The sequence below is a fragment of the Neglectibacter sp. CSJ-5 genome (assembly GCF_032490475.1).
Lineage (GTDB): Bacteria > Bacillota > Clostridia > Oscillospirales > Acutalibacteraceae > Hominenteromicrobium > Hominenteromicrobium mulieris.
Window position 1 is genome coordinate 288,358 of sequence record NZ_JAVYJC010000001.1, and the last position, 115,343, is coordinate 403,700.

The following is a 115,343-nucleotide window of genomic DNA, read 5'->3' on the forward strand; positions in this document are numbered from 1 at the left end:
GACCCGCCGCTATACGGCGATGGTCTTGCCGCTTATCGGCCCGGAAAAGGATATTCCCGCGCCGGACGTCAACACAAATGCCGAAACGATGGGCCTGATCATGGATACATACAGCATGCTCAAGGGCTACACCGTGCCGGGTGTCGTCACAGGAAAGCCGGTGGAGATCGGCGGCTCACTCGGCCGCAGTGAAGCGACCGGCCGCGGCGTGATGATCACGGCTATGCAGCTGATGAAGAAGCTCGGCATGCAACCGGAGAACACGCGCGCCGCCGTACAGGGCTTCGGCAATGTCGGCTCCGCCGCAGCGGATCTGCTCGCAAAGCAGGGTGTTAAAATCTGTGCGTTAAGCGACGTTTCCGGCGGTATCTATTGTGCGGACGGCCTCGATGTTTCGAAGGTTCGTGCCTTTATCGCAGCGGAAAAAGGCCGTTTCCTGAAGGACTACACCATCGACGACGTCCGTCACATTACAAACGAAGAGCTGCTTGAAGCCGATGTCGATCTTTTGATCCCGGCGGCGCTCGAAAATCAGATTACGGCGGAAAACGCCGGCAAAATCCGCGCAAAATATATCGTAGAAGCCGCAAACGGCCCCACAAGCGTAGAGGCTGATGCAATTCTCACGCAGCGCGGCATCACCGTTGTGCCGGATATTCTGGCAAACGCCGGAGGCGTGGTCGTTTCCTACTTCGAGTGGGTGCAGAACATTCAGTCGCTCATGTGGGAAGAAAAAGAAGTTAACCGTCACCTGGAAGAAATCATGGTCAGAGCGTTTGAAGAGGTGTGGAGCATCTGCAAAGAAAAGCAGGTCACCATGCGTATGGCAGCGTATATGTCCGCATTAAAGCGTCTGATCACAGCAAAGCACTTCCGCCCGATTTTTCCGTAATCGCGGAAGACGAAAGGAGATAACATGCTGATCGATGTGCACACGCACCTGTGGGAAACCTGCGTGGAGGAGTCCAAACAAGGCATCCTCTCTATGTGCGAGACCTTCGGTATCGACAAAGTATATGTTTCCGGTTTACATACCTATTGCCCGGACGAAGCGGAGGTCACACGTTTGAACGACTATGTCGTGTCGTTCATGCGGGAGCATCCCGGTCTTGTGGAAGGGTACTGCTACTTAAACCCACGCAATGCAAATTCGCTTTCCGAGCTGCGCCGCCGCATCGAAGATGACGACATGTGCGGCATCAAGCTATGGGCGTCCGTATTCTGCGATGATCCCAGCGTAAATCCCATCGCGGAGCAGGCCATTCACTACGACATCCCGGTTCTGGTGCATACGTTTCATAAAGCGGTCGATCAGCTGCCGAACGAATCGCTCGGCGAAAACATGGCGGCGCTTGCGCGGCGGTATCCGAAAGCGCGGTTCATCATGGCGCACATCGGCGCCAACTGCCTGCGCGAGCTGCGCTGTGTGAAGGATCTGCCGAATGTCTGGGCAGATTTCTCCGGCTCCATTTCTCACGCCGATGATTTAGAGTATGCCGTGCGTATTTTGGGCGTTGACCGAATCCTGTTCGGCAGCGATATGCCGGACCTCGCGTTTCAAACGAGCTACGGTCAGCTTCTGGAGGCCGATCTCACCGAGGAAGAACGCGAGAAGATCGCATGGAAAAACGCGGCGGACATATTTAAAAGGAGGTCGGTGAAATGAGTGGGAACATCATGGGTTTCGATTGCAACGGCTTTTTGGGTACATGGCCGTTCCGCCGGTTTTATCACGGCGGCTTAGACGGGCTTAAAGCGGTTCATGAAAAAGCAAACATCACGGGCGGTTGGGTCTCATCATTGAACAGCATTTTTTACAACGACCCCATGGAGGCGGAGGAGCTGCTTGCCGAGGAGCTGAAAAACACCCCGTACCGGCAGGTGGTGGGCGTGAATCCCATGCTTCCCGCCGCAGTCTCGTCCATAAAGGAGGCTATGGCGAGATTTAACATCTGCGCCGTGCGCCTGTATCCGGGGTATCATCGGTATCGCCTCGATGACCTGAAGCTCGCACCGTTCTTTGCGGAAATCGAGAAACTGCATATTCCCGTTCTTGTGACTATGCGACTGGAAGACGAGCGATTGAATTACCTCATCACACCGCGCATCATCACGAAAGAGGAAAAAGAGGCTTTGCCGAAAAGCTATCCCGGCGTTCGGTTCATCTACACGGGTATGCAGACCTATGAAGTGACCGAAATTGCAGAAGCTTTCCGAGAAAATAACAATCTCTATGCGGAAACATCATTTTTCAAGTCGCCGTGTACGGTGTTTGAAGATGTTTTAAAAGCCGTTCCGGCGGAGAAAATCCTCTATGGCTCCGGCTACCCGCTGAATTGCCTGCAAAGCACATGGATCGCGCTTCAAAAAGCGTATATCCCGCAGGAGGATAAACAAAAGATCCTGTACTCAAACATAGAAGCTCTCACATCAAAATAATGTGTTGAAAAGTTAAGAAAGGAACATAACTATGTGTGCGGAAAAACTGGCTCTGTATGGAGGAGAAAAACTAAAGTCCACGCCGTTCGGTGCGGGCAATCGCTTCGGTGAAAACGACCTGCATCACCTGAAAGAAGCGCTGGAACAGGGAACGCTGTTTTACTGGTACGGCGATAAAGTCAAATCACTCACGAAGAAATTCGCGGAAATCTACGATATGCCGTACTGTGTGGCGGCGTCCTCCGGCACGGCGGCTGTGCATGTGGCGCTCGGCATCTGCGGTGTGACGGCCGGCGATGAGGTCATCACCTCGCCGATTACCGATATGGGCACCATCATCGGCATTTTGTTCCAGAACGCCGTTCCGGTCTTTGCCGATCTCGATCCCCACAGCTACACGCTTGACCCGAAGTCCGTGGAGGAAAAGATTACGGATAAAACCAAAGCCATCATCGCTGTGCACCTCACCGGCGGCCCTACGGATATGGATGCGATCATGGACATCGCGCACCGCCACAATTTAAAGGTCATTGAGGACTGTGCCCAGAGCTACATGGCAACGTATAAGGGCAAGCTGCTCGGCACCATCGGCGATGTCGGTTGCTTCAGCTTAAACGATTTTAAACAAATTTCCGCAGGCGACGGCGGTCTGGTTGTCACACGCAGCGAAGAAATGTACGAAGCGGCACTGCGCTTTGCTGATAAAAACTATCAGCGCCTGCCTGGCAAATCCGCAGCCTCGCGCGATGTGCCGTTCATCGCACCGAACTACCGCATGAACGAGCTGACCGGTGCTGTCGGTTTGGCGCAAATGGAGCGCATGCCGAAGGTCTGTGCACGTCTGCACGAGATCGGCGACCGCATCAGCGATGCCATTCGTGACCTGCCGGGCATTTACCCGCCGAAGGTGCAGCCGGATTCCACCAGCACCTACTGGTTCTACATGTTCCGCATCGATGAAAAAGAAGCGGGCGTCGACCGCAACACATTCTCCGATGCGCTTGCGGCAGAGGGCATCCCGAACCAGCGCGGCTACATTCCGTCCTGCATTTATAATTACGATCTTTTCATCAATAAGCGCGGCTATCAGGGCACAAACTGCCCGTTCGGCTGCAAACTAAATGGCCATACGCACGATTACGCCCCGGGCCTTTGCCCCACGGCAGAGGATATTCTCAACACCGCCATCCGCTTCAGCTTCAACGAGTTCTATACGGATGCGGATATAGACGACATTATCGCGGCCATCCGCAAGGTCTCAACCTATTTTGCGGAGAAGAAAAACGCCTAAAAGCACGGAGCAGCAAATGGAAAAAGAATTGTTGGAGTATATGAAAACGATTCGCCGCACGATCCACACGCACCCGTGTCTTTCCGGCAAAGAGCATGAAACGGCGGCTTACCTTGCGGCAGAGCTTCAAAAACTCGGTTATACGCCTGTTTCCTGCGCGGAAACGGGACTGTATGCCGATTTGAATACGAATCCCGAAAAGCCGTGGATTCTGTTTCGTGCGGATATTGACGCATTGCCCGTACAGGAGAAAACCGGACTGCCGTTCGCGTCCGAAAACCCCGGTGTCATGCACGCCTGCGGCCACGACGGCCACGCAGCCATGCTGATGGGCGCGGCAAAGGTATTGCGCGCGAAAGCAAATATCCCATATAACATTCGCTTTGTGTTTCAGCCGTCGGAAGAAATCGACGGCGGCGCAAAGCGTATGATCGAAGCCGACTGTCTGCCGGAAAACACCTTGGCGGCGTTCGCTTCTCACATCTGGCCGGCTGTGCCCGTGGGGCAGATTGCCGTAAAGCACGGCACGCAGATGGCGTCGAATGACCGCTTTGCCGTGCACTTTACGGGCAAAAGCGCCCACTGCGCCATGCGCCGCGAGGGCAAAGACGCCTTGCAGGCCGGCGTAGACATGGTTCGCGCACTGGATCGTGTCCCCGATGCGCTGCCGCCCGAAGAATCGGCACTGGTATTCGCAGGGCATATGTCCGCCGGCAGCAGCTATAACGTTGTCGCGGAAGATTGTGTAATCGACGGCACCGTGCGCACCATGAGCGCCGAAGCCCGCGACTGTGCGAAGGAAGAGATCTGCCGCCTGACGCAGGCCATCGCCGCACAGCATAATGTACATGGCGACGTGGAATATGTCCGCCAGTACCCGCCGTTGCAAGCAAATGACGAAGCCGTTGATTGTCTATTAAAAATTTTGCCGCAGGCCGTGCAGTGGCCCGCACCGTTTTTGACGGCAGAGGATTTCGCGTTTTTCACAGAACGCGTACCGGGTGCCATTTTGCTGCTCGGCAGCGGTGACGCGGAACACACCGAGCCGCTGCACAGCGCGCGGTTTACGTTTGACGAATCGCTGATGCTGCACGGCTGCGCAGCGTTCTGCACGATAGCCAAACACTTTTCACTCTGATTTTTACCCCAAAGGAGAAATGACCCATGTGGACAGAAGATAAGCTCGATGCGCTGCTTTCTCAGCCGTCCGAAGCATTGATTGAAGACATAAAGGCCCTTTCCGGCGATATTATTCTGCTCGGCGCGGGAGGAAAGGTCGGGCCGAATCTCGCCCTTATGGCAAAACGCGCCGTGCAGGCGGCCGGTGTCAAAAAGCGCGTCATCGCGGTTTCCCGTTTTTCGGATCCCATCGCGCGCGGCCTCCTCGAAAACAACGGCATAGAAACAATTTCGGCGGATCTTTTAGAAGAAGGCGCGTTGGAAAAGCTGCCCGACGCGGAAAACGTCGTGTACCTTGCCGGGCGCAAGTTCGGCACAGGCGACAGCGCCTGTCTGACATGGGCCATGAACGCCGCGTTGCCCACGCTGGTTTCCCGCCGCTATAAGGGTGCGCGCATTGTGGCATTCTCCACAGGTAATGTATATCCGTTCATGCCGGTCGCGTCCGGCGGCGCAGATGAATCCGTTGCGCCGTCTCCCATCGGCGAATATGCCATGAGCTCCCTTGCCCGCGAACGTGTTTTTGAGTACGCCGCGCGCGAATACGGCAGCCGCGTGCTGCTTTTAAGATTGAACTATGCGGTTGATCTGCGCTACGGTGTTCTATACGACCTCGCAAAGCGCATGTTGGCGGGGGAGACCATCTCCCTCGAGCAGGGCTGCTTCAACTGCGTCTGGCAGGGTTACGTCAACGAGGTCACGCTGCGCGCACTTCTGCTCGCCGAAAGTCCCGCCAAGGTGCTCAACATCACCGGCCCGGAGACCGTTTCCGTGCGCTACGCCTGCGAGCAGCTCGGCAAAGCGCTGGGTGTTACCCCCACGTTCTCCGGCGCCGAAAAGCCGGAGGCGCTTCTCAGCAATGCCGCCGCATGCTTCAGTCACTTCGGCTATCCCACTGTCTCGCTTTCCGAGCTGATCAAATGGCAGGCGCAGTGGATCAAAGACGGCGGACGCACGCTCAATAAGCCGACCCACTTTGAAGAGAGAAAGGGGAATTTCTGATGCGCCCGGAAGCTGCAAAAAACTTAAAGAACGGCGTGCTCATTCCGGCCATGCCGCTTGTGCTTGATCAAAACAGAATGTTCGATTCCAAAAAGCAAAAGCGCCTTGTGCGCTATTATCTCGAAGCCGGTGCGGGCGGTATCGCTGCGGCAGTGCATACCACGCAGTTCGAGATTCGAAAGCCCGAAATCGCGCTTTTGCAGCCCGTTCTGCGTACCGTAGCGGAAGCCATGGCGCAATACGAAGCGGATACCGGCAAGACCGTGGTGAAAATCGCCGGCGTCTGCGGCCCCATAGAGCAGGCCGTTCAGGAAGCGAAGCTCGCCGCTTCGCTCGGCTACGATGCCGTTCTGCTCAGCCCCGGCGGCTTAAATGACCGCACGGAAGATTATCTTTTAGAGCGTACCGCCGCCGTTGCAGAAATTCTGCCGGTCATCGGATTCTATCTCCAGAAGGCCGTCGGCGGTCGTGAATTTTCATATGCGTACTGGGAGCACTTCTGCGAAATTCCCGGTGTGTGCGCCATCAAAACCGCGCCGTTTGACCGCTACATGACGCTCGATGCCGTCCGTGCTGCCGCGCTCTCCTCACGTTCGGAAGAAATCGCGCTCTATACCGGTAACGACGATAACCTGCTCTTTGACCTGCTCACGGAGTTTCAATTTCAAAAAGACGGAGAAACGCGCACCGTGCACTTTGCAGGCGGCCTGCTCGGCCACTGGTCGGTGTGGGTACATACGGCGGCAAAGTATTTTGCAGAGGCAAAAAAAGCCATGGAAAGCGGCAACATCCCAAAATCATTGCTCACACTTGCGGCACGGATTACCGATGCCAACGGTGCACTGTTTGACGTCAAGGGCAATTTTGTGGGCTGCATTGTCGGCCTGCATGAGATTCTACGTCGTCAGGGCCTTCTGGACGGCACCTGGACGCTGAATCCCGATGAGGTGCTCGGCGAAGCGCAGCGTGCAGAGCTTGACCGCGTGTGCGCCATGTACCCGGAGCTGACCGACGACGATTTTGTGCGCGATTTCCTTTCGCGTTATTCGGATTAAAATTTACCTATGCGTTCCCGAAGATTGGAAGAACAATAGAAAAGCACAGCAGGTCCCCCCTGCGGCAGCCGCACTTCTCGCTGCACGTAGGCGGGGCTTTGCTGTTTCGGCAGGAAAACCATACACACGGCTAAGTTGAGCTGGAAAAAACAAGAAACCATGCTATAATGATAGTATATAAAGCCCAAAGCCCTTTTGGGGAGGAGATACCGCATGAAAATTGAAGAATTGGATCGCAGCGAATACTCAAATATTCCGCTTTATCCGCTTGGCGATGGTAAAACGGAGAATTTTCCGTTTTTCTGTATGCGATATAAGGATAAAAATGCGCTTTCCCCGCTGCACCGTCACAGCGTGATTCAAATTAACTACATATCAAAAGGCAAGCTTATCCACCGCATCAACAACAATCAGTTCGACCTCGTGCGCGGTAATGTGTTTGTTATCCCGCCGTATATCCCGCATCAGCTGCTCCCAAGCCCCGGCAGCGATTTCGAGGTGGTGGAGATCGAATTTGACCCCGCATTTGTGTTCGGGCCGGAGCCGAACCGATATCAGGAGCTTGAAAACGGTCGCTTTTTGTTTGATTTTTCCTATATTGAGCCGTTCCTTGTCACCGAGTGTGACGTGCGCCCGCGCCTGAGTCTGACGGGCGAAGCGCAAACACAAGTGGAACGCTTGCTCGACGAGCTATTTGAAGAGCTCGAAAAGAAGCAGGACGGCTACCTTTTGATGATCAAGGCCGATCTTTTAAAGCTGCTGGTCATTTTGGGCAGAAGCTTTAGAGAAAGCCTGCTCGATAAGCCCGAAATGCAGCTTTTCAGCCATCACCGCGACGCCATGATGGAAACGCTCGAGTATATCGATCACAATTTAAGCGATCCACTCACGGTAGAGTCCGCCGCACGCCGCGCCCTGCTTTCGCAGTCGTATTTCAGCTATCTTTTTAAAGCGCTCACCGGGCAAACCTTTGTCGAATATTTGCACGAAAAGCGTATCCGTCAGGCCATGGAAATGCTCACGCAGACAAACGACCGTGTGCTGAACATCTGCTACGCCTGTGGCTTCAATAACATCAATCATTTTAACCGTATTTTCAAATCCATCGTGGGCGTTTCGCCCACCCAGTACCGTTCTGCAAACCGCAAGGAAGCGCAGAACTGATTTGATTTTTGTAAAACTGTTTTGGGTTGACACGGTGAAAAAAAGCGGTATATAATAATAGAAAAATACTGCGAAGCAGGAGGTTTTGTGAACCGTCTGCTATCCTGCCAAACTCTGTCTCTCAAAATCAAAACACACCTCGCCCGCATCACGGAAAGCCGGAAAACGCATCCGGCAGAGAACCTCCCCGAAGACAACCTCGAAAAGCTCCGAAAATATCTCATCGCCGAAATTCAAAAGTGAGGGAAAATATGAAAGGCTCCAAAACGCTCTACGTCTCCGATTTAGACGGCACCTTGCTGCGCCGCGACCAAACCGTCTCACCGTTCACGGCGGAAACAATCAATACTCTAACGGCACGCGGCATGCTGTTTTCTTACGCCACGGCGCGCTCGCTTGTCACCGCGAAAACGGTTACTAAGGGGCTCAACACGCACTTTCCGCTCATCATCTATAACGGCGCGTTCGTGCGTGATAACGTCACGGAGAAAATTTTGCTCGCAAATTACTTTGACGCTTCCGTGTACGTGGTTTTAGATGAACTCTTCAAGGCGAATATCTACCCTATCGTGTACGCAAATGTGGACGGAAAAGAGCATTTTTCCTTTATCTATGAAAAGTGCACGCCCGGCCTGAAAGGCTTTGCCGATACCCGCGTAAACGATCCCCGTACTCGCGAGGTGTATACGACGGAAGAGCTCACGCGCGGCAATCTTTTCTACATCACCTGCATCGGCGACCCGCAAAAACTCGCGCCATTTTACGAAAAATACCGCGAAACCTACCACGTTGTCTACTCCAAAGATATCTACTCCGACGAGCAGTGGCTCGAAATCATGCCGAAAACCGCCTCCAAAGCGAACGCTGTCCGCGAGCTGAAAGAGAAGCTAAAGTGCGAGAAGCTCGTCGTGTTTGGCGATGGTAAAAACGACCTTGATATGTTCTGTGTTGCGGACGAAGCCTACGCTGTCCAAAACGCCGACGAAGAACTGAAAGCCGCCGCCACTGCCGTCATTGGCGGAAACAACGAAGACGGCGTAGCCAAATGGCTTTTGGAGCATGCTAATTTTTGGAATTCGGAGGAAAATATGTACATTTATTATCCAAGCTGTAACTTTAGCGGTGCAACCGCCGTTCACCTGCTCGATATCGCTTTTTCTGAAATATAAAGACAGATTTGTTTCCTTTCAGACAGGAAACGAACCGCAAAATCGCCTATACTGAATACAGCGACAGAGGAAAGGGGAGAGCGTAAATGGAGTGGCTGACGGTCATCAAGGATGCGATCGAGTACATGGAGCAAAACCTGCTCACCGTCACGGGTCCGGAGGAGGTCGCAAAGCACGTGCACATTTCAACGATCTGCCTGCAGCGCGGCTTTCAAGTCTTAACGGGCTACACGCTTGGCGAGTACATCCGCAACCGCCGTCTGTTTGAGGCCGGCTTAAAGCTCACGCAGACCGACGAAAAGGTCATAGACATCGCGCTCGAATACGGTTACGAAACGCCGGAAAGCTTCACAAAGGCATTCACACGCTTTCACGGCACGACGCCGATCGAGGTGCGCCGCGATCGCTCCAAAATGCAGCTTTTTCTCCCGCTTCATGTCAGCATCAAGATTCAGGGAGGCAGCAAAATGAATTACACCGTAGAAAAAACAGAAGCATTTACCGTCATCGGCTTCGAGCGCCTGTTCTCGTTTGAGACATCGTATAAGGAAATCCCCGATTTCTGGGCGGAAATGTACAAAATCCACGCGCCGAACATCTTCGCGGGCAAGGAACCGAAAACCGAAGTTGAGCACGCCATCATGGAAAACTACATCGGTGAATTTGGCATCTGCATTGAGGATGCGCCTGCGCCCGGCAAGTTCCGCTATATGATCGCGGGCCCATATCAGGGCGGCAAGGTGCCGCAGGGCATGAAGCTCTACACCGTGCCCGCAAACATGTGGGCAAAATTCGCGTGCGTCGGCACGCTGCCGAACGCCATACAGAGCGTGAACACCAAGATCTGGAGCGAGTGGCTGCCCGGCAACAAGGAGTACGACCTTGCCGGCAAGTACAACATCGAGTGGTATTCCGCAGACGGCGACCCGGACAGCACCGACTACGAGTCCGCTATCTGGATCCCCGTTATCCCGAAAAAGTAAAATCTTATCACGCCGTAAGAAAACTGCCCTGCCGATGCGCAAAACGGCAGGGCATCTCCTATTTTATGTCGGTTCCCGGGTAAAACCGTGCCAAAATTTCGTCAACCGTCATGCCGCCTTCCGCAAGCGTTATGGCGGCCGCTTGACTCATGCCCACGCCGTGCCCATAACCGAGCGTCGTAAATGTGAACGCGCCGTTTTCATACGTCACCGTAAAACTCGCGCTGCGTAAGCCGAGCGCCTCCCGCACATGCACGCCTGTCATTTCCACCCCGCAGACCGTAAGCTTTTTCACATACCCCGTGTCAAAATATTGAATATCCGAGAACCACTTTCCCGGCGCATCGTCAAATGAAATTTCTGAGAAAGCGGCTCGTATCTCATCCTCCGTAAATGTCATCGTGCTCTGAAACCCCTGCGCCAAAAGGTCGCTAGGGCACGCCACAGCGGTGAGGTACGGGTAGTTTTTTTCCGGCCACACGTTTTCAAACGGCTGCGTGCACCCGGCAGAAATCGCAAAATAACACGCGTTGATCGGCTCGTTTTCAAAATAAATTTCTTTGTCGAGCACCGATAAGCACAGCGCCCGCACGCGGTTTTGTTCTTCGTCCGTCAGCCCCGCATCAACCGTGTAGATGCTCTTTTCCGCGCTGTCACAGGTAAAATCAAAATCTTTCCCCGTGTTTTCCCGCCGCTTGCGGTCATAGAGCGTGTGTATCGCGATGATTTGTGCCTTTAATGCCTCGTCGGGGGCAGAAACAGCCATCTCACACGGCAGCGCCCCGCAGAGAAAATCCAGATCGTTCACTGTGCGGACCGTCTCTGTTGCCGTGTCGTAAATGCGAAAAACAGATTCGCTTTTTGCCGTGCCGCTCTCCGCAAACAGCAGCGGCGTTACCGCGCAAAACAGATACAGCGCACCCAAAAATGCGAAAAACCTGCGTACCGGCCATTTTGATTTCAGCTTCATTTTACACCTCGAGATGAAAAAACTTATTGTCACTCATGCAATATTTTGTGCTGAATTTAATTTTGTAGAATAAATCAAGATAAAAATGAAAGGTATTGAGTTTCATAATTCAAAAACGCTTGACGAAACCGCAACTCTGCGTTATTATGTATCTACCACGCGAAAATGTGCGGAACGCAGTGCGAAGAGCCGCGCAGGAAAGGATGAGCAGTTTTGGAAAGATTGATAAACGAAAGTGCAAGCAGCACAACAGTCAGCGAGCTTTGCGCCGAGTATCGTGCCAATAACCAGATTACAAAGGATGAATACGAGCTTTACCACGTCAAACGCGGCCTGCGCAACCGCGACGGCACCGGCGTCATGGCCGGTCTTACGCACGTCTGTAATGTGCACGGCTACCTCATCAGCGACGGCGTGAAGATTCCGGATAGCGGCCGCCTCACATACCGCAGCATGAATGTTGTGGATATCATCAACGGCTGCCGCGCGGAAGGCCGTTTCGGCTTTGAAGAAGTCGTGTGGCTTTTGATCTTCGGCAAGCTGCCCGATGAACGCCAGTATAACCGCATCTGTCAGCTCCTTTACGAAAACCGCGAGCTGCCGGAATACTTCCCCGAGGACGTTATTATGAAAAACCCGTCGCGCGACGTGATGAATAAGCTCGCGCGTGCCGTTTTGACGCTCTATTCCTATGATGACGACCCGGACGATCTCTCACTCGAAAATAACATGCGCCAAAGCATCTCGCTCATTGCGCGTATGCCGGCCATCATGACGTATGCCTATCAGGTCAAGCGCCGCCATTACGATAAACAGACCATGTTTTTCCACCCGTTCGAGCCGCAGCACAAAACGGCGGAGGCGATTTTGAATGCCCTGCGCGAGGATCGTCAATTCACGCACGAGGAAGCCCAGCTGCTCGACCTTTGCATGGTGCTCCACGCAGAGCACGGCGGCGGTAACAACTCCACATTTACCACGCGTGTGCTTTCCTCCGCGCAAACGGATATCTACTCCACCATCGCCGCAGCTATCGGCTCCCTGAAGGGCTTCCGTCACGGCGGCGCGAACCACAAGGTACGCCAGATGATGACGGACATCATGCAGAATGTGCAGCACTGGGACAGCGATGACGAAGTGGAAAACTACCTCGAGCGCATTTTGCGCCGCGAGGTGGGGGACAAGAGCGGCCTCATCTACGGCATCGGTCACGCCATTTACACATTGTCCGATCCGCGTGCCGTCGAGCTCAAAAAACAGGCGCGTTCCCTCGCCGCCAAAACCGGCTACGCCGACCAGTTCGCGCTGTATGAGCGCATCGAGCGCTTAGCGCCAGACGCGTTCCATAAAGTTACGGGGAACGAGAAAGTAGTATGCGCCAACGTTGATTTTTATTCCGGGCTCGTCTATGAGATGCTCGGCATTCCGGAGGATCTCTACACGCCTATGTTCGCCGTTTCGCGTATCTCCGGCTGGTGCGCCCACCGCATCGAGGAGCTCACAACGGGCGGCCGCATCATCCGCCCGGCGTACCGCGCGCTGCCCACCGGTCAGACCTACGTCCCGCTCAAGGACCGCCATTACGATACAAAGTCCGTTTTGTAAATTAAACGGCATAAAAGCCCAAAACGGCTTGCTTTTTGCCGTTATTGCCCGTATAATCAAATTCAGAAAGCAGCAAGGTGTGTGCGGTGGCCCTGTCTTCGCCCGCACCTTTCCGTTTGTATGATTCTATTAAATCTCGTTTCTCTACGAAAGGAAGAGGGGGTAAAATCCATGAAAGCACCCATCACATTTGCCATCGCCGGCTTCGGCGACCGCGGCAGCACATACGCTTCCATGCAGAAGCTTTTCCCGGACCGCATGAAGGTCGTCGCCGTAGCGGATATCAACCCGGAAAAGGTACAGAAAGCGAAAGAGCTCTACGGCATCAAAGATGAGCTTTGCTTCACAAGCGCAGAGGAAATGCTCGCGCAGGATAAGCTTGCCGATGTCATGGTCGTTTCCACCATGGATCGCCAGCATGTCAACCACGCCATTCCGGCGCTTGAAAAGGGCTATAATATCCTGATGGAAAAGCCGATCTCCCCGGATCTTCAGGAGTGCAAGCGTATCATCGAGGTTGCAAAGCACTGCCCCGGCAAGATCATCGTATGTCATGTTCTGCGCTATACCACGTTCTATAATACATTAAAGTCCATTCTCGACAGCAAAAAGATCGGAGATGTCGTCTCCGTCTGTGCAAACGAGAACGTCGGCTACTGGCACCAGGCGCACTCCTTTGTGCGCGGCAACTGGCGCAACAGTGACCAGACAAGCCCCATGATCCTCCAGAAGTGCTGCCACGATATGGACATCTACACCTGGCTGCTCGGCAAAAAATGTAAGGCCATTTCCTCCGTCGGCGATACGCACCTCTTCAAAAAGGAGTGCGCACCGGAGGGCGCAACGCCGTACTGCCTCGGCGGCTGCAAAGCAAAGGAAAACTGCAAGTTCGACGCCGAGAAGATCTACATCACGAACCCCGCAACGGGCATCCGCAACGGCAATACGTGGATGGCGGGCGTTGCCTGCGGCGTGAACCCCACCGAAGAGCGCACCTATGAAGCACTGAAAAACGGTCAGTACGGACGCTGCGTCTATATGTGCGACAACAACGTCGTCGACCACCAGCAGACGAACCTTCTCTTCGAGGACGGCACAACCATGAGCTTCACCATGTGCGCGTTCACCGAAAAGTGCTACCGTTATTTCAAGGCCATGGGCACGAACGGTGAGATCGAAGCCGATATGCTCTCGAATAAAATCCACGTCCGCGTCTTCGGCGAGCCGGAAGAAATCATCGATGTCAAGCTCCTTGCAAACGACCTCAAGGGTCACGGCGGCGGCGACAGCGGCATCGTGAACGACTTCCTCGATATGCTCATCAACGAGACCGAAGCCACCGAGCGCACCACAACACTGGAGCACTCCCTCGAAAGCCACTTCATGGCGCTCGCAGCCGAAGAATCCCGCCTCCGCGGCGGCGAGCTCATCAACATGGATGCGTTCAAAAACGGCAAGTAATTTAACAATCTGAACATAAAAAGTCCTGCACGCATTATAAGCTGTGCAGGATTTTTTACTATATTCAATTTAATATTTCATCACAAATACGCGTCCACAATGGCCTGCGTCTCATCGCGCTTTGCTTCCATTTCCGCCACAAGGTGGAACTGGTTGCGTGCGCGGTCTAAGTTGTGCTGCGGGTACTTCGTCTTAAAGTACACATCGCCGTTCAGGTAGTCCGCAAGGAAGCGGATGCCTACCTCAAACGTCATCAGCTTCGCACCGTCCGGCAGCGTGCGGATTTCCGTCTCGGTCAGCGCCTTGCCGGCTTCGCCGAGAAAGCCTTCCGTGTACGCCTTAAAGAGCGGCACGCTGAAGTGCACCTTCGTCAGATCGGTTTCGTCCTCCGCACCGGTGGAAGCGCCCGCGCGGATGGAATCGCCGAAGTCAAACGCCGCAAGGCCCGGCATCACCGTGTCAAGATCGATGACGCACACCGCATCGCCCGTCGCGTTATCGATCAAAACATTGCTCATTTTCGTGTCGTTGTGCGTCACCTTCAGCGGCAGCTTGCCCTCCTCAAGCAGGTTCATCAAAAGCCCGCAGTCCGTTTCGCGTGCCTTTGCAAATTCCAGCTCGGCCGCAACATTCTTTAAGCGCCCGGCTTTATCCTCACGTACCGCGTCCATCAGTTGCCGGAAGCGCGCCGGGGTGTCGTGAAAGTGCGGGATGACCTCGTGCAGCGTCTCTGCCGGATAATCAAAGAGCATGTTCTGAAACGCACCGAACGCCGCGCCGGATTTTTTCAGCATCTCCAGAGATTCCGCAAAGTCATACGCCGTTGTGTTCTCCAAATTGATCGTCGAGCGCCAGTAGTTGCCCTCACTGTCGATATAATAATCCTTGCCGTCGTTCGTCTTTAAAACCGTCAGCGTGCCGCGCTTCGGGTCTTTGCCGGCCTTTTCAAGCTTCTCCGCCAAAAATTTCGTCACGTGCACCATGTTGTCCATGATCTCATCCGGGTGTGGGAACACATACCCGTTCACGCGCTGCAAAACAAAGTTGCCCTTTTCCGTGCGCGCCAGAAACGTGTCGTTGATGTGCCCGCCGCCGTAAGGTTCAATGGAGCTTACACAGTCGCCGTAAAAATACGCCTTTGCGGCCTCATTATAAAGAATTCCCTTTTTGTCCGCCATGTTTTATCCCCTTAGAGTAAATTTAAAACCGTCAATTATTGATGATGATGCGCAAAATTTCGGAACCGCCCGCCGCGGAAAGGTCCATCGCGCCGCTGTACCGCTCCAAAATGCCGCGTACCACTTCCATGCCGAGCACCTGCGGCTTTTTCGGCTCAAACAGTTTATGTACAAGGTCGTTCACGGAGCTCTTCATCGCCGGTGTGCGCTTTTTCTGCTTTTTCTGCGCCGAGTACACCGCCTCAAACGTGATGCGGTTTTCCACCGGCAGCGCCGTAATGCGCACGCGCGGCTCCTCTGCGCCGGAGTGCTCCGCGCAGTCGATGGCGTGCGTCAGCATATCGTTCAGAATCGCGCAGAATTCAATGGTTTTCATCCGTACCGCGCCAAGCTCCACATTGCTTTCCAAAACGATGCCGCAGTGTGCCGCGTAGGCCGCCTTGCCCGCCAGCACTGCATTCACATACGGGTTTTCGCTGTATCGCTGTAAATACGGATCGTGCAGGACTGTTTCCTCTTTGATGATATTCAGCACGCCCTCGCAGCTGCCGTCCTGCGCCTCAGCCGCGATCTCATGCAAAACAAAATCATGGTGCTCCTGCGCGTTCTTTGCGTTTGTCACGTTGCCCACCATCGCGCGGAAATAATCCGCCTCCGCGCCGAGCAGCTGCTCGCGGTGCTCCGCCGTGCAGGCACTCTCCTGGTACTTTGCCGCGTTAAACGCCGCACGCACCGTAAACGCCAAAACAAGGTACAGCGCCGCTGTCAGAATCAGGCGCTGCGTTACGCTGTTCAGCCCGAAAAAAGTCGGCAAAATTCCGTTTGCGCAGAATAAACAGACAACAAGCGCCGCACAAAGCCCCACAGACAGCACCGAAACGCCGCGCTGTGCAAAATAGCGAAACGGGTGTGCCAGCGTCATAAAAGAGAGGAATGTCAGCACAATGTACAGTAAGCTGCCGATGACCGCCGACCATATGCCGTTGCCCGCAAACGGCAGCGCTTTCAAAAGCGTGGTCGTCACGGGAAGCAAAAATGCGTAGTTGCAGATCATCAAAAGAGAAAGGCTCAGCTTCTGCGCCAAATTGTTCGTGTAGAGGAATACCGCCGCAACCAGCAATAAGAGCACATTCATGCCATTGCCGAATTGCCCCGTCGCGTCGTTAAAGGCAGGGGAGAGCAGCAGATTCAGCAAAATAGAAAGCACAAACACGCCGCCCGAAACAATGGCCTCCGCCAGCAGCCGAAAGCGGCTGTTTAAAACCGTCAATAATAAAAGTGCATTGCACAGAAAAACGACCGGTAAAAGCATTTAAAACGCCTCACTTTTCCAAGTTTGTATGCGCGAACCCCTAAATCGCACACAATTTTTTTCAGTATACCATATCCGGCCGCTTCTTTCAACAAATTCCACAAAGAAATGTTCCGCAGCACGAATTTTTCGACACTACGGAACACATTTATGCATTATACAATTCTGTATCTCTTAAAAATCAGACCATGCGGCGGTTCTGCTTGCCGGTGACAGATTCAATCTCAATGCACCACACACCCGTCGATTTCGGCTCCGTTTCCACGCAGCCGGTTTCCTCTTTCGTCAAACTCGGCACAAAACGGTCGCAAAGCAGACGCAGCGCACGGCGTTTTTCATCGAAATCGGTTATTTCTGTCACTTTGCCGCGCACCACAGTGGAGGTATAGAGCGTCGTCAGTCCCTTTTCGTAGATCGTCGGGTTTTCCACAAACAGCAGGCAAACCTGCGGATTTTCGCGCAGAGAGTTGACCTTCAGCCCCGCCATCGCGCTGTGGAAGAACAGCTTCTCACCGTCACGCACCACGTTCAGTGCCACCGCATACGGCGTACCGTCCGTCGCAATAAGGGAAAGTGTGCCGTAAGCGCAGCGGTCAATGACCGCAAGCGCATCCTCGCGGGAAATCGCGCGGTCGGCGCGGCGCATTTTGGTCGTGTCTGATTTTTGGGACATATCCATAATAAACAACTCCTTGTCCTTTGTTGGCTTCAGTATAGCATTGCATAGTGCCGAAAACAACCGTTTTCAAAAAACACGCGAGTTTTCGACGAGAAATTGCAAAATTTCGCTGTGAAATTGCAAAATTTCGCATAAGCCCTTGTTTTATTCCGGGTTTTACAGTATATTTAATTGGTATGACTTTCGGAAAGGAGCGCAATGGACTGCACGGCAGTCCATATCTGTATATATGGAAAACACAGAAGCAAAAAGAAACATCAAGCTCATCGCGTTCGATCTGGACGGCACCACGCTGCACGGCTTCGCGGAGCTTTCAGAGCGCAACCGCCGCGCCATGGAAAAGGCGAACGACGCAGGCATTCTGGTCGTCCCGGCCACAGGACGCGTGCGCAATTTTATTCCGCCGTGCCTCACCGAACTGCCGTTTATCCGCTACGCCATCACCTCAAACGGCGGCGCCGTGTGGGATATTCTGGAAAACAAAGTGCTCTGTACCGATCTCATTCCCACCGAGACCGCGCTCGAAGTGCAGAAAATTTTTGACGATTACGAGCTTTATGTGGAATACTACGTGCACGGGCGCGGCGTTACAAAGCGCGGCAACCCGGATAAAGCCCGCACCGTTTTCGGCTTCCCGGAAGAAAAATATTACTTCCTCACAAAAGATTATACGTTCACGGACAACCTCTCCGCGTATTTAAAAGAAACGCACGCCGAGCCGGAAAAGATCAATATGATGTTCATCCCGGAAAGCGTCCGCCCGGAAATTTTGGCCCGCCTGCAAAAGTTAGGCGGCATCGAGCTTACATTCTCGAACGTCGACAACATCGAGATCAATAAAAAGGGCTGCGATAAGGGCACCGCACTGTATTCGCTCTGCAAGGTCCTCGGCATCGATCCCAAAAACACCATGGCGGCGGGCGATAACGGCAACGACCTCGGCATGCTGAAAGCCGCAGGCTTCGCCGCCGTCGTCGGCAACGGCATAGAGGAAGCGAAAGCGATTGCCGACGCCGTCGTCGCACCGTGTATCGAAGACGGCTTTGCGGAAGCCGTGGAGCGGTTTGCACTGAGATAAAAAGGAAAATATAAAAGCACCATTTGAAAGGAACCAAACTATGCTGAATGTCAACGGGGTCGCCATCAATTTTGATGGTCAAAACCTCTTTTCAAACGTCAATCTCCAGTTTTTGCCGGGCAACTGCTACGGCATCATCGGCGCAAACGGCGCGGGTAAATCCACCTTTCTGCGTATTTTGTCCGGCGATTTAGAGCCCAGTAAGGGCGAGGTCACGTTTGACCCCAAATACAGAATGTCCGTTCTGAAACAGGACCACTTTGCTTACGAAGACCAAACCATTTTTGATACCATCATGCAGGGCAATGCAAGGCTGTATGAGATCGCACAGGAAAAAGACGCGCTGTACGCAAAGCCCGATTTTGATGAAGAAGACGGCAACCGCGCCGCCGAGCTCGAAGCTGAGTTCTCCGAGCTCAACGGTTGGGACGCCGAGACCGAAGCCGCAAAGCTCATGCAGGGTCTCGGCCTCGACAGCAACGATATGTATAACACCATGAGCACTCTGAACCAGACCGAAAAGGTTAAAGTACTCTTGGCCCGCGCGCTGTTCGGCCAGCCGGATATGATTCTCCTTGACGAACCGACGAATGGCCTCGACGCCAAAGCCATCACATGGTTAGAGGATTTTCTCATTGAGTACGAGGGCACCGTCATCGTTGTCTCCCATGACCGCCACTTTTTAAATAACGTCTGCACCCATATTGTCGATGTCGATTACGGCAAGATCAAAATGTACGTCGGCAACTACGACTTCTGGTATGAGTCGAGCCAGCTTATGCAGCGCATGATGCGCGACCAGAACCGCAAGGCGGAGGAAAAAATCAAGGAGCTCCAGAACTTCATCCAGCGCTTCTCCGCAAATAAGTCGAAGTCCCGTCAGGCGACGTCCAGAAAGAAGCTGCTCGATAAGATCACCGTCGAAGAAATGCCCGCGTCCTCCCGCCGCTACCCGTATGTCGGCTTTACGATGGACAGAGAGCTCGGCAAAGACGTCCTCACCGTCTCGGGCCTTACAAAGACCGTAGACGGCGTAAAGGTGCTTGATAACGTCACGTTCACTGTCGGCCGCACGGATAAAATTGCGTTCACCGCATCAAACGAGTTCGCCGTGCCGACGCTTTTCAAAATCTTAATGGGCGAGCTGGAGCCGGATGCCGGCACATTCAAGTGGGGCGTTTCGACGAGTCAGTCCTATTTCCCGCAGGATAATTCCGCCTATTTCACCGATACGGAAGATTCCATCATCCGCTGGCTCGAGCAATATTCCAAAGACACCACCGAAACATATCTGCGCGGTTTCCTCGGCAAAATGCTGTTTTCCGGCGAAGACGTCTATAAGCCCGTGCAGGTGCTTTCCGGCGGCGAAAAGGTGCGCTGCATGCTCTCGCGCATGATGATGTTCGGCAGCAATGTACTCCTGCTCGACCAGCCCACCAACCACCTCGACCTCGAGTCCATCACTGCCGTCAACAACGGCCTCATCGATTTCAAGGGTGTCGTGCTGTTCGCATCGCACGACCACGAGTTCACCCAGACCGTCGCGAACCGCATCATCGAAATTCTGCCCGAGGGCGGCACGTTCGACCGCGTTACCACCTACGACGAGTACCTCGAAATGCGCGGCTAAACCCGTATTGAATACGGCTAACCCGCAAAAGTTGCGTCTGATTCATTAGTCTCCGGACAAGCTTTTATCGCAAATTTCAAAATCCGTGTAACCTGCCGATATAAAACGCCTACTTATAAAGTGAAGGGGAAGGGAGGACAAAAGCATGAAGGAAGACCATGAGATCATCGAGCTCTACTGGGCGCGCAGCGAAAGCGCCGTGCACGAAACGGACGAAAAGTACGGGGCAAAGCTCCACACGCTCTCCGGGCGCATCCTGCCCGAAGCAGAGGATGCCGAGGAGTGCGTCAACGATACGTACCTCGGCGCGTGGAATGCCATGCCGCCGCAGCGCCCGCTCGCGCTCTTTGCGTTTTTGGCGCGCATCTGCCGCAACATCGCGTGTGATAAGTTAGACAAGCTCCGCGCGAAAAAGCGCAGCGCAGAGGTCTCCGCGCTCACGGAGGAGCTTTCGGCGTGCATCGCAGACCCAACAGCAGCAAGGGAAGCGGAAAGCCGCGAGATTGCCGAAGCGTTAAACAGCTTTCTCTCGACGCTCCCCGTCGATGCCCGGCTCTTTTTCATGCGCCGTTACTGGTATATGGATTCCGTAAAAGCCATCGCCGAAAAGTACGGCTGCGGCGAAAGCCGCGTCAAAACGTCTCTCCACCGCACGCGTGAAAAGCTGCGGGACTATCTCCAAAGGGAAGACATCTGGCTTTAAAGAAAGGCGGGAAAAGTATGACAGGTATCGATTTGTTCAAGGCTCTCGGCGGTGTAAAGGAAGAATACATCGCGGAAGCGGACGGCAGCCGCAAGCTGCCGCACGTGAAAAATGTCACGCTGCAATGGTGTGCCGCGCTCGCCGCGTGCGTGTGTCTGCTGCTCGGCTGGGGCTTCATCGCGCAGCACCTCAGCGGCATAGCCGATTACACCGGCGACGAAACGAAAGTCACAGGCGCCGCCGAGACCGCGCAGGCAGACGGCGCAGATCAGGGCACCGCGCCCGCCATCGGCGGCAAGGTCGTGTTGCCTGTGCGCATCACGGCAGAAACACAGCCCGTAAGCGACGTGAAGGTCTTCACGGACGAGGAAAAAATCGGGCAGATCATGCCGCTGCTTCTCTTAAAGAACGCGGCGGAAACGAGCGGCGACCCGAACGCATACGGCGGCTCGGCCAACATTTTCACGCTGGAATACGCAAACGGCGAAACGAGTACGATCACGGTTTACGGCAATCTGTTCTATAAAAAGGACGATGGCCCGTGGTGCGATATTCCGTACGAACAGGCCGAAAAGCTCGAAGAGCTCGTCCGCAGCCTTGGGTCCGACGAATAAAACCGTAAAATTTGACAAAAAAGGCAAATAAGACTGGATTTTCCCGCGGTTCCCCGCTATAATAGAAATAATGTCTTTCTCCGCGTGATCTTGCGGAAGAAGAAAACGAAAACGCTCTGAAAGCGTAAAAAAAGGGGAATTTGCAAATGGAAATTGCAATTACAGTCTTGCTGCTCATCGTGGGTCTCGTGCTCATCATCAAGGGCGGCGATTTCTTTGTGGATGCCGCATCGTGGATGGCGGAAGCCTCCGGCATTCCGAAGCTTATTGTCGGCGCAACGGTCGTCAGCTTCGCGACCACTTTGCCGGAGCTGCTTGTCTCCATCTTTGCGGCGCTCGACGCACGTGCCGCCGAGGCACTTTCGCCCGGCAGCGGCATCGGCATGGTGGATATGTCCATCGGCAACGCCATCGGCAGCGTCACGGCGAACCTCGGTCTCATCATGGGCATCGCGCTTGTCGCCATTCCTATGGCAATCCGCCGCAAAGATTACATGCTCAAAATGATTCTCATGCTCGTGGCTGCCGCTGTCACCGTATGTTTCTCACTGTTTGATAACGGCGTCGGCGTGGTTGCCAGCATTTTGCTCATCATTATTTTCGTCATCGCCATGTACGACAACGTCCACGAGGCCGTTGTCGCCGTCAAGGGCGGGGCAAAGGATCAGCAGCTCGATGAGCCCGTCACGAAAAAATCCGTCATCACCAATGTTGTCAAGTTCCTCATCGGCGCGGTTGGCACGGTCGCCGGTGCACAGCTCCTTGTCGATAACGGCTCCGCGCTCGCTTCCATGTGCGGCGTTTCGGATCGCGTCATCTCCGTCACCATCATCGCCATCGGCACGTCTCTGCCGGAGCTTGTCACCACGCTCACCGCCATCGCGAAAAAGCAAGGCTCGCTCTCCGCAGGCAACATCATCGGCGCAAATATCATCGATCTGACCTTGATTCTGCCCGTATGTGCGCTCATCTACGGCAGCAAGCTCCCCGCGTCGCCCACCGTCGCCATGGTCGATATCCCGGCATGTCTCATCATCGGCATTCTGTCTGTCGTGCCCACGCTCATCACGAAGAAATTCTCGCGCTGGCAGGGCGTTTTAATGCTCGCCGCCTACGCCGTCTATATCGTGCTCAGCGTCATTGTCATGGCATAACTTGTAACTTTTGTAACGAAAGCTCCGTTTTCAAGAAAAACGGGGCTTTTTTATGCACTTTTCAAATCATTTCCTCTTGACTTTTCAGTGCTCTGTATGCTAAAATGTAACAGAAGTGTAACAAATGTTATTACTTTGTAATTTTTAAATGTCAGGTGAGAAGTGCATGCAGGCGGCAGAAATGCAGATAAAAACCGAAAACAGTGTTGAGGCAGCAAGCGCCCTTCTTCGCACACTGCGTCATGCCGTGCCGGTGCTCTTAGCCTTGCTTATCGCTTTGCTCGCCGCCGCACCTGTTTTGGCGGATGAGACCGATGAAGCGATAACGGATACCGAAACCGTCTCCGCCGAACCGACGGAAGACCTCCGGGACGATTACACCGCCGTTGCCGCGCAGCTGGAAGCCGTCGCGCGCGCAGAGGGCAGAGATATGGCAGATAAAATGCTCAGCACTGCCCTGCACAGCCTCACGGGGACTTCGGTCGATACCGATGACGCTGAAAGCGCTGTTTCCGCCGCGGCTGCGCCCGAGGCCGCAGAACCGAAGGCTGTCGTCGTCAACGCTTCCGCGCAGGCGGGCACGAAGTGGTCTGCAAAGGGTATTCTGCCGTTTTTGGTCGTTGTGCTGCTGGCGCTTTTAGGCCTTTCTCTTGCCGTGCGCCCCATGCGCCGCCGTCGTGTGCATTCGGCCCGTGCTTATTGCCCCATGCGTGACCGCACTCTGAATGACACTGCGTTTCAAAGCCGCGCACATTCCACTTTATAAATCCGATCATAAGGAAAAACATACTTTTCCTCTCTTTTCGGCGCCGCTCGGTTCTCGGGCGGCGCTCTTTTTTCGCAAACCCGCATAAATCCTGTTTTGACATTCCTGAAAATCCCATTTTTAAAAATGCACACAAATCCATCGTCAAACTTTATTCATATTTTACGCAAAAGCGGTTGACAAATCCTGACTTTTTCCGTAAACTGAACGTATTGCGTTTGCATCTAAAACCAAATAAAATCGGCTGTTCCGAAAAGGTCGATAAAACGGGCAACACACAAAGCGTTGTGTTGCTTTTATCCTGTTCGGAAAAGTGTTCCTGCCGCGGCCGGATCGCGGGCGAAAGCCTGCGGCCGTGAAAAATCCTTTGCGGAAGCAGTACGCATCATGCAGCCGGGGTGTGTGATTCACTAAGACCGCGCAACTTTCGGGGGACAAGGGTCCCACCAAACCGCAAAGGGGATGCTTTCCATGTTAAAACCAATCATCACGCTCAAAGACATTGCAGTATCGTTTGACGGCGAGCAGGTCTTAAAGAACTTCAACCTCACCATCGGTGACGGCGAGTTCGTAACACTGCTCGGACCCTCCGGCTGCGGCAAAACCACGGTTTTGCGCACCATCGGCGGCTTCGTCACACCGGATAGCGGCGATGTCTTTTTCGGTGACGAGAAGATCAATAACGTGCCGCCGCATAAGCGCGCCGTCAATACGATTTTCCAAAAGTACGCACTTTTCCCGCACCTGAACGTCTATGAAAACATCGCGTTCGGCATGCGTCTTAAAGGCAAGAAAGAAGACGAAATTCAAAAGACCGTCACCGAAATGCTGCATATGGTCAACTTAAACGGCATGGCGCACCGCGGTGTCGGCCAGCTTTCCGGCGGTCAGCAGCAGCGTGTCGCCATTGCGCGCGCCCTCGCAAACGAGCCGAAGGTGCTCCTCCTCGATGAGCCGCTTTCTGCGCTCGATTTAAAGCTGCGCAAGGATATGCAAAACGAACTCAAAAAAATCCAGCAGGCCATCGGCATCACGTTCATTTTCGTCACGCACGACCAGGAGGAAGCGCTCTCCATGAGTGACACGGTCGTCGTCATGGATAAGGGCGAAATTCAGCAGATCGGCTCGCCGATTGACATCTACAACGAACCGAAAAACGCCTTCGTTGCGGACTTCATCGGCGAAAGCAATATCCTCGACGGCACCATGATCGAAGACTACCTCGTCGAGGTCGCCGGTCAGCGCTTCAAGTCGCTCGACAGCGGCTTCGGCAAAATGGCCCCGGTCGACGTCGTCATCCGCCCGGAGGATATCGACATCGTGCCCACCGGCTCCGCCGCCGCACACATCAACGGCGTCGTCACCAGCGTCACGTTTAAGGGCGTACACTATGAGATTATCGTCGATGTTGACGGCTTCAAGTGGATGATCCAGACGACCGACAGCGCCAATGTCGGCGATAAGATTGGCCTTGCGCTCACGCCGGACGACATTCACGTCATGGCGAAGTCCGTTTACTCCGGCACTATGGGCGATTACAGCACGTTCAGTGACGAAATGGAGGAAGCGCTCCAGGAGGAGGGCAGCGAACATGAGGACTAAACTCATCTCCGCCCCGTACACGATCTGGATGACGCTGTTCATCATCGTGCCCATGGGTCTTGTGGCATTCTTTGCCTTTACCGATAAAAGCGGCGCTTTTACGTTAGATAACATCGCGCGCGTCGGCCAGTATTCCAACGTCTTCCTGCGTTCCATCTGGCTCGGCGCACTCGCAACGTTTATTTCGCTTCTGCTCGGCTACCCGCTCGCGTATATCATCGCCAAAGCGGCGCCGAACCGCCAGAGCTTCCTCATTTTGCTCATCATGCTGCCCATGTGGATGAACTTCCTGCTGCGCACCTACGCATGGATGTCCCTCCTTGAGGATAACGGCCTCATCAACAATATGCTCGCCGCCGTCGGTCTGCCGCGCATCCATATGATCAACACCGCGGGCGCAGTCGTCCTCGGCATGGTGTATAACTACATCCCGTACATGATCCTGCCCATTTACTCTGTGCTCACCAAAATCGACAACAGCGTCATCGAAGCTGCGCAGGATCTCGGCGCAAACAATCGCAATGTCTTCCTTAAAGTTGTCCTGCCCATGAGCATGCCCGGTGTCATTTCCGGCGTTACCATGGTGTTCGTGCCCGCTGTTTCCACATTTATTATCTCTAAAATGCTCGGCGGCGGCGGAAACCTGCTCATCGGCGACCTCATCGATATGCAGTTCCTCGGCTCGGCGTATAACCCGAACCTCGGCTCTGCCATTTCACTTGTCCTCATGGTCATCATCCTCATCTGCATGGGCATCATGAACCAGTTCGACGACGGTGAAAATGTGGGAGGAGGTATGATTCTGTGAAAACGGCTTCCAAAGTCTACACGGCGCTCATCTTCATCTTTCTTTACGCGCCCATCATCGTGCTCATCATCTTCTCGTTCAACGATACGGATACCGCAAGCCGCACCCAGTTTTCCGGCTTTACACTGCGCTGGTATCAGCGCCTGTTTGAGGATCGCTATATTCTGGAGGCGCTGCTCAATACATTGATCATCGCCGTCGTTTCTGCGTTCGCGTCCACTGTACTCGGCACCATGGCGGCGGTCGGCATCAACCGCATGAAGCGTATGCCGAAAAAGGTCATGATGAACATCACCAATTTTCCCATGGTCAACCCGGAAATCGTCACCGGTGTTTCCATGATGCTTCTGTTCGTCGCGGCAGTCAGCCTGTTCGGCGGCAAAAGCCTCGGCATGGCGTCGCTCATTATCGCGCACATCACGTTCTGCCTGCCGTATGTCATTCTGTCCGTTCTGCCGAAGCTGCGCCAGATGAATCCGAACCTCTTCGAGGCCGCGCAGGATCTCGGCTGCCCGCCGGTACGCGCGTTCTTTAAAGTCGTGCTGCCGGAGATCATGCCCGGCATCGTCACCGGCATGATCATGGCGTTCACGCTCTCCATCGATGATTTCGTCATCAGCTACTTCACAAGCGGCACCACGCAGACGCTGCCCATCTACATTTATTCCATGACGAGAAAGCGCATCTCCCCGGAGATCAACGCGCTTTCCACCGTGCTCTTTGTGTGCATCATGCTCTTGCTCATCATCATCAATGTCCGCCAGGGACGTGAAGAGCGTCGTGCCAAAAAGGCAGAAAGGGAGCGTGCCTGATGAAAAAGAAATTTTTCGCCGTCTTTTTTGCGCTTCTGGTGCTCTGCACCGCAGTCGTGCCCGTCTTTGCCGATGAAGCCGACGACTGGGATTTTTCCGAAGAATACCCCACCGCAGAGCCCACCGGTGTGACCATCAATGTCTACAACTGGGGCGAGTATATTTCAAACGGCACCGAGGGCTCGCTGGATGTCAATGCCGAGTTCACCCGTCGCACCGGCATCGAGGTCAACTACACCACGTTCGACAGCAACGAGTCGCTGTACTCCAAGCTCGCAGGCGGCGGCGCAAGCTACGATGTCATTGTCCCGTCCGATTACATGATCTCGAAGCTCATAAACGAGAACATGCTCGCGGAGCTGGACTTCGGTAATATTCCCAATTTCGAGTACATCGACGAGCAATTCCGAAACCCCGATTACGACCCCGAAAACAAATTCTCCGTGCCGTACACATGGGGCACCGTCGGCCTGTTCTATAATACCGATTATGTCACCGAGCCCGTCACCAGCTGGTCTATTTTGTGGGACGAGCAGTACAGCGGCAAGATTTTGATATTCGATAACCCGCGCGACGCGTTCGCCATCGCACAGGAGCGCCTCGGCTTCTCCCTCAATTCCACCGACGAAAGCGAGTGGGAGCAGGCGGCTATGCTTTTAAAGGAGCAGAAGCCCCTCGTACAGGCGTACGTCATGGATCAGATTTTTGACAAAATGGAAAGCGGCGAAGCGTGGCTTGCACCGTACTATTCCGGCGATGCCGGCACGCTTGTTGAAAACAACGAAAACATCAAGTTTATTGTCCCGGAAGAGGGCACGAACTACTTTGTCGATGCCATGTGCATCCCGGCAACGGCCGAACACAAAAAAGAAGCCGAACTGTACATCAATTTCATGTGTGACCCCGAAATTGCCGGTGCAAATATGGATTTCGTCGGCTACGCCACCCCGGAGACCGCCGCGAAAGACTATCTTGATCCCGATGCCGTTGCAAATCCCATCTACTACCCGGATCAGGATGTGCTCGACCGCACGGAGGTCTTCGTCAATCTCCCGAGCGAGACGAGCAATCTGCTCGATACGCTCTGGGCCGAGGTCAAAATGGGCGGACCCGGCCAATCCGTTGTTCTCATCGCCATCATCTTAGTCTTCCTCGCAGTCTACATCGCCATCATCATCTGGAAAAAACAAAAGCGCAAGCGCGAGACGGGCGGCTAATCACCTTGTAAATTAAGTTTATTGAAAGCTTCTCGAAGTTTTTTGAGGAGCTTTTTCTCTACCTGTGCGTTTTTTAAAAGGCTTCGCTTTTTTACGTCTTCAGCGTCTTGCAATTTCCTCTGCACCTCGGTATAATGTGGTTAGATTCAAAACAGAAAGCAAGGATGAAAAAACCATGAAAATTCAGAATGTTTCGGATACCGCTTTTAAAAAGTACGGCAAAGTCATCACGGGGCTCGATTGCTCCGATATCATCGCCGCCATGGCGGAAACGCCCTGCCCGGAAAACGTCGTCTATGTGCCCGGTGCAGAGTCTCTCGAAAGCTGCGCGTCTGCCAAAGACATCGCCTACACGCTCTACGGCGGCATGCCCGTGCAGATTGGCTACTGCAACGGCAACAACCATAAGTTAAACGGTCTCGAATATCACCGCGATAGTGAAGTAAACATCGCCGTTACCGACCTCATCCTGCTCATCGGCTCCGAGCAGGACATCGAAAACGGCAAGTACGATACATCTAAGGTCGAAGCGTTCCTCGTGCCCGCCGGCACCGTTATCGAGGTTTACGCCACCACGCTGCACTATGCGCCGTGCAATGCAAACGACGGCGGCTTCAAGTGCGTCGTCGCACTGCCGAAGGGCACGAACACCGATATTGAAAAGCGCGCGCCGAAGACCGAGGAAGACAAAATGCTTTTCGCCCGCAACAAGTGGCTGCTTATGCACCCGGAAGCGGCAGAAGAGGGTCAGTACGTCGGCCTTGTCGGCGAAAACATCTGCGTTTGATTTGCGTAGAACGCCGTAAAACCGAACAACCGGGGCATACCGCACGGCACGGTGCAGTATGCCCCTTTTCGCTCAAAATCTATCCATAATAAGGGGGAGACCCATGACATTTTATGATCTGCTCTGGTATTTTACCGTTTATTCGTTTTTAGGCTGGTGCTCGGAGGTCATTTTTGCCACCGTCACCACCGGCAAGTTCGTCAACCGCGGCTTTTTAAACGGGCCCGTGTGCCCCATCTACGGCTTTGGCATGTCGCTCGTGTTGCTCGTTTTGCTGCCGTTTTCGGATAACATCCCCTTGCTGTTTATCGGCGGCGCACTGCTCACCAGTGCTATCGAGCTTGTCGGCGGCTGGGCGCTCAAAAAATTCTTCCACACCACGTGGTGGGATTATTCCAACCAGCCCTTCAACCTCGGCGGCTACATTTGCTTAAAATTCAGCATCCTCTGGGGTCTGTGTGTCGTCGTCGTCATCCGCATTGTTCATACGGCTATCGCGTCGCTCGTGCACTGGATTCCCTTCACGCTCGGCGCAATTCTGGTCGGTATTTTCATCGCGCTGTTTATCACGGATACCATCGTCACCGTGCTTACCATTCGCAAGCTCAACGAAAAGCTCACCGTCATCAACGATATGTCCGCGCGTCTGCGCAAAGAGAGCGACGCCATCTCGAACGGCCTCGGTCGCCTGACGCTCCTTGCAGACGAGAAGATCACCGAGCAGAAGCAGGAGTTCAACGAAAAAGCCCGCCCTGTCCTCGAAGAGAAGCTTCAGGCACAGCGCACTCAGCTTTCGGAGAAGTACGAAGAATACCGTGCGTCGCTGGAAGACCGCCGTGTGAAAGCACAGAAGTCTGCCGAAGACCTCCGTGCCCAGTGGAACAGCGTTACCTCCAAGCTCCAGCGTCACACCCAGCGCCGTTTGCTGCGCGCCTTCCCAACCATGAAAAACGACCGCGCAGACGAAGCACTGCGCCGCTTGCGTGCGTGGATGGATGAAAAGAAGGAAAACTGATGCGTCGCTATGTGGAAAACGTTCCGCCCTCGCTCACGCAAAAGGAGCTGCATGACCGTGCTTACGCACTTTTGTATCGCGTCTTAAAGGACGAGTGGGGCATCGCATCGCCCGTTGTGGAAAAAACTCCGCTCGGCAAACCGTATTTAAAAGGGGAGAACATGCCCCATATCAGCCTGAGCCACACTAAGGGCATCGTCTGCTGCGCCGTGTCGCGGAAAAATGTCGGCATCGATGCCGAATATCCCCGCCGCGTGCGGGGGAGTGCCGCAGAGCGCGTCTGTACGCCCGCAGAGCTTCGGGACATACAAAGCAGCCCCAATCCCGCCGCGCGCTTTTTGACGTACTGGACGCTCAAAGAGAGCATCTCCAAGTGCCGCGGCACCGGCCTTTCGGAATCGTTCCAAAACTACGAGATCACCTTTCAAAACGGCATGCCGCATCTTAACGGCTACACGCTCTTTTTCGAGCAGTACGGCGTGCATTTTCTCGCCGCCGCCGAGGAAGCATAAAGTATAGCCGCCCCGCATACCTATGACCGAAAAGAAAGTCTTACCCGGTTTTCTGCGGTGAAAGGTGGCAGCAATATGATTGTATCGCTCGGCGCGAACAAAAAACGAATTTTGGCGGTGCTTGTGCTCATCGCCATAGCCGTCAGCGCGTTTTTCCTCATCCCGCGCGGCGAAAAGCGGCAGACATTCCCCGGTATGACGGGGGAGGAGCGCCTCGCGTTTTTAACGTCCTTCGGCTGGGAGGCAGAAGCGGAGCCGCAGGATATGCGCGAGGTTGTCATTCCCGCAAAATTTAACGATGTCTATGCGGCGTATAATACGATGCAGCAGGCGCAGGGTTTCGACCTTTTGCCCTATGCCGGCGAAAAGTGCACGCAGTACCGCTACCGCATCACAAACTACCCGAATACGCCCGATGGCGTCTTCGCAACGCTCCTCGTCTTTGAGGGCAATATCATCGGCGGCGATGTCGCGTCCGGCGCAGAGGATGGCTTCATGCACGGCTTTGCGGCAGACAGCGCCCGCTATGAGATGCCGAAGTCGGTCATCAAAGAGAGCGCGTCGCCCGCGCCGGACACCGGCGAATCCACACAAAATCCAACGGAAAGTGAAACAACATGAGACTTGATAAATTCCTTTCAAACGAAAATATCGGCAGCCGCAAGGCGGTCGGCACGCTGGTGCGCAGCGGTGCCGTCGCCGTCAACGGACAAGCCGTGCGCAAAAGCGATATCCAGATCGACCCCGAAAAGGACGAGATCACCGTCAACGGAAAGCCCGTGCGGTACAGCGCGTTTGTGTACATCATGCTCTATAAGCCCTCGGGCGTGCTCACCGCCACGCGTGACAGCCGCGCAGAGACCGTCTTAGACCTCCTGCCGCCGGAGCTTAAGCGCCGCGATCTGTTCCCTGCAGGCCGTCTCGATAAGGACACCACCGGCCTTCTCGTTTTAACGAACGACGGCGAGTACGCCCACCGCATGCTGGCGCCGAAAAGCCACGTCTGGAAGCGTTACCGCGCCACGCTCGACCTCCCCGCAGAAGAAAGCGACATCGCGCGCTTTGCCGCAGGCATCAAAAGCGGCGAAAATGAGTTCGCCCCTGCCGTGCTCGAAATCAGTAAAGACGATCCTCACATCGCGTGGACGGAAATTCGGGAGGGGAAGTTCCATCAGGTCAAGCGTATGTTTTCAGCGTGCGGCAAGACCGTCACGGCCCTTCACCGCGAATCCATCGGCGCTTTAACGCTCGATCCCACACTTTCGCCCGGCGAATCGAAAATTCTCGATCCGAGCGCCGCAGCGTTGGTTTTTGAAAAACCTGCACAAATAATCTGAACAAAAAGCATCAAGAATTTTTGCCGTTTATTTATTTTAACTAAACTCAAAGGAAAAAGTTTGGGCAAATAAGGACTGTTCAGGGACCCGATTTTCTGCTATACTTAGTGCATTGAAAAGAGACGTTGTTCGTCACATATGGCTGCCAGGCTCTGACGTATAACAACCCATCATCAGGAGGAAAAATCTTATGGCAAGTGTAACACTTAAAAATGTCTATAAAATCTATTCCGGCGGCGTTACCGCTGTTACAGATTTCTGCTTGGACATCGAAGACAAGGAGTTCATCATTCTCGTTGGTCCTTCCGGTTGCGGTAAGTCCACCACGCTTAGAATGATCGCAGGCCTCGAAGAGATCAGCAAGGGTGAGCTTTACATCGGCGACCAGCTCGCAAACGATGTTGCTCCTAAGGACAGAGATATCGCAATGGTGTTCCAGAACTACGCTCTGTACCCGCACATGACCGTTTATGACAACATGGCATTCGGTCTGAAGCTCAGAAAGACCCCGAAGGATGAGATCAAGCGCCGCGTTGAAGAGGCTGCTCGTATCCTCGACATTTCCCACCTGCTCGACAGAAAGCCGAAGGCTCTTTCCGGTGGTCAGAGACAGCGTGTTGCTCTCGGCCGTGCTATCGTCCGTGACCCGAAGGTCTTCCTGCTCGACGAGCCGCTCTCCAACTTGGACGCTAAGCTCCGTGCACAGATGAGAACCGAAATCGCTAAGCTTCATAAGAGACTCGGCACCACCTTTATTTACGTTACACATGACCAGACCGAGGCTATGACCATGGGTGATAGAATCGTTGTTATGAAGGACGGCTTCATCCAGCAGGTCGATACCCCGCAGAACCTGTATGATCTGCCGGTCAACGAATTCGTTGCAGGCTTCATGGGCTCCCCGCAGATGAACTTTATCGATGCTACCCTTGTTAAGGAAGGCGCAGATTACTACGTCACCTTCGGCGCAGCTAAGATTAAGGTTCCGGCTAACAAGGCTAACGATGAAATCGCTAACTATGTTGGCAAAGAGATCGTCTTCGGCATCCGTCCGGAAGACGTACACGACGAGCCGGAGTTCATCGAGAAGCACCCGGAGACCAGAGCTGCGGCTGACGTTGAAGTTACCGAGCTGATGGGCGCAGAGACTTATCTGTACCTCAACTGCGAAGGCAATGCTCTTACCGCTCGTGTTGAGCCGACTTCCACCGCTAAGACCGGTGACAAGATCACGATCGCTCTCGACATGAACAAGATGCACCTCTTCGACAAAGAAACCGAGAAGACCATCCTCAACTAATCGGTTTTATAAACAGCATACAGACGGCGTTCCCAATCGGGAGCGCCGTTTTTGCGTATCACACGTGCCGGTATTCTTCCTCACAAGCTTTCGGCACAGGTCGCGCAGCTTCACACCGAATCTGTCTGCGCTGCGCCTGGCATTTCACTATCTTTAAAAAGCATTTGCATCGTGCGAAAACTGTGGTATACTGAAATCAGAACATTCAAAACATAAGGGAGTGCTTTTACATGTTTGTAACAGAAGATATTCGCTATATCGGCGTAAACGACCACGACGTAGACCTTTTTGAGGGACAGTACACCGTAGAAAACGGCATGTCCTATAATTCCTATGTCATCCTCGATGAAAAAGTTGCCGTCATGGATACGGTAGACGCCCACTTCGGCGTGGAATGGCTGCAAAACCTTGAAACGGTGCTTAACGGCCGTCGTCCGGATTACCTCGTTGTGCAGCACATGGAGCCGGACCATTCCGCCAATATCGCCGTCTTTATGGAGACATACCCGGAGGCGCAGATTGTCTCCTCTGCCAAGGCGTTCGTCATGATGCAGCAGTTCTTCGGCACGGATTTCCCGGAGCGCAAGGTTGTCGTCGGCGAGGGCAGTACGCTCAAGCTCGGTCGTCATACTTTGACGTTTGTCACCGCGCCCATGGTGCACTGGCCGGAGGTTATCGTCACATACGACAGTACAGATAAAGTCCTCTTTTCCGCAGACGGCTTCGGCAAGTTCGGTGCGCTTGACGTGGAGGAAGATTGGGCAGACGAAGCCCGCCGTTACTACATCGGCATCGTCGGCAAGTACGGCGCACAGGTGCAGGCGCTCCTTAAAAAAGCCGCCGCGCTCGACATCGCCATCATTTGCCCGCTGCACGGCCCGGTTTTAAACGAAAATCTCGGCTATTATCTTGATAAATACAACACATGGTCGTCCTACGCGGTCGAAGACGAGGGCGTTGTCATCGCCTACACCTCCATCTATGGCCACACGAAAGAAGCTGTGGAGGAGCTTGCCGAAAAGCTGAATCAGCGCGGCTGCCCGAACGTTGTTGTCGCAGACCTCGCCCGTTGCGATATGGCGGAGGTCGTTGCCGATGCGTTCCGTTACAGCAAGCTCGTGCTCGCCACAACGACCTATAATGCGACGATTTTCCCGCATATGCAGAGCTTTATCGACCATCTCACCGCTCGCAATTATCAGGGCCGTACCGTCGGCATGATTGAAAACGGCGCGTGGGCGCCTATGGCGGCAAAGGTCATGAAAAAGATGCTGGAAACGAGCAAGAACCTCACCTACACGGATACCACCGTCACCGTAAAGTGCGCCTTGAACGATGCCTCCCGCGCCCAGATTGACGCCCTCGCAGATGAGTTGTGCAAGTAAACTGAAATTGAAGCTTTAAGCAACATCCCGGTCGTAAAATTTCGGCCGGGATTTTTGTGCAAAAAGATGTCCTGTAATGGCCTCTCATGTCCTTGCTTTTTGCGAAAAAATGTGTTATACTGGCTAAAAGAAACAATAGTTCGATTAAAACGGTGTGCGTGAGCGTGCACAAAACCGCGTTTTGCGTGCAGTGAACGAACAGGCCTCCGTTTTTTAAGGGGGATACTATGCCCAAAAATCCGATTGTATTCACGCTCGATGGCCGTCTCTGCACCTGCCTTTTGCCGGAGGGAAAACCCAAGCGGCTCTATGTGCTGTGCGGGTGGGAGATGGAAAAGCTGATGATGCTACTCGCCGAAGATGCGCCGGAGGTATTATTTTTTTCTACGGAAATCGACGGCGGCCGGGATTTCATCCCATGGGAAGCGGAGCCCATTTGGCCCGGTGAGCCGTTTTCGGGCGGCGGGGAAGACTACTTAAAATTCCTGACAGACACGGCGCTGCCGTATTTAGAGGAGCGTTTCGGCGCGCCGACGGAACCCGAAAACTGTGCGCTGCTGGGGTACTCGCTCGGCGGATTATTTGCGCTTTGGGCGCTGACGAAAACGGAAAAATTCGGTGCAGGTGCAAGCCTTTCCGGCTCTTTGTGGTACCCGCAGTTTTTGAAATATTTGGAGAACTGTCCGCCTAAAAAGGACACCACAATATACTTATCCCTCGGCGACCGCGAACCGCTCGGCGGCCCGCCCGTCATGCGGACGGTGGGCGACTGCACGGAAAAGGCGAAGGAGATTTTAAGCAATCACGGCTGCAAGATATTCTTCGAGTGGAATCAAGGCGGGCACGGCAAGGGCGTCACCAAACGCTGGCAGCGCGCCGTGCGCAGACTTTTGACCATGATGGCAAAAACGGTGGAAAAGTAAGACGAAATGCGGTTTTAATCGTTAATGATGGTGGAAAACGGAGAGGGGCGAAGCGTAATGCAAGAGCAGATCGAGCGGGAGATTTCGAAAAATCTGACCGGCGAAATGCGGGAAACGGCACTGAAATTTACTGCGTTTTTGAAGTCGCACGGGCTGATGTTTCACCGCGACCGCTCGGGCGACTGGGCGGAAAAGATCTATTATTGGGCGAGATCGGACAAAAATTGCGTATGTTTTATCGCAGTGAAAGATCCCGACGAGCCTGAAAATGCGTGGACAGTGTGGTCAGACAACAGCGCGGCGTATGAAGCGCCGTTAGGTGACGCGGAAACGTCGGAGATCGGCCTGAAATACGTGAATCGCTGCGAAAAATGCGGCGCATGCGGTGGCGGACGGGTGAAAACCGTGTTCGGCAAACGCATTTCCGGTGTGTGCATGTGTACATTTCGCGTGGATAACGCCGATTTAAATGGTCTGCCGTTCCTGAAAACCATGGTCGAATTGCGGCTGAACGAGATTTTGCAGCCGTGAACAGTGAAATCGGGCTGAAAATGGAGGGGTGTAGGCTAATGCGGGCGTTTTCGCGTGTTTTGAGCTTTATACATGAAGACGGTGTGTTTTTCTGCGGTTTTGAACGACGTGTGGAGCGAATTTTTGGGTGAAAGAAATGGTAAATACAGAGAAAATTGTGGGCTATTTGAAGAAGACGTATCAGCCGGATGCGGTTATTGTTTACGGCTCGTTTGCAGACGGAAGTGCGAATTTGAATAGCGATTTTGACGCGCTTATCATCGCGGGGAAAGAAAAAGCACACGATTCGTCCATTGTGGACGGCGTGGTGCTGGACGTGTTCGTATATCCGGCGGAAACGTTTTCAGCGGACTATGACCCGGAGGAGTTTGTGCAGGTTTGGGACGGGAAAATCGTACTGGACGAGCACGGCATTGCCGGGCAGTTAAAAGCGAAAGTCCTTGACTACATCGAGCATCTTCCGAAGAAAACGGTGACGGAGGTCGCGCAGGAAGTGGAATGGCCCAAAAAGACGCTGCGGCTTATGGAAAAAAGCGATGCAGAGGCGTTCAGGTTATATGCAAAAGCCCTGCGGGAATTTGACAGGGAAAGCTTATCTGCATGGATCGCTTACTTGAAAAGCATGGTGAATATACGGCCGAACGGGGCTTTGGAGCGGTGAAAACCGTGGAGCTGCGCGTGAAAACGGGGCACTTTCGGAGGTGCTGTTTTGGCGGAAAGCGAATTGAATGTAATTTGCACAGGTTTGCGTGATCAAAAGTCAGGGCTTATGCAGGTTTTGCAGACGGGAGGAGACGCGAAATGGAACAGCAGAGCTTATTTGAAAACCGGGCGGGGCAGGACATGCCGCTTGCGACGCGGATGCGGCCGCGGACGCTGGAGGAATTTGCGGGGCAGCGCCATTTGCTCGGCAAGGGCAAGGTGCTGCGGCAGCTGATTGAAGAAGACCGCGTGTCTTCCATGATTTTCTGGGGGCCGCCGGGCGTGGGTAAAACGACGCTGGCGCAAATTATTGCGGCGCGGACGAAGGCGAATTTCATCAATTTCAGCGCTGTGACGAGCGGCATCAAGGAAATTCGCGGCGTGATGAGCGAGGCGGAGCAGAACCACCGCATGGGCGAGCGCACGCTGCTGTTCATCGACGAAATCCATCGCTTTAATAAGGCGCAGCAGGACGCGTTTTTGCCGTTTGTGGAAAAGGGCAGCATCGTGCTTATCGGTGCGACGACGGAGAACCCCTCATTTGAGGTGAACGCCGCACTTTTGTCGCGCTGCAAGGTGTTCGTTTTGCAGGCGCTTTCCGAGGATGAGCTTGTGGAGCTGATGAAGCGCGCAATCAAAGACCCGCGCGGCTTCGGTAACCAGACGGTGGAGATCACCGACGAGATGTTGAAAATGCTGGCGGCGTTTGCAAACGGCGACGCGCGAACGGCACTGGGGACGCTGGAGATGGTCGTTTTGAACGGGCACCGCGAGGGAGACAAGACGACCGTGACGATGGAGACGCTGGAGCAGTGCATCAGCCGAAAGTCGCTTTTGTACGACAAAACCGGCGAGGAGCACTACAACAACATTTCGGCGCTGCACAAATCGATGCGCAACAGCGACCCGGACGCGGCGGTCTACTGGCTTTCGCGTATGCTGGAGGCGGGCGAAGACCCGCTGTATGTGGCGCGGCGGCTCATTCGGTTCGCGAGCGAGGACGTGGGCATGGCGGACAGCCGCGCACTGGAGATCGCCGTGGCGGCGTATCAGGCGAGCCATTTTATCGGTATGCCGGAGTGCTCGGTGAATTTGACGCACGCCGTGGTGTATTTGTCGATGGCGCCGAAATCAAACGCGCTGTATGTGGCGTATGAGAGCGCGAAAAAGGACGCACAGAAAATGCTCTCCGAGCCGGTGCCGCTTGTCATCCGCAACGCGCCTACACGGCTTATGAAGGAGCTGCATTACGGCGAGGGGTACGAATATGCGCACGATACGGCGGAAAAACTGACCGCGATGCAGTGCTTGCCGGATTCGCTTGCCGGAAAGAAGTATTACAGACCGACGGAACAGGGCAGCGAAGCAAGGGTGAAGGAGCGACTGCGGCAGATTGAAGCGTGGAAGGCGGAGCGGAGGAAGAAGTGAGGTTGCGTTGAGCAAAACTTTTGACAACGATTGACGAGAGAGCGTGAAAATTCGGGGGCGTTTTATGTTGGCGGTTAAGTTTTACGAAGATGTGAAAGACGAGCTGCTGCGTTTTGCAGTTGTTATTGCGAAGCATGACGGAAAATGGGTGTTTTGTAAGCACAAGGAGCGCGAGACACTGGAGTGTCTGGGCGGGCACAGAGAGACGGGCGAGGCGATTGCAGAGACGGCGAAGCGCGAGCTTATGGAAGAAACGGGTGCGGTGAAATTTGAGATTCGTCCGATCTGCGTGTACTCCGTGACGGGCAAAACGCGCGTGAACGAGACGGGTAAAGAATCGTTCGGCGGACTGTTTTATGCGGAAATCGCATCGTTTGGGGAGATACACAGCGAGATGGAGAAAATTGTATTATGCGACGCTCTGCCGGAAAACCAGACGTACCCGGAAATTCAGCCGGCGCTTTTGAAAGAGGCGGAAAGACGGGGGTTCGGCGTATAAACGGACATAAAGAAAGCACGCAGAGCATGAAAATCTGCGTGCTTTTTGTGTGTATTGTATTGACTTGAAGCGCCGGGGGCGTCTTCAGTTTTTCGGTTTGTTTTTTTCAAAGAGGATGGAGAGCCCTTTGAGGAGCAGGTCGTCATCTAAGATGATCTTGTTGCGGCAAAGAGGCGCGATGACGGAGGAGAGTCCGCCGGTTGCGACGACCGTGCAGGGGGTGTTTAATTCCGCGTTGATGCGGTCGATGAGGCCGTCCAGTGCACCGGCGTTGCCGTAGAGCAGGCCGCTTTTGAGGCAATCTACGGAATTTGTGCCGATGGTGTGCTTCGGCAGTTCGAACGCGACCTTCGGCAGCTGCGCGGTGCGGCTTGCGAGGGCATCGTGCGAGACGGCCACACCCGGCAGAATCATGCCGCCGCGGTATCCGCCCTCCGCATCCAGAACGGAGACAGTGGTGGCGGTACCCATATCGATGATGATCTGCGGGAGGGGATAGTGGTGGATGCCCGCGACGGCGTCCACGACGAGGTCGCTGCCGAGCTGGGCGGGATTATCGATGTGGATGCGCAGGCCGGTTTTGATGCCGGGGCCGACGACGAGCGGCGTGAGGTGCAGGTATTTGTGCACCGCGTTGCGCATGGTGAGCGTGACGGCCGGGACGACGGACGAGAGAATCGCGCCGTCAACCGCGGTGATGTCTGCGCGGTTCATATCAAACGCCATTTTGAGCATGGCGGCATATTCGAGCGCCGTTGCGGTGGGGTTTGTGGAGACGCGCTCGCGGAAAATGACCTGTCCATCGGCACAACAGCCGATGACAATGTTGGTGTTGCCGATATCGATGGCTAAGATCATGGGAGGACCTCCTTTAAATCTGCTTTTTTAGCGGGTGTTTGAATAAACCCAGCTTTTAAGAGGACGCTGCCGACGGCGCCGGTGATGACGGTGGACGAGAGCATCTCGAACACGGCATTGACGCCGACGAACGCGCAGACGAACAGCAGAATGTTTTGGCCGTTAATCAAGCCCTGCATGTACTCGGTTTGCCCGAAAAGCAAGATGAGTGCGGACATGAAGAAAAGCGTATTTAAGAACGCAGCGGCGAAGCCCGTGACGAAGCACGCGGCGACGCGGTTCAGCTTACTGACACAGCGGAAGATGTAGCCGAGCAAAAAGCCGTCCAGCATACGCGGGACAAAGCACAGCAAAATGGAGAAAAACGGGTTGATGCTAAAAAGCGTGGACCCGAGCATGCTTACGCCGCCGATGCCGATGCACTGCAAAAAGCTTGTGAGGCCGAAGACGGATCCTGCGATGAGACCACCTACAGGTCCGAGGGCCAGTGCGGACACGGCGACCGGGATAACGTTGAACGTGATGGCAAGCGGCCCGATGTTCAGATAGCCGAGCGGCGTAAAGGACATCAGCAGCAAAAGCGCCGTCATCAGGCCGAGCAGAGTGAGCTGTTTTGCGTTAAATTTCTTGTTCATATTCAATTTTCCTTTCTTGTTATTATTCTCCGTAGGAGATACAATACAATACGAAAGAAGTATAGCACAGATTTTGAAAAATCGCAATGTTTTCTATTGACTTTGACGCGGCGTAAAGTGATAAACCGGGCTTAGCCCGAGTGGAGGACGAAAGATGAAAAGTGAGCCCAATCTCGCCACCTCAAGCAGGGACGAGAAATTCTGTATTGCGATACTGAAAAGCTGTGCTATAATGAAATTAAGAAATTCAGTTGTATTGAAAAGCTTGATTTTGGAGGTGCACAGTGGAAAATAAGGATATTTTAAACGCTTTGCAGAATTATGAAATGACATTCGGAACGTCAGAAAACATATTTAACGGCGGACTTTTGACAGATGCAGAGCGCGATTTCGTGATGCGTGACAGCAATGCATTTTTGTTTGGGCTGATTGCGGATCAATCGGTGAAAGCAGAGACCGCATGGTCACTGCCGTATAAATTGGCGCAGCGGTTAGGGCATTTTTCCATGCAGAAGATTGCCAAAGAAAGCTCGTCGGAAGAAATAGGCACACTGCTACGCACAAAGCCGGCATTGCATCGCTATCCTGGCAATATGGGGCGGTATTTGTGGTCGGCAGCCGAAAGACTTACATCGGAATACGACGGCTGCGCCGAGAATATCTGGGGCAATGTGACTGCCATGGAGATCGTAGAGCGGTTGGAGGCGTTCTCTGGAATCAGCCACAAAAAGGCTTCACTTGCTTGTTTGCTGCTTTGGCGCGATTTGGGTGTCGAAATATCAGATAAAGAAAATATAGATATTGCGTATGATGTGCATATTCGGCGTATTTTTCTGCGCGCCGGGTTCTGCGAAAAAGATACATTGAAAGACGTAACGGAAGCGGCGCGGCGGCTGAACCCTAAGTTTCCGGGTTATTTAACTTCGCCGTTCTGGGCCTTAGGCCGAAATATCTGCCGGCCGACGGAGCCATTGTGCGGACAATGTCCGATACGACCCTTTTGCGCACGGCGTTTGGATAAAACTGAAAATCTCCGTGCTTGAATTTTGCACAGTCAGGAAAGCGGGGGAATCAGCAAATCGATTTGCTGATCCCGGTGAAAGTGAAGGCGTAAAAGAGAACATAAAAAAACTACGGCGCTCGCGGGTACCGTAGCTTTTCTTATATACAGGGTTTACAGCGTTTTAGTGCAGCGCTTTTTTGGGACAGACCTTGGTGCATGCATAGCACAGGATGCACTCCGTGGCGTTTTTGCGCTTTCGGCTTTCTTTGTTGACCTCGACGTTCATCGGGCAAACCTTCAGGCATTTGCCGCATTGGACACATTTGCTTTCATCGCAATGTACGCGCAGGAGTGAAAAATAGCTCATCGGCTTTAAGAAGACCGTGATCGGGCAAAGATATTTGCAGAACGCGCGGTTATCCTTAAAAATAAACGCGAGCGCGATGCCGCCGGCATAGTAAAGAATGTTGCCGATGAGGAACAGCCAGAACATGATGCGCTCGAGGTTCGAGAACTTCATCAGGAACAGGGCGGAGACGAGCGCGAACGAGAGCGCGAACATCACATAGCGCAGCGTGCCCAGTTTTTCTTTGCGGGGCTTTTGCGGCACTTTGAACGGGAGCAAGTCTAAGACCATGGCTGTCCAGCAGGCATAACCGCACCAGCCGCGGCCGAAAAGCAGCGGGCCGAAAATTTTTGCGACGGCGTAGTGAATCGTCGCCGCCTCGAACACGCCGGAAAACAGATAGTACCAAAAGCCTTCAATCTGCATGTTCTCCTGCGACATCAGCCCCAGATACACGAGCATGTAAAGACCGACTGCGAGCTGCACGAACTGCCGCGCATAGCGTTTTCCCGCGGTGAAAAGCGCTAAGCCGACCGAAAGGCAAGAACCTATGTAGCTGAAATTGAATAAATAAAACAGGTTGCTTTTTGTAAGCCACAGCGTAACCGCTACGCCTTCAAAAAGCAGAAACATCAAAACCGATGCCCGATACTTTTTCAAGATGAGCCTCCTTGTAACTGTGCTTTGCACATGTTGTGCGTTTGAAAATTTAATTTTACGCTTTCATTCTACCATATCCCGTATAAAACACAAGGGAAATCTATCGCATAACGGAAAAGGCATTTTATGAAAGAAGCGGGGGCTTTGTGCGGCGTAGGGCGGGAATGGGGGAAATGAGCAAAGATAGGGCGGGAAAACGGCTTATTCTGTACACTTTTCCGCCTTAAAAAACATTGACATTTGGTACCAAAATCGCTATAATAAAGAACATTAGTGTACGCATTTACCCGTTTTTCGGAATTACAAATAAAGGTGGTTTATTTACTATGGCAGAAAAGGCATATTATGTTACAGAGGAAGGCCTTGCGGCATTGCAGGCTGAGCTGGAGGATTTGAAGGTCAACCGCAGAAAAGAAGTTGCGGAAAAAATTAAAGAAGCGCTTTCTTTCGGCGACCTTTCCGAGAACAGCGAATATGACGAAGCAAAGAACGACCAGGCTATCCTTGAGGCGCGCATCGCCGACCTTGAAGTGATGGTGAGCAACGCACGCGTCATTGAGAAGGAAAACCTTGCGGCGGATACCGTGCACATCGGTTCTTCCGTATTTGTAAAAACGAAGCGTGCGGACGGCAGCGAAGCCGAGCGCAGCTTCAGCATTGTGGGCTCTAACGAAGCAAACCCGCGCCAGGGCAAGATCTCCGATGAATCCGCCGTGGGCAAAGCACTTGTCGGCGCGAAGGTCGGACAGACCGTTGAAGTGGAGACACCCGCAGGCATCGTGGAGTACACGATCATCTCCGTATCTTAATTGAGAATCAGGCGGTGCGGATGGAAAATCCGCCCGCTTTTTTTGTGACCGCCGTGCGGCGGGGAAAGGAAGGCAGAAAATGGCAGAAAAGAAGACCCCGGAAACGGAAGCGGAACTGACCGAAGTGCTGCGCGTGCGCAGAGAGAAGCTCGCTCAGCTTGTAGAAGACGGCAAAGACCCGTTCCAGATCACGAAATTTGATGTGACGCACCACAGCGCGGAAATTAAAGACGATTTTGACGCGCTTGAGGACAAAGAAGTTGTGGTGGCCGGCCGTATGATGAGCAAGCGCGTCATGGGCAAGGCATCGTTCTGCAATGTGCAGGACTTAAAGGGCGGAATCCAGTGCTATGTGGCGCGTGACGCCGTGGGCGAAGACAGCTACAAGGATTTTAAGAAATTTGACATCGGCGACATCATCGGCGTGCGCGGCGAGGTGTTCAAGACAAAAACCGGCGAGATTTCCATTCACGCTTCGGCTGTGACGCTGCTCTCGAAGAGCCTGCAGGTGCTGCCGGAGAAGTTCCACGGCCTGACGAACACCGATATGCGCTACCGCCAGAGATACGTCGATCTCATCGTGAACCCGGAAGTGAAGGACACGTTTGTGAAGCGCTCGAAGATCATTAAGGAGATCCGCAATTTCCTCGACGGCAGAGGATTTATGGAAGTGGAGACCCCGATGCTGGTTTCGAATGCCGGCGGTGCGGCGGCGCGTCCGTTTGAGACGCATTATAACGCGCTGAACGAAGACGTGAAGCTGCGTATTTCTCTGGAGCTTTACCTGAAGCGCCTCATCGTAGGCGGCCTTGAAAAGGTTTACGAGATTGGCCGTGTGTTCCGCAACGAGGGCGTCGATACGCGCCACAATCCGGAGTTCACGCTGATGGAGCTTTACCAGGCCTACACGGATTATTACGGCATGATGGAGCTGACGGAGAACATGTTCCGTTACCTTGCCGAGAAGGTGTGCGGCAGCGCGGTCATCACGTATAACGGCGTGGAAATCGACCTCTCGAAGCCGTTTGCGCGCTTGACGATGAACGACGCCATCAAGAAGTATGCGGGCATCGACTTTGACGAGGTGAAGACCGACGAAGAAGCGAAGGCGCTTGCAAAAGAGCACCACATTGAATATGAGGAGCGCCACACGAAGGGCGACATCATCAACCTGTTCTTTGAGGAATACTGCGAGAAGGAGCTCATTCAGCCGACGTTCATCATGGACCACCCGCTGGCGATTTCTCCGCTGACGAAGAAGAAGCCGAGCGACCCGACGAAGGTGGAGCGCTTTGAGCTGTTCATCAACACGTGGGAAATGTGCAACGCGTACTCCGAGCTGAACGACCCGATCGACCAGAGAGAGCGTTTTGCGGCGCAGGACGCGGCGTTTGCTGCGGGCGACGAGGAAGCGAACCACACGGACGAGGACTTCCTGAATGCGCTTGAGTACGGCATGCCCCCGACGGGTGGCATCGGCTACGGCATCGACCGCCTTGTGATGCTGCTGACGGATTCCCCGGCCATCCGCGATGTTTTGCTGTTCCCGACAATGAAGACCCTCGGTGGTGTAAAATCCGAAAATGGTGTAAGTTCTAAAGAGGTTTCTACACCAAATTCAGAGCCGGAAAAGATTGATTTTTCTAAGGTAAAGGTAGAGCCAATCTTTGAAGAAATGGTAGATTTCGATACATTCAGTAAGTCTGATTTCCGTGCAGTTAAGATTTTAGCTTGCGAAGCAGTACCGAAGTCAAAGAAGCTTCTGAAGTTTACATTAGATGACGGAGAACGCAAAGACCGTGTGATTTTAAGCGGTATTCACGAGTATTATGAGCCGGAAGAGCTGGTTGGTAAGACAGCAATCGCTATCGTGAACCTGCCACCGAGAAAGATGATGGGAATTGATTCCGAAGGTATGCTGATTTCAGCAGTACACGAGGAAGACGGTCACGAGGGACTGAACCTTCTGATGGTAGATGACAGAATTCCGGCAGGTGCAAAGCTCTACTAAGAAGTACCGTTTTACCCTATAAAACGGGATGTACTTCATTTGTGAAAAAGCTCTGAAAATACACAAATACACCAAATTTACACCAAATGGTGCTTGAAACGGTGCAGAGCCTTAAAAATCGCATAATTTTCAAAATATATGGGCAGTTCCATTGCGGAATTGCCCATTTTCAAAAATGAGAGAAGAATAAATCGGGATTGTGAGGGTCGCTAAAATGGGATTTGAAAAAATAGATAGGAATAGTTGGAAGCGAAATGAATATTTTGAACACTACTTTACTAATGTACCTTGTACATACAGCATGACTGTGAAATTGGATATTACACAAATAAAGGAAAAGCGATTGAAGCTATATCCTGCTATGCTGTATTACCTTGCAACAATTGTAAATCGCCATTCTGAGTTTAGAACTGCAATTAATCAGGCAGGTGAATTAGGTATATATGATGAAATGATGCCCAGTTATACTATCTTTCACGAGGATACAGAAACATTTTCCAACCTTTGGACACCATATATATCAGACTTTGAAGCATTTTCTATGGCGTATGCAAATGATATGCAACAGTATGGAAGTAATTATGGAATGATAGGAAAACCAGATGTACCCGAAAATGTTTTTAATGTATCGATGATACCATGGTCAACCTTTGATGGCTTCAATCTGAATTTGCAGAAAGGATATGATTATTTGATTCCTATTTTTACGATGGGAAAATATTACAGAGATGATGGAAAAATCATACTTCCTCTTGCCATCCAAGTGCATCATGCAGTATGTGATGGATTTCATATCTGTCGCTTTATAAATGAACTTCAAGATTTAATAAACGATTGACATATTTAGGAGAGATAAAAATGGTTGGAAGAATATATCATGTTGGATTGACAGTTTCAGATTTAGATAGGTCAATTGCATTTTACAAAGATGTCCTTGGACTTGAATTCCAGGGAGAAATCTTTATGGAAGGCGAAGAGACAGATAAAATGTTCCGTAAGGAAAATTGTAAGACAAGAGTTGCTTATTTGAATGGTTCTAAGGCAGTTGAAGCCCCACCAATCGAACTGATTCAATTTATAGACGAGGATGTAAATAAAGTAAAATCAGACTTGTTTACGACATCTATCTCAGAAGTATGCTTTTACACGGATGACATTGATTCTGTCTACAAAGTCCTTATCGAAAATCATGTGGAGTGCTTGTCTGAACCACAGTATTTTGATTTTAGTTCACAAGGATTTGGTAAAAGCAAAGCATTTTACTTCAAAGACCCGGATGGAATCATTCTTGAGATGATGCAACCTTTGTAAAATAATAAACAAATTAAAGTTAATTGAGCCCTTTGAGAGAGGAGAAATCTTTTCTCAAAGGGCTTTTTTGATTTTACGGATATTCGTAAACTACAAGAAAAAGCCGAAACTTCATATACTTTAATCACAGAGGAAGTGGAGGTTTTGATATGAGTAACAGTTTATCAGCAGTACATCCCGAATTAGTTGCCGAGTGGTCGGAGAAGAATTTACCACTGACACCGGACAATGTGACTTTCGGCTCGAATAAAAAAGTATGGTGGAAAGGCACTTGCGGTCACGAATGGGAAACAAGTATAAAGGCTCGTTCCAGTGGCGAGAAATGTCCCATATGCTCCGGTGCGAGAGTGATTGAGGGAATTAACGATTTAAGTACATTGAAGCCGGAATTGGCTTCGGAGTGGTCAGAGAAAAATGAAATCAAGCCGACAGATGTATCTATCGGCTCACACAAGAAAGTGATATGGAAGTGTAAATTAGGACACGAATGGATAGCCACTGTAAAGAGCAGAACCATCAACAAAACAGGTTGCCCGTACTGCTCCCATAACAAAGTGCTTGCAGGATTTAACGACCTTGCAACCCTGTTCCCGGAAGTTGCAGACGAATGGTCTGATAAGAATGAAAAGAAGCCTACCGAAGTTATGGCGTTTGCAAACAGCAAGGCTTGGTGGAAGTGCAATACCTGCGGTTATGAATGGAATACGCTTATCTCTACACGCTCAGGTGGCAGTAAATGTCCCTGTTGCAGTGGCTATACATTTATAAAAGGCAAGAATGACCTAAAAAGTACACACCCACAGATAGCCAAAGAATGGTCAGAGAAAAACTATCCTCTGCAACCGAATGAAGTCAATGCAAAGTCGAGGAAAAATGTATGGTGGCATTGCAGAAAATGTGGAAACGAGTGGAAATCAGTTATAAATGCCCGTGTGAAAGGAACGGTTTGCCCTGTCTGTGCAGAGCGAGAAGTGCTTGCCGGATACAATGACCTTGCAACAACTGATAGAGAATTGCTTGTTGAGTGGGATTATGAATTAAACAAGTTAAAACCGACAGAAGTTTCAAGAAATTCGGCAAAGAGAGCATGGTGGCAATGCAGATACGGTCATTCTTGGAGTATGAAGATAAACGAGCGTACTGTTCTCGGAAAAGGGTGCAGAATATGTGAGCAGGAGTATCTGTCATTGTTTCCGGCTCTTGTAATCAGTTATTATGCCAATTTGAAAGGATTGAAAGTTGAACTTGGCTCTGATAGGTTATTCGGCATTCCACTTGATGTATATATCCCACTGGAGCAGATTGCCATTCAAGTGAATACGGACTCGGAGAAGATAGACATACTAAAGGAACATCTCTGTAAACAACGTGGAATCAAACTCATTAAGTTGCCGATGAAACCAAACGAAGCGGAACCCGAATATGCACAGCGTATCAAAGCAGCATTTCAGAGCGTACATATATTTATATCTTCCGACACACAAGAAGATGTCAGGGTAATAAGGAAAACATTTGAGAACTGGAGGAGTAGCAGATGAGAGAAAAGAAATATCATATTTATCTAACCGATGACGAGCAAAGCAGAGTGATACAGTCGCTTATCAATCTGAAAAATAACCTCATAGTACAAGGAAGATACACCGACGCAGTAGATGAAGTTCTTCTGAAAGTGCTGTCCGCAAGGAAAAAGAAACTGAAAATCAAATAGTTTCAAGCATTTATGCCGTCTGTTTTTTAACCGAAACAGGCGGCTTTTTTTGTTGTCAAAAATTTTTTGAAATTTTTTTCGGAAAAGAAGCGATTTTGGGTGTCCAAAATGAAGCCTTTTGTGCAATGAGTGAAGGGGTTAATTCCTGATGATGAAAACGGAAGCCTTTTCACTTGTTCTTTGACAACTGAATACACAGGTCGTTAAGACTTTAATTCTGATGATAGCCACTTTAGTGGGTACGCCAAAACTTCTGAAAATTTCAGAACAGCGAGAACTCCTGCTATGAGTATCGGATTGCAACCGATATGGCGATGACAGTCAGAAAGATAATGATACTTCTCTACGGAGCTGCCGGAGTACCCGGCAGAGGTTAGATTCCTATGATACAGATAAGCAGCCTGTTCCTTAACGACTTCCCGAAAGCGATATGCTTGGCAAGGGATATTGAGAATAAATATTGCCACGACCGTTTAGGAAATGAAACGGTCAAGTTACATAGCCGTTTTTATTGGCTATGAATAAATCGAAAGGAGGACGCAAGAGGTGTCAAACTGCAAAACGATTGCCATATGCAATCAAAAAGGCGGAGTCGGAAAGACAACGACAACGGTTAATCTTGGTGTTGGTCTTGCAATGCAGGGTAAGAAAGTCTTGCTCATTGACGCAGACCCGCAGGGAGATTTAACTACTTGTCTCGGTTGGAGAGATACGGATAACTTGGGTATTACGCTTGCAACAAAACTTACAGATGTAATTAGTGAAACGATGAATGACCCGACAGACGGTATCCTGCACCACGAGGAAGGTGTTGACCTTTTACCGGCGAACCTTGAACTTTCGGCGATGGAATATAACCTGATGAACGCTATGAGCAGAGAAACCACTTTGAGGAATTATTTAAGTCAGGTCAAAGACAGATATGATTTTGTTCTGATTGACTGTATGCCCTCACTGAGTATGGTAACACTCAATGCTCTATCTGCGGCAGACAGCGTGATTATTCCAGTGCAGGCACAGTATTTGCCAGCTAAGGGTATGACCCAGCTTGTGCAGACCATTTCAAAAGTCAAGAAGTATATCAATCAGGATATTAAGATAGACGGTATGCTTCTCACTTTGGTGGATAATCGCACAAACCTCGCCAAAAGTACGGTAGAAGCGTTGCGGGAGAATTTCGGAAATCAGATTAAGCTGTATCGCACATCTATTCCGATTGCCGTAAAAGCCGCAGAAACTTCTTCCAAAGGCAAGAGCATTTTTGCTTATGAGCCAAACAGTACGGTGTCTAAGGCATACACCGAATTTACGAAGGAGGTGTTAGCCGATGGCAGGAAGAAAGAGCGACTTCACTCTCACGAGGCTCGATGACCTTTTTACAACGCAGGCACAGAGAGAGGAAGAAAGACTTTCTAAAATCCGAGATATTCCATTAGAGCTGATTGATGATTTCCCAGACCACCCGTTCAAGGTCAGGGACGATGAAGATATGCAGCAGCTTGTCGAGAGTATCAAGGAACGTGGAGTAATTACTCCGGCTACGGTAAGGCAGAAAGAGGACGGAAGATATGAACTCGTATCCGGTCACAGACGAAAACGAGCAAGTGAACTTGCCGGTTTTGAAACGCTAAGATGTGAGGTTGTTGACCTTAATCGAGATGAAGCCACAATTCTAATGGTGGAAAGTAATTTCCAAAGGTCGCAGATACTTCCCTCTGAAAAAGCCTTTGCCTACAAAATGCGTTTGGAAGCAATGAAAAGACAAGCAGGCAGACCAAGTAAAGAAAATTCGGACCCAGTGGGACCGAATTTAATTGGAACACGCTCAAACAGTCTTTTGGCAGAGGAAACGGGCGACAGCACATCCCAAATTAAAAGATATGTTCGCCTTACAAACCTTGTTCCCGAACTGCTTGAATTTGTTGATGAGGGGCGAATTAAAATGCGACCGGCGGTTGAATTGTCGTATCTTGACGAAGATTGTCAGCGTGATGTAGTTGACGAGATTGATATGAACGACGCAACTCCCTCTCACGACCAGACTATCCGTATGCGAAAGTTTTTCGATGAGGGTAAACTCACAACCGAAGCTATCCAAGCCATTATGTCGGAGGAAAAGCCAAACCAGAAAGAGAAGATTGTGCTAAGGGGCGACAGAGTAAGACAGCTTATCCCGAAAAACATTCCCGTCAGTCAGACGGAGGATTTTGTCTGCAAAGCATTGGAGCATTACAACAAGTATCTCAGGCATCGGGCAGACCGTGACAGCAGATAGCCGATTTTGTTACTCCCCCTTCTCACACTCTACCCCCTAATACCTACTGTTTACTTGCTGAAAAGATATATTATATCTCACTTGAATATACCTATCTCTCATAACTTATAGCTGTCTAATAAAGGGTTCGCACGTTTGAAGTGCAAATAAAATGTCTGATACGATAAAAAGTTCGGATATTCGCACCTTTGTTGTTTTTCGCCTGATTGATTACGATTAAGGCGAAAGGAGCGATAGCTTATGAGAAAGAAATGGATGGTTTGTATGATTGCCTGCTTGATGATTTTGCTTGCCGGATGTAACGGTAACACAGCCAAAGAAACCGCACGAAATGACACGGATAAAAGGATTTCTTCTACGGCTGGTAATACCGAAACAGAAAAAGCAGATGATACAAGTGGTATTCCCGAAAGGGAGCAAACGGTATCAAGTGAAGCAGCAACAGAGCTGAGTCCGCAGGAAAAGCCGGATGTTTCTTCTACGGCAGGTAGTAAGACGGAAACTGCAAAAAGCTATGAACCCATTCAGGTAACGAAAAAGCCTGACAGTACCCAAGAGCAGAAACAGCCACAGCAACAACCGCAGTCAAAGCCGGAAACACCGACGGTTAAGGAAGAAGTGAAACCCACGCAGTCAAAACCGAAGGAAGAAGTAAAGCCGAGTTTTGATGTTAATTCCTCTGTCAATTACGCAAAGAGTTATGCTCAAAGTATCGGTTTGAAGTTGGACAGTACCGCTACAGATTGTTGGGATAATCCTATCACTGCCAATGCCAAACGCACAGGCATTAGGGATGACATTCAAAACAGGCTGAACAGATACAAAAATGTGGAGGGCTTTACCGCAGTATGGGTATGGGCAGAAAAGGTATCCGATACGGAATATGAAATCTATATCGGCTACTGCTAAAAAACAAAATAAAATACAGTATCGGACGCACTGAGATAATCGGTGCGTTCTTTCATTTTAAGGAGGAAACTTAAATGGTAAAGACGAAAATCAAGAGAGCCGTATCGTTTGTTATGGCGACGGTTCTCAGTCTCAGTGCTTTTATGAGTATTGGGACAAGCACAGCGTTTGCCGCAAGTGGAGAAAAGACCAAAGTGTATATGGTCGATTTCCCTCGTGACGGCGACGCAAATTACGACGGAGTGTGGGGACACAGTAACCTTACTTTGAAGAACGGTTGGCATACCGGCAGTTCCACCCACACCAACTTAAAGGCAATCGGTTCGTATTCCGGTAATATTGCCTATTGTATCGAGCCGGGTGTTTCGCTCAGCTCCGGTCAGAGTATGAACAAATACGATGAAAATTATTTTAACAATATCACAGCAAACGGAGTTATCTCCGGTGATGAAATCAGACTCTTTATCGGTCGTATCTTGCAGTACGGCTATCGAGGAACGATTTCAACAAGCTGGAGGTCGCAGAACGAAAGTGCGGCAAACAGTATTGCTCACGCTTATGCAACACAGCTTCTTATTTGGGAAACTGTCGTAGGTGAGCGTGACGCAAACTTTAATCACAAAGCAGCCAGTGGTTGCAGTAATGTGAAAGATGTTATCAATGTAAAACATCCGCTTCGCAGTAAGATTATGAGTTACTACAACAGTATGGTCAGCAGTGTGCAGAATCACACAGTTGTGCCGAGCTTCTGTACTAAATCAAGCGGTTCAGCGAAAGTCAATGAACTTGAATGGAACGGAAACAAATATGTTACAACTCTTACAGACTCAAACGGTGTACTCTCCAATTATGCTTTCAAGGCGAGTATCAGTGGTGTAACATTTTCCACAAGCGGAAACAAACTTACGGTGTCAATGGATAAAGCACCGAGTAAGGAATTTACCATTACCGCAAGTAAGAAAAACGGTGTCCGCAGAGGTGTTGTCGTATGGTCTGAGGGTAAGCACGGTCAAAATTCAAGCGTGCAGGATGTAGTAACTTATGCTCAGGAAGTCAGCGACCCTGTGACCGGATATGTGAAGATGAAAGTCAGCTACGGTTCTTGTCAGATTGTGAAAACATCTGAGGATGGAAAGGTTGACGGTATCAATTTCACTATTTCAGGTAACGGAGTAAATCAGACAGTTACCACAGCAAACGGCGGTAAGTTCCAGCTTGATAACCTTATGCCGGGCGTATATACCGTTACGGAGCAGTCCATTGACAAATATGTTCCGCAGGAAACCCACAGAGTAACCGTTGTTGCCGGTCAGGTGGCAACCATAAACTTCAACAATGTTCTCAAGAGAGGTAATCTTCAGGTCATTAAATCATCGGAAGATAATCTTGTGGAGGGTGTGAAATTCCACCTTTACGGTACTTCCCTTGCAGGCATTGCAGTTGATGAATATGCAGTTACCGACAAAAACGGTGTTGCAACATTCAAAGATGTTCTTATCAGTGGAAGCACACCGTATACGCTCGAAGAAGTGGATACAGCAATCCGTTATGTTGTTCCGGAAAAACAGACTGCACCGATTCAGTGGAAAGAGGTTACAAACCGAGATTTCACAAATATCTTGAAGAAGTTCAGTGTAACTGTAACAAAGAGCGACCGAGAAAAAGGCACTGCTCAGGGAGACGCTAAACTTTCCGGTGCTGTTTATGGTATCTACAAAGGCGACACACTTGTGGATAAGTATGTAACCGACAGCGACGGACAGTTCACAACTAAGGAATATGTCTGCGACAGCGACTGGACAATCAGAGAAATCACACCGAGCGAGGGGTATCTTCTTGATAAGACAATCCACAAGGTAGGTGCAGAGCCAAAACTCTTTACGATTGAACACAATCTTGTGGCAAATGACGTGACAGAGCAGGTTATGAAAGGCAATATCGCTATCATCAAGCATACCGATGATGGGGAAACCAAGATTGAGACACCGGAAAACGGTGCTGAATTTGAAGTGTATCTGAAATCGTCAGGCTCATTTGAAAAAGCCGACAAAGATGAAAGAGATACCATTGTTTGCGATGAAAACGGTTTTGCTCAGACAAAGGATATGCCGTATGGTGTATATACCGTTCATCAGACCAAAGGTTGGGAAGGTCGTGAGTTTATGAAAGACTTTGATGTTTTCATTTCTCAGGACGGACAGACCTACCGTTATCTCATCAACAATGCCAACTTTGAGAGTTATATCAAGGTGGTAAAGAAAGACGCTGAAACAGGCAAAACTATTCCGTATGCAGGTGCAGGTTTCCAAATCTATGACCCTGCCGGTAACAAAGTAAGTATGACATTTACTTATCCTACACCGACAACCATCGATACTTTCTATACAGACGCAGACGGTCAGCTTGTTACACCTGAAAAACTGGACTATGGCAAGGGATATTCTCTTGTTGAGGTTCAGGCTCCGTATGGATATGTACTCGACAGTACTCCTGTTTCCTTTGATGTAACAGAAGAAAATTCCACACAGGAAGGTGGTATCACATTGATTAAGGTGGACAAGCCGAATATGGCACAGAAAGGTACGATTTCCGTTGAGAAAACAGGCGAAGTATTCTCTGGTGTCAATGTATCCGGTGAGGAAGATGAAGATGTGATTTATCAGCCGGTATATAAGGTCAAAGGACTTGCAGGGGCGGTTTATGAAATCACAGCCGATGAAGATGTTATCACACCGGATGGTACACTTCGTTATCACAAGGGCGATGTAGTAGATACCGTAACGACCGATGAGGACGGAACAGCCAAGAGCAAGGAACTCTATCTCGGTAAATATACAGTTGTTGAAACCAAAGCACCGACAGGTATGGTCATCAACAAAGAAAAGCATTCGGTAGAACTCACTTATGCCGGACAGGATGTAGCGGTAACAGAAACCGCAACAAGCTTCGTAAACGAGCGACAGAAAGTGAAGATTTCTCTTGAAAAAATCTTAGAACAGAATGAAACCTTTGGTATCGGCAAGAACGATGAAATCAAAAACATCAGCTTCGGTCTTTACGCAAAAGAAGATATTGTATCTTCAAGCGGTACAGTAATTCCGGCTGACGGTTTGATTGAGATTATCACGCTTGATGAAAACGGAGCAGCGACTGCAAATACAGACCTTCCGTTTGGCAGTTACTATATCAAGGAAATTACCACAGATAAGCATTATATCCTCTCCGACACACAGTATCCGTTCACATTCAAGTATGCTGGTCAGGATACCGAAACGGTTGAAATCAAGGTAAATGCCGGTAAGCCGATTGAGAACAAACTCATTTACGGTTCTGTATCTGGTAAGAAGATTGACGAGAACGGAGAAGCACTGGGCGGTGCTTTAATCGGTATTTTCAAAGCAGATGAAACCGAGTTTACAAAAGAACACGCTATTATGACTGCCACATCTGAAAAGGACGGCAGTTTTTCTTTTGCCAAAGTTCCTTATGGAAAATGGATTGTAAGAGAAATCGAAGCTCCTGAAGGCTTTGTGCTTGATGATACTTCTTACGAAGTAAACATCGGGGAGAATGAGCAGGTCATCGAAGTGGAAATTACCGACGAGTATATTCACGGTAATATTGAACTTACCAAAGTGGACGCTGATTATCCGGATAACAAACTGACAGGTGCAACTTTTGAAGTGTATAAGGATGTTAATAGCGACGGTAAACTGGACGATGGCGATGAACTTATCGGAAATCTTGAAGAAACCGCAACCGGTATCTATGAGATGAAAGAACTTCTCTACGGTAAATATCTTGTACGAGAAACCAAAGCACCGGAGGGATTTGTGCTTGATAAGGGCGTTTATTCCGTATTCATTGAAAAAGATGAAACTACCTACAAGGTAGAAAACAAAGCGGGAGTCGGCTTTATCAACGAAGCAATGAAAGGAAACCTGAAAATTAAAAAGACATCTTCCGACGGTAAGGTGGAAGGCTTCACTTTCAGAGTAACAGGTGTCAACGGTTATGACAGCACCTTTACAACCGATAAGAATGGCGAAATCTCCGTAGATGGACTTCGTATCGGCGAATACACAGTGTCTGAGGTCAGCGACAATGTATCTGCCGGATATATTTTACCTGCCGATAAGAAAGTGACCGTAAAGGTCGGCGAAACGGTAGAAATCGAGATGCATAACGAACTTCGTGACACACCGAAAACCGGCGATGACAGAAAGACCAGTCTTTGGGTAGCACTTGCAGGTGCTTCTGCACTCGGTATCGTTGCAACGGTTGTTGCTTCCAAGAGAAAGAAGAAAAAGGAGGGCAATGAATAATGGACGCAAAGACAATCGTAGCAGTTGTTTTGGTCGCCTTTATTATCGGCGGCTTTATCTTCTTACAGATTAAAAACAGAAAGAAATAAGAAACAAAATGGTGGGCGGAGCGTAAAAAACTCCGTCCATTTACTTTATGGAGGTGCTTTATGAATAAGCAGAGAACGGTTGACAGCAAGGTGCTTTCAATCCTCAGAGAATGCCCTGAAACAAGGTATGACGATATGCAGCTTATCCTCTGCTATTACAACCGATACAGTTATTTGAAAGTCGGCGACTTATCTCTTGAGGATATAGTCAACAACTACAAGGGCTACGGTTTACCGTGCTTTGAAACTATCCGCAGGTCAAGACAGAGGGTGCAGTCTTTGTTCCCGGAACTTTCCAGACAGTGTAGTGGCTGCGACAGCAGTATTCGTGTAGTCATAGAAATTGAATAAGGAGGATAGAAAGATGAGCAAACCGACATTTCAACAGAAAACAAAGTTAATGGCGAAATTGTTTGATTCCGGCTGTAATACGGAAAAGAAACTACAACAGCTTGATATGGAGAGTATTTTGAAGATTCCGGGTATCACGATACCGGATATGGCACTCATCATCGAACTTCAGAAAGAAACCAAAGCCAACAAGCTGTTCTCATATTTGGGAGGTGGAACGGATGAACAGTCAGGAACATAAGGAAAACAGTATCCGCTTTATTGACAGTAGATATAACGAGAAATTTCGTGTAAATGACGGAGATAAAATCCTGATTCACACAAGAAACGGAACAACACTGGAGCGTGAGTGTAAGTATATCGACGATTATCACACACAAATTGGTTCGGATGTTTTTCATATCTGTGAATTTGCAGAGCTGTGTGAAAGAAACGGTCATACCGTTGAACCAGCCGGAAAGGAAAAGGCGAAACCGGCAAAGAGCAAAGAAAAAGAACGATAAGGAGGTGCAAAAGCAGTGTCAAGAAAATATGAACTCATATCCGAACTCTATGACAGAACCTGTAAGACGGTTGTTTCCAATCCGCAGAACTGGCAGAATTTCTTGCAGTCTGCGTGCAGGAACTACAAGCTGCGATATGATGAGCAGTTGCTTATCTATGCACAGCGACCGGACGCAACAGCAGTTCTTGAGATTGAGCGTTGGAACAGGAGTTTTGGACGATGGGTAAATAAAGGAGCAAGAGGTATTGCGGTTTTTGCCGATGAAAACAGAGCAAGGCAGAGACTTACCCATTACTTCGATATTTCCGATACCCACGAGAGCAGATATTCCCGTCCTGTTCCACTTTGGGATATGAGGGACGAATACACAGACGATGTTATTGAAACGCTTGAAAGCACATTCGGAGAACTGGATAACAAAGTCACTTTGGGCGATGCAGTTATGAGTGCCGCACAAAATGCCGCCGAAGATAATTTGCCGGATTATCTTAATGACCTCATATATGCTTCCGAGGACAGTTTTTTAGAAGGACTTGACGAAACGATGATTGCAAGTCTGTATAAAAAGGTTGTCACAAACAGCGTGGCATATATGATGATGACAAGGCTTGGGATTGATACCGGAGAATACTTTGAAGCCGATGATTTTCGAGATGTTACCAATTTCAATACGCAGGATACGATGAATGCTCTGGGATTTGCCACAAGCGACATTGCAGAAATGGGACTTACGGAAATCTCAAAGACAGTGATGGCACTGAATCGTCAAAATCGCATAATTGAAGCAAACAGGCAATCGGAATACAATAAAGACATCAAAGACGAAAGGAGCAGCGATTATGAACGAGATAACATATACGATGGTCGGGGATTACAATCTTCCGAACCTGACTCTGCCCGAACAGCCGGAGGTAATTCAGGGCAAATGGTCGCAGATGAGGAGAACTTATCTGAAAGAACACCACAAGGTTCAGTATTACAATCTCCTGACGAAAGGGATACTGAGCAGTCACCTGTCGGAAGTTCAGCAGAGGGCGACCGAACTGGAAGAAACGCTTATCAGACAGATGGCACAACAAGAGGGACTGACGGAGCAGATGAAAGCGGACGATATGATGAAGTGGGTTCGCTTGATGAACAACATCAGGAACTCGGCACAGGAAATCGTGAAGGAACAGATAATATTCATTTAGAATATTATGACAGAAGTAACGAGGATAAGAGCCTACCGTTTTTCGGTAGAGATGATACTATAAGAGAAATACTCGGTACTACACCGCATTTGTCGGTTTCACTCGAAGATATTAAAGACTTCTATGAGAGAAATACCGATAGCGATACCAGAACCGAATATATCAAGAGTATCTTCAATAACGATTATACCGAACTCACATTGCAGGACGGCAGAACGGTAGGTTACAAGACATTTCAAAATGTTTTGCACCTTTGGGAAGGTCATTATGACAGTAGAACTGCACAGAGTTTTTATAACTGGAGCGTGATTGCACAGCATTTTGAAGCAATGCGGCTTTTGGGAGAATTAAATGACAGAATGAAACCGCTACCGTCGGCAGACGGACAGATGAGTTTCATATTAGGCGGTCAGGCAGAGGAAGACAAAACCTCTGCCTTTACTTTTTCTCAGGAGATTATTGACACAGTTCTGACTCGTGGAAGTGGCGTTTATGAAGGTAAAATGCGTATCTATGAGCAGTTTCAAAAGAGTTTATCTTCAAAAGAAAATGCAGACTTTCTCAAAAACGAATACGGTTGGGGAGGTTCTTACCCTGTCATTATCGGTGCAGGTATTGATGAAAACCACGACGGGAAAGGCATAACTCTTTCAAGAGGATTTGGAAACGACGCACCGAAATTCACTCTTAAATGGACACAGGTGGAAAAGCGTATCGGAGAGCTTATCCGTGCAGACAGATACTTAAATCCAAAGGAAAAGGAGCAGTATCCGCAGTGGCTTGAGAAGCAGGAAGCACGACGGGCAGAAATCGAGGAGCAGAAAAGAAACCGTGAAATTCTTTCTACTGCACCACCTGAAGAAGTGGAGCAGACAAATGATGACATTATCGGTAAGGAAGTTGTGATTGACGACCGTCGATTTGTTATTGAAAGCGTCGGTAAAATAAGCGGCGATGTTTCTATGCGAGATGTCACTTTTGAGGACAGCGTAGGTTTCCCGATTAACCGTATAGAGAAGATTGATTATGTCCGCAGTCTGCTTGCAGAGCAAACACAGGAACAGCAATTACCTGATACCCGATATGAATATCATCTTGGAGACACGGTATATATCGGTGCTTCGGAGTATGAAATCTTATCTTTTGATGATGAGAGAGTAATGCTTTATGATACAGAAATGCCACTGTTCAACAAGGAGTTTTCAAGGGGAGAATTTGACCGCAAAGTGCAGGAAAATCCGCTGAATGACCACTTGAGGGTAACGGTATTACCTGCCGCAGAAAAAGCCGATACAGACGAAAATATCACGCATAGTGATACCGATACTGAACAGAAAATAGATTATGAGGATGAATTTTTCATTAACAGAGAACAGGAAAGCGTTATTTGGATGTACTTTAATCCGGACAGTAGTGCCGGAGGTCAGTATGTTACAAATACGCTTTCTTTTGATGAAATCAGAAATGCTGCACAGAACTATAAATCGGCAGATGAGTTCTTTGATTACCTTGGCAGTGTCGCAAATCAAACCCTTGCCGATATAGGTACAGAATGGTTTGAAGAAACAGATAAAACTTTCAGGCAGACACCGGATTTTACAGAATGTACGACAGAAACAATGGAAGCACTCATTGAAAATACCGAAAGAAGCGATATGGTAGCAACCAATATTGGTAAAGTACCTATTGAGGACTACCGAGAAATCATTGCAAATCAGAATGGCTTTGACAGCTACGACGAGATGTATAACGAGGGCATTCGTATCGGCAACGGGTATGATAAAGAGCCTGAACCGATAAAACCGCAGTGGGAGAATAAAACGAGCAAGGTTAAGAGTTTTGATTTGCACCCGGATATTCCGATGGCAGAGAGAAATACTTTTGATTTGCGTTCCAATCCGGTAGAGCCGGCAGGCAAGAAAGAACGCTTTCGCAGGAATATGGGAGCCATAAAGGTTCTGAAGGAATGTGAGTTTGAAAACAGATTTGCCACACCCGAAGAACAGCTTATTTTGTCGAAATATGTCGGCTGGGGAGGTTTGTCCGAAGCCTTTGATGAGAACAATTCGGCGTGGGCAGATGAATTTGTTGAGTTATATACCGCACTCTCTCCCGAAGAGTATGCCACCGCAAGAGAAAGCACACTGACTGCCTTTTATACTCCTCCAGAAGTTACCGACGCTATCTACAAGGCTATGGAACAGATGGGATTTAAGGAGGGCAACCTGTTAGAACCGTCCTGCGGTATTGGTAACTTTATCGGTATGTTGCCGGAGTCAATGAAAAATACAAAGATTTACGGTGTGGAACTTGATACTGTTTCGGCAGGAATTGCACAGCAGCTTTATCAAAAATCGTCCATTGCAGCACAGGGTTTTGAAGAAGTGAATGTACCGGACAGTTTCTTTGACGGAGTTGTGGGTAATGTTCCGTTTGGCGATTTCAAAGTACTTGATAAGAGGTACGATAAGTACAATTTCCTTATTCACGACTACTTCTTTGCCAAGTCTTTGGATAAATTAAGACCCGGCGGTGTGATGGCACTTGTTACAAGCAAAGGCACGATGGATAAAACAAATTCGTCGGTCAGAAAATATATCGCCCAAAGAGCCGACCTTTTGGGAGCAATCAGATTGCCGAATGACACTTTTAAGGGCAATGCCGGTACGGAAGTTGTATCGGATATTTTATTCCTGCAAAAGCGTGACAGGCTCATAGATATTGAACCCGATTGGGTACAGCTTGGCACGAATGAAAACGGTATCACGATGAACTCGTACTTTGTAGAGCATCCTGAAATGATACTGGGCGAGATGAAAACAGTAAGCGGTCGCTTCGGAGAAGAAGTAACCTGCGTACCTTTTGAAAACGCAGATTTATCCGAATTGTTATCGGAAACGGTAGCAAATATTCACGGAGAAATCAACGATTATGAAGTGGAAGATGAACTCGAGGAAGAAGACAATTCTATTCCGGCAGACCCTACGGTAAGGAATTTTTCTTACACAGTGGTGGACGACAAAATCTATTTCCGTGAGAATTCTCGTATGACTCCGGTGGAGGTGTCGGCAACCGCCGAGAACAGAATCAAGGGTATGATTGCGGTTCGTGACAGCGTTCGCAACCTGATTGAACTGCAAACGGAGGACTATCCGGATGAAGAAATCAAAGCCGAGCAGTCAAAACTCAACAGTCTTTATGACAGTTATACTAAGAAATACGGACTGATTAACAGTCGAGCGAATATCTCTGCTTTCAGCGACGACAGTTCCTTTGCCCTGCTTTCGGCTCTTGAAGTCATTAACGAAAACGGAGAACTGGAACGCAAGGCGGATATGTTCTTCAAGCGTACAATTAAGCCGCATAAGCCGGTAGAAAAGGTAGATACCGCCAGTGAAGCACTTGCTGTTTCTATGGGAGAAAAAGCCGGAATTGATATGGAGTATATGTCAAAACTCACAGGTAAAAATGAAGAAACACTCTATCAGGATTTGAAAGGTGTTATCTTCTTAAATCCGCTTCACGGGTACGGGAATGTAACCGAGGCAAAGTATTTGATGGCAGATGAATATCTCTCCGGTAATGTCAGGGAGAAACTTATCACAGCAAAAAAATCTGCCGAGGTGTATCCTGAAGATTACAAAATCAATGTGGAAGCACTGGAAAAGGTTCAGCCGATAGACCTGACTGCAAGTGAGATTTCCGTAAGGCTCGGTGCTACTTGGCTACCGCAGGAGGTAATCCAGCAGTTTATGTTTGAGTTCCTTGATACACCGAGATATGCACAGTGGAATATAAAAGTTCACTTCTCTCCCTATACGGGCGAATGGAATATCGAGGGTAAATCCTATGACCGTTCCAATGTCAAAGCGTATAGCACATACGGCACAGGTCGTATCAATGCCTACAAGATAATTGAGGAAACGCTGAACCTGAAAGATGTTCGTATCTTTGATTATATCGAAGATGATGAGGGCAGGAAAAGAGCTGTCCTTAATAAAAAGGAGACGGCAATCGCACAGGCAAAGCAGGAACTTATCAAACAAGGTTTTCAGGATTGGATATGGGCAGACCCTGACCGCAGAGAGAAACTCACGAAGATGTATAACGAAAAATTTAACAGTATCAGACCTCGTGAGTATGACGGAAGCCACATCACATTTAGTGGAATGAACCCGGAAATCACATTAAGGGAACATCAGAGAAATGCGGTTGCACACATTCTCTACGGTGGAAATACCTTGCTTGCACACGCAGTCGGGGCAGGCAAGACCTTCGAGATGGTAGCGGCATCGCAGGAGTCGAAAAGACTTGGACTATGTAATAAGTCGCTGTTTGTTGTACCGAATCATCTGACGGAACAGTGGGCGGCGGAATACTTGCAGCTTTATCCGTCAGCAAATATACTGGTTGCAACGAAGAAGGATTTTGAAACAAAGAACCGTAAAAAGTTCTGCGGAAGAATTGCAACCGGTGATTATGACGCAGTTATTATCGGACATTCTCAATTTGAGAAAATTCCGATGTCGATTGAAAGGCAGAGGGCAATTCTTGAACAGCAGTTGAATGAATTGACGGAAGGAATTGCAGAACTAAAGCGTAACCGAGGAGAAAACTTCTCTGTCAAACAGCTTGAAAAATCAAGAAAATCCGTCAAGCAAAAGCTCCAAAAACTCAACGACCAAAGCAGAAAGGATGATGTTGTAACCTTTGAAGAATTAGGTGTGGACAGGCTTTTTATTGACGAGAGCCATTACTACAAGAACCTTTATCTTTACACAAAAATGCGTAATGTGGGTGGTATTGCTCAGACAGAAGCACAGAAATCTTCCGACCTGTTTATGAAGTGCCGATACCTTGATGAGATTACCGGCGGACGAGGAACAGTATTTGCGACAGGTACGCCTATTTCAAACAGTATGGTGGAACTCTATACCATACAGCGATATTTGCAGTACAACACTCTTGTAAAAAACGGATTACAGCACTTCGACGCTTGGGCTTCCACATTCGGAGAAACGGTTACGGCAATAGAACTTACACCGGAGGGTACGGGATACAGAGCGAAAACACGCTTTGCTAAATTCTATAACCTGCCTGAACTTATGGCGATGTTCAAAGAGGTTGCAGACATTAAAACAGCCGATATGCTTAATCTTCCTGTACCGGAAGCAGAGTATCATAATGTGTCGGTTGAACCGTCCGAAATGCAGAAAGAAATGGTTGCCTCCCTTGCAGAGCGAGCCGAGAAAGTTCGTGGCGGAGGTGTGGATTCAAGCGTAGATAATATGCTCAAGATAACAAACGACGGAAGAAAACTTGCCCTTGACCAGCGTATGCTAAATGCTATGCTGCCTGATTTTGAAAACAGTAAAATCAATGCCTGCGTTGATAATGTGTACCGCATTTGGGAAGAAAACAAAGATAAAAAGTCAGCACAATTAGTGTTCTGCGACTTATCGACACCAAAGAATGACGGAACATTTTCTGTCTACAATGACATCAGAAAGAAGCTCATAGAGCGAGGTGTTCCCGAAAGCGAAGTCCGATTTATCCACGAAGCAGAAACCGATGTGAAAAAGAAAGAACTGTTTCAGAAAGTTCGTAAAGGAGAGGTCAGAGTGCTGATGGGTTCGACTCAAAAGATGGGTGCCGGCACGAATGTTCAGGACAGGCTTATTGCACTTCACGATGTTGATTGTCCTTGGCGACCGGCAGACTTGGAGCAACGCAGTGGTAGAATTATCCGTCAGGGCAACTCAAATCCAAAGGTGGAAATCTATCGTTATGTTACAAAGCAGACCTTTGACGCATATCTTTATCAGCTTGTTGAGGGTAAGCAGAAATTCGCTTCACAGATTATGACGAGCAAATCTCCGGTTAGAAGTGCGGAAGATATTGATGAAACCGCACTGTCTTATGCCGAGATTAAAATGCTTGCCACCGGCAATCCATATATCAAGGAAAAGATGGATTTGGACATTCAGGTACAGAAATTGAAACTGCTAAAATCCAATTTCTTATCTGAAAAGTACAGCCTTGAGGACAAGATAATTAAATATTACCCGCAGCGTATCACTTCTCTTGAGAATCGCATTAACGGTTTGACAGCAGATGTAGAAACTGCAAAACAACACCCGAAACCAACAGATGACCGCTTTGTCGGAATGGAGGTTAAGGGTGTTTTTTATTCTGAAAAGGCGGACGCAGGTAAAGCAATCATTGAAGCCTGCAAGGAGATGACAAGTCCTGCACCAGTCCCTCTCGGCAAGTACAGAGGATTTGAAACGGAACTGTCTTTCGATACGACGGAGCGTTCCTATTGCGTAACGGTCAAAGGAGAAACCAGCAAACAGGTATCGCTTGGCGATGATGTTTTCGGTAATATCACTCGTATTGATAATACGGTTGAGCGTTTTGTAGACGACCTTGAAAAAGCAAAGGACAGTCTTGCTGATACGAAAAATCAGTTTGAAACCGCACAGAAAGAAGTGCAAAAACCGTTTGTGCAGGAAGAAGAATTGAAGTCGAAACTCGCCCGTTTGGACGAGCTGAATATCCTACTCAATATGGATAAAAAGGAAAATGAAATTGTAGGCGGCGAGCCTGATGAGGGCGAATCCACCGAGAAGCGAAAGGAGAAGTCGTATGAAAGATAAGGAAGAAATGTGAGGTGGTCAGTATGCCATATATAGCACCGGAAGTCATAATCGAAGCAAAGAGAATGGATTTGCTGACCTATCTTCGCACCTATGAACCGGGCGAACTTGTCCGTTATAGTGGTAACACTTACTGTACCAGAGAACACGACAGTTTGAAGATTTCAAACGGGAAATGGATGTGGTGGTCGAGAGGTATCGGTGGCAAATCTGCCCTTGACTATCTTATCAAAGTCAAAGGACTTGATTTTGTAGAAGCGGTTGAAACCATTATGGGACAGTGTGCTGTTTCTGCTCCGGTCTATGAAAAAGAAAGCCGGAGTTATGAAAATCAGCAGCTTCTTTTACCGCAGAAAAGTCCAAGTAACGATGTGGTTACGCAGTATCTTTTCAGTCGAGGGATTGATTATGAAATCATAAACTACTGTCTTGATAAGGAACTTATCATTGAGTCACTGCCCTATCACAATGTTGTTTTTATCGGTTATGACGAGAAAAAAGAAGCAAAGTATGCCGCATTTCGGGCAACAAACAGCAGTCGTATTATGGGCGACTGCACCGGAAGCAAGAAGCAATATTCTTTCAGGCTGACAAATGAAGAAAGCATAGAGGTACACCTGTTTGAATGTGCTATTGACCTGTTATCCTATGCCACATTAGCAAAGATGGAGGGCAGGGATTGGCACAAATTAAACCTTATTTCTCTCTCCGGCGTGTATTCGCCTAACAGAGAAACGGAAAAGTCCAAAGTGCCGGTTACACTGAAAAATCTGCTTGAAAAGAATAAGAACATTAACCGTATCGTGCTTCATTTTGACAATGATATTGCCGGAAGAAAGGCGGCAAATGCATTGAAAATTAAATTAAAAGACAGATACGAAGTCGTTGACGATCCGCCCAAGTGCGGGAAAGATGTCAACGACTTTTTGTGTATCAAATTAGGAATTTCAAAGAAAAACGAAAGGAGTTTTGAGAGATGAGCGAAAAAATAAATGTACTTCTCATTGAGCCGGGTAAGTATCCGAAACAGATTGAGATTGAGGATACGCTGGAAGCAATGCAGGAAACCGTAGGCGGATATATTGAGGAATATATGCCTTTTGATGATGAAATTGCAATCGTTTGTAACGAAGAAGGAAAGATGAACGGTGCGGAATTAAACCGTGCAATCTACTCCAATGATAAGGAAATCCTCGACATTATTGCAGGCAAATTCTTTATCGCATACGCACCGATTGAGTCGGAGAGTTTTCTTAGTATGCCAAAGGATTTGATGAAAAAGTATGAGGATAAGTTCCGGTATCCGGAGCGTTTTTATCAGACGGACAAGGGCGTTGAAGCGAAAGCATATAAGCCAATTTCAAAAGATATGGAGCGATAAAAAGACAGACGATGGGGCAACCCGGAGAGTCTGCATATTCTTAGCGAGCAGTGTATTTGGATAGCACACTACCAAATACCTCGTTAGGGGTTGCCCCTAATACCCCAAGAGAAAGGAGAACGCTATGCGTGAGATAGCATTGGTTGCCGTCGGTGTAATTGCCGGCGGCTTTATCGGAGTCACTTTTATGTGTCTGTTTCAGATAAATAAGGATAGACACTATATCATCACAAGAAAGGATGGCACAGAAAATGAGGAAAAGAAACATTCAGAAGATTGTTAGGTTCAGTCGAGATGAAGCACAGGATTTACAGAAGAAAGCAAAAAAGGCTTGCCTGAGTGAAGCCGGACTTATCCGTTTGCTTCTTCGAGGATATGAGCCGAGGGAAAAGCCGGACGAAAGATTTTACGATATGATGCGTGAACTTTCCTCTATCGGAAACAACATCAACCAACTTGCAGTCAAAGCAAATACACTTGGCTTTGTTGACGCACCTCAGCTTAAAAAGGAAGCGGAGCGTTGGCATAAGTTTCAGGCAGATATTGAGCGTACTTATTTAAGACCCGATAAGAGTGAAATGAAATGGCAGTAAGCAAGTTGTGGGCAGTCAATTCAAGGCTTGGTCAGGTTATCGACTATGCTACCAATCCTGAAAAGACGGCGGCAGATATTTATACCGAGGAACAGTATCAGGCACTTGCCGATGTTCTCTCCTATGCAAAGGACGAAGAAAAAACTGAACGGGAATATTTCGTGGAAGGTATCAACTGTAATCCGACCACTGCTCGTGACCAGTTTGTTTCAGTCAAGCAGGCATACGGTAAAGAGGACGGCATACAAGCCTATCACGGATATTTGAGTTTTAAGGAACAAAATATCACACCGGAGCTTGCACAGAAAATCGGGATGGAGTTTGCAAACGAAGTGTGGGGGAAAAGATTTCAAGTTGTTGTTACAACGCACCTGAACACTAAGCACTTGCATTGTCACTATGTAATCAACTCTGTTTCATTCAAAGACGGCAAGCGATGTCAAGATACCTCGTGGTTTAAGTTCAGAAAAGTTGCCGACCGTATTTGTGAGAAATATGGATTATATTACAATCCAAACCCGAATCGCAGTAAGCAATCCTCTTACTACTATAAGCAGGAACAGGCGGGAATGCCGACCAGATATTCTATGGTGCGAGAAGCTATAGATGAAGCGATTGCCCACAGCACAAATATCAGAAGTCTTGACTACGCACTTACACAGATGGGATATGAGCATTGTCTAAGCGAGAGCCGAAAGTATTGGACGATTGTACCGAAAGGGTACACGAAACCCATACGACTTAAAAATCTCGGAGAAGATTATACCGAGGAAGCAATCAGGCGTAGGCTTATGGAAAATCAGAGAGTACGCATAGTTCCGTTCGCAAAGCAGACGGTGGTTATCAGGCAGTACCGATTGCCTACAAGAGAAAACAAAATCAAAAAAGTGGGCGGACTGTATGGCTTGTATCTGCATTACTGTTACAGGCTCGGTTATCTGCCAAAATACAAAAAACAAAATACAGCAAGGCTTTACTATCTTTTGAAAGAGGATTTATTGAAGCTGGATAAAATCACAGCAGAGACAAGGCTGCTCGGACGAGAAAAGATTTCTACGGACGAGCAGCTTTTCTCATATAAAGAGTCGCTGAAAGGTCAAATTAAAACTTTGAATGACGACAGAACGCACCTGCGAAAAAAAGCAAGAACAAAGATGAGTGACGATGAGCTGTCTAAGGTCAAAGAACAGATTTCGACGGTAAGCGATAAAATTCGGGAGCTGAACAAAGAGGTTCGTCTTTGTGACGACATTGCCGAGAGGTCAAAGGTTATGGAGCAGAACCTTGAAACAATCAGAGCCGAAGAAGAAAAACAACAACGAAAGGAGCAAAAGCGAAATGACAAATTCAGGTGACGCAGCCGAACAAGTCGTCAGGTTATCCCTTGAAGGCTTTGAAGTTGCTGCAAGACTTACCGGTTCAGCCGCAAAGAATATCGCAATTCTTCTTGCTTCCGTATTAAAACAGGAAGCAACGCAGGCGAACAAGACAAGAGGCAAAGCCCGTCTTACCAATATGATTAAGTCGGGCAAGGAATTGAAAGTATTTTCCATTCCAAATAAGGATTTGAAGAAGTTTACCGAACAGGCAAAACGCTACGGTGTTCTCTATTGTGTTCTCCGAGATAAGAACACAAGGGGAGATAATGTCCCGATTGATATTATCGCACGTGCGGAGGACGCTTCTAAAATTCAGAGAATCGTTGAGAGGTTTGAACTCGGTAAGGTGGATAAGGCGGCAATCGTAACAGAATCGCAGAAAGCGGTTGAAAAACGAGAAGCCGTGGAAAAAGATAAGCCGACAAAATCCAAGAATGAAATCATCACGGAGGAAGCTGTACGAAAACCACTTCAGAAAGAGGAAAACGCACAGTCAAACCCCACAACCGCCAAAACGGACAAAAACCCTCCGTCAAGGCAAAACTCAGAGCCGGAAGATATGCAAACTGATAAGGGTATTGCTGTTGACAGACAGAAGAAGCCATCGGTTAAAGAGAAACTTGACCGCTATAAGGCTCAGGCAAAACAGCAAAAAGAAGCAGAACGCAAAGAGCCGGAAACAGATAAGGCAAAGCATCCTTCTGCACCGAAACAGACGGTACACCAACAGCCGAAAACAAAATCAAAGAAACCGAAAGAGAGGTAATTACAATGACAGAAAATTTTACTCCTGCAAAAGCAGGCACTCAGCGACCGAGACTTTCCAAAGAGGAATATGCCGAAAAGAAACGAGCCGAGAAAGACGGTGTGTATCAGCTTGCGGATGAAGCGGCGAAAGAGATTGTATCTTCGCCGGAGAAATTCAAAGCGTTCCTTGATACGCAGAGCCGACTTGACAGATATTCGGCAGTCAACGCACTTTTGATTTACAAGCAGTATCCGCAGGCGGTACAGCTTAAAGATTTTGATGACTGGAGCAAAGAGAACATTAAAATCACAAAGGGTGCTAAGAGCATTTCCATTCTTGAACCGGTGGAATATGCAAAGCGTGACGGTACAACAGGCATTTCCTACAATGTGAAGAAAGTGTTTGATGTGGCACAGACCAATGGAAAACGACCGCCTGCACCGACAGCTAATCGTGACCCGAAAGCACTGATTACCACAATGCTTGATTCCTCGCCTGTGAATGTGGAAGCGACAAACGACCTCCCTTATCCGAATATGGCGGCGTTCTATAACAATGAGGAACAGACCCTGTATGTAAAGCGTGATGTGGGAGACAGCGTAGCGGTTGCTCAGTGTGTGGCACAGGAACTGGGACACGCACAGCTTTCCATCAACAGCGACAGTTACAGTCGTTCCGATATGGGATTTCAGGCGGTATGTATCGGATATATGCTTTGCAAGAAGTACGGTATTGATACACAGAATTTTGCCATTAACCGTATTCCGGATAAGCTGGCAAACAAAGAGCCGAAGGACATTCGTTTTGAACTTTCCAAGACGAGAAATGCGATGACGGATATTCATTCCCGTGTATCAGACGAACTGTACAAGAAAAAGCAGGCACGCACAAAAGATTATGAAAGATAAGAGGTACAGATATGGCGAAAGAAGAACTTTACCATATAGCGTTGGATGATTATGAACACGGTATCGTTATCCGTTCTCTCAATGATGAGAAAACAGATTTAATGAACGAGGGTAAATCAACCGATGCTGTGGACGACCTGATTATCAAGGTCGGGACTGCCCCAAAGAAAAAATTCAAGGTTATCGAAAAGGAACGCTCCGGCGATGCGAGATAACGAAAGACAGTCTGCGATTATTCTTTCCGTCATCGGTATTGTTCCGGTTGTGTGGCTGGCACTTCTCATAGCTCCGTCAGTTAAAGGCGGATTGCCAGAGATATTGCCGAGCCTGATGAATGTATTTAACAATCCGTTTCATATAGAAGTTTGTGAGGACAGCGTAAAAACTGTCCTCATTTTGCTTTTGTGCTATGGAATTGGTATCGGGATATATTTCTCCACACAGAGAAACTACCGCAGGCGGGAGGAACACGGTTCTGCAAAATGGGGCAATGCAAGAGCCGTGGATAAGAAGTACAGACAGTCTCCGTACTCCGATAACAAGCTGATGACGCAGAATGTCCGTATCGGATTGAATGCGAAAAAGCACAGACGAAATCTGAATACACTGGTATGTGGCGGTTCCGGTGCAGGTAAAACAAGATTTTACTGTAAGCCCAACCTTATGCAGTGCAATACCTCTTTTGTAATCCTTGACCCGAAAGGCGAAATCTTGAGGGATACGGGAAAACTTCTTGAGAAAAAAGGATATGAGGTCAGAGTTCTTGACCTTATCTCTATGGAAAAGAGCCACTGTTACAATCCTTTTGTGTATCTTCAGAACGACAACGATGTGCAGAAACTTGTAACTAACTTATTCAAAAGCACCACGCCAAAGGGCAGTCAGTCCCAAGACCCGTTTTGGGACACTTCAGCTTCTATGCTCCTTTTGGCGTTGGTGTTTTATTTACACTATGAAGCACCGGAGGAAGAACAGAACTTTGCAATGGTTATGGAAATGCTCAGAGCCGGTTCGATTGAGGATGAGGAAGATACAAGACCATCTCCTCTCGATGAATTATTTGCAGAGCTTGAGATGAACAATCCCGACCATATTGCTCTAAAGTATTACCGTTCCTATCATTCCGGTTCGGCAAAGACACTGAAATCCATTCAGATAACGCTTGCCGCAAGGCTTGAGAAATTCAATCTTGAAAGTCTTGCTTCTTTAACTTCGGCAGACGAGTTAGACCTGCCCTCTATGGGCGAGAAAAAAGTTGCTCTGTTTGCCCTGATACCCGATAACGACTCCAGTTTCAATTTTCTGGTGTCGATTTTATATACCCAACTATTTCAGCAGTTATTCTATGCTGCCGACCATATCCACGGAGGTTCGCTTCCCGTTCCCGTCCATTTTCTGATGGACGAATTTGCCAATGTTTCATTGCCGGATGACTTTGACAAGATACTTTCGGTAATGCGTTCCAGAGGAGTGTCGGTCAGTATCATCTTACAGAACTTGGCACAGCTTAAAGCCTTGTTTGAAAAGCAATGGGAAAGTATCGTGGGCAACTGCGATGAATTTCTGTATCTTGGCGGCAACGAGCAAAGCACACACAAATATGTGTCGGAGCTGCTTGGTAAGGAAACCATCGACACGAACACTTACGGTAAGAGTTCCGGGCGAAGCGGTAACTACTCCACCAATTATCAGATAAGCGGTCGTGAGCTTCTCACTCCGGATGAAGTGCGTATGCTGGATAACCAATATGCGATTTTATTTATCCGTGGGGAGCGACCGATTATGGATTTTAAGTACGACATCTTGAAGCACCCGAATGTGGCATTGACCACAGACGGAAAAGAGAAACCGTACAAGCACGGAGAAGTGACGATACCGCACTCATCTATTTCCGTTCTTGCCATTGACCCGGATGAGGTTGAGGAAAGCAATTACGGAGAAACCACTTATGAACTTCTGTCCGATGAGGATTTTGAAGTAGATAACAATTTTTAATCACAGGAGGAAATTACAATGAGATTTTTTAAGAAAAACACAGAAAACAAAGCAACTTCTAAACTGCCGATGACCGGAAAAGTCAAGAAAGGCTATCGTGCTTATTGTGTGGCAGTATTGGCGATGACCGTTGTACTCGGCACAGGTGTAACCGCATTTGCGGCGAACGACCCTATCACGGTAGTAAACAATCTGTCCGATTTCATTTTCGGACTTATCCGTGCAATCGGACTTATCCTACTCGGCTTCGGTATCGTGCAGGTCGGACTTTCTTTGAAGTCCCACGACCCGTCCCAGAGAGCAAACGGTTTTCTTACTCTTGCCGGAGGTATCATCATTACTTTCGCAAAAGAAATCCTTACTCTTATCACAGGCTAAGAAGCAACAGTTATCACGGGGCATACTCGCTAAAACGGGTATGCCCCATTTTTACAAGGAGGTGCGAATGAATGAGCGATAACTGGGTAGTTCAAAACCTCGAAAACGCTCTTGAAACTTGGAACGATAAATTAAGCGAGATATGGCGGCTTTTAACCACAACACCGCAGGATTTCAAAGGCGGAAGCATATGGAATGTGATGGTAACTATTAACGGAGCAGTTCAGGCAATCGGGCTTGCACTATTAGTGCTGTTCTTTGTGGTGGGAGTTGTCCGTACCTGCGGAAGCTTTACCGATGTGAAAAAGCCGGAACACGCACTGAAATTGTTTGTTCGCTTTGCCATTGCCAAAGGTGTCATAACCTACGGTATGGAGCTTATGCTTGCTTTATTCAATATCGTTCAAGGTATCATTTCAACCATTATGACATCATCAGGATTTGGAACTCCGAATCAAACGACGCTCCCATCCGAAATGGTAACAACCATTGAGGACTGCGGATTCTTTGAAAGTATTCCGCTATGGGCAGTGACTCTGATAGGCGGTCTTTTTATTACGGTGTTGTCATTCATTCTGATAATGACGGTTTACGGCAGATTTTTCAAACTGTATATGTATACGGCATTAGCACCGATACCGCTATCTACCTTTGCCGGAGAACCAACGCAGAATGTGGGCAAGAGTTTTATTAAAAGTTACTGTGCGGTACTGCTTGAAGGTGCAGTTATCGTGCTTGCCTGCATAATCTTCTCACTGTTTGCGTCAAGTCCGCCGGCAGTAAACCCGGACGCTGCGGCAGTCACACAGGTATGGTCATATATCGGAGAACTTGTATTTAATATGCTTGTTCTTGTCGGTGCAGTAAAGATGAGTGACCGTATTATCAGAGAAATGATGGGCTTATAACGGAGGTTTTAAAACGAATGGTCAGACAAAGTTCTTTGTCTGAAAAACACAAAAACAAATAAAAATAATTGACAAGTGAAAAAATCGTGATATACTGTAATGATTTAGCTTTGCTAAATGGTCGGATTGAGGAAGTAAAGATAGGATGGTCAAGTATATGTACGAATATGTCAGCAAAGCAGAATACAAGCCTTATAAAGAGGAAATTGAAAGTATTATAAAAAAGGTTCAAAAAATAATGAAAACCGAATATGATACGACTTTTCAATTCAAATTGATTGGAAGTGCAAATCGACACCTCGTCACTAAGATAAAAGATGGTAACAGAGGTTATGATTTTGACTACAATCTAATTTTGCAAAAGAGCGATTTATGGGACAATCCAAAAAAACTGAAAGAGCAGTTTATGCGAGCTTTTTCCAAGTCGCTCAAAGGTACAAAGTACGGAGAACCTGAAGATTCTACTTCTTCTATTACCATAAAGGTTGTTGACAAAAAACATTCCAAGATTATCAGAAGTTGTGATTTTGCGATAATTTATTATTTAGATGATGACGACTTGGACAATGGGTATAGATATATCAAGAATTGGAAGAAAAACAATCGTTATTCATTTGAAGATAGAGTCTTATCACAAAATGCAGACTGCAAACTTCAAGAAATACTTGAATATGAGCAGGGATGGAATTGTGTTCGTGATGAGTATATCAAGTTAAAAAATCGTAATAGGGATACGAACAAAAAGTCCTTTATTCTGTATTTGGAAAGTATTCATAATGTTTATAATCACATACAGCAAAGTTTAGAAAATGAAGAAGATAATTTACCAAGAGGACTTACTTATTTAAACCTTTGGTAATGCACGATACGATGTGGCACTGTCAGTTATGGCGGTGCTTTTTTATTTGTCATAGAAAGGAATTTCTAATGGAAGTAAAAATTAACAGAGAAATACGAAATTACACAGAATCAATGTTTTTCGGACTGTCGCTAAGACAGTTCATTTTTTCTGTCCTTGCGTGTGGTGTGGCAGTAGGATTGTACTTTTTGCTCAAACCGCATCTTGGAACTGAAACAGTATCGTGGGTGTGTATTTTGGGAGCAGTACCGTTTGCGGCTCTCGGATTTGTGAAATACAACGGAATGACAGCAGAGAAATTTATCTGGGCGTGGATTAAGTCCGAGTTTCTTATGCCAAAGAAGTTAGTGTTTCACTCCACAAACACCTATTTAGAACTGATGAAACCGAGCATTGAGAAAAAGACAAAGGAGGCTTACAAGAATAATGATTAAGACATTAAACAACATCTTTAAGCAGGATAAGGAAAAATTTGTTGTGCCGAAGGGTGTGCAGGACTGTATTCCGGTTACTGCTATCTATGATGACGGTATCTTCAGAGTTGGTAAAGATAAGTATTCCAAATCCTTTAAGTTCACGGATATTAACTATGCGGTTGCCAGCCGAGAAGATAAGGAAGCGATGTTCCTTGAGTATTCGGAACTGCTTAACTCTCTTGATAGTGGAGCAACCACAAAACTCACTATCAACAACAGACGACTGAACCGTTTGGACTTTGAGAAAACAATCCTTATCCCTGAAACCGGAGACGAACTAGACGAATATCGGGAGGAATACAACAAGATGCTTCTTGATAAGGCGACGGGAGCAAATTCAACGGTGCAGGATAAGTATGTGACCATCTCCATCAATAAAAAGAATGTGGATGATGCAAGAACCTATTTTGCCCGTGTAGGTGCAGATTTGATTTCACACTTTTCACGACTTGGCAGTAAGTGTGTGGAACTTGAAACGGACGAGCGACTTCGCATTATTCACGACTTCTTCCGTGTGGGGGAAGAAACTTCATATCATTTTGATATTAAGGAAACCCGAAAGAAAGGACACGATTTCAAGGACTATATCTGCCCGGACTCTTTAGAATTTGAAAGTGATTATTTCAAAATCGGCAACCGTTATGGCAGGGTTATCTTTCTTCGTGAATATGCGTCCTATATCAAGGACAGTATGGTGGCGGAACTTACGGATATGAACCGAAATCTGATGATGTCCATTGATATTGTACCTGTTCCTACCGATGAAGCAGTCAGAGAAGCCGAAAACAGATTGCTCGGTGTAGAAACCAACATCACGAACTGGCAGAGAAAGCAGAATATGAACAACAACTTTTCGGCAACTGTTCCTTATGATATGGAACAGCAAAAAAAGGAAATGAAAGAGTTCCTTGATGACCTTACCACCCGTGACCAGAGAATGATGTTCGCAGTGCTCACAATGGTGCATACCGCAGATACCAAAGAGCAGCTCGATAACGATACGGAAGCGTTGCTCACAACAGCGAGAAAACATCTTTGTCAGTTTGCGGTTCTTAAATTTCAGCAGATGGACGGACTCAATACCGTTATGCCATACGGTACAAGGAAAATAGACACATTCAGAACTCTTACGACCGAGAGCCTTGCAGTGTTTATTCCGTTCAGGGTTCAGGATATTTACCACGAGAACGGCATTTATTACGGTCAGAATGTTATCAGTAAAAATATGATAATTGCCGACCGAAAACAGCTTCTTAACGGTAACTCCTTTATTCTCGGTGTATCCGGTGGCGGTAAGTCTTTTGCGGCTAAGGGGGAGATTGAAAATATTATCCTTTCTTCCGATGCTGATGTAATCATCATCGACCCTGAGAGGGAGTATTCCCATCTTGTAAATGCACTTGGTGGCGAGATTATCAATATCTCCGCAACATCGAATAACCATATCAATGCAATGGATATGAACAAGGACTATGGCGACGGAGCAAATCCTGTTATCTTGAAATCCGAGTTTATTATGTCCCTTTGCGAACAGCTTATCGGCGGAACAAATCTCGGAGCAAAGCAGAAGTCCATCATTGACCGTTGTACTGCAAGCGTTTACCGCACCTATCAGCAAAACGATTATACCGGTCAGGTTCCGACCTTGCAGGATTTCAGAGATGAACTTCTCAAACAGGATGAGCCGGAAGCAAAGGAAATCGCTCTTGCTATTGAGTTGTTTACTCACGGTTCGCTGAATACTTTTGCAAAGCAGACAAATGTAGATACTCACAATCGACTTATCTGTTATGACATTCTCGACCTCGGCAAGCAGCTTATGCCTATCGGTATGCTTGTCGTCCTTGATAGTATTTTGAACCGAATCACACAGAACCGAGCAAAGGGTAAGCATACCTTTATCTTCATTGATGAGATTTACCTCTTGTTTCAGCACGAGTATTCTGCAAACTTCCTCTTTACACTCTGGAAGCGTGTAAGAAAGTACGGTGCATACGCAACCGGTATCACGCAGAATGTGGACGACCTTTTGCAGAGCCATACTGCAAGAACAATGCTTGCGAACAGCGAGTTTATCATTATGCTTAATCAGGCTTCTACCGACAGACTGGAACTTGCAAAACTTCTGAATATCTCCGACCTTCAGCTTTCGTATATCACAAATGTTGACGCAGGACACGGACTTATCAAGGTGGGCAGTTCTCTTGTACCGTTTGCAAACAAGTTCCCGAAGAATACGAAGTTGTATCGCTTGATGACGACGAAGCCCGGTGAAGGCATATAAGGAGGTGTTTTCTATGGTAAAAATTCAATTCAGAAATAAAGCACACAGAGATTTCGTCTTTGAAAATCTCGAAAAGTCCAGACACAATGACTGCTATCATCAGGCATTTTTCTATGTGATGGGCATTTCAGAAGAAACCAGAATGAATATAGGAAGAATGTTTGATTTTAAGAACGATTGCATTGTGCCGGAGGGGATGTATGGCGGTTGGCAGACCAGTGGAACAGTCAAGGTCTGCCACCTTGCTTTTAATCTTTGGAACGGCTTCACGGAGGAGGGAAAAGAAAATCTTTTCACACCGGATGAATTATTCTGTTGCGGATATGCTCCTTACTTTATGGAAGGTATCAAACTCAGGTATCCCGAATATTGTAGAGATTTGACTCCACCTAAAAGAAAAGATATGGAAAGGTAAAGGTACAAAACGATGAATAAGAAAATGAGAATTACGGTTATATCGCTGTTAAGCGTTGTGTTTGCTATGAGCGTTGGCTTCTTGGTCAAAGACTACTGCGACTCTAAAATGCAGGCAGAACTCTATGATAACTTGATTGAAACCGTTGAGGGTACAGACGATACGGAGGATACGATGTCATATTCCGAAGATAAGAACTTTTTGCCAGACTATCAGGAACTGTATATGCAGAACAACGATATGGTAGGATGGATAAAGGTTGAGGATACCAAAATCAATTATCCGGTTATGCAGTCAAAGGATAATCCGAATTTCTATTTAAGACACGGATTTGATAAAAGCTACACGGTATATGGTTGCCCGTATGTACAGGAGAACTGCGATGTGGATGCTCCGTCAGATAACCTTGTTATCTACGGTCATCATATGAATGACAATTCGATGTTTGCTGGACTGATGAAGTATGCAGATAGTTCTTTTTGGGAAAAGCACAAAATCATCCAGTTTGATACGCTTACCGAGAAAGGTAAATACGAAGTAGTGGCAGCTTTCAAGACAGAAGTATATACAGACAGCCCAAATAGCTTCAGATATTATGATTTTGTCAATGCAGATACAGAAGATGATTTCGATGCTTATATTGCCAAGTGCAAGGAACTTGCAATCTATGATACGGGAGTAAACGCAGAATATGGCGATAAAATGATTACGCTTTCCACTTGCGAATATTCCCGTAACAACGGAAGAATGGTTGTTGTGGCGAAGAAAGTGGCTGAATAAGGAGGGACGAACCTTGTATGATTAGTTTGATAAATTTAGCGGTGTTGTTCGCAGCGAAAGTTGCGGACAATGCCCTTAGTACGACAAAAACAATATTGGTACAGAGAAGTCGGTGGATACTTGCAGGCATTGCGGTTATCATATCCGACTTCATTTATTTTTGGATAACGAAAAGAGTTGTCTCTGCGAATAACGAGATAGCAATGCTTGTTGTTGCCGTTGCGGGCGGTGTCGGTTGTTCTCTTGCTTGCTTTATTAACGAGAAAATGTCAAAAGACAGAACCTATGTGAATGTGATTATGTCCGACGACCTCGAAGAAATGAAGCGTTTGCGAGACTTCCTTGCAAAGCACCATATCACGAATGTTGCAAGCGACAGCTACACCCTTGACTGGAACGCAAAGACAATCTCTATTACCGCTTATCCCGAAACAAAAGCAGAAAGCCGATTGATTAACGAGTTTATTGCCGACAGTTCGACAAAATTCAAGAGAGTTATTCAGTCGGCTTAGGAAGGAGGTTTGATGTGGCTGATATTAAAACAAGAGATACGGTCAAAGGCACGATAAAGACCTTGGATAAAGCTGCCATTGCCGGTCAGAAAATGAAACAGGCATATATCGCCACAAAGGATAAAACAGAACATTCGGTAAATGCAAATGAGAATACTGTGGAAGAATATGCTACCGATAAGACGGAAGCCGGAATTGATGAAATCGCACATAAAGGTGCGTATGCTTTTGATAAAGCTGGACGAAAAGGCGCTCAGGAAACAAAGCAGAATATTCAATCTGCCAAAGAGGGCATACAGCGTTTCAAACAGCAGAGAGCAGAAAAGGCAATTAACGCTCAGAAAACTCAAGGCAGACCTACAACGGTTGGTAGTTCTTCAGCACAGACGCAAACAACATCGGCAATCAGGACACTTGAAAAGCCGGAGAAAATGGTTAAACAATCTGCGACTTCCGCAGGAAAGAAGAATATTAAACTTGCTGGCAAGGAAGCAGCGAAAACAACGCAGAGGTCTGTTAAGACTGCCGAGCATACCGCAAAGGCAAGCATTAAGACCAGTCAGCAGACAGCAAAAGCCGCACAGAAAACCGCTCAGGCAATGGTTAAGACTTCACAGAAAGCGGCTCAGGCGGCAAAGAAAGCAGCGAAAGCCACAGCAGATACCGTCAAAGCCACAGCGAAAGCTACTGTTGCGACAGTCAAAGCGATTATTGCAGGGACAAAAGCACTTGTAGCAGCAATCGCAGCAGGCGGTTGGATAGCGGTGCTGATTATTATGATAGTCGTGTTGTTTGGTGCTGCCGTAGCAATGTTTGGAGGAGGAAGTGACAGTAATTCCTATACTCCGGTAAGTGCAGAGGTAGAAGCCTATGAACCTATCATACAGAAATATGCCAAGGAGTACGGCATTCCCGAGTATGTAGAACTTATCAAGGCGGTTATGATGCAGGAAAGCGGCGGCAGAGGACTTGACCCTATGCAGGCAGCAGAAGGAAGTTTCAATACGAAGTATCCACACGAACCCAATGGAATTAAAGACCCTGAATATTCTATCCAGTGTGGAGTTCAGGAATTGAAAGCGGCTCTTACTTCGGCAGAGGTGGAAAGTCCGATAGATATGGAGCATATTAAACTTGCTTTGCAAGGCTACAACTTCGGTAATGGATATATCTCTTGGGCAAAATCAAAGTATGGCGGTTATTCCTATGCCAATGCAGTGGAGTTTTCCACTCAGCAGGCACAAAGGCTTGGTTGGGACAGTTATGGAGATACCCAATATCCGGCTCACGTTCTGAGGTACTATCCGTATGGACGAGCCTTTACTGCCGGAGGAAATCAGGCGATTGTTGAGGTTGCCTTGACGCAGGTAGGCAATCAGGGCGGACAACCTTACTGGAGTTGGTACGGTTTTAACAGCCGAGTGGAATGGTGTGCCTGCTTCGTATCTTGGTGTGCTGACCAATGCGGGTATATTGAAAGCGGACTTGTTCCGAAATTTGCAGGTTGTGTGGACGGTGCAAACTGGTTTAAGTCAAATGGAAAATGGCAAAACCGCACTTATGAACCAAAGGCAGGAGATATTATCTTCTTCGATTGGGAAGGCGACGGTACAACAGACCACGTTGGTATCGTAGAGAAGTGTGAGAATGGCACAGTTTATACCGTAGAGGGTAACTCAGGCGACGCCTGCATGCAAAGACAGTACGCAGTTGGAAGTGGCAATATCTATGGATACGGTATTCCGGCGTATTAAAAATTCCAGACGGTGTCTGGAAAATCGAAAAGATGGCTGCTCAGTTGAGTAGCCATCGGGTACATTATGAGAAATCGGTTGTTTCTCTGTTATTCAGGAAAATATGGTGTGTGTGATAAGTGAAGCTGAAAAGCATATCTGCATTTTCTTTACTGCCATCTAAAAAGGAAATATCATCGGCAAGGATAAAAAGAATTGCTAACAGCTTCTTGATATATCCAGTGTAGCAGGCATAATCTACATAGATATTGGCGATATATCCCTCAGCAAATTCTATCAGGTCAGCATCAATTTCAAAGCTATTGGATAGTTCGTAAACGGTCTTTATGAATTTGTCCTTATCAGCAATTCGTTCTTTACTTGGAACACTTCTGCGGTTCTTCTGTATGAATTTCAAAAAATCATCAGCTTCCGTAAAGTCAGGAGTGATTGTGTTGCCAGTTCCCAAATCTGTTTTGTAATCCTCAAATTTCTCTTTTTCAAACCGATTACTGAATATTATCTTTTGTTCGTCCATTCCTTTTTACCCCTAAGTTTATTCTATGGAGATTGTTTAACTTGGCTCTTGGGTTGTGATTTGTCTTTCGCCATTAACAATCGTGAATTACTACTTTTGTAGTATAACATAAAAATAGTTGGGAATCATCACTAATAGTTGGTTTTACTTCCTTTGGGTGCGTGTGATTTGAAATCGACTTAACCTATACTATTAGTTATGGAAACACACTAAGGGAGGTGATGTGATGAAGCTCGATACAATCGGCAAGAATATAAGAAAGTTTCGACTTGCGAGGAAATTACGCCAAGAAGATTTGGCTGAGAAAACAGATTTGACAACAAATTATATTGGTATGGTTGAGCGTGGAGAGAAAATTCCGTCACTCGAAACTTTCATAAAGATAGTAAATGCTTTAGGTGTATCATCGGATATGGTTCTTACAGATGTTCTGGAAACTGGATATACAGTCAAGAACTCAATGCTGAATGAGAAGCTTGAAAAACTTGCTCCTGAAGATAGAAACAGAATTTATGAAGTCATAGATACACTTGTGAAGCAGTCAAAGCAAATACTTCCATAAAACACAGAAGTTCGTCCTAATCGACGAGCTTTCTTTTTTTCAGTATAAAAAATTTCTGCTATCGACAAATTTTTCGGGACTTCGACAGAGAGAATATGCTATAACAACAACTGTCAGTGATAGACACATACTAATAGACATAGGAGGAAGTAGAAGTGAACGACATTTTCAGACAAATAGCAAAAGAAAATGGAACAACCGAAAAAGCAGTAAAAGAGGAAATGCAGTTTGCCATTCGGGAAGCAATGAAAAGTGCTGAACCGGAAGCAATCGCTTTTTGGAAAGCAGTTGCACCGGACGGAAAAGAGCCGCCGATAGAAAAGGTCATAGCAATGATTGCGTTGAATGTTAATAATAGAATGTATAATTGAGGTGCTTCGGCATCTCTTTTTTTATTATTCTTTAAAAGAGTCGTATTAGGTGTTTGTAAAAAGTGACACCTTGGTGTCTGAAAGGTTACATTTCTGCCTGAAATCTTGAAATGCCTGAAAATTTAATATATAATGTTAAATGGCTAACTGTAACGAAGAAGAATTATAAGATGAAGAGGTGTTACTGATGAAGATATGCTATAACAAACTTCAAAAACTTATGATTGACAATCAAATGAAAAGACAGGATTTAATGCGTGCAGCCGAAATTACATCATACGCTGCAACGAAGATAAATAAGAATGAGCCGGTATCTCTTGAAGTACTGATGAGGATATGTCAGGTGTTTCACTGCGACATCGGAGATATATGCGAAGTTATTTTAGATGAAGATTAAAACACGGAGGTAATTATAGATGGCAAGGGCTGCTAAACCAAAGAAAGAAATATCAATGGAAGAAGCACTTTGGAAAAGTGCTGATAAACTGAGAGGTTCTGTTGAGCCTGCGGAGTATAAGCACGTTGTTCTGAGTTTATTCTTCCTTAAATTTGCCAGTGACAAGTTTGAGGAATGCCGTAATAAGATTATTGCTACACACGGCGAAAAGTATGCGGATATGAAACCGTTTTATACTCAGGAAAATGTATTCTATCTTCCTGAAGAAAGCCGTTGGAAGTACATTATTGAAAATGCAAAGCAGGACGATATTGCCCTGAAGATAGATACAGCACTTTATACGATTGAAAAGAACAACCCGGCACTGAAAGGTGCTTTGCCGGATAACTATTACTCCCGCTTACATATTGATACGGCAAAGTTGGCTTCTTTGCTTGATGAAATCAATCGTATCAATACAGATGATAAAGAGAACGACATTATAGGTCGTGTATATGAGTATTTCCTTAGTAAGTTTGCTCTTGCAGAAGGAAAAGGTAAAGGAGAGTTCTACACACCAAAGTGTATTGTAAATCTGATTGCCGAAATGCTTGAGCCTTACGATGGAATACTTTATGACCCTTGTTGCGGTTCGGGCGGTATGTTTGTGCAGTCCATCAAGTTCGTAGAAGCACACAGCGGTAATAAAAAGAAAGTGTCTATTTACGGTCAGGAATACACAAATACCACTTTCAAACTGGCAAAAATGAACTTAGCTATCCGTGGTATTTCTGCAAATCTTGGAGAAATGGCAGCCAATACATTTACCAATGACCAGCACAAAGACCTTAAAGCAGATTTCATTATGGCAAACCCGCCTTTCAATCAGAAGCAGTGGAGAGCCGAAAATGAGCTTGTAGATGACCCTCGTTGGAACGGCTATGAAGTTCCGCCTACAAGTAATGCAAACTATGGTTGGATACTGAATATTGTTTCCAAACTCTCTCAAAACGGTGTAGCAGGTTTCCTGCTTGCCAATGGTGCATTATCTGATGATGGTACAGAGTTAAAAATCAGACAGCAGCTTATAGAAAATCATTTGGTAGAAGCAATCATTATTCTTCCGAGAAACCTTTTCTATACCACAGACATCAGCGTTACCCTTTGGGTACTCAATAAGAATAAAAAGGCTCGTGTCGTGGAACAGAATGGAAAGCTAAAACGCTATCGTAATCGAGAAGATGAAATACTCTTTATGGATTTACGACAGATGGGCAGTCCTTATGAGAAGAAGTACATTGAATTGACAGAGGAAGATAGAGCCAAAGTTACAAGTGTATATCATAACTGGCAGCAGGAAGGCTATGAGGAAACTTATGAGAATGTGCCGGAATTTTGCTATTCTGCTTCTTTTGATGAAGTAAAGGAAAAAGGATTTACTCTTGTACCGAGCAGATATATTGAGTTTGTCAACCGTGATGAGAACATCGACTTTGATACCAAAATGAAATCATTGCAGGGAGAACTCAAAGAACTTCTTGCTCAAGAGGAAAAATCTAAATCAGATTTGCTTGCTGTATTTAAGGAGTTGGGATATGAAATCGAATTATGATATTTTAGGAAACCATATCCGACTGATTGATACTCGGAACAGAGAAAGCATAACAGACAGAGTTTTGGGAATTAACATAGACAAGTTCTTTATGCCGTCGGTTGCAAATGTCATTGGTACGGATTTGAGTAAATATAAACTGATAACAAAAGGAAAGTTTGCGTGTAATCCAATGCACGTTGGTCGTGATGAACGACTTCCGGTTGCATTGTATGATGAAGAAGAACCTGCTATTGTTTCTCCGGCGTATTTTATGTTTGAGGTAGTAGATAACAGCATTTTGAATGAAGATTATCTGATGATGTGGTTTCGCAGACCGGAATTTGACCGAATTTGTTGGTTACATACTGACGGGAGCGTTCGTGGTGGGATTACTTGGGATGATATATGCAGACTAGAATTGCCTATTCCGCCTATTGAAAACCAGCTTGAAATAGTGAACAGTTATAAGGCAATTACGGAGAGAATTGCTTTAAAGCAGAAGATAAATGATAATTTAGACGATACTGCTCAAACATTGTATCAAAAATATTTTGAGTCCAACTCAGATAAATCTTCTTGGAAACAAGGCACTGTTGGCGATGTGTTGCAACTACAAAGGGGGCATGATTTACCTCGAACTGAAATGACTGGTGGTAAATATCCCGTTGCAGGTTCAACCGGAACAATTGGGTATCATGATGAGTTTACTGCGGAAGCTCCTGTTATTGTAATGGGACGAAGCGGCAATATTGGCAACCCAAGATTGTACCTTTGCAACTGTTGGACACATAACACATCGCTCTATGTAAAACAAATTTATGAAGCAGAACCGTTGTGGGTATTTTATTTGCTCAAAAATCTAAATTATGATGGCTTTGTTGGTGGTAGTGCAGTTCCCACACTAAATCGAAACGATGTTCATGCTTATGGAATAGCAATTCCACCACTTGAATTACAGAAATCTTTCTCCCAAAAGGTTATGAGCCTTATTTATTGCAAAGAAGAAAATCTTTCTGAAATAGAAAAACTGCAAGAATTGCAGAAAATAATTCTTACAACAATGTCAAGCCGCTAAATTATCATTTACAATAGAACTCCCATCAGTGGCGGGAGTTAAAACAAGGGACTGCCACTGGTAGTCGTTCTCTTAAAAAAGAAAAGGAGAATTGACTATGAAACAGAACCTAATCACTGATGTTATTCAAGGAATGTTACCTTATCTGAATAACGCACAGACAGAAAGATTGCAAGAGGTGTTGCAGTATACACTTTTTGATTATGAGGTAACAAAGATAAAAAAAGATGAGGAACTTTCAGAACAGAATTTAGTAGAATCTTTCCTATCGGCAAAGCGTATTGAAGGCTGTTCTGAGAAAACTCTGAAATACTATAATGCAACGATACAGTCAATGCTTGATGGTATTGGAAAGAGTATCAAATATATCGTAACTGACGACATTCGTTGTTATTTGACAGAGTATCAAGCAAAGAAAAAATCAAGTAAAGTTACGATAGATAATATAAGACGAATACTTTCCAGTTTTTTCTCTTGGCTTGAGGACGAGGATTATATTTTGAAAAGTCCGGTCAGGCGAATACATAAGGTTAAGACCGGAACAAACATTAAGGAAACTTATTCAGATGAAGCACTTGAATTGATGAGAGATAATTGCACAGAACTCAGGGACTTGGCGATGATTGATATGCTTGCTTCAACGGGGATGCGTGTCGGAGAAATGGTGTTGCTAAATCGTGAGGATATAGACTTTAACGAAAGAGAATGTGTGGTTTTCGGCAAAGGCGATAAGGAGCGAATAGTATATTTTGATGCAAGAACAAAAATACATTTGCAGAATTACTTAAATAGCCGAAAGGACGACAATCCAGCACTTTTTGTTTCATTACAATCTCCGTATAATCGAATGAATATCGGAGGTATTGAAGTGAGATTACGACAGCTTGGAAAACGCTTGGGATTAAATAAGGTACACCCTCATAAATTCAGGCGAACACTTGCAACAATGGCAATAGACAAAGGAATGCCAATAGAGCAGCTTCAGCAGCTCTTGGGGCATAGAAGAATAGATACGACATTGCAATATGCAATGGTCAAGCAGAGCAATGTGAAAATTGCTCATAGAAAATACATTGGTTAAGGTGGTAGGAATGGAAAAAGGATATAAGATATTAGGCAATTACATTCGACTTGTGGACGAGCGTAATAAGAATTTAGCCGTAACAAAGTTGCTTGGCGTAAGTATAAGTAAAAAATTTATTCCTTCAATCGCAAATATTGTAGGAACTGATTTATCGAATTATAAGATAGTCAGAACGGGACAGTTTGCATACGGACCCGTTACTTCACGAAATGGAGAGAAAATTTCTATTGCTTATTTAGATGAAGAAGATTGTATCATTTCAAGCTCTTATACAGTTTTTGAAGTTGAAAATAAAGAGGAACTTGACCCTGAATATCTTATGCTTTGGTTCAGCCGACCAGAATTTGACCGTTATGCAAGGTATAAGTCACACGGAAGCGTAAGAGAGATTTTCGATTGGAATGAGCTTTGTATGGTGGAACTTCCAGTACCAGATATTGAAAAGCAGAGAAAAATAGTGAAAGCCTACAAGACGATAACCGATAGAATAGATTTGAAACAGAAGATAAATGATAATTTAGCGGCTTAAAGAAGCAAGCATAGCCTTAGCTACTTGTGTCAATCTTTCAATTTCACCGTTGTTGGTTTGAATTGCGGAACGCAGTGCTTTGCTCTTTTTACAATATAGTGCCAATTCTGCTGTTCTTGGCTTTTTAACTTTTAGATTCGACAAGGCAACAATGGTTAAAGCCGTTTGTGTTGAACCTATGCAGATACCTTCCAATTGTCGTTTGAATATTGGGGTCTGCATATAGTCGTAAATATAGTAATTTAGAGATGGCTCAATAAAATCTTTTAGCCAAATGATGTTTCCGTCCTTGAAATAAAATTCTTCATCTTGGACGAAATAGCTGTTTCCTATTGTTCCAACAGCGGTAATTAAAATATCGCCGCATACAGGGATACCATAGTTGGCTTTCAGTGATGCAAAGTGATTATGACTGATAAACAGAGGGTCTGAAATAGGTTCTCCGTTCCGTTTTTGGGTAATTTCTTTTCCACGATAAAAAGGAACTCCGTCAGAAACATAATCCTCAGCAAAAACTCGTTTGCTCGAAGCTAAAGAACAAAGCTCAGAAAGCAGTACGGAAGAATCCGCGTCTGTTTCTTCATACATCTTGACAAAAACAGTATTAAGAGTTGCTTCTAAATTATCATTTAACGGAGGTGGTAGGTATGACAACCGCAGAAATAATTCAGATAGTCATTGGAATATTGTCATTAGTGGCAACAATAGCTGTTTCGTTTTTGATATATTGGTTACAAACACGACACGAAAAGGAAATTCAAAAGCTACAAGATGAAAAGGAACAGAAAGAATTAGAAACGAAAGCACGTTTGTTTTTAATTGATAATGAGCCTGAGAGAGATTATTTACCGTGGTGTGTTGTAGCTGCTAATGTGCATCCACTAGAAAGACATTCCAGAAAGATTTATACGGAATATTGCCGTTGTACGGAAGAACTTCAGAATGAAATATTGCATCAAGCAGGATATAAAAGTAATTCAATACAAGGAACTCGTTGGGTACAGAAATGTATAATGGATTTGGAGAAGGATATTGAGCAATATAATTTAGGTAAGGATTATCTGTATGATGGAGCAAAGTATTTTCATAGAAGCTATGAGAGATACCGTGATTTGCAGTGGAATGGTACGCCAAGCGTGTTTGAACCCATAAATAAGAACAATAAATTCAGAAGAACTTTCAATATAAATCAACTCTCTATTGGGGAATATGTAGATGAGTATTTTTATTACTATATTGATAAGAAAATGGAGTTTGATGAAGATGTGCCTATTCCACCAATGAATTATGTATGGAATTCTCAAAATCTTGCATATTGTGAAGAAGAAAAAGTGTGTATGTGGTTAATGGAGTTGATTGAAAGTATTGCTATTGCAATAAGAAATAGAAAACCTGATAAAGAAATAAATCAAAATCCATTAGAATATACAGATGCACAAGCTGAAACATTTGAGGACAAGTATTATGAGGTAATACAACAGCTTTATAATACTTACTATGTGAGTGCTGCCGAAAATAAGAGCAAAAGAAAGAAACGCTAACGCAAAAGGAGTGAACGCAATGGCAAATTTTAATGAACACGTATTGGAAATGTCAATAATGGAGTTGTTCAAAGACGAGGGGTACACCTATGTCAGTGGCGACCAGATACACAGAGAAAGGACAGAGGTTCTGCTTACGGACGACCTGAAGCAATACCTCTATAATCGCTATGCGAAAGACGGTATCACACCGAGTGAGGTGGATAGTGTCATTCTAATGCTGCGTAATATTTCCGGTACGATTTATGAAGCAAACAAAGCTGTATTTAAGTTGCTCTGCGATGGATTTATTCTTAATCGTGAGGATAGAACGCAGAAAGACCTCTATATTGAACTTATTGATTTCGACACTCCCGAAAACAATATTTTCAAAGTGGTTAATCAGTTTGAAATTGAAGGCGTAAATAATCAGTTGCGTATTCCTGATGGCATTGTGTTCGTAAATGGTATTCCTGTTGTTGTTCTTGAATTTAAGAGTGCGGTACAAGAGAATACGACCATAATGGACGCATATAAGCAGCTTACAATCCGTTACCGTAGAGATATTCCGGAGATTTTCAAATACAATGCGTTTGTTGTTATCAGTGACGGAGCAAATAATAAATATGGTTCTTTCTTCAGCCCGTATGATTTCTTCTATGCGTGGAGGAAGATAAACTCAGACGATAAAGAGCTGGACGGTATCAATTCTCTTGTAACAATGATAAAGGGACTTTTCCGAAAAGACCGTTTGCTTGAAGTTATCAAAGATTTTATTTATTTTCCGGATAACTCAGATAAGGATTTGAAGATAGTGTGCCGTTATCCACAGTTCTTTGCGGCAAATAAATTGTATGAGAATATCAAGGCACATCTTCGCCCTGAAGGAGATGGTAAAGGTGGTACATACTTCGGAGCAACAGGGTGCGGCAAGAGTTATACAATGCTTTTCCTTACCCGTATGCTGATGAAAAGCAAATACTTTTCCTCCCCGACTATTCTTATTATTACAGACAGAACAGACCTTGACGACCAGCTTTCCAAGCAGTTTGTCGGTTCAAAGAAATATATCGGAGATGAAACTGTTGTAAGCATTGAATCCCGTGAGAAACTTCGTGAGGAGCTTCAGGGACGAGAGAGTGGCGGTGTTTATCTGACTACCATTCAGAAATTTACAGAGGATTTGCAGCTTCTTACAGACAGAACGAACGTTATTTGTATTTCTGATGAAGCACACAGAAGCCAAATCAATCTCGACCAAAAGGTTAAGATTACAGAGTCAGGTGTTCAGAAAACCTATGGCTTTGCCAAGTATCTGCACGATTCTTTACCAAATGCGACTTATGTTGGATTTACCGGAACTCCGGTTGATGGAACAATCGAAGTCTTTGGTGGTGTTGTAGACGCATATACAATGACGGAAGCTGTTAAGGACGGTATTACAGTTAATCTTGTTTACGATGGTCGTGCAGCCAAGGTTATGCTCAATCAGGATAAGGTAAGACAGATTGAAGAATATTATGCTCAGTGTGAACTTGAGGGGGCAAATGAACATCAAGTAGAAGAAAGTCAGAAAGCAGTTGCCAAAATGGAAGTTATTATTGGCGACCCTGATAGACTTCGTGCTGTTGCGGAGGATTTTATCAAGCATTATGAAACCCGTGTGGCAGAAGGTGCAACCGTAGCAGGCAAAGCAATGTTTGTATGTTCCAACCGAAATATAGCATACGATTTCTATAAGATAGTAAAGGAACTCAGACCGGAATGGACAGAAAAGAAGATTTGTGATGACGGTGTTGTTCTGAGTGAGAAAGATAAAAAAGAGTTGAAGCCAATGGAAAAAATCAAGTTGGTTATGACTCGTAATAAAGATGATGAAAAAGACCTATTTGATATGCTTGGCACAAAAGAGGATAGGAAAGAATTTGACCGTCAGTTCAAAAATCCGAAATCAAACTTTAAGATTGCCATTGTTGTAGATATGTGGCTGACTGGTTTTGATGTGCCGGAGCTTGATACGATTTACATTGATAAGCCTATTCAGCAGCATACCCTTATTCAGACGATTTCTCGTGTAAATCGTGTATGCGAGGGCAAAGATAAAGGTTTAATTGTTGACTACATAGGTATCAAGAAAAATATGAACACTGCCCTCAAGAAATATACGAATTTTGAGAGCGAAGAATTTGAAGGTGTGGAGCAGTCTATCACGATTGTAAAAGACCAGTTAGAAGTTCTTGGTCAGATGTTCCACAACTTTAATAGTAGTGATTTCTTCAACGGTTCTCCTACTGAACAGCTTGCCTGCCTGAACCGTGCAGTTGAGTATGTGCAGTTGTCTGAAGAACTGGAAAGAAGATTTATGGCAGCAGTCAAGAGAATGAAGCAGGCATTTAATCTTTGTAGTTCAAGTGAGAAATTCTCTGATGAAGATAAGGATTATATCCATTTTTATTGTGCTGTCCGTTCTATCCTTTTCAAGTTGACAAAAGGCGATGCACCGGATATTGAGCAGATGAACGCTCGTGTCCGCAAAATGCTTGAAGGTGCAATTCAGTCTGATGGCATTGAGGAATTATTTGAAACCGGAAAGCATATATCGGTGGACATTTTCAGCGATGAGTATATGGATAAGATAAATGCTATTCAGTTGCCGAATACGAAAATCAAGATACTTCAAAGACTTCTTTCTCAGGCGATTGACGAGTTTAAGAAAGTCAATAAGATTATGGGTGTGGAATTTGCAGACAGACTCAAGAAAGTTGTTGATGAGTATAATAACCGTCGTCGTGATGAAGCGTATGCCAACGAAGTCCTTGATGATGTTGCGGAGCAGCTTGCACAGTTGTTGTCTGAACTGAAAACAGAAAAGAACTCCTTCAAGAATATGGGTATAGATTATGAAGAAAAAGCTTTCTATGATATTTTGAAAGCAGTTTCCAAGAAGTTTGAGTTTGAATATCCGGACGATAAAATGATTGAACTATCCAAGAGGATAAAGTTGATTGTTGATGATAAGTCACGCTATACCGATTGGTCTGCCCGTGATGATATTAAGGCAAACTTGCAAGTGGATTTGATATTGCTGCTTGATGAGTTCGGCTATCCGCCAGTAACCATTGATGATGTTTACAAGGAAGTTCTTGAGCAGGCAGAGAATTTCAAGAAGTATGCACAGTAAATGAGAGGTGTAAATGTAAATATGTTTTATGACGATTTAAATACAGAAGAACAAGTATCATACCTTATTAAACCAATCCTTCAAGTCCTTCAGGAAGCAGGTGGACAGTTAGAGCGTTCTGAAATTAGAGACAGAATTAGTGAGTTAGATGAGCATATTGCTGAATTTGAACAGAAACTATATACATCTAATAAAACAGGAAATCAGTACAAAAAATTTGATTTTAAGTTTAATTTTGCTATTAAAGAGCTTAGTTATGTCGGTCTCATATCTTATGTGAAATTCAATCCAAAGATTACACTTACTCAAGATGGAGCGAATGTAGATTTAACAGATTTTGATGTTAAGGCAGAAGTAAGGGATAAGGCACGAAGCTATTGGGAGGAACATTCGACTAAGAACAAATCGAAAAACAAGCCAGTAGAAACACTGGAGGTTGAAGACGAGGAGAATGAATCCACAGATGACGAATTGTTAGATGATTTCAAGGTGAAACTTCAGAGTGCAATCGCTAATATGTCTCCAGCAAAGTTTGAACAATTTTCACGAGCACTTCTTACGAAGATGGGAGTGGAGTTTACCAACAAAGGTGTTCAGGTGTCAAATGATGGTGGTATTGATGGCTATGGATATCACGTAGATGCCGATGATTTTAGAACAACCAGAGTGGTTATTCAATGTAAAAGATTTAATTCAAATCCAGTGAGTGAGCCGGATATCAATCAATTTCTTGGTGCGATGAACAAATATCAAGCCGATTATGGAGTATTTATTACTAATAGCCGATTTACCAATAAGGCAAGAGAGGCTGCGAGAGAAGGTACGCCGATAACATTGATTGACGGAAATGATTTAATCAGACTGGTTATTAAATATGAATTGTATATAACACCAGTCACAACATATGTATTGGATGGTTTTTATACCGAGGATTGACACTAGCGACAGCATAATTTACTCAAAGGAATTTTAGAAGGGAGCATAGAATGATGGCAAAGCAAAAGACCTATATCGCAATTGACCTCAAATCATTCTACGCTTCTGTGGAATGTAAGGAACGAAATCGTGACCCTTTGACAACAAATCTTGTGGTTGCTGATAAAAGCAGAACAGAAAAAACAATTTGCCTTGCAGTATCTCCGTCGCTGAAAAGCTACGGAATACCCGGCAGACCACGATTGTTTGAAGTTGTCCAAAAGGTCAGGGAAGCAAATAACAATCGCCGATGGAAAGCACCGAACAGAACATTTACCGGTTCTTCCGATGATAAGGCAGAGTTGGACGCAAATCCAGCATTGGAGATAGATTATATCGTTGCTCCGCCCCGTATGGCATATTATATGGAGTATAGCACAAAGATTTATAATGTCTATCTCAAATATGTTGCACCGGAGGATATATTCCCCTATTCCATCGACGAAGTGTTTATGGATGTGACCGATTATCTGCAAACATATCGTATGACTGCAAGAGAACTTGCTATGACGATGATACAGGATGTTCTGCAAACAACAGGCATAACAGCAACCGCAGGAATCGGAACGAATATGTATCTCTGTAAGATTGCTATGGATATTGTGGCAAAGCACATTGAGCCGGACAAGAATGGTGTGCGTATTGCTGAACTTGATGAAATGTCATATCGCCGGAAATTGTGGAGCCATCGCCCGATAACCGATTTCTGGAGAGTCGGAAATGGTTATGCGAAGAAGTTAGAGGAACACGGACTTTATACAATGGGCGATATTGCAAGATGTTCTATCGGAAAGCCCAATGAACTGTATAACGAGGAATTGCTGTACAAGCTGTTCGGTATCAATGCGGAACTGCTCATAGACCACGCTTGGGGATATGAGCCTTGCACAATGGAGCAGGTCAAAGCATATAAGCCGGAAACAAACAGTGTATCTTCCGGTCAGGTATTGCATTGCCCTTATGATTATGACAAGGCAAAGTTGATTGTAAAAGAAATGACCGACCAAATGGTGCTTGATTTGGTGGATAAAGGACTTGTAACTGACCAACTTGTGTTGACAATCGGCTATGATATTGAAAATTTAAGTAATCCGAACCTAAAAAATCAATACAAAGGCGAGATTACGATTGACCGATATGGACGCAAAGTTCCAAAACACGCACACGGAACAGCAAACCTTAAGAAAAAGACGTCCTCTACTCGATTGATTACCAATGCTGTGATGGATTTGTACGACAGGATAGTTGACGAGCATTTGCTTGTACGCAGAATAACAATTACAGCGAATAAACTTGTTGATGAAAAATCCGTCAAACAGGAAAATGAATATCAGCAACTCGACCTCTTTACCGATTACGAGGCACAGAGGAAGAAGCAGACGGAGGAAGAAGAAAAATTAGAACGAGAAAGGCGTATGCAAGAAGCAATGCTGAGTATCAAAAAGAAGTTTGGCAAGAATGCTGTGTTAAAAGGAATGAACCTTGAAGAAGGCGCAACCGCCAAAGACCGAAACGGGCAAATCGGCGGTCATAAGGCTTAGAGAAATCAAAATTTACGGAAATAGAGAAATGTATTTGTAATTTGTTAGACCTACAAGTGCATATGCTGAGTAAGTCATGCAATATAAGGAAGATATGCTTGCCAAGTGTTTGATGATGTTAGACTGAGCGAGAGTGGCATCATTCAACGATATTGGATAGAACTATAAATAAGAATTTGTGGAGGATAATATGAAAGTAGATGTCATTAAGAAATATTTTCAGTCTTGGTTAGATAACGATGTTGAGATTGTAAAACAGACTTTTTCTGAAAACGCTTTGTATAGTGAATGCTATGGACCCGAATATCATGGTTTATCACAAATTGTAACATGGTTTGAAAATTGGAATAATAAGGGACAAGTATTGGAATGGACAATCAAACGAATATTCGAGCAAAATCAAACGTTAATTGTTGAATGGTACTTCAGATGTAATTATGATGGTAAGATAGATGGCTTTGATGGTGTTACAATAGCAGATTTTGATAAGGATATGAAAATATTAAAATTATGTGAATTTCAGTCGAAGGCAGAACACTACTATCCATATGAATCATGAACTAAATTCAAGTTTGTAGAATTAAGAAAATCGGAAGTTTTAAAGGAGAAATACTATGGGATTATTTGGTAAAAGCAAAAAAGAACGAGAAAAAGAATACATGAACAAATTAGATGTTCCATCGTGTTTAAAAGAAAATTTTGAATTGATTATTGATGATGCATTTACAATTATGGGGGTTGGAACAGTTGCCACAGGAAACATATTAATAGGGATGTGCAGAGAAGGGGAAAATGCGTGTATTTATAAAGCAAATGGAGATATCTTAGAATCCAGAATTACTACTGTCGATGTACATACAAAAGAACGAAAAGCAAATGGTTGTGGATATAAAACAGAGCATGTTGGACTTGGGTTACGAGGTATTTCCAAGGAACAATTAGAAAAAGGCGATAAAGTAATTGTAAAAAATGCCAATATGTATGGAATGTAATTACAAATTCCAGTTGAACAAAGGAGGCGCTGCAACAGATGGACAATCATTCTTATGACGATATAATCAATCTGCCGAATCCGACATCAAAGAACCATCCTCGTATGTCACTTCACGACAGAGCAGCACAGTTTGCTCCTTTTGCAGCACTTACGGGACACGATGCAGCCATTAAGGAAACTGCAAGGCTAACAGATGAACGGTTAGAGTTAAGCGATGAAGTCATTATGAAATTAAATGACCAGTTAAATATGATTAGAGATAATATCGGCACAGAACAGGAAGTATCAATAACTTATTTCGTGCCTGATGATAAAAAATCCGGAGGAGCATATCTCACGCATTCCGGTATAGTGAAAAAGATTGATGAATTTGAACGCAAACTGATTATGCAGGATGAAACAGTTATCCCGATTGAACAAATCAGCGAGATTCAAGGAGAAATTTTCAAAGGACTATATGAGTAATAACTTGGAAAGGGCAAACAATGGAAACAAAACCAAGAATATTATACTTAAAGAAAATATTAGAGGAACAAACGGACGAGGAACATCCGCTTTCGACGACGCAGCTAATCAATATATTGGTTGATGAATACGGGATTTCAGCACATAGAACTACTGTTACGAAAGACATTGCAGCACTTCAGGAGTTTGGAATGGATATTGTTACTATCCACTCTACTCAGAGCAAATACTTTGTAGCCAGTCGCAAGTTTGAACTGCCGGAGCTAAAACTGTTGATAGATGCAGTGGAGTCATCGAAGTTCATTACAAAGAAGAAAAGCGAAACTCTGATTGAGAAGATACATACGATGACCAGTCCGGGGCAGGTGGCAAAGTTGAAGCGTAATAACTATGTGGTCAATCGTATTAAGCCGGATAATGAGCAGATATATTACATTATTGACGCTATAAACGATGCCATCAACGCAGGCAAGCAGATTTCTTTTCAGTATTATGATTATACCGGATTAAAGAAAAAGGTTCTGAAGAATAAGGGCGAGATTTATAAGCTGAGTCCGTATAAACTTCTCTGGTGTGGGGACTATTATTATGTTCTCGGATATTCTGAGAAGAAAAACAAGGTTATCAATTTCAGGGTAGACCGTATTGCTTCCAAGCCGGAGATATTGGATAAAGACATTATTCCTATGCCTGATGATTTTGATATTGAAAATTACACAAAAGAAGTATTCTTTATGTTCTCAGGCGAGAAAGTCCTTGTGGATTTACGGTGTGATAACAGTCTGATGAAAACAATGGTTGACCGTTTCGGAGAAGATGTGACAACCCTTGCGTATGATATGACTTCTTTCAGGGTACAGACCGAAGTATCAGCCAGTCCGACCTTTTTCGGGTGGGTGTTTGGTTTCGGTGGCAAGGTGCAGATACTTTCACCGGAGAGTGTGAAAGAACAGTACAGACAGATGATTGCACAAGCTGATGAGGGTATGCAGAAAAAAGAAAACAAAGAACAGGAAATCTAACACTCCAAAGCATACGATGTCAAAAAACGGCAGAATTTTCCCGCAAAGCTCGCAGTATGAATATGCTTAGGGCGTGGAGTTTGAAGTTTATCCGTTTGTGAATACAACCGCCCCAAACTATCATTGTGAAATTTGGTTAGCCGTGAACGAAAAAGGCGAGTAATAAGGACAGCAACTGCGAGTTGCTTGTTTGAGATAATGCGTGAGACTATAATAAAGGTGTAAGGGAGGTACTGCATAATGGATACAAAACAGGTCATACTTGAACTTCGTACTCAAAAGGGAATGTCGCAGGATGAGCTTGCAGAAAAAGTTTTTGTAAGTCGTCAGGCAGTTTCACGTTGGGAAAACGGAGAAACAGTTCCGAATACGGAAACATTGAAATTGCTGTCAAAAGTATTCGATGTTTCCATAAATACACTTTTAGGCTCACCGAGAAAGCTTATTTGTCAATGCTGCGGAATGCCGCTTGAAGATGATGATATTATCGGACACAATCACGATGGTTCTTTCAATGAGGACTATTGTAAGTGGTGTTATGCCGACGGAACATATACTTACAATGATATGGATGATTTGATTGAAGTTTGTGTTAAGAATATGGTAAGCGAGAATTTCACGGAGGAACAAGCCCGTTCTTATATGAAAGAGCTGCTTCCTACTTTGGATTACTGGAAGAAATATGATGAGCTTAGTGATAACGGTCAGTTTGAAGAATTCAAGAAAAAGTTAATCAATGAAATTAACGAATTGAATGTTGACGGAATGCCAAAGGTGGAAAAACTGAATGCCCTTGTGGGAAAGTATGTGAATCTTGAGTACCGGCTTCCGAATGGGCAAGCGGCTAAGTTTTTGAATGAGGCAAAGACATATCTGGGCAATCAGCTTGAATGTGAATACGGCGGCGATAGATGTTTCGGCGTTGTTGCAGATATGGATTTTATTCTTATTTGCACTTATGAAGAAGACGGTAAGAATCCGGAACTTGTATTGTATAAGAAAAGATGAGAATAGAGAAAAATAGTAAGCCATTGGAGTTAATGATTTCAGTGCAAGCAAAGAAATTTTGAGGTGTTAGCAATTTGCGACACCTCTTTTCTTTTGCGAAAAACCTACTTGAAAAAATTTTCGTATCAGGTATAATAAAACTATCGAAAGCAAACTGCTTCCGATAAAAAAGAAAGCGAGGTGCAGGTATGAGAAGCAAGAGTCCTGAACTTATGAGTGAGATAAAAAAGTATATCGAGGATTATTACCTGCAAAACAGACAATCCCCATCGACTACAAAGATTGCGGAAGCTGTTGGCATTGCCAGAGGTACAGCATATAAATACTTGGTAGAGATGGCTGAGAAGAATATGATTGAATATGACGGGCAGGAGATTCGTACCAATGTGACCCGTAAGTACAGTGGCGAACAGACACAGACGCCGATTGTAGGTTCTATTCCTTGTGGCAGTCCTCAGTATGAGGAAGAAAATATTGAAGAATATGTATCACTTCCTACTGCTATTTTCGGCAAAGGAGATTTCTTTATATTAAGAGCAAGCGGTCAGTCTATGATTGAAGCAGGGATTGATGACGGCGACCTTGTGGTTGTTAAAAAGCAGGTAGAAGCCAATGAGGGCGATATAGTAGTTGCCCTTGTGGATAATCAGAATACATTGAAACGCTATTTCCGAGATGATGAGAATAAGAAAATCATTCTCCATCCAGAAAATAAGAAGATGAAAGACATCATTGTAGATGAGTGCTGCATTCAGGGTGTGGCTTGTCACATCATCAAAGAACTATAACAGAGGACAGACGAATGAGAATACTTGAAGGAATTCGCTATCTAATCAATTTGGATAGTGCGGAAATACAACAGAACTTTGCCGGAGGAGTTGCACCGCCGGACAAGGTGGAGTCGGAGGTGGACACAACTTGAGTATTTATATGTCAAGAGCCGAGTTGGAAGAAATCAGCGAAGGCTTGATAACAGCTTATGCTAATAAGTTTAGCAATCGAGTGATTCAATCCATCGACATAGAACATTTCATTACAGAATTTCTTATGTTACGAATTGAATACGCTTCTTTCGCAGAAGATGATGCAGGCAGGATTGGCTTTCTGGCAGATGGAGCAACACCACTGCTGGTACATCAGGACGGAAAAATTATTCCCTTTGTTTTCCCGAAAGATACCATCGTACTTGATAAATTTCTTCTTGCTGAAAAGGAGCAGGGACGTCGCAGGTTTACAATGGCACACGAAGCGTCACATCATATCTTGAGTAAGATGTATGCAATGCCGAGTGAAGGACGCTTTCATGCAGAGTATGACAGTGAGCGTAGTTATTCCAAAGAGGAACTGGCTCAGATGTTTGCGTCTGTTGAGTGGCAGGCAGATACAATGGGAGCTTCGCTTCTAATGCCGAGAAGAATTATTGAAAATGCCTTGGCGAAATATAATCAGTCAAATCCGATAAGAGTTTATGGCGATAATACCATTACTTCAAAGGATAAAGCAGTTATCCGCAGAATGGCAGCTTATATCGGAGTATCTTATACAGCCTTGGTTATCAGATTGAGAGATATGGGGCTATTTGAGTATCACAATATCCTTGAGTACATTTCCAATGAGTTAAATCTGGGAGGTGTTTCACAATGAGGTTACAGACTCAGGTAGCACCTGAAATACAAAAGAGATTGCTTCTGTCAAGAGTAGAAGCAGAAAGCCTGAAAGAGCGTGATATTCTTTGCCCGACTTGCGGGTTCAGGATACAGAGAGTTTTTTCAGACGCAACCGGACATTTGAGTGTGAAGTGTCAGAAATGCAAGAATGTCCACATCTTAAATCTCGCTTACTTCCGAAGAATCCGTAGGAACGGATATGGTAGGAATTGCAGGCGATGAAGATTACAAGTAAATATCGAAACGATTTCTAATCGAGTAAGCGGAGATAAGCAATTTATTTGCTAAACTACCAAGCACCGTACGAAGCCGGATAAGTGAAGAATAGAAGTATTCTTTGCTGTCCAGATTCGACGGTGCTTTTTTTGTTGCTGTTTTATTCGATTATGCTTCGTGCAGTATTAGGTCTTTTCCCTTACTTGGGAAAGGACTTTTATGTTTTATAACGCATGGCAGTGCCAGATAGCTAAATACCCGTAATCTCTGAATTTTTGATTTCAAACCAATTCAAAAATTCAAATTCAAGGAGATTACGGAAATGACAAAGAACAACAAATTAAATAATCAGGAAGAACTTTTTGCAAGAGATTGTAAACTTATGAACCTCAAATATGAATATGACGGATATACCGGCACAGAGAAATGGGCAGTTGTTACTGAACTTACCGAAGAAGAACTGTGGGATAAATATCCGGATATTATCAGCAGATACACTCCATTTGTCCTGCTGTCTATGGCACAGGGAAAAGTGATTATTGACGATAACAGAGAAACTCATAGATGTGAAATGCGAGATGCAAGACATTTAGATGCCTTTTGTTATGAAGATGATTTATTTGAGCAATTCCATAATGAAGCATTCTTGGACTTTGTTGACCCATTTGAACTCAGAGAAGCAGAAGAAATTGCAGAGAGGAAAGAATTGCAGCGTCTGCGTGAAATTGAGAAAGTTAGAATAGTGCTTTCAATGATGAAACCAGCTCAGGAACGAAGATTGTATAAGTTTGTCATTGAGGGAAAGAGCTGTCGTGAAATAGCCGTAGAAGAAGGTACTTATCACAGTTCTGTCAGCAAATCTATTGAAGCAGCAAAGAAAAATTTTAAGAAATTTTATGAGAACCTCTGATTTTGGGTGTCCAAAATGAACCCTTTTGTGCAATGAGTGAAGGGGTTATTTCATTCTGGATACGAATGACACTTCAAAATATTTAGAAATGTGAGGTTTTACATATGAAAGAAAAAACAATTTGCCGTGGAGATTTATTCTACTACGACTTCGGAACACGAACAGGTTCGGTACAAAGCGGAACACGACCGGTGCTTGTAATTCAGGCAGATGATTATAACAGAAACGCACCAACAATTATTGTGGCTGCTGTAACAGGCGTTATCAAGAAAAGATACCTGCCGTCACATATCCTGCTCGGTCAGGAGTTTGGACTCAAGAAGCCGTCAATGGTTCTACTGGAGCAACTTCAGACAGTAAACAAAGATGAACTCAGAGATTACATCGGAACGATTGAAGATGAGCAGCTTTTAAGGCGAATAAATATAACGCTTAAAAAGACTTTCGGACTTTGGATTTATAAGGAAGAAAAGAAAGAAAATATCCGTTGCCTTTGCCCAAAGTGCCTGAAAGATTATATTCACAATCCTGATTATATCGTGCGTCGCCTTGACCCGTTTGCAAAGGTCAAAGACCATTGTGATAAATGCAATCAATCCGGTTGGGATTATGTGATTACCGAAAGACAGTGCAACGCAAGAGAAAAGGGGTGTCAGAATGTCTAAGAAAAGATATGAAATTGTAAGTTATGACATCCCGCTTTGGTTAAAACCTGTTTTATCGGTAACGGAAACCTCAATTTACACAGGGATAAGTGCCAATAAGATATATGAGATGTCAGAATCGGAGGACTGTCCTTTTGTTATATGGATAGGAAGTCGCAGGGTAATCAAGAGAAAATCCTTTGAGGAATACCTCGAAAGGCAGTATTCAATATAGTAAAAAGTCAAATCTGCGATGAGTCCGATTGCATAATGGGCTTATCGCAGAAAAATGAATATACTGATGCCATCAACACAAGGAGGACGAAATGCAAAGCAAAAAAGAAATGCCATTAGAGCATAAACCTATATTAACCATAAGAGAAGCGTCTTTTTATACAGGAATCAGTGAGAAAAAACTGATTGAAATAACAAATCTATATGCCTGCCCATTTGTATTGTGGATGGGTAATCGCAGATTTATCAAGAGAAAAGCATTCGAGAAATTTATTCAGACATCGGAATTTAAGGGAGGTGCAGATGATGAACAGATTGAATGATGAGTGGTTTTCCAGTAAAAGCGAGAGCGTTCCGTTGTGGCATAAGATAGCACTTTCTATTGATGAAATGTATGTATATACGGGCATTGGTAGAGAAACAATACGAGAACTTACAAAGCAACCGGAAGCAAAACAATTTACATTGAAAATTGGAAAAAGAACTCTGATTAAACGCAAACAATTTGAAGAATATTTAGACCAGATGTGTTCTATTTGAGGGGAGGAATGTAGATGTACAAAATAGATGGTTCTGAACTTTATGAATATCAGCAACAGCTATTGCAACCACCGGAGGATATACCAATTTGGGAAAAGAAATGTCTTACGGTCGAGGAAGCGGCTGCTTATTCAGGTATTGGAGAGCGAAGATTAAAGGCACTATTGATGGATAAGGATTGCAGTTTCAGAATTGCAAGAAGCGACAGGCTTTTAATTATACGAGAGAAGTTAGAGGAGTTTATTGACTCAAGCACAGAATTGTAGGAGGTAACATAATGGCAAATACTAAAAGAAAAGATAAATCAAGAAAGGTTCTCCGCAAAGGGGAATCGCAACGTCCGGACGGTACTTATCAATTCCGATGGACAGATGAGAACCGTAAAAGACATTGTATTTATGCAAGGAACTTGGATGATTTAAGATATAAGGAAGATGAAATCGACAAGGACAAGAAAGACGGTATCAAGGCAGAAGCACGCTATACATCACTTAACGATATGTATGAACTTTGGAGAGATTTGAAACGTGGAATAAAGAATAATACTTTTGAGAATTACAAATATATGTACGAGACATTCGTGCGTAATCAGATTGGTTCTCAATTCATAATGTCTATAAAAAAGACTGATATAAAAAGATATTACAACAGTCTTGTTGATGAAAGACATCTGAAACCCGCAACGATTGATAGCATACATACCGTTCTACATCAGGTCTTTGAAATGGCAGTAGATGATGATTATATCAGAAGTAATCCAACGGACAATGTTTTGCGTGAATTGAAAAAATCACATTGTTTTAAGAATGAAAAACGCAGGGCATTAACCAAACCGGAGCAGGAACTTTTTCTTGATTATCTGAAGAATACACCGGAAGCACAGTACTGGTATCCGATATTTGCAGTTATGGTTGGAACAGGGTTGCGTGTTGGCGAACTAACTGGACTTAGGTGGTGTGACATAGATTTAGAGGAAGGGATTATAGATGTGAATCATACACTGGTTTATTATGACCACAGAACTGAGGGAAGCAAGAAAGGCTGCTATTTCAACGTGAATACAACCAAAACTCCGGCAGGTATGCGACAAGTTCCTATGCTTGAATTTGTGAAAGAAGCATTTTTTATGGAAAAAGAAAGGCAGGAACTTCTCGGACTGCATTGTGAAGCTACGGTTGACGGATACACTGATTTTGTTTTTGTAAATCGTTTTGGTCAGCCACAGCACCAAGCAACGCTCAATAAAGCAATTTGTCGCATTATACGAAACTGTAATGATAAGCAGTTTCTGGAAAGTGAAAATCCAGAGGTTTTACTTCCTCACTTTAGCTGCCATTCCCTTAGACATACATTTACTACAAGAATGTGCGAAGCCGGTGTAAATGTTAAAGTTATTCAGGACGCACTCGGACACAAAGACGTATCCACGACATTGAACATTTACACAGATGTAACAAAGGAATTAAGAAAGTCAGAGTTTGAGGGATTAGAATTACAATTTAATCAGTAAATAGTTATAGAAAATCAGAAAGAGAGCATATGCCGTAGAGATATGGTGTGTGCTTTCTTTACTTTATGACGAGAAAGTGGTAGAATGATACACAAGACTGATGGCAATGCTATAAAACCCAAAACTAAATATGGCTATACACCATTTACACCATTTTTTACACCAAACCTCATTTTTACTTTCACGAAACAAGTGGGAATGGTGTAAAGAGGTTGAATAAAAGCCCATGTATAGGCGATAAAATTTACAAAATGGAATTAAGTCGTGAGTGGACGATTTCGTCCCCACAATGAAGTCCCTCGGTGGTGTAAAATCCGAAAATGGTGTAAAGGATAAAGAAGTTTCTACACCAAATTCAAAGCCTGAAAAGATTGATTTTTCTAAGGTAAAGGTTGAGCCTTTATTTGAAGAAGATGTTGATTTTGATACATTCTCAAAGTCTGATTTCAGAGCTGTAAAGGTTAAAGAGTGTGTTGCAGTACCGAAGTCAAAGAAACTCCTTCAGTTCACTCTTGATGACGGAACTGGCACAGATAGAACCATTTTAAGCGGTATTCACGCATATTACGAGCCGGAAGAACTTGTTGGTAAGACACTTATCGCCATCACAAATCTTCCTCCAAGAGCAATGATGGGCATTGACTCTTGTGGTATGCTTCTGAGTGCAGTACACGAAGAAGAAGGCGAAGAAAAACTTCATCTCCTTATGGTAGATGACCATATTCCGGCAGGTGCAAAGCTCTATTAAGAAGTACCGTTTTACCCTACAAAACGGGATGTACTTCATTTGTGAAAAAGCTCTGAAAATACACAAATACACCAAATTTACACCAAATGGTGCTTGAAACGGTGCAGAGCCTTAAAAATCGCATAATTTTCAAAATATATGGGCAGTTCCAATCGGGATTGCCCATTTTTTCGTTATAAACCGATGTTTGCACAGAAGATGGATAACAGTTAAGATGTTCCTGACGATACGATATTGTATGAGCTTAAAATCGGAGGAATAAGAAACAAGAAATGTATATGCGATTGACACCGAGAGAAAAAGAGATGGCAGATATGTTTGAGCAAATGAGCAAGGAAGGACAGGAAATAATGATTGAGTTTGCAAAAAGATTCCGAACGGAAGACCCTAAAGAATTGGTAAAAGAAATAAATCAGCGATTACATATATCACGTAGATGCCGATGATTTTAGAACAACCAGAGTGGTTATTCAGTGTAAAAGATTTAATTCAAATCCAGTGAGTGAGCCGGATATCAATCAATTTCTTGGTGCGATGAACAAATATCAAGCCGATTATGGAGTATTTATTACTAACAGCCGATTTACCAATAAGGCAAGAGAGGCTGCGAGAGAAGGTACACCGATAACATTGATTGACGGAAATGATTTAATCAGACTGGTTATTAAATATGAATTGTATACAGCTTATTTTCTTCGTTTAATTCAACTCGTTTCCATGCTATACGATTGTCGAAATATAATTGCTCTGTGCGCGTTGAAGACGAATATCACACAGAACATGGGCAGGTCGCATTGCGCCGCGACTTTAATTTTGATTCTCCTGTGACACAGTAAGAAGTGACAAGACTTTATAAGTAAACACCGAATCGCACAGCGCAGGCATTTTGGCCTGATGCTGTGCGATTTCTTTTTCACCTCACGAAATGCTGGCCTGCACAGCCGTTTGCTATGCAGCGCGTCTCATCCTTTGGGATGATTTACATTTCAGAACAGCCGCGTATAATATAATTTGAGATAGGTGGCAAAAGGCTTATGACAATCTCGCACTGTATCAAAGGGAGGGAAGACATGACCGAAAATATCATCATAAAGTCCTCCGTTCAGAAACGGTTTGACAGCTTCATAGCGCATGGCAGAGTCCTTTTTTTCAGCGCGCCCTGCGGCTTTGGAAAGACCGTGCTGGCGGACGCGCTGCTGCGCGGGCGGAATGTGCTGCGGCAAAGCGCGGCAGACCCAGACTGCGCGATCCCACCGTCAGCGCAGGATTGGGACATTCTGCTGATTGACGATCTTCAGCTCATGCAGGAGGAAGCCGGGCAGCAGGCTCTTTGCGAATTGATTCGCTCAAGTCCGGAGCGCCATTTCGTGCTGCTCTCGCGCGGTGTGCCGCCCGGCTGCCTGACGGCGTTTCAGTACACGGGGCTGATGACGGTGCTGGAGGCCGACGACCTGCTTTTTGACGCGGACGATGTGCGGCGACTGTTTCAGCTTTCGGGAGCAAATGTAACAGATAGCGAGATCGACGGAATTTTGAAAGAATCCGTGGGCTATCCGCTGGGTGTGGCCATCACGGCGCGGTGCATGTCCCCAGACAAGCCGTGGACACCGGAGCTGGTGGCGCGGGTGTTCCACGAGGTGTTCCTCTACTTTGAGACCGCCATCTACCGGCGCTTTGACCTACCGGTGCGGCGCTTCCTGTTGGAGCTGGCTCCCTTTGAAAGCTTTGACCTGGAAATGGCGCGGATGGTCAGCGGCGATCCCCGTGCCGGCGAACGGCTGGACTGGCTTCTTCGATACACCACTATGCTGCGCTACGACGACTGCCAGCGCTTCCACTTCTGGTCGGGTTTCCGAGCTTTTCTCCTCTGGGAGATGGAACGGGAGTATACCGAGGAAAAGCGCCGCGCGCTACTCAGCCGCGGCGGGCTTTACTATGAGTTAAAGGAGGACTTCTCCAGCGCGCTGGACTGCTATACCAGGGGCGGCGACCATGCCAAGGTCTCCGAGCTGCTGGTGCGCAATGCAGAACTCCACCCCGGCATGGGTCACTATGCCGAGATGGAAAAATACTACCGCAGCCTGCCGGAGGCGGAAATTCTCGCCTCTCCCTCGCTGATGCAGGGCATGAGCATGCTCTGCGCGCTGGCGATGGACTACGCAGGCTCGGAGCGCTGGTACGGCGAGCTGCAAGCATTTGCCGAGCGCTGCGGCAGGCAGGACGCCGCCGGAAAGCAGGCCCGCAGCCGCCTTGCATGGCTGAACATTTCTCTCCCCCAGCGGGGCGTGAACGGTCTGACGGAGACCATTCCCGCTGTGTTCCGGCTGCTGATGAACAAGGAAGTGACGCTGCCGTCCTTCTCCGTCACAAGCGCGCTGCCCAGCATCATGAACGGCGGCAAGGACTTTTCCGCATGGAGCAAAAAGGACGACCTGCTCTACAAAACCCTCCGTCTCCCCGTGGAGGCGGTGCTGGGGCGGGACGGCGTGGGTCTTGCGGACTGCGCCATCGCCGAGAGCAAGTTTGAAAAGGGGGAGGACGTGGCCGGTCGGATGCTGTCCCTTCTCCCACAGCTGAACGAGGTCCGCAACCGCGGCACGCCGGACATGGAGTTCGCCGTCAGTGGACTGCTGGCCCGCAGCCAGCTGGCAAGCGGACAGCCCGCCGACGCGCGGCGCACCATCGAGGTGCTCCGTGAATACTTTGCCGAGCGCGGTTTGACACGCTTTCTGCCCAATATGGACGCCATGCTCTGCCGTATTGACATGCACACCGGCGACCTTGACGCGGCGGACGCGTGGTATCGGGAAAAAGCCCCGCGGGAGCTGACGCACCTGAACGTCATGCGGCGCTACCAGTATCTCACCCAGGCCATGGTGGAGCTGGAGGACGGCAGGCCGGACACGGTGCAGCTGACGCTTGCCCCGCTGGAGCCGTATGTCCAAAACTGCGCCCGCATCATCGACGGCATTCACTTGAATGTCCTGACTGCCATTGCCCTGTACCGCAAGAAAGACGAGCGGTGGCGCGAGCGATTGACGGCAGCGCTGGATGCGGCGGCGGAGTACCGCTTCATCCGCACCGTCAGCGTATACGGCACGGCAGTGTTGCCGCTGCTGGAGGCACTGGACTGGGATGGTGACAAAAAGTGGTATAAGCAGATAATGGCGGCGGTACGGAAGCAGGCGGCATTCTACCCGCATTTCCTCGAACCCCGCCTTGCCCCCGGTGAGGAGTTGACGCCCACGGAGCTGCAAATTCTGCATCTGCTCTGCGCGGACAAGTCCAACGCCGAGATCGCGCAGATCATGGATGTGAAGCTGCCGACCGTGAAGACCCACGTCAGCCACATCCTCGACAAGCTGAACGTGAAGCGCCGGGCGGAGGCCAAGACCGCCGCGAAAAAGCTGCGGCTCATTCCGGATGACCTATAAAAGCTGTGCCTGTGCTTGAACGGGCTGGATATAAACCCTATATGTATATTCTAAAGGAGGATCTTATGAAAAAACGAGTATTGAGCTTATTTATGGTGCTCGTGCTTTGCCTGACGCTTCTGCCCACAGCGGCTTTCGCCGAGGGAGAGGACGTGAGCATATCGGGCGGTGTCATCGGCGGCGGTGAGACCGGTGGCGAGGGCGGTGGGATCTATGTAGCCCCCGGAAGCCCGACAGAAGGTGGCGGCGGCACATATATCCCCGGAGAGGACACGCGAACGGAAATCTGGTGCGTCAGCAAGCCCGATTCCATTGGCCGCAGCTATGACGGCACGACGGACGGCGGCACGATTCCAATCGACTTGACGTTTACAGACGGCACAAATGAAATCAAACTCAAAGAAGGAACGGGCTTTACCGCCAAGAAGACGTTCGATTCCGCGGACGCGGGATGGCATACCGTCACTGTGGAAATCGAGCTGATCGGCGAAGCCGCGGTAAAGTACAAGCTCAAGGCGGGCGAAGAAAAATTTGAGATCGGCGGCAACATCAACAAGGCCTATCCCGATCTGACCGTATCTCTTTCCAAGCCGGCTTGCACGGCGGGCGAAAAGCTTCTTCCGCTTCTGTCTGTCGAGGGTGCGCCGGAGGGTGCTGCGGTGACATATTACTATACGCAGTACAAACCAATAGCTGGATCTTCGGAGTACGAGGGCAGCGAAGCCATGCCCAAGATTGACGAGAACACTGCAATCAGCGACCCCGGCACATATTATGTCTACGCCAAGACCGCCGAGACCAAGAACTACAAAGAGGATCGGTCAGCAACCGTGGCACTCACGGTCAACGAACCTACGGCGGCTTCCGTGACAAGAGCGGACGGAACGGATGGCGGTACATACAAAACTCTCCCTGCAGCGCTGGACGCGGCGCAGGACGGCAACACCGTCAAGCTGCTGGCAGACCATACGACAAATTGGAGCGACGTCGAAGGGGGCGAGTATGCCACTTTGGCTGTCGTCAAGAAAGCCTTGACGCTCGACCTGAACGGCATGACGGTGGATTATCTCACTGTGGGCGAGGTGGTTCCTGACGAGGAGGGCGGAATCCTTGAGTCCTGCGACGGCAACCTGACCGTCGTAGATAATGCTCAAGGGGGCAGCTGCGGCAAAATCAAAAACCTCGAATTTGTAAAAGGTTCACTGGCGATTCAGGGCGGCCGGATTGGAGATGACAAAAGCAGCCTTACCTGCAACGGGAACAGCGGCACTGTGACCATCAGCGGCGGCACGGTGTATAACGCTACAGTAGGCGATGGCGCAACCGTTACCGTCACCGGCGGCACAGGGCACGCGGGCACATGGTACAACGATGGTACGCTGAACATCACAGACGGTACGTTCGGTAATGTAAAATTCCGTAATAACGGTGGTACCATCGCCATCAGCGGCGGCACGTTTGGTACAATTACGAACACCAACGGAAGCAGTTCAAGCCCGCTCATGCCCCTGCTGGCAGATAACTATGCCTTCTACCAAGGCGACAACGCGCAGAACAGCACTGAAAAAACGCTGACCAATGTAACGGTCAGGCCCCACACCCACAGCTTTGAAAACGGCAAGTGCGACTGCGGCGTGGCAGCAATCGTCGTTGACAATAACAACAGTTGCTACAACACGTTACAGGCCGCTCTGGCTGCAGCGGCGGATAACGCTTCTATCGCGTCGGTAACGCTGGGACAGGATTTGACCGAGGATGTCATGTTCAACGGGTCGGCGGCTGGGTCGCTCACGCTGAACATGAACGGTCACAAGCTGGAAGCAGAAGCAGGCGTTCCCCTGACCGTCACCGGCGGCACACTGCGCATCGAGGGCGCGGGCGAGATCAACCAGAACACCGCTTCCAACGCGACCGCCTTCCCTGCCATCTCGCTCACCGGCGGCAAGCTGGTGATTACGGGCGACCTCACCGCGCAGGGCGGCTACGACAGCAGCGGCCGCAAGCCCGCGATCCGCGCCGAAGGTGAAAGCGAGCTGGATTTGCAGGGCAACGTATCCTTGAACGGCGGTCTGACGATGCTCGACAACGCGAAGCTGACCAATCTTCTGACAAAAGGCACGTTCTACGCGCAAGACCCCAACGGTAACGCCACATCGGACAACGTCCTCGCCGTCTGCATTCAGCAAGAGGGTGTGGCCAGCGACATCTACAACACGGTACTTAAACTGATAGCCGATGGCAATGCCATTTATAAAGCAGATGGCACCGTCAGAAACGCCGCTGCACTTACACTCAAGTTTGACACATACAGCATTGGGGCGCATACATGCAGCTATACCCATGATGAAACGAATGGCATTGCCTACTGCAACTGCGGCAGAAGCCACGCACACAGAGACTTGAGCGAAGAAAAGTCGGTGCTGGTAAACGGCGTCTGCCCCATCTGCGGCTACCATTGCCCGCACAATACTGTGGACGAGACTACCCTCTCCTGCTCTGATTGCGGCGCAAAAGTGGTTGCCAAGGTGGAAGTTGAGGGCTCCGAGCCCACCTACGCCTTTGACCTCGCTTCCGCGTTTCAGAACGCCGTAAACGGCACGACCATCAAGCTGCTGGCAAACGAGATGCTGCCCAGCGATACATATGTCAGCAAAACCCTCACACTGGATTTGGACGGACACAGTCTGAGCGGATACAGCTTGAATGTCGGCGGTCTTACGGCCACGAGCCAGGTTCGCACCGGTAAACTGACGGTCATTGACAGCAGCGGCGGCAACGGCGCGGTGGGAGTGATCGTGCGGGACGGCGGTACACTGGTATTTGATCCGAAGAATGACCATACCACTTTGCTCCAGCTGGAGGTTTGGGGCGGCACAGTCGAGCTGTACGGCGGAAAGATTTTGAGAAAAGGTCTGCGGCTGAATAATAACATCACATTGGGTGATCTGCTTCCCCAGAAAGCGGGAATTGCTTACTACCGTGACGACACGCAGCTCACGCTGGAGGAAGCCACTTCCCAGACCTGCGACCTGGTGGTAAAGTCGTGCAGCCACGGCGGCAAGAACGGCTTTGATGGCACTACCTGCCCCTACTGCGGCGCGCCCGCGGTGGCTGAAACAGCCTTGAACAATGGCGAGGGCAACCGCCTGCAGCGGAAATTTGCCGATTTGCAGACAGCCCTTGACGCAGACAGATACGGCGGCGCGACCCTTAAGCTGCTGGCCGACGTGACCGGCAATTATACCATCGGCGGCACAAAGGACACGGGACTTGACCTGAACGGCCATTCCATCAAGGGCACGGTGACGGTCAAGGCGGCTGCGGGCAGCAACACCACCACCTTGAGCAACACGAAAAACACGACCACGGCCAGCATTGATGCGGTCGTTGCCCACAGGGGAGCAAAACTCGCCGGGTCGGGTAAGCCTGCCGTGATCGGCACATTGACGTTGGCAGAGGGCGCGACGTGGAAAACGATTCTGAATGACACAGCACTTGGATACAAGATGCTCAACGCGGACGGCACCCACAAGTGGTATGCCCGGGATGATGTCAAAGGCTCGCAGTTGAACAATGTTATTATCAATAGACTGCCCATCACGACCAAGATCTTGAATCTGAAGGTCGATGGCAAGAACCTGACGAAGGTGGAGCGCGGCACGACCGTCCAGCTCTGCGCCAGCTGCAATGCGAAGGATGTGACGGTGACGTTCTCCATCCTGAAGACGGGCGAAACAACGCCCATCACCTTGACGGAGCCGAGCTATTCCGGTGGGAGGTATACAAAAGATTACTCCTTCGATACAATCGGAGAATACACCATCTATTTCACCGCCACCAAGGACGGCTATACGGTGCAGAGCGCCAAAAAGAAGCTGACCGTCACCAAGCCGAATCTCAGCAATGCCGAGATCACATTCCCCTATGGCAATGAAGCGGCCTTTAATTCTGTGTCTGCGACCGGTGTGCCGATGTTTGTCGTGACATACAACGGCACAAAGCTGGAAGAAAATGTGGATTTCGTCATCACCCGCGGCGCTAGCACCTACGATGTAGGCCCCTGTACGCTGACCATCAAGGCAACAGACAACGGCGATTATACCGGAAGCAAGTCTGCCGAATGGACGGTTCGACCGCTCAAAGTAGCGGCTTCGGTCGGCGACATCATTAAGACATACGACGGAACGACAGATCTGCCTGCAAATGCGAAAATCACATTTAAGAGCGCGGACAGCTATTATACTGGTACTACGCTTCGGCTGGCTAAGGGTACAGATTATGAGGTGTCCAACGCCCGCTATGATTCCGCCGATGCAAGCGAAACCGAAAAGACTGTCTCCTTCACCATCAAGTTGAAGAATCCGGGCTATGTCTTTGAAGACGACACGACCCAAAAGGACTTTACGCTGAAGGGTTCGGAAACGGACAAGACCTTCAAGATCAATAAGGCCACCGCGCCCGGTTCCGATCTCCACCCTGCGGTGACAGTCATCAACGATCTGGCAAAAACCTATGAAATGGTACTGTCCAACGACTACTTGCCTAAGTTGAGTTCTCCCTGTGAGTATGGAAACGTCAGCTATTCGTTGAGGGGCACCTACCTGACGGACGGCTACAAGGACACGGTTCAGGCAGAGGTTGTGGAGGAAAACAGTCAGTATAAGCTGAAGCTGACCGTTCCGGCAGTAGATTACGATAAGGTAAGTTCTGTCGGCACGATTGATGTCCGGGTCACCTCGGATAACTATCGGGATTTTTACTTAACCATCGGGGTGAAGACCAAAAACAAGGATGTTCCCGTGCCGGACGGCCCCATCAGCGCAAGCGATATTACCTATGGTCAAGCGCTGAATGACAGTAAAATCGCAGGTAAGATGAAAGCTGGCGGCAAGGCGATTGACGGTACATTCACATGGACGAATGGCACGTTCAAGCCAGCTGCGGGCGACTATCCGGCTTCGTGGACGTTCACCCCGGCGGAGGGCTATGAGGAATACGCGACTGCGACCGGAACTGTGACCATCAAGGTGAACAAGGCTACCCCCACCTTCAACGCTCCCACGGCGCAGGAAAATCTAACCTATACCGGACAGGAGCAGGCGCTGATTACTGCGGGCAGTGTGACCAGCGGTGGCACCATGCAGTACAGCCTGACCGAGAACGGCACATACAGCCCGGACACCCCTACCGGCACCGATGCCGGAGCATATACCGTGTGGTATCGGGTGATTGGCGATGCAAACCACAAAGATACCGCACCCGCCAGCGTGGCGGTCCGCATTGGGAAGAAGCCGCTGACGATCACCGGGGTAACAGCTGCGTCCAAGCCTTATGATGGCACGACAAACGCGGACATCTCCAGCGTGACCTTCGACAACGTGACCTTGAACCGAGGCACAGACTACACCGTGACCGCCAACTTTGACGATGCCAGTGTGGGCAACGGCAAGAACGTCACTGCCACAGTGACCCTGATGGGGCAGGCCGCGAAGAATTACGCCCTGGAGCAGAGCAGCTTCACCACGACTGGCAACATCACCAAGGCCGCTGCGCCTGACTTCACCAAGGAAACCGCACTGACCATTGTAAACGGCCACGAAAAGACCTACACTGTGACGCTCCCCGCCCTGCCCACGCTGGAAACGCCCAAAGAGTACGGTGCGCTCACCTATGAGATCGGCGAAATCAAACTAAATGACGGCTACTACACCAGCGGCGCGAAGGTGGAAAACGGCGAGCTGACCCTGCCCGTTCAGAAAAATGACGTGGAAACCACCGGCTCTGTGGGCACAGTGACCGTAGTGATCAAGAGCGCAAACTATGAGGACATCACGCTGACCGTCAACGTCAGCGCGAAGAACAGGATCACTCCCACCGGCACACCGACGCTGAGCAAGAACGCCATCATCTACGGCGACGCCCTGAATACCATCGCTCTCTCCGGCAAGCTCCATGATAATGTCAACAACGTGGATGTCGATGGAACCTTTGAATGGGTGGACGGCACGCATATACCCGTGGTTGGGAACGGTACCTATGCAGCCGAGTGGATTTTCGAACCGACTGACACCGAGAAGTATTTAACGGTTTCGGGAAGATCGAATATCACTGTCGAAAAGGCTCGGCAGTACGGCAAGCTCAGCATGGCGGGCTATACTTACGGTAAAACGCCCAGCACACCGACCTTGACAGACCAGACGGGCGATTTGAATGCTCAAGTGACCTACAGTTATGCCGCTGCGGACAGCGGCTCTGTTCAGACGTGGGATATCAGCAATCCGCCCGCGCTGAACGCCGGTACCTACCGTATGTACGCCAGCATTGGTGATACGGATAACTACTACGGATTTGAAGCTGTGTATTGCGAATTTGTGGTAGCAAAGGCAACGCCGACCTACACCGTTCCCACCGGGCTGACGGCAAAATACGGTCAGACGCTGGCGGATGTGACGCTGCCGGACGGCTGGAGTTGGATGGATAGCAGCGAATCTGTGGGCGGCGCTTCGACTGCCGCCAAGACCTTCCAGGCAAAGTTCACTCCGAAGGACACCGAAAACTACAACACAGTGGAGAACATTGAACTTGAAGTCACGGTGAACAAGGCAGATGGCGGCAACCTCAAAACGGTCGAGCTGGAGCAGAAGTACACGGACACCTCGGATCACACCTACACGCCGGACTGGGCCGGACTGCCCGCCGGGCAGGACTGGACGTTCAGCAGCGAGGCGAGCATCGTCCTGCCCAAGCAGGACTTCGCAGCGGACGGCAACTTGCTGACCTATGCCATCTCCGGCGGCAAGGCGGGTGACAAGATCACCCTCATCCTCAAGGCGTCCTGTGACAATTACGAGGATTTCACCATCACGCTGAACGTCACTCTGACAGAAAAGGACGATCAGAAGCCGTTGACCATCACCGGCAACACTTCCGTAATCTATGGTGAAAAGCTGACGCTGACCACTACCGGCGGCTCCGGCATGGGTGCTGTAACCTACCGCATCGACAATGCTATCAGCACCGGCGAGGCGACCATCGATCCCAACACCGGCGTTCTGACTCCGGTCAAGGTCGGCTCTGTGAGTGTCATCGCGACCAAGGCAGGCGACAACAACTATAACGACGTCACCAGCGCCCCCTTCGTGCTCATGATCAAACCGGCCACTCCCACCGGTGAGCCCAAGTACACCAAGATCACAACCAGTGGCAAAACATTGAAGGACGTGACGCTGACCATCGAGGGAAGCACTCTGAATCCCAGTGACGGCAAGCTGGAATGGGTGGATGACAAGGGCGAGCCCCTGCCCGACGATACCACGGTCAAGGCCAACACGACCTACAAATGGCGCTTCACGCCTGATGATGACAACTACACGACCCTGACCGGCGAGGTTGAGCTGTATCACAAGTCCAGCAGTGACGGCGGTTGGTACGACAGCTACTACACCATCAAGGCAACTGCCGGGGCTGGCGGCTCCATTTCTCCCTCCGGCAATGTCAGCGTTCGTGAGGGTGGTGATCAGACCTTCACCATCACCCCGGATAAGGGCTATGCTGTTGCCAATGTCAAGATTGACGGCAAGAGCATTGGCGCGGTGAAGTCCTACACCTTTGAGAATGTCAGCAGCCCCCATACCATCGAGGCCATCTTCGTCAAGGGCACTGCCAGCGCCAGCACCGGATACAGCAGCAATCTTCCGCTGTGGAGCGCCCTCCTGCTGGCAAGTACCCTTGCTCTGGCCGGCGCCGTCCACCTTAAGAGAAAACGTGCACGGTAATCGTTTTATCACCCTTTAAGGCCAACAAACAGCTCAGCTTCCGGTATTGCCCGGAAGCTGAGCTGTTCCTTTTTCATCACTACAAGAAGCTAATCAATGACATTTTGAGCTGCGCCGCTATCCCAGCGCGGCAAGGAGACAGCATTATGAAAAGAATCACAAGAATCATTCGTCCGATCATCTGCATGGCCGTCCTTCTCTTCGCCATGACCACGGCAGTTATGGGCTACTATCAGAAAGAGACGGAGCCTATCGACATTCCCGGCAGAACGCCTTCCGGCGCATCTGCGCCTCAGCCATCAGCGACTCCTGAAGTGATAAAATAATGGTAGACACAAAAGAGCCTACCATTATTTTTATGCTATTATAGACATGGAGGTGGCAATATGGCTGGTAAATACACGATGCGAAGCAAAGAAGAAAAGTTAGCTATTGTAAAGAGGAATTTAGCAGGAGAAACTTCAAGGTCGCTCGAAAGAGAAACAGGATGCAGTCATCGGTTAATACAAGAGAGGACCAGAAAGTATCTAGCAGAAGGTGAAGCCGGGCTGGAAGTTAAGAAGAAACCCGGGAATCCTTTATCTCGTTATGAGCGCCGGAATGAACTGACCTACGAGGAGCAGCTGCAATACCAGATCGAACTGCTGAAGCGAGAGCTGGTTAAGAAAGAGGCGGAGGTACTTCGTTTAAAAAAACGGAACGGACGAAAAGGGGGCGATGCCCGAAAAAGATGATCCGAGAGATGTATGCCGAGATTCAAAAGCAGACAGACAAACATTCTGTCAGCGAACTTTGTGAAATCTACGGTGTTTCTCGCAGCGGCTACTACAAGTGGCTGAAGCGAGCAGAACAGTTAAACCGGTATGAGAAAACACATAAAATACTGGATAGTTATGTCCTGGACATCCATTCCCACCACCCAATGATGGGATACCGCCAGATCAGGGATAAGCTGTACCTTGAATTCGGTTGGATCGTCAGTGATCCTACTGTTTGGAAGTCAATGAAGCGACTGAGAATCCACGGATACACCAGGCGCAGGAAAGCTACGGCCACGGGAACCAACTTAGAACACATCCGCTATGCCAACGTACTGAACAGAAAATTCAAAGCAGAGAGGCCTATGCAGAAGATTGTGACGGATGTTACTTACATCAAACATAACGGCAAGTGGTATTATCTTGCAGGCTATTTGGATCTGTTCAACAACGAGATTCTGGAATGGGAACTCAGCGATACTTTTGACAATTTTCTCGTTATGAAGCCGGCAGAGCGCCTTCTGAAAAGAAAAATGAGCACCGAACACCAAGTCCTTTTGCACAGCGACCAAGGTGTCCAGTACTCATCCGCAGGTTATTGTAACCTGCTTAAAGAATACAATGTAATTCAAAGTATGTCAAGGGCCGGAAACCCTCGCGACAACGCAGTTATGGAAAGCTTTTGGGGGCGATTCAAGGACACGCTGCGCAAGCACTTCCGTTACTGGGAGTGTGATGATCTGAGATCTACCATTGAGCAGGCAATCTACTATTTCAACAATGAAC

At 47.4% G+C, this 115,343-nt stretch carries 109 protein-coding genes (2 of these 109 only partly in view); 100 read left to right on the forward strand and 9 right to left on the reverse strand.

The window, feature by feature from the left end:
• The 11 genes from R2K26_RS01310 to R2K26_RS01360 all read left to right on the forward strand — a co-directional run.
• A protein-coding gene (locus R2K26_RS01310) for a Glu/Leu/Phe/Val dehydrogenase (protein ID WP_316518325.1) crosses the window boundary here: on the forward strand, positions 1 to 892 show its 3' portion. Its footprint begins 371 nt before the window's first position; the window shows 892 of its 1,263 coding nt (coding positions 372-1,263); its start codon lies beyond the left edge, outside the window; its stop codon occupies positions 890 to 892.
• A 24-nt stretch (positions 893 to 916) separates the two neighbouring features.
• Complete coding sequence (locus tag R2K26_RS01315; RefSeq protein WP_316518326.1) at positions 917 to 1,666, forward strand: amidohydrolase family protein; 750 nt, start codon at positions 917 to 919, stop codon at positions 1,664 to 1,666.
• The gene (locus tag R2K26_RS01320; RefSeq protein WP_316518328.1) at positions 1,663 to 2,439 is read left to right on the forward strand and encodes an amidohydrolase family protein; all 777 of its coding nucleotides are present in this window, start codon (positions 1,663 to 1,665) and stop codon (positions 2,437 to 2,439) included. Before R2K26_RS01315 ends, R2K26_RS01320 begins: the two co-directional genes overlap by 4 nt.
• Positions 2,440 to 2,470: 31 nt before the next feature.
• The gene (locus tag R2K26_RS01325; RefSeq protein WP_316518330.1) at positions 2,471 to 3,730 is read left to right on the forward strand and encodes a DegT/DnrJ/EryC1/StrS family aminotransferase; all 1,260 of its coding nucleotides are present in this window, start codon (positions 2,471 to 2,473) and stop codon (positions 3,728 to 3,730) included.
• 16 nt (positions 3,731 to 3,746) lie between these two features.
• Positions 3,747 to 4,868, forward strand: a complete 1,122-nt coding sequence (locus R2K26_RS01330) for a M20 family metallopeptidase (RefSeq protein WP_316518332.1) — start codon at positions 3,747 to 3,749, stop codon at positions 4,866 to 4,868.
• A 26-nt stretch (positions 4,869 to 4,894) separates the two neighbouring features.
• Positions 4,895 to 5,911, forward strand: a complete 1,017-nt coding sequence (locus R2K26_RS01335) for an NAD(P)-dependent oxidoreductase (protein ID WP_316518334.1) — start codon at positions 4,895 to 4,897, stop codon at positions 5,909 to 5,911.
• Positions 5,911 to 6,966 carry a dihydrodipicolinate synthase family protein gene (locus tag R2K26_RS01340; RefSeq protein WP_316518336.1) on the forward strand — a complete coding sequence of 352 codons (1,056 nt, stop codon included), beginning with the start codon at positions 5,911 to 5,913 and terminating at the stop codon, positions 6,964 to 6,966. Before R2K26_RS01335 ends, R2K26_RS01340 begins: the two co-directional genes overlap by 1 nt.
• Before the next feature lie 213 nt (positions 6,967 to 7,179).
• Complete coding sequence (locus R2K26_RS01345; protein ID WP_316518338.1) at positions 7,180 to 8,130, forward strand: AraC family transcriptional regulator; 951 nt, start codon at positions 7,180 to 7,182, stop codon at positions 8,128 to 8,130.
• 87 nt (positions 8,131 to 8,217) lie between these two features.
• Entirely contained in the window at positions 8,218 to 8,373 is a 156-nt protein-coding gene (locus R2K26_RS01350) for a hypothetical protein (protein WP_316518339.1), read from the forward strand.
• A gap of 8 nt (positions 8,374 to 8,381) precedes the next feature.
• Entirely contained in the window at positions 8,382 to 9,299 is a 918-nt protein-coding gene (locus R2K26_RS01355; protein WP_316518343.1) for an HAD family hydrolase, read from the forward strand.
• Between the two features lie 86 nt (positions 9,300 to 9,385).
• Positions 9,386 to 10,282, forward strand: coding sequence for a helix-turn-helix domain-containing protein (locus tag R2K26_RS01360; protein WP_316518345.1), 897 nt, complete (start codon positions 9,386 to 9,388; stop codon positions 10,280 to 10,282).
• Between the two features lie 58 nt (positions 10,283 to 10,340).
• On the opposite strand, the gene R2K26_RS01365 is transcribed toward R2K26_RS01360, so the two are convergent.
• Entirely contained in the window at positions 10,341 to 11,252 is a 912-nt protein-coding gene (locus R2K26_RS01365; protein ID WP_316518346.1) for a SpoIID/LytB domain-containing protein, read from the reverse strand.
• A gap of 222 nt (positions 11,253 to 11,474) precedes the next feature.
• Here R2K26_RS01365 and R2K26_RS01370 point away from each other — a divergent pair, with 222 nt between their 5' ends.
• Both R2K26_RS01370 and R2K26_RS01375 read left to right on the forward strand, forming a co-directional pair.
• Positions 11,475 to 12,857, forward strand: a complete 1,383-nt coding sequence (locus R2K26_RS01370; RefSeq protein WP_396897218.1) for a citrate synthase — start codon at positions 11,475 to 11,477, stop codon at positions 12,855 to 12,857.
• Between the two features lie 171 nt (positions 12,858 to 13,028).
• Positions 13,029 to 14,318, forward strand: a complete 1,290-nt coding sequence (locus tag R2K26_RS01375; RefSeq protein ID WP_176820063.1) for a Gfo/Idh/MocA family protein — start codon at positions 13,029 to 13,031, stop codon at positions 14,316 to 14,318.
• 80 nt (positions 14,319 to 14,398) lie between these two features.
• Here the strand turns inward: R2K26_RS01375 and R2K26_RS01380 are convergent, their stop codons facing one another.
• From R2K26_RS01380 to R2K26_RS01390, 3 genes are all read right to left on the reverse strand, one after another.
• Entirely contained in the window at positions 14,399 to 15,496 is a 1,098-nt protein-coding gene (locus tag R2K26_RS01380; RefSeq protein ID WP_316518352.1) for an aminoglycoside phosphotransferase family protein, read from the reverse strand.
• Positions 15,497 to 15,527: 31 nt separating this feature from the next.
• Positions 15,528 to 16,808: a hypothetical protein gene (locus R2K26_RS01385; RefSeq protein ID WP_316518354.1), complete on the reverse strand. Its 1,281-nt coding sequence runs from the start codon at positions 16,806 to 16,808 to the stop codon at positions 15,528 to 15,530.
• 181 nt (positions 16,809 to 16,989) lie between these two features.
• Complete coding sequence (locus R2K26_RS01390; RefSeq protein WP_316518357.1) at positions 16,990 to 17,487, reverse strand: pyridoxamine 5'-phosphate oxidase family protein; 498 nt, start codon at positions 17,485 to 17,487, stop codon at positions 16,990 to 16,992.
• Between the two features lie 229 nt (positions 17,488 to 17,716).
• On the opposite strand from R2K26_RS01390, the gene R2K26_RS01395 reads away from it, so the two are divergent.
• The 22 genes from R2K26_RS01395 to R2K26_RS01500 all read left to right on the forward strand — a co-directional run bounded on the left by R2K26_RS01395 (position 17,717) and on the right by R2K26_RS01500 (position 38,290).
• Positions 17,717 to 18,565, forward strand: coding sequence for an HAD family hydrolase (locus R2K26_RS01395; RefSeq protein ID WP_316518359.1), 849 nt, complete (start codon positions 17,717 to 17,719; stop codon positions 18,563 to 18,565).
• A 40-nt stretch (positions 18,566 to 18,605) separates the two neighbouring features.
• Complete coding sequence (locus tag R2K26_RS01400) at positions 18,606 to 20,195, forward strand: ABC-F family ATP-binding cassette domain-containing protein (RefSeq protein ID WP_308449102.1); 1,590 nt, start codon at positions 18,606 to 18,608, stop codon at positions 20,193 to 20,195.
• Between the two features lie 145 nt (positions 20,196 to 20,340).
• Complete coding sequence (locus R2K26_RS01405) at positions 20,341 to 20,898, forward strand: sigma-70 family RNA polymerase sigma factor (RefSeq protein ID WP_316518361.1); 558 nt, start codon at positions 20,341 to 20,343, stop codon at positions 20,896 to 20,898.
• Between the two features lie 17 nt (positions 20,899 to 20,915).
• Entirely contained in the window at positions 20,916 to 21,512 is a 597-nt protein-coding gene (locus tag R2K26_RS01410; protein WP_316518362.1) for a hypothetical protein, read from the forward strand.
• A 146-nt stretch (positions 21,513 to 21,658) separates the two neighbouring features.
• Positions 21,659 to 22,666, forward strand: a complete 1,008-nt coding sequence (locus tag R2K26_RS01415; RefSeq protein ID WP_316518364.1) for a calcium/sodium antiporter — start codon at positions 21,659 to 21,661, stop codon at positions 22,664 to 22,666.
• 181 nt (positions 22,667 to 22,847) lie between these two features.
• Positions 22,848 to 23,432, forward strand: a complete 585-nt coding sequence (locus R2K26_RS01420) for a hypothetical protein (RefSeq protein ID WP_316518366.1) — start codon at positions 22,848 to 22,850, stop codon at positions 23,430 to 23,432.
• A 471-nt stretch (positions 23,433 to 23,903) separates the two neighbouring features.
• Complete coding sequence (locus tag R2K26_RS01425; RefSeq protein ID WP_176820125.1) at positions 23,904 to 25,034, forward strand: ABC transporter ATP-binding protein; 1,131 nt, start codon at positions 23,904 to 23,906, stop codon at positions 25,032 to 25,034.
• Positions 25,024 to 25,842: an ABC transporter permease gene (locus R2K26_RS01430; RefSeq protein ID WP_316518369.1), complete on the forward strand. Its 819-nt coding sequence runs from the start codon at positions 25,024 to 25,026 to the stop codon at positions 25,840 to 25,842. The genes R2K26_RS01425 and R2K26_RS01430 overlap by 11 nt, the downstream gene beginning before the upstream one ends.
• Positions 25,839 to 26,654 (forward strand): ABC transporter permease, encoded by an 816-nt coding sequence (locus R2K26_RS01435; protein WP_176820127.1) that lies wholly within the window; start codon positions 25,839 to 25,841, stop codon positions 26,652 to 26,654. Before R2K26_RS01430 ends, R2K26_RS01435 begins: the two co-directional genes overlap by 4 nt.
• Positions 26,654 to 27,871, forward strand: a complete 1,218-nt coding sequence (locus R2K26_RS01440) for a spermidine/putrescine ABC transporter substrate-binding protein (RefSeq protein WP_316518372.1) — start codon at positions 26,654 to 26,656, stop codon at positions 27,869 to 27,871. Before R2K26_RS01435 ends, R2K26_RS01440 begins: the two co-directional genes overlap by 1 nt.
• A gap of 175 nt (positions 27,872 to 28,046) precedes the next feature.
• On the forward strand, positions 28,047 to 28,658 hold the full coding sequence (locus R2K26_RS01445; RefSeq protein WP_316518374.1) for a DUF4867 family protein: 612 nt from the start codon (positions 28,047 to 28,049) through the stop codon (positions 28,656 to 28,658).
• A 103-nt stretch (positions 28,659 to 28,761) separates the two neighbouring features.
• Positions 28,762 to 29,673, forward strand: a complete 912-nt coding sequence (locus R2K26_RS01450) for a putative ABC transporter permease (RefSeq protein ID WP_316518376.1) — start codon at positions 28,762 to 28,764, stop codon at positions 29,671 to 29,673.
• A complete protein-coding gene (locus tag R2K26_RS01455) occupies positions 29,673 to 30,185 on the forward strand; it encodes a 4'-phosphopantetheinyl transferase superfamily protein (protein ID WP_316518379.1) in 513 nt (170 codons plus the stop codon). Before R2K26_RS01450 ends, R2K26_RS01455 begins: the two co-directional genes overlap by 1 nt.
• A gap of 75 nt (positions 30,186 to 30,260) precedes the next feature.
• Positions 30,261 to 30,806, forward strand: coding sequence for a DUF4830 domain-containing protein (locus R2K26_RS01460; RefSeq protein ID WP_316518381.1), 546 nt, complete (start codon positions 30,261 to 30,263; stop codon positions 30,804 to 30,806).
• Positions 30,803 to 31,522 carry a pseudouridine synthase gene (locus tag R2K26_RS01465; protein WP_316518384.1) on the forward strand — a complete coding sequence of 240 codons (720 nt, stop codon included), beginning with the start codon at positions 30,803 to 30,805 and terminating at the stop codon, positions 31,520 to 31,522. Before R2K26_RS01460 ends, R2K26_RS01465 begins: the two co-directional genes overlap by 4 nt.
• A 190-nt stretch (positions 31,523 to 31,712) precedes the next feature.
• The gene (locus R2K26_RS01470; protein ID WP_316518385.1) at positions 31,713 to 32,822 is read left to right on the forward strand and encodes a sn-glycerol-3-phosphate ABC transporter ATP-binding protein UgpC; all 1,110 of its coding nucleotides are present in this window, start codon (positions 31,713 to 31,715) and stop codon (positions 32,820 to 32,822) included.
• 230 nt (positions 32,823 to 33,052) lie between these two features.
• Entirely contained in the window at positions 33,053 to 34,207 is a 1,155-nt protein-coding gene (locus R2K26_RS01475) for an MBL fold metallo-hydrolase (RefSeq protein ID WP_316518387.1), read from the forward strand.
• A 227-nt stretch (positions 34,208 to 34,434) separates the two neighbouring features.
• On the forward strand, positions 34,435 to 35,130 hold the full coding sequence (locus R2K26_RS01480; RefSeq protein WP_316518389.1) for an alpha/beta hydrolase-fold protein: 696 nt from the start codon (positions 34,435 to 34,437) through the stop codon (positions 35,128 to 35,130).
• Positions 35,131 to 35,187: 57 nt separating this feature from the next.
• The gene (locus R2K26_RS01485; protein ID WP_316518390.1) at positions 35,188 to 35,661 is read left to right on the forward strand and encodes a hypothetical protein; all 474 of its coding nucleotides are present in this window, start codon (positions 35,188 to 35,190) and stop codon (positions 35,659 to 35,661) included.
• 136 nt (positions 35,662 to 35,797) lie between these two features.
• Positions 35,798 to 36,322 (forward strand): nucleotidyltransferase domain-containing protein, encoded by a 525-nt coding sequence (locus R2K26_RS01490; RefSeq protein ID WP_316518886.1) that lies wholly within the window; start codon positions 35,798 to 35,800, stop codon positions 36,320 to 36,322.
• Between the two features lie 140 nt (positions 36,323 to 36,462).
• Positions 36,463 to 37,791: a replication-associated recombination protein A gene (locus R2K26_RS01495; RefSeq protein ID WP_316518392.1), complete on the forward strand. Its 1,329-nt coding sequence runs from the start codon at positions 36,463 to 36,465 to the stop codon at positions 37,789 to 37,791.
• 64 nt (positions 37,792 to 37,855) lie between these two features.
• The gene (locus R2K26_RS01500; RefSeq protein ID WP_316518393.1) at positions 37,856 to 38,290 is read left to right on the forward strand and encodes an NUDIX domain-containing protein; all 435 of its coding nucleotides are present in this window, start codon (positions 37,856 to 37,858) and stop codon (positions 38,288 to 38,290) included.
• An 84-nt stretch (positions 38,291 to 38,374) separates the two neighbouring features.
• Here the strand turns inward: R2K26_RS01500 and R2K26_RS01505 are convergent, their stop codons facing one another.
• Together R2K26_RS01505 and R2K26_RS01510 are read right to left on the reverse strand one after the other, a co-directional pair.
• Positions 38,375 to 39,148 carry a type III pantothenate kinase gene (locus tag R2K26_RS01505; protein WP_316518395.1) on the reverse strand — a complete coding sequence of 258 codons (774 nt, stop codon included), beginning with the start codon at positions 39,146 to 39,148 and terminating at the stop codon, positions 38,375 to 38,377.
• Positions 39,145 to 39,783 (reverse strand): ECF transporter S component, encoded by a 639-nt coding sequence (locus tag R2K26_RS01510; RefSeq protein ID WP_316518397.1) that lies wholly within the window; start codon positions 39,781 to 39,783, stop codon positions 39,145 to 39,147. The genes R2K26_RS01505 and R2K26_RS01510 overlap by 4 nt, the downstream gene beginning before the upstream one ends.
• Positions 39,784 to 40,067: 284 nt before the next feature.
• On the opposite strand from R2K26_RS01510, the gene R2K26_RS01515 reads away from it, so the two are divergent.
• Positions 40,068 to 40,826 carry an endonuclease III gene (locus tag R2K26_RS01515; RefSeq protein WP_316518399.1) on the forward strand — a complete coding sequence of 253 codons (759 nt, stop codon included), beginning with the start codon at positions 40,068 to 40,070 and terminating at the stop codon, positions 40,824 to 40,826.
• Between the two features lie 141 nt (positions 40,827 to 40,967).
• Here R2K26_RS01515 and R2K26_RS01520 read toward each other — a convergent pair whose 3' ends face one another.
• A complete protein-coding gene (locus tag R2K26_RS01520) occupies positions 40,968 to 41,792 on the reverse strand; it encodes a 4Fe-4S binding protein (protein WP_396897209.1) in 825 nt (274 codons plus the stop codon).
• Positions 41,793 to 42,118: 326 nt separating this feature from the next.
• Between R2K26_RS01520 and greA the strand changes: the two genes are divergently transcribed.
• The 32 genes from greA to R2K26_RS01680 all read left to right on the forward strand — a co-directional run bounded on the left by greA (position 42,119) and on the right by R2K26_RS01680 (position 79,307).
• Positions 42,119 to 42,601: a transcription elongation factor GreA gene (gene greA / locus R2K26_RS01525; RefSeq protein WP_176820141.1), complete on the forward strand. Its 483-nt coding sequence runs from the start codon at positions 42,119 to 42,121 to the stop codon at positions 42,599 to 42,601.
• 79 nt (positions 42,602 to 42,680) lie between these two features.
• On the forward strand, positions 42,681 to 44,612 hold the full coding sequence (gene lysS, locus R2K26_RS01530; RefSeq protein WP_316518402.1) for a lysine--tRNA ligase: 1,932 nt from the start codon (positions 42,681 to 42,683) through the stop codon (positions 44,610 to 44,612).
• Between the two features lie 214 nt (positions 44,613 to 44,826).
• Positions 44,827 to 45,450, forward strand: coding sequence for a type A chloramphenicol O-acetyltransferase (gene catA / locus R2K26_RS01535; RefSeq protein ID WP_316518404.1), 624 nt, complete (start codon positions 44,827 to 44,829; stop codon positions 45,448 to 45,450).
• Positions 45,451 to 45,470: 20 nt separating this feature from the next.
• Complete coding sequence (locus R2K26_RS01540; RefSeq protein ID WP_316518405.1) at positions 45,471 to 45,923, forward strand: VOC family protein; 453 nt, start codon at positions 45,471 to 45,473, stop codon at positions 45,921 to 45,923.
• Between the two features lie 149 nt (positions 45,924 to 46,072).
• Positions 46,073 to 47,461: a zinc-ribbon domain-containing protein gene (locus tag R2K26_RS01545; protein WP_316518406.1), complete on the forward strand. Its 1,389-nt coding sequence runs from the start codon at positions 46,073 to 46,075 to the stop codon at positions 47,459 to 47,461.
• 716 nt (positions 47,462 to 48,177) lie between these two features.
• Positions 48,178 to 49,002, forward strand: coding sequence for a ParA family protein (locus R2K26_RS01550; RefSeq protein WP_055157031.1), 825 nt, complete (start codon positions 48,178 to 48,180; stop codon positions 49,000 to 49,002).
• Positions 48,959 to 49,906 (forward strand): ParB/RepB/Spo0J family partition protein, encoded by a 948-nt coding sequence (locus R2K26_RS01555; protein WP_316518407.1) that lies wholly within the window; start codon positions 48,959 to 48,961, stop codon positions 49,904 to 49,906. Before R2K26_RS01550 ends, R2K26_RS01555 begins: the two co-directional genes overlap by 44 nt.
• A gap of 240 nt (positions 49,907 to 50,146) precedes the next feature.
• Positions 50,147 to 50,815, forward strand: coding sequence for a hypothetical protein (locus tag R2K26_RS01560; RefSeq protein ID WP_316518408.1), 669 nt, complete (start codon positions 50,147 to 50,149; stop codon positions 50,813 to 50,815).
• 74 nt (positions 50,816 to 50,889) lie between these two features.
• On the forward strand, positions 50,890 to 55,140 hold the full coding sequence (locus R2K26_RS01565) for a SpaA isopeptide-forming pilin-related protein (protein ID WP_316518409.1): 4,251 nt from the start codon (positions 50,890 to 50,892) through the stop codon (positions 55,138 to 55,140).
• 149 nt (positions 55,141 to 55,289) lie between these two features.
• The gene (locus R2K26_RS01570; protein WP_117900184.1) at positions 55,290 to 55,580 is read left to right on the forward strand and encodes a hypothetical protein; all 291 of its coding nucleotides are present in this window, start codon (positions 55,290 to 55,292) and stop codon (positions 55,578 to 55,580) included.
• Between the two features lie 13 nt (positions 55,581 to 55,593).
• The gene (locus R2K26_RS01575) at positions 55,594 to 55,821 is read left to right on the forward strand and encodes a hypothetical protein (protein ID WP_055288744.1); all 228 of its coding nucleotides are present in this window, start codon (positions 55,594 to 55,596) and stop codon (positions 55,819 to 55,821) included.
• Positions 55,802 to 56,083 carry a hypothetical protein gene (locus tag R2K26_RS01580; RefSeq protein ID WP_257275264.1) on the forward strand — a complete coding sequence of 94 codons (282 nt, stop codon included), beginning with the start codon at positions 55,802 to 55,804 and terminating at the stop codon, positions 56,081 to 56,083. The genes R2K26_RS01575 and R2K26_RS01580 overlap by 20 nt, the downstream gene beginning before the upstream one ends.
• 862 nt (positions 56,084 to 56,945) lie before the next feature.
• Positions 56,946 to 57,278, forward strand: a complete 333-nt coding sequence (locus tag R2K26_RS01585; RefSeq protein ID WP_243237820.1) for a TnpV protein — start codon at positions 56,946 to 56,948, stop codon at positions 57,276 to 57,278.
• 4,169 nt (positions 57,279 to 61,447) lie between these two features.
• A complete protein-coding gene (locus R2K26_RS01590) occupies positions 61,448 to 63,937 on the forward strand; it encodes a DEAD/DEAH box helicase family protein (RefSeq protein ID WP_316518887.1) in 2,490 nt (829 codons plus the stop codon).
• Positions 63,938 to 63,960: 23 nt separating this feature from the next.
• Positions 63,961 to 64,917, forward strand: coding sequence for a DUF3991 and TOPRIM domain-containing protein (locus tag R2K26_RS01595; protein ID WP_316518411.1), 957 nt, complete (start codon positions 63,961 to 63,963; stop codon positions 64,915 to 64,917).
• Positions 64,914 to 65,318, forward strand: coding sequence for a DUF3846 domain-containing protein (locus R2K26_RS01600; RefSeq protein WP_316518412.1), 405 nt, complete (start codon positions 64,914 to 64,916; stop codon positions 65,316 to 65,318). Before R2K26_RS01595 ends, R2K26_RS01600 begins: the two co-directional genes overlap by 4 nt.
• Before the next feature lie 124 nt (positions 65,319 to 65,442).
• A complete protein-coding gene (locus tag R2K26_RS01605) occupies positions 65,443 to 65,601 on the forward strand; it encodes a DUF3789 domain-containing protein (protein WP_002587801.1) in 159 nt (52 codons plus the stop codon).
• The gene (locus tag R2K26_RS01610; RefSeq protein WP_316518414.1) at positions 65,570 to 65,911 is read left to right on the forward strand and encodes a plasmid mobilization protein; all 342 of its coding nucleotides are present in this window, start codon (positions 65,570 to 65,572) and stop codon (positions 65,909 to 65,911) included. The genes R2K26_RS01605 and R2K26_RS01610 overlap by 32 nt, the downstream gene beginning before the upstream one ends.
• Positions 65,902 to 67,266 (forward strand): relaxase/mobilization nuclease domain-containing protein, encoded by a 1,365-nt coding sequence (locus R2K26_RS01615; protein WP_316518415.1) that lies wholly within the window; start codon positions 65,902 to 65,904, stop codon positions 67,264 to 67,266. The genes R2K26_RS01610 and R2K26_RS01615 overlap by 10 nt, the downstream gene beginning before the upstream one ends.
• Entirely contained in the window at positions 67,250 to 68,056 is an 807-nt protein-coding gene (locus R2K26_RS01620) for a PcfB family protein (RefSeq protein WP_089135573.1), read from the forward strand. Before R2K26_RS01615 ends, R2K26_RS01620 begins: the two co-directional genes overlap by 17 nt.
• 5 nt (positions 68,057 to 68,061) lie before the next feature.
• The gene (locus tag R2K26_RS01625) at positions 68,062 to 68,946 is read left to right on the forward strand and encodes an LtrC-like protein (RefSeq protein WP_316518416.1); all 885 of its coding nucleotides are present in this window, start codon (positions 68,062 to 68,064) and stop codon (positions 68,944 to 68,946) included.
• Positions 68,947 to 68,957: 11 nt separating this feature from the next.
• On the forward strand, positions 68,958 to 69,161 hold the full coding sequence (locus R2K26_RS01630) for a hypothetical protein (protein ID WP_002587806.1): 204 nt from the start codon (positions 68,958 to 68,960) through the stop codon (positions 69,159 to 69,161).
• On the forward strand, positions 69,151 to 70,941 hold the full coding sequence (locus R2K26_RS01635; protein ID WP_316518417.1) for a VirD4-like conjugal transfer protein, CD1115 family: 1,791 nt from the start codon (positions 69,151 to 69,153) through the stop codon (positions 70,939 to 70,941). Before R2K26_RS01630 ends, R2K26_RS01635 begins: the two co-directional genes overlap by 11 nt.
• 18 nt (positions 70,942 to 70,959) lie before the next feature.
• Positions 70,960 to 71,319 (forward strand): hypothetical protein, encoded by a 360-nt coding sequence (locus R2K26_RS01640; RefSeq protein WP_002587808.1) that lies wholly within the window; start codon positions 70,960 to 70,962, stop codon positions 71,317 to 71,319.
• Between the two features lie 71 nt (positions 71,320 to 71,390).
• Positions 71,391 to 72,227: a hypothetical protein gene (locus tag R2K26_RS01645; RefSeq protein ID WP_316518419.1), complete on the forward strand. Its 837-nt coding sequence runs from the start codon at positions 71,391 to 71,393 to the stop codon at positions 72,225 to 72,227.
• A gap of 157 nt (positions 72,228 to 72,384) precedes the next feature.
• Complete coding sequence (locus R2K26_RS01650) at positions 72,385 to 73,086, forward strand: hypothetical protein (RefSeq protein WP_316518421.1); 702 nt, start codon at positions 72,385 to 72,387, stop codon at positions 73,084 to 73,086.
• Between the two features lie 68 nt (positions 73,087 to 73,154).
• Positions 73,155 to 73,520 (forward strand): PrgI family protein, encoded by a 366-nt coding sequence (locus R2K26_RS01655; protein ID WP_316518422.1) that lies wholly within the window; start codon positions 73,155 to 73,157, stop codon positions 73,518 to 73,520.
• On the forward strand, positions 73,513 to 75,846 hold the full coding sequence (locus R2K26_RS01660) for a VirB4-like conjugal transfer ATPase, CD1110 family (protein WP_316518423.1): 2,334 nt from the start codon (positions 73,513 to 73,515) through the stop codon (positions 75,844 to 75,846). The genes R2K26_RS01655 and R2K26_RS01660 overlap by 8 nt, the downstream gene beginning before the upstream one ends.
• A 13-nt stretch (positions 75,847 to 75,859) precedes the next feature.
• Positions 75,860 to 76,261, forward strand: coding sequence for a DUF6075 family protein (locus tag R2K26_RS01665; RefSeq protein ID WP_316518424.1), 402 nt, complete (start codon positions 75,860 to 75,862; stop codon positions 76,259 to 76,261).
• Between the two features lie 12 nt (positions 76,262 to 76,273).
• Positions 76,274 to 77,041, forward strand: a complete 768-nt coding sequence (gene srtB, locus R2K26_RS01670) for a class B sortase (protein WP_316518425.1) — start codon at positions 76,274 to 76,276, stop codon at positions 77,039 to 77,041.
• 17 nt (positions 77,042 to 77,058) lie between these two features.
• Positions 77,059 to 77,553, forward strand: coding sequence for a hypothetical protein (locus tag R2K26_RS01675; RefSeq protein ID WP_316518426.1), 495 nt, complete (start codon positions 77,059 to 77,061; stop codon positions 77,551 to 77,553).
• A 14-nt stretch (positions 77,554 to 77,567) separates the two neighbouring features.
• Positions 77,568 to 79,307 carry a lysozyme family protein gene (locus tag R2K26_RS01680; protein WP_316518427.1) on the forward strand — a complete coding sequence of 580 codons (1,740 nt, stop codon included), beginning with the start codon at positions 77,568 to 77,570 and terminating at the stop codon, positions 79,305 to 79,307.
• Between the two features lie 64 nt (positions 79,308 to 79,371).
• Here R2K26_RS01680 and R2K26_RS01685 read toward each other — a convergent pair whose 3' ends face one another.
• Positions 79,372 to 79,824, reverse strand: coding sequence for a hypothetical protein (locus R2K26_RS01685; protein WP_008118497.1), 453 nt, complete (start codon positions 79,822 to 79,824; stop codon positions 79,372 to 79,374).
• A gap of 226 nt (positions 79,825 to 80,050) precedes the next feature.
• Between R2K26_RS01685 and R2K26_RS01690 the strand changes: the two genes are divergently transcribed.
• The 7 genes from R2K26_RS01690 to R2K26_RS01720 all read left to right on the forward strand — a co-directional run bounded on the left by R2K26_RS01690 (position 80,051) and on the right by R2K26_RS01720 (position 85,415).
• Positions 80,051 to 80,386: a helix-turn-helix domain-containing protein gene (locus R2K26_RS01690; RefSeq protein ID WP_002594686.1), complete on the forward strand. Its 336-nt coding sequence runs from the start codon at positions 80,051 to 80,053 to the stop codon at positions 80,384 to 80,386.
• Between the two features lie 155 nt (positions 80,387 to 80,541).
• On the forward strand, positions 80,542 to 80,757 hold the full coding sequence (locus R2K26_RS01695; protein ID WP_002594687.1) for a hypothetical protein: 216 nt from the start codon (positions 80,542 to 80,544) through the stop codon (positions 80,755 to 80,757).
• A gap of 187 nt (positions 80,758 to 80,944) precedes the next feature.
• On the forward strand, positions 80,945 to 81,154 hold the full coding sequence (locus R2K26_RS01700) for a helix-turn-helix transcriptional regulator (protein ID WP_002587820.1): 210 nt from the start codon (positions 80,945 to 80,947) through the stop codon (positions 81,152 to 81,154).
• Positions 81,155 to 81,173: 19 nt separating this feature from the next.
• Complete coding sequence (locus R2K26_RS01705) at positions 81,174 to 82,745, forward strand: class I SAM-dependent DNA methyltransferase (RefSeq protein ID WP_002594689.1); 1,572 nt, start codon at positions 81,174 to 81,176, stop codon at positions 82,743 to 82,745.
• Entirely contained in the window at positions 82,729 to 83,802 is a 1,074-nt protein-coding gene (locus R2K26_RS01710) for a restriction endonuclease subunit S (protein WP_227078592.1), read from the forward strand. Before R2K26_RS01705 ends, R2K26_RS01710 begins: the two co-directional genes overlap by 17 nt.
• 97 nt (positions 83,803 to 83,899) lie before the next feature.
• Complete coding sequence (xerA, locus tag R2K26_RS01715; protein WP_023920531.1) at positions 83,900 to 84,883, forward strand: site-specific tyrosine recombinase/integron integrase; 984 nt, start codon at positions 83,900 to 83,902, stop codon at positions 84,881 to 84,883.
• A 10-nt stretch (positions 84,884 to 84,893) separates the two neighbouring features.
• Positions 84,894 to 85,415: a restriction endonuclease subunit S gene (locus R2K26_RS01720; protein ID WP_015530032.1), complete on the forward strand. Its 522-nt coding sequence runs from the start codon at positions 84,894 to 84,896 to the stop codon at positions 85,413 to 85,415.
• Here the strand turns inward: R2K26_RS01720 and R2K26_RS01725 are convergent.
• Positions 85,404 to 86,003, reverse strand: a complete 600-nt coding sequence (locus R2K26_RS01725) for a restriction endonuclease subunit S (RefSeq protein WP_316518439.1) — start codon at positions 86,001 to 86,003, stop codon at positions 85,404 to 85,406. The genes R2K26_RS01720 and R2K26_RS01725 overlap by 12 nt on opposite strands.
• Before the next feature lie 59 nt (positions 86,004 to 86,062).
• Here R2K26_RS01725 and R2K26_RS01730 point away from each other — a divergent pair, with 59 nt between their 5' ends.
• The 25 genes from R2K26_RS01730 to R2K26_RS01850 form a co-directional block, all read left to right on the forward strand.
• Positions 86,063 to 86,956 (forward strand): hypothetical protein, encoded by an 894-nt coding sequence (locus R2K26_RS01730; protein WP_304015942.1) that lies wholly within the window; start codon positions 86,063 to 86,065, stop codon positions 86,954 to 86,956.
• Positions 86,957 to 86,975: 19 nt separating this feature from the next.
• Positions 86,976 to 90,116: a type I restriction endonuclease subunit R gene (locus R2K26_RS01735; RefSeq protein ID WP_316518444.1), complete on the forward strand. Its 3,141-nt coding sequence runs from the start codon at positions 86,976 to 86,978 to the stop codon at positions 90,114 to 90,116.
• A gap of 21 nt (positions 90,117 to 90,137) precedes the next feature.
• Positions 90,138 to 91,052 (forward strand): Mrr restriction system protein, encoded by a 915-nt coding sequence (locus tag R2K26_RS01740; RefSeq protein ID WP_316518447.1) that lies wholly within the window; start codon positions 90,138 to 90,140, stop codon positions 91,050 to 91,052.
• A gap of 53 nt (positions 91,053 to 91,105) precedes the next feature.
• A complete protein-coding gene (locus R2K26_RS01745; protein WP_147513981.1) occupies positions 91,106 to 92,632 on the forward strand; it encodes a DNA methylase in 1,527 nt (508 codons plus the stop codon).
• A 190-nt stretch (positions 92,633 to 92,822) separates the two neighbouring features.
• Complete coding sequence (locus R2K26_RS01750; RefSeq protein WP_147513982.1) at positions 92,823 to 93,191, forward strand: nuclear transport factor 2 family protein; 369 nt, start codon at positions 92,823 to 92,825, stop codon at positions 93,189 to 93,191.
• A 55-nt stretch (positions 93,192 to 93,246) separates the two neighbouring features.
• On the forward strand, positions 93,247 to 93,624 hold the full coding sequence (locus R2K26_RS01755) for a hypothetical protein (protein ID WP_117787972.1): 378 nt from the start codon (positions 93,247 to 93,249) through the stop codon (positions 93,622 to 93,624).
• Positions 93,625 to 93,662: 38 nt separating this feature from the next.
• A complete protein-coding gene (locus R2K26_RS01760) occupies positions 93,663 to 94,091 on the forward strand; it encodes a YolD-like family protein (RefSeq protein ID WP_147513984.1) in 429 nt (142 codons plus the stop codon).
• Between the two features lie 20 nt (positions 94,092 to 94,111).
• Positions 94,112 to 95,113 carry a YafY family protein gene (locus R2K26_RS01765; protein ID WP_155130642.1) on the forward strand — a complete coding sequence of 334 codons (1,002 nt, stop codon included), beginning with the start codon at positions 94,112 to 94,114 and terminating at the stop codon, positions 95,111 to 95,113.
• A 240-nt stretch (positions 95,114 to 95,353) separates the two neighbouring features.
• Complete coding sequence (locus tag R2K26_RS01770) at positions 95,354 to 96,121, forward strand: zinc ribbon domain-containing protein (protein ID WP_055215141.1); 768 nt, start codon at positions 95,354 to 95,356, stop codon at positions 96,119 to 96,121.
• Between the two features lie 188 nt (positions 96,122 to 96,309).
• The gene (gene lexA, locus R2K26_RS01775; RefSeq protein ID WP_002587849.1) at positions 96,310 to 96,909 is read left to right on the forward strand and encodes a transcriptional repressor LexA; all 600 of its coding nucleotides are present in this window, start codon (positions 96,310 to 96,312) and stop codon (positions 96,907 to 96,909) included.
• Between the two features lie 130 nt (positions 96,910 to 97,039).
• Positions 97,040 to 97,765 (forward strand): ImmA/IrrE family metallo-endopeptidase, encoded by a 726-nt coding sequence (locus R2K26_RS01780; RefSeq protein WP_002594700.1) that lies wholly within the window; start codon positions 97,040 to 97,042, stop codon positions 97,763 to 97,765.
• A 561-nt stretch (positions 97,766 to 98,326) separates the two neighbouring features.
• On the forward strand, positions 98,327 to 98,914 hold the full coding sequence (locus R2K26_RS01785) for a sigma-70 family RNA polymerase sigma factor (RefSeq protein WP_316518459.1): 588 nt from the start codon (positions 98,327 to 98,329) through the stop codon (positions 98,912 to 98,914).
• 104 nt (positions 98,915 to 99,018) lie between these two features.
• The gene (locus R2K26_RS01790; protein WP_316518460.1) at positions 99,019 to 99,579 is read left to right on the forward strand and encodes a type II toxin-antitoxin system PemK/MazF family toxin; all 561 of its coding nucleotides are present in this window, start codon (positions 99,019 to 99,021) and stop codon (positions 99,577 to 99,579) included.
• A complete protein-coding gene (locus R2K26_RS01795) occupies positions 99,572 to 99,793 on the forward strand; it encodes an excisionase (RefSeq protein ID WP_002587855.1) in 222 nt (73 codons plus the stop codon). Before R2K26_RS01790 ends, R2K26_RS01795 begins: the two co-directional genes overlap by 8 nt.
• A 91-nt stretch (positions 99,794 to 99,884) precedes the next feature.
• Positions 99,885 to 100,115, forward strand: a complete 231-nt coding sequence (locus tag R2K26_RS01800; RefSeq protein WP_008789355.1) for an excisionase — start codon at positions 99,885 to 99,887, stop codon at positions 100,113 to 100,115.
• Positions 100,096 to 100,332: an excisionase gene (locus R2K26_RS01805; RefSeq protein ID WP_257274652.1), complete on the forward strand. Its 237-nt coding sequence runs from the start codon at positions 100,096 to 100,098 to the stop codon at positions 100,330 to 100,332. The genes R2K26_RS01800 and R2K26_RS01805 overlap by 20 nt, the downstream gene beginning before the upstream one ends.
• Positions 100,333 to 100,346: 14 nt before the next feature.
• Positions 100,347 to 100,598, forward strand: coding sequence for an excisionase (locus R2K26_RS01810; RefSeq protein WP_008789357.1), 252 nt, complete (start codon positions 100,347 to 100,349; stop codon positions 100,596 to 100,598).
• An 11-nt stretch (positions 100,599 to 100,609) separates the two neighbouring features.
• Entirely contained in the window at positions 100,610 to 101,842 is a 1,233-nt protein-coding gene (locus R2K26_RS01815; protein WP_316518465.1) for a tyrosine-type recombinase/integrase, read from the forward strand.
• A gap of 268 nt (positions 101,843 to 102,110) precedes the next feature.
• A complete protein-coding gene (locus R2K26_RS01820; protein ID WP_396897210.1) occupies positions 102,111 to 102,590 on the forward strand; it encodes a methionine--tRNA ligase subunit beta in 480 nt (159 codons plus the stop codon).
• A gap of 423 nt (positions 102,591 to 103,013) precedes the next feature.
• Positions 103,014 to 103,418: a restriction endonuclease gene (locus R2K26_RS01825; protein ID WP_316518889.1), complete on the forward strand. Its 405-nt coding sequence runs from the start codon at positions 103,014 to 103,016 to the stop codon at positions 103,416 to 103,418.
• Positions 103,419 to 103,660: 242 nt separating this feature from the next.
• Positions 103,661 to 106,024, forward strand: coding sequence for a LuxR C-terminal-related transcriptional regulator (locus R2K26_RS01830; protein WP_316518467.1), 2,364 nt, complete (start codon positions 103,661 to 103,663; stop codon positions 106,022 to 106,024).
• A 65-nt stretch (positions 106,025 to 106,089) separates the two neighbouring features.
• Positions 106,090 to 113,799 (forward strand): YDG domain-containing protein, encoded by a 7,710-nt coding sequence (locus R2K26_RS01835; protein ID WP_316518468.1) that lies wholly within the window; start codon positions 106,090 to 106,092, stop codon positions 113,797 to 113,799.
• A gap of 146 nt (positions 113,800 to 113,945) precedes the next feature.
• On the forward strand, positions 113,946 to 114,125 hold the full coding sequence (locus R2K26_RS01840; RefSeq protein WP_316518470.1) for a hypothetical protein: 180 nt from the start codon (positions 113,946 to 113,948) through the stop codon (positions 114,123 to 114,125).
• Between the two features lie 60 nt (positions 114,126 to 114,185).
• Positions 114,186 to 114,533 (forward strand): hypothetical protein, encoded by a 348-nt coding sequence (locus tag R2K26_RS01845; protein ID WP_316518473.1) that lies wholly within the window; start codon positions 114,186 to 114,188, stop codon positions 114,531 to 114,533.
• Positions 114,530 to 115,343: the 5' portion of an IS3 family transposase gene (locus tag R2K26_RS01850; protein ID WP_316518474.1), read on the forward strand. 62 nt of this gene lie beyond the right edge of the window; 814 of the gene's 876 nt are visible here — the first part of the coding sequence; its start codon is at positions 114,530 to 114,532; the stop codon falls past the right edge of the window. Before R2K26_RS01845 ends, R2K26_RS01850 begins: the two co-directional genes overlap by 4 nt.

Coding starts and splice junctions, on each gene's coding strand:
- R2K26_RS01430 (WP_316518369.1), top strand. CDS start 25,024: ATGAGGACTAAACTCATCTCCGCCCCGTACACGATCTGGATGACGCTG.
- R2K26_RS01345 (WP_316518338.1), top strand. CDS start 7,180: ATGAAAATTGAAGAATTGGATCGCAGCGAATACTCAAATATTCCGCTT.
- R2K26_RS01385 (WP_316518354.1), bottom strand. CDS start 16,808: ATGCTTTTACCGGTCGTTTTTCTGTGCAATGCACTTTTATTATTGACG.
- R2K26_RS01810 (WP_008789357.1), top strand. CDS start 100,347: ATGTACAAAATAGATGGTTCTGAACTTTATGAATATCAGCAACAGCTA.
- R2K26_RS01690 (WP_002594686.1), top strand. CDS start 80,051: ATGAAGCTCGATACAATCGGCAAGAATATAAGAAAGTTTCGACTTGCG.
- R2K26_RS01325 (WP_316518330.1), top strand. CDS start 2,471: ATGTGTGCGGAAAAACTGGCTCTGTATGGAGGAGAAAAACTAAAGTCC.
- R2K26_RS01595 (WP_316518411.1), top strand. CDS start 63,961: ATGCCATATATAGCACCGGAAGTCATAATCGAAGCAAAGAGAATGGAT.
- R2K26_RS01380 (WP_316518352.1), bottom strand. CDS start 15,496: ATGGCGGACAAAAAGGGAATTCTTTATAATGAGGCCGCAAAGGCGTAT.
- R2K26_RS01790 (WP_316518460.1), top strand. CDS start 99,019: ATGAAAGAAAAAACAATTTGCCGTGGAGATTTATTCTACTACGACTTC.
- R2K26_RS01360 (WP_316518345.1), top strand. CDS start 9,386: ATGGAGTGGCTGACGGTCATCAAGGATGCGATCGAGTACATGGAGCAA.
- R2K26_RS01615 (WP_316518415.1), top strand. CDS start 65,902: ATGGCAGTAAGCAAGTTGTGGGCAGTCAATTCAAGGCTTGGTCAGGTT.
- lexA (WP_002587849.1), top strand. CDS start 96,310: ATGAGAAGCAAGAGTCCTGAACTTATGAGTGAGATAAAAAAGTATATC.
- R2K26_RS01600 (WP_316518412.1), top strand. CDS start 64,914: ATGAGCGAAAAAATAAATGTACTTCTCATTGAGCCGGGTAAGTATCCG.
- R2K26_RS01480 (WP_316518389.1), top strand. CDS start 34,435: ATGCCCAAAAATCCGATTGTATTCACGCTCGATGGCCGTCTCTGCACC.
- R2K26_RS01320 (WP_316518328.1), top strand. CDS start 1,663: ATGAGTGGGAACATCATGGGTTTCGATTGCAACGGCTTTTTGGGTACA.
- R2K26_RS01795 (WP_002587855.1), top strand. CDS start 99,572: ATGTCTAAGAAAAGATATGAAATTGTAAGTTATGACATCCCGCTTTGG.
- R2K26_RS01835 (WP_316518468.1), top strand. CDS start 106,090: ATGAAAAAACGAGTATTGAGCTTATTTATGGTGCTCGTGCTTTGCCTG.
- R2K26_RS01845 (WP_316518473.1), top strand. CDS start 114,186: ATGGCTGGTAAATACACGATGCGAAGCAAAGAAGAAAAGTTAGCTATT.
- R2K26_RS01470 (WP_316518385.1), top strand. CDS start 31,713: ATGGCAAGTGTAACACTTAAAAATGTCTATAAAATCTATTCCGGCGGC.
- R2K26_RS01420 (WP_316518366.1), top strand. CDS start 22,848: ATGCAGATAAAAACCGAAAACAGTGTTGAGGCAGCAAGCGCCCTTCTT.
- R2K26_RS01785 (WP_316518459.1), top strand. CDS start 98,327: ATGACAAAGAACAACAAATTAAATAATCAGGAAGAACTTTTTGCAAGA.
- R2K26_RS01605 (WP_002587801.1), top strand. CDS start 65,443: ATGCGTGAGATAGCATTGGTTGCCGTCGGTGTAATTGCCGGCGGCTTT.
- R2K26_RS01485 (WP_316518390.1), top strand. CDS start 35,188: ATGCAAGAGCAGATCGAGCGGGAGATTTCGAAAAATCTGACCGGCGAA.
- R2K26_RS01645 (WP_316518419.1), top strand. CDS start 71,391: ATGAGCGATAACTGGGTAGTTCAAAACCTCGAAAACGCTCTTGAAACT.
- catA (WP_316518404.1), top strand. CDS start 44,827: ATGGGATTTGAAAAAATAGATAGGAATAGTTGGAAGCGAAATGAATAT.
- R2K26_RS01830 (WP_316518467.1), top strand. CDS start 103,661: ATGACCGAAAATATCATCATAAAGTCCTCCGTTCAGAAACGGTTTGAC.
- R2K26_RS01650 (WP_316518421.1), top strand. CDS start 72,385: ATGTACGAATATGTCAGCAAAGCAGAATACAAGCCTTATAAAGAGGAA.
- lysS (WP_316518402.1), top strand. CDS start 42,681: ATGGCAGAAAAGAAGACCCCGGAAACGGAAGCGGAACTGACCGAAGTG.
- R2K26_RS01580 (WP_257275264.1), top strand. CDS start 55,802: ATGAACAGTCAGGAACATAAGGAAAACAGTATCCGCTTTATTGACAGT.
- R2K26_RS01585 (WP_243237820.1), top strand. CDS start 56,946: ATGGTCGGGGATTACAATCTTCCGAACCTGACTCTGCCCGAACAGCCG.
- R2K26_RS01770 (WP_055215141.1), top strand. CDS start 95,354: ATGGATACAAAACAGGTCATACTTGAACTTCGTACTCAAAAGGGAATG.
- R2K26_RS01395 (WP_316518359.1), top strand. CDS start 17,717: ATGGAAAACACAGAAGCAAAAAGAAACATCAAGCTCATCGCGTTCGAT.
- R2K26_RS01760 (WP_147513984.1), top strand. CDS start 93,663: ATGGACAATCATTCTTATGACGATATAATCAATCTGCCGAATCCGACA.
- R2K26_RS01445 (WP_316518374.1), top strand. CDS start 28,047: ATGAAAATTCAGAATGTTTCGGATACCGCTTTTAAAAAGTACGGCAAA.
- R2K26_RS01510 (WP_316518397.1), bottom strand. CDS start 39,783: ATGAACAAGAAATTTAACGCAAAACAGCTCACTCTGCTCGGCCTGATG.
- R2K26_RS01500 (WP_316518393.1), top strand. CDS start 37,856: ATGTTGGCGGTTAAGTTTTACGAAGATGTGAAAGACGAGCTGCTGCGT.
- xerA (WP_023920531.1), top strand. CDS start 83,900: ATGAAACAGAACCTAATCACTGATGTTATTCAAGGAATGTTACCTTAT.
- R2K26_RS01570 (WP_117900184.1), top strand. CDS start 55,290: ATGAATAAGCAGAGAACGGTTGACAGCAAGGTGCTTTCAATCCTCAGA.
- R2K26_RS01455 (WP_316518379.1), top strand. CDS start 29,673: ATGCGTCGCTATGTGGAAAACGTTCCGCCCTCGCTCACGCAAAAGGAG.
- R2K26_RS01540 (WP_316518405.1), top strand. CDS start 45,471: ATGGTTGGAAGAATATATCATGTTGGATTGACAGTTTCAGATTTAGAT.
- R2K26_RS01425 (WP_176820125.1), top strand. CDS start 23,904: ATGTTAAAACCAATCATCACGCTCAAAGACATTGCAGTATCGTTTGAC.
- R2K26_RS01375 (WP_176820063.1), top strand. CDS start 13,029: ATGAAAGCACCCATCACATTTGCCATCGCCGGCTTCGGCGACCGCGGC.
- R2K26_RS01660 (WP_316518423.1), top strand. CDS start 73,513: ATGATTAAGACATTAAACAACATCTTTAAGCAGGATAAGGAAAAATTT.
- R2K26_RS01405 (WP_316518361.1), top strand. CDS start 20,341: ATGAAGGAAGACCATGAGATCATCGAGCTCTACTGGGCGCGCAGCGAA.
- R2K26_RS01545 (WP_316518406.1), top strand. CDS start 46,073: ATGAGTAACAGTTTATCAGCAGTACATCCCGAATTAGTTGCCGAGTGG.
- R2K26_RS01720 (WP_015530032.1), top strand. CDS start 84,894: ATGGAAAAAGGATATAAGATATTAGGCAATTACATTCGACTTGTGGAC.
- R2K26_RS01460 (WP_316518381.1), top strand. CDS start 30,261: ATGATTGTATCGCTCGGCGCGAACAAAAAACGAATTTTGGCGGTGCTT.
- R2K26_RS01400 (WP_308449102.1), top strand. CDS start 18,606: ATGCTGAATGTCAACGGGGTCGCCATCAATTTTGATGGTCAAAACCTC.
- R2K26_RS01340 (WP_316518336.1), top strand. CDS start 5,911: ATGCGCCCGGAAGCTGCAAAAAACTTAAAGAACGGCGTGCTCATTCCG.
- R2K26_RS01315 (WP_316518326.1), top strand. CDS start 917: ATGCTGATCGATGTGCACACGCACCTGTGGGAAACCTGCGTGGAGGAG.
- R2K26_RS01710 (WP_227078592.1), top strand. CDS start 82,729: ATGAAATCGAATTATGATATTTTAGGAAACCATATCCGACTGATTGAT.
- R2K26_RS01625 (WP_316518416.1), top strand. CDS start 68,062: ATGACAGAAAATTTTACTCCTGCAAAAGCAGGCACTCAGCGACCGAGA.
- R2K26_RS01685 (WP_008118497.1), bottom strand. CDS start 79,824: ATGGACGAACAAAAGATAATATTCAGTAATCGGTTTGAAAAAGAGAAA.
- R2K26_RS01365 (WP_316518346.1), bottom strand. CDS start 11,252: ATGAAGCTGAAATCAAAATGGCCGGTACGCAGGTTTTTCGCATTTTTG.
- R2K26_RS01700 (WP_002587820.1), top strand. CDS start 80,945: ATGAAGATATGCTATAACAAACTTCAAAAACTTATGATTGACAATCAA.
- R2K26_RS01815 (WP_316518465.1), top strand. CDS start 100,610: ATGGCAAATACTAAAAGAAAAGATAAATCAAGAAAGGTTCTCCGCAAA.
- R2K26_RS01655 (WP_316518422.1), top strand. CDS start 73,155: ATGGAAGTAAAAATTAACAGAGAAATACGAAATTACACAGAATCAATG.
- R2K26_RS01620 (WP_089135573.1), top strand. CDS start 67,250: ATGACAAATTCAGGTGACGCAGCCGAACAAGTCGTCAGGTTATCCCTT.
- R2K26_RS01755 (WP_117787972.1), top strand. CDS start 93,247: ATGGGATTATTTGGTAAAAGCAAAAAAGAACGAGAAAAAGAATACATG.
- R2K26_RS01495 (WP_316518392.1), top strand. CDS start 36,463: ATGGAACAGCAGAGCTTATTTGAAAACCGGGCGGGGCAGGACATGCCG.
- R2K26_RS01440 (WP_316518372.1), top strand. CDS start 26,654: ATGAAAAAGAAATTTTTCGCCGTCTTTTTTGCGCTTCTGGTGCTCTGC.
- R2K26_RS01750 (WP_147513982.1), top strand. CDS start 92,823: ATGAAAGTAGATGTCATTAAGAAATATTTTCAGTCTTGGTTAGATAAC.
- R2K26_RS01330 (WP_316518332.1), top strand. CDS start 3,747: ATGGAAAAAGAATTGTTGGAGTATATGAAAACGATTCGCCGCACGATC.
- R2K26_RS01475 (WP_316518387.1), top strand. CDS start 33,053: ATGTTTGTAACAGAAGATATTCGCTATATCGGCGTAAACGACCACGAC.
- R2K26_RS01390 (WP_316518357.1), bottom strand. CDS start 17,487: ATGGATATGTCCCAAAAATCAGACACGACCAAAATGCGCCGCGCCGAC.
- srtB (WP_316518425.1), top strand. CDS start 76,274: ATGAATAAGAAAATGAGAATTACGGTTATATCGCTGTTAAGCGTTGTG.
- R2K26_RS01705 (WP_002594689.1), top strand. CDS start 81,174: ATGGCAAGGGCTGCTAAACCAAAGAAAGAAATATCAATGGAAGAAGCA.
- R2K26_RS01565 (WP_316518409.1), top strand. CDS start 50,890: ATGGTAAAGACGAAAATCAAGAGAGCCGTATCGTTTGTTATGGCGACG.
- R2K26_RS01610 (WP_316518414.1), top strand. CDS start 65,570: ATGAGGAAAAGAAACATTCAGAAGATTGTTAGGTTCAGTCGAGATGAA.
- R2K26_RS01490 (WP_316518886.1), top strand. CDS start 35,798: ATGGTAAATACAGAGAAAATTGTGGGCTATTTGAAGAAGACGTATCAG.
- R2K26_RS01765 (WP_155130642.1), top strand. CDS start 94,112: ATGGAAACAAAACCAAGAATATTATACTTAAAGAAAATATTAGAGGAA.
- R2K26_RS01665 (WP_316518424.1), top strand. CDS start 75,860: ATGGTAAAAATTCAATTCAGAAATAAAGCACACAGAGATTTCGTCTTT.
- R2K26_RS01840 (WP_316518470.1), top strand. CDS start 113,946: ATGAAAAGAATCACAAGAATCATTCGTCCGATCATCTGCATGGCCGTC.
- R2K26_RS01730 (WP_304015942.1), top strand. CDS start 86,063: ATGACAACCGCAGAAATAATTCAGATAGTCATTGGAATATTGTCATTA.
- R2K26_RS01555 (WP_316518407.1), top strand. CDS start 48,959: ATGGCAGGAAGAAAGAGCGACTTCACTCTCACGAGGCTCGATGACCTT.
- R2K26_RS01335 (WP_316518334.1), top strand. CDS start 4,895: ATGTGGACAGAAGATAAGCTCGATGCGCTGCTTTCTCAGCCGTCCGAA.
- R2K26_RS01740 (WP_316518447.1), top strand. CDS start 90,138: ATGTTTTATGACGATTTAAATACAGAAGAACAAGTATCATACCTTATT.
- R2K26_RS01575 (WP_055288744.1), top strand. CDS start 55,594: ATGAGCAAACCGACATTTCAACAGAAAACAAAGTTAATGGCGAAATTG.
- R2K26_RS01745 (WP_147513981.1), top strand. CDS start 91,106: ATGGCAAAGCAAAAGACCTATATCGCAATTGACCTCAAATCATTCTAC.
- R2K26_RS01800 (WP_008789355.1), top strand. CDS start 99,885: ATGCAAAGCAAAAAAGAAATGCCATTAGAGCATAAACCTATATTAACC.
- greA (WP_176820141.1), top strand. CDS start 42,119: ATGGCAGAAAAGGCATATTATGTTACAGAGGAAGGCCTTGCGGCATTG.
- R2K26_RS01465 (WP_316518384.1), top strand. CDS start 30,803: ATGAGACTTGATAAATTCCTTTCAAACGAAAATATCGGCAGCCGCAAG.
- R2K26_RS01410 (WP_316518362.1), top strand. CDS start 20,916: ATGACAGGTATCGATTTGTTCAAGGCTCTCGGCGGTGTAAAGGAAGAA.
- R2K26_RS01505 (WP_316518395.1), bottom strand. CDS start 39,148: ATGATCTTAGCCATCGATATCGGCAACACCAACATTGTCATCGGCTGT.
- R2K26_RS01630 (WP_002587806.1), top strand. CDS start 68,958: ATGGCGAAAGAAGAACTTTACCATATAGCGTTGGATGATTATGAACAC.
- R2K26_RS01635 (WP_316518417.1), top strand. CDS start 69,151: ATGCGAGATAACGAAAGACAGTCTGCGATTATTCTTTCCGTCATCGGT.
- R2K26_RS01805 (WP_257274652.1), top strand. CDS start 100,096: ATGATGAACAGATTGAATGATGAGTGGTTTTCCAGTAAAAGCGAGAGC.
- R2K26_RS01675 (WP_316518426.1), top strand. CDS start 77,059: ATGATTAGTTTGATAAATTTAGCGGTGTTGTTCGCAGCGAAAGTTGCG.
- R2K26_RS01355 (WP_316518343.1), top strand. CDS start 8,382: ATGAAAGGCTCCAAAACGCTCTACGTCTCCGATTTAGACGGCACCTTG.
- R2K26_RS01560 (WP_316518408.1), top strand. CDS start 50,147: ATGAGAAAGAAATGGATGGTTTGTATGATTGCCTGCTTGATGATTTTG.
- R2K26_RS01735 (WP_316518444.1), top strand. CDS start 86,976: ATGGCAAATTTTAATGAACACGTATTGGAAATGTCAATAATGGAGTTG.
- R2K26_RS01725 (WP_316518439.1), bottom strand. CDS start 86,003: ATGTATGAAGAAACAGACGCGGATTCTTCCGTACTGCTTTCTGAGCTT.
- R2K26_RS01640 (WP_002587808.1), top strand. CDS start 70,960: ATGAGATTTTTTAAGAAAAACACAGAAAACAAAGCAACTTCTAAACTG.
- R2K26_RS01590 (WP_316518887.1), top strand. CDS start 61,448: ATGAACCCGGAAATCACATTAAGGGAACATCAGAGAAATGCGGTTGCA.
- R2K26_RS01415 (WP_316518364.1), top strand. CDS start 21,659: ATGGAAATTGCAATTACAGTCTTGCTGCTCATCGTGGGTCTCGTGCTC.
- R2K26_RS01450 (WP_316518376.1), top strand. CDS start 28,762: ATGACATTTTATGATCTGCTCTGGTATTTTACCGTTTATTCGTTTTTA.